This is a genomic window from Bacillus sp. XF8, assembly GCF_017498755.1.
Lineage (GTDB): Bacteria > Bacillota > Bacilli > Bacillales > Bacillaceae_G > Bacillus_A > Bacillus_A bingmayongensis.
The window spans coordinates 57,672-161,872 of the sequence record NZ_JAGDQK010000023.1; the positions used below are offsets into that span (position 1 = coordinate 57,672).

Genomic DNA, 104,201 nt, shown 5'->3' on the forward strand with positions numbered 1-104,201 from the left:
GAAATTTATGATCTCGTTTAGGAGTTGCTACAATATACCCTTTAATAATTAAATCTTCAGTTATTTTTGAGGATTTTTCTTTTAACGCCAGCTCTCCGATTTTACCAGCAATTTTAGATCTTGCGACATCGCGGAAAAGTTCAGGGACTGGACTTACAAGTTCTTCTAATAATTGTTTTTGCTCATCATCCCATAAATGCCGTGTTTGCTCGATATAGTGTTGTTCCCAATCTAAAATAGACATGCCGTCTTCTTTCGGTAGACGTTTCAAGAATTTTCGGAACATAAAATACCCACCAATAGACATAAGACCTAGTAAAATAACAGTCCAAGTAACAATAAACCAACTAAACCATCCTTCGAGCAAGTGTATACCCCCTTTACGATAGCAGTTTTCCTTTTACTAGTATTATAAGCAGTGGGATTGATAGAAAGCAAGAACGCTTGGCCATTTTGACCAAGCGTCATGAATTAAACAAAGTATAGCTGTTCGACACGTAATATATCATTATCATCTTCTAAATATTCAATGATAAGTGTACCAACTTTACGATCTTTATCTTCAGTTGTGAAAATAGAGTAAGAAGTAAAACGTTTTGTTGATAGGCCGCTAATATGTGTAGGAAGAGAAATGTAGTCGTTATTGCGGAAGAACTCCATGAGCTCAACATCTTCAAATTGTTTTCGATCCACTGATTGATTTGTGTAGCGACGTTGTAGTTGTTTTAAAGATTCGTTCCAAGAAATTACTTTTGTATCGTATACCATTTGTTCTATCTCCTTACTATATGTAATCATTAAGAACATATGTTCTAAACTAGTATATCCTGTTTTTAATGAAAGGGAAAGCAAAAAATAATGTAAGCTTGGATTTCCAAGCTTACATAAAAGGCGTTCATAATCGTCTCTGTTTTTTATTATAAGCTAGATAGAAATAGGAAACAAGGTACGAAGTATTTTGTTGATAGTTTATAAAATTCCGTTTATTGTAAAAAGATACTTGTTTTTTATAAAAAGAGGTGGAGAAATGTCGTATATTATTTCGCTTCAAGGACCAATGGCGAGCGGGAAAACAACGTTAGCAAGAAGACTAGAAGAGTGTGGATTGCCCATATTATATGAAAAAACTTATGAAATTGTAGAAAAAAGAAAAAAATTAAATTTGGATATTTACACAAAAGAGGGATTTATTACAAATCAAAAAATGTTTATTGAGGCAAAAATAAAAGAATTTCAGAATGCACGAGGGAGCACTTTAATATTTGATCGTGGTCCGGAAGATATTGAGTTTTATTCACTACATTTTCCAAAATTGATAGGGATGGATTGGGATATTGAAAACGAACTAAAAGATGAATTGTATCAATTAAGAAAATGTCGTTCGAATGCAATTTTTTATTTGGATGTTTCTAAAAAGAAATTGCAAGAGAGAAAGGAGAATGATACGTCAAGAAGACGCAGTACATTTGAAGGGCAGTTAGAGTTAATAAATACTGAAAAACAGTGGTATAAACAGTTTCCAGTTACATATGTGAATACTGATGAAGCGACAGTAGGGGAAACAGAGGTGTATTTCATGAAATGGTTAAATGAGAAGAAATATGAGGGAAATGTTCTTAAATAAGTTTTTTAATATAAAGAAAAAGATCATATTAGATCGACTATTCTATCAATGTGAAGAGATGGGGGATCATTATAATGAAGGTAATAGAAACCGTACATGAAGCTTCGAAATTACTACTATTTTAGTATTTTGATTGCTTATATGTAACTTTCACGCGATTTATAAATCCATGTTACGAAACCGCGTATATCTTTATAATAATGACGAGGTATCAAGACTGTTAAGTTATGATACTAAAAAAGTCGATCTCCTATTGGAAATCGACTTTAAAGCTTTTGTTCAAGAAAAACACCTGTTTAGCTTAATAACTAAAACTTTATTGCGTCTATAATTAACGATGGAAAAACAAGTTTATCCCCTTGATTTCGTGGATCATATTTTTTGGAACGAAAAATAACCCCATCAGCTCCATCCCATTCATTGTAATGAAAATTTCCCTCTTCATCACAATATTCAAGTAATTCTACTTCGAATCCAACAGTTTCAAACATTTTCCTTAAAGTTTCATAATTATGAACTATTTTATGACTAGCTGCAGGATGGTCTTTAGGTCCAGGACCGCCAACTTGTACACCTTCTTGGTATTCTTCATCTGGGAAAAATGCATCAGGAACGGCACATCGAATATAACCACCATGCTTTAAAAACTCATAACATACTTTCGCCGCTTCTATGCCTTCTTCATATGATAAATGTTCCCATACATGCTCCGCTAAAATTACCGTTAAAGAGTTAGGATCAAACCTTTTTATCCAATCTTCCCTTTTTAATAAATTCAATTCTTCCTCATTCGTATGTATCCATCCTGGATTATTATTATATTCCCCTGCACCAATTACCAGCTTAATTTCCTTTTGTTTTATAGCCAACGGTTTCACCTCTTATAGTTGTGTTTATTTTTATATTTATAATGTGTAATTTTCTTTTTAGGGTATCGCCATATCAACATCAACCTAAGATAAATTTAAAGAATTTATTATAAAGTAGATTCAAACTTATTTTGTACACCTATAAATAGCAAGGGTTTTTGGATCACGCCATACTCCGCCATGAAGCGATAATTCATTTTCTATTTCAATGGTCAGCCATTCTTTCATTTCTGAATGAAGATGAATGTCATCAGGTATGTTTAAAGATGGAAACATACTAGAGATATAGTTAACGATAGGTGTAGAATGATGAAATAGGAGTGCATTATGAATAACTGTTTCCTCCACAGTTTGAAAAACAGATTGTAATAATTGTTCTCCATTTTCTAAACAAAATGGAGAAGCTGATGGTGATTTTTCGGGTAAATCGAATGCGACTAACATTTTGTTACATATCTCATCCATACGAGGTAATGAAATTTTGGAGTTTGTTGTGGCTAGGAATCTGCCTCCAGGAAAAATTACTTTATGAAATCCTTGAATTGTTTTTTCAACATCCGTCAGGTGATACAGCATATGTCTTGCGATGATCCAATCATAAGAATCAGTTGGGAAAGGAAGTTTGGTAGCGTCTCCAAGTTTCCATTGAATATTTACATGTTGTTGCGCCCCATTCATAGCAGCTTCTCGCAGCATAGTTGTAGATTGATCCAGACCAGTAAGATGCCCTTTATGACCATTTTTTTGTAGCAGTGCAAGGAATTTTCCGTTAGCGCATCCAACTTCTAATATCTTTTCCGTTCCTTGTAATTGTAGATGAGCTATTACAATTTCATCTAAGTTTACTCGTTTTTCCTCGTATTTTTTATGAGTATTGATCCGTGTTTGCAGATGGTTACTTACAGCGTATTGTCTTTTTACATCATTCAATTTTTCTGATTCCACCTTTACACAAAATTGCTGAATAGCATGTGTTAAAACATCTGTTTTATTTAGACCTTCATAATGAAGTGCTGCTTCAAATCTTTCTAGTAATCTTTCATCAATTCGAAAGTGAATATCTTTTCTCTTAACCAATTTTGGATCCCCCTTACAGCTGTTAGTGAGACTATAGCATGCTTAAAAATTTTCTGTAAATAGATTGTGTACACAACGGTAATGGATTATTTAAAAAATTCATTCAAATAACAATTTAAACTATTGACGATTTAACCGTTTTCATATATTCTTAAATTAAGTAATATTCAAATAATTCACAAGAAATGAGAGAGTCACATGCTTCTTCAAGGAACACATCGAATTGGTCGTATGGCCATGTTGTTGGCGCTTGCGGACGAGAATGAAAGTCCTGTATTATCCATTCCAAAAGGATGGAAATATTGTACTGGAAAAGTTGGTTCTATGAATTCACAAAAAGTTGTCGCAGCAATGGAAACAGCGGCTAAGAGCAACCAAGTTATTGAAACAGACGTTTACAGAGAAACGCATGCACTTTATCATGCAATCATGGAAGCATTGTACGGGGTAACGAGAGGTCAAATTCAGTTAGCAGACGTTCTTCGTACAGTAGGTCTTCGGTTTGCAATCGTGCGCGGTACACCCTACGACGGGAAAAAAGAAGGCGAATGGGTTGCTGTTGCACTTTATGGAACGATAGGTGCGCCTGTAAAAGGATCTGAGCATGAGGCGATTGGTTTAGGAATTAATCACATATGATTTGCCCATAGTCTATTAGTTAGAAGGGGGCCTTGCTTTTCAGGACAGAAGTCTGTCTTGAAAAGGTAAGGTCCCCTTTTGCTCTTTTTAAGGAGGAAAAAGGATGATTACATTAACAGGACATTCATTGACAGTAGAAGAAATGAAACGTTTGTTGTTTGAAGGGGAAGGCGTAACAGCTTGTCCAACCAGTATGCAAAAAGTAGCCGAGTGCCGTGAAGTTGTTGAGAAAATTGTAGAAGATGGAAAAGTTGTTTACGGTATTACAACCGGATTTGGAAAATTTAGTGATGTACTTATTCAGAAAGATGACGTAAAGGCACTTCAACATAATTTAATTCAATCACACGCATGCGGAATCGGTGATCCATTTCCAGAAGAAGTATCACGCGGAATGTTGATTTTACGTGCTAATACGATGTTAAAAGGAGTATCTGGTGTGCGCCCTCTTGTTGCAAATAGGCTGCTAGAGTTTGTAAACAGGAAAATCCATCCGGTTATTCCGCAGCAAGGATCACTCGGAGCGAGCGGTGATTTAGCTCCATTATCTCATCTTGCTCTTGTTTTATTAGGAGAAGGTGAAGTGTTTTATAAAGGGAAACGCGTTCATGCAATGGTAGCCCTGACAGAAGAAGGGCTAGAGCCAATTGAATTAGAAGCGAAAGAAGGGCTTGCATTAATCAATGGTACACAAGCGATGACAGCGCAAGGAATCCTTTCTTATATTGAAGCGGAAGCGATTGCTTATCAATCAGAATTAATTGCATCCATGACAATTGAAGGATTGCGCGGCATTATCGATGCATTTGATGAAAATGTGCATAAAGCACGTGGCTATAAAGAACAAGTGGAAGTTGCAAAGCGTATTCGCGATGTACTTCATGACAGTAAGCTTATAACAAAGCAAGGAGAACTGCGTGTACAAGATGCATACTCACTTCGTTGCATTCCGCAGGTGCATGGTGCTTCTTGGCAAGTTTTAAATTATGTAAAAGAAAAATTAGAAATTGAAATGAATGCAGCAACAGATAACCCACTTATTTTTGATGGAGGAGAAAAAGTAATTTCTGGCGGGAACTTCCACGGTCAACCAATTGCATTTGCTATGGACTTTTTGAAGGTTGGAATGGCGGAACTTGCGAATATTTCTGAGCGTCGTATTGAGCGTCTTGTGAACCCGCAGTTAAATGATTTACCACCATTTTTAAGTCCAGAGCCAGGACTACAATCTGGTGCAATGATTATGCAATACGCAGCAGCTTCACTTGTTTCAGAAAATAAAACGCTAGCTCATCCAGCAAGTGTTGACTCAATTCCATCATCCGCTAACCAAGAAGATCATGTAAGTATGGGAACAATTGCTTCACGCCATGCACATCAAATTATTCAAAATGTAAGACGTGTTCTTGCAATTGAAATGATTTGTGCAATGCAAGCCGCAGAATATCGTGGTATTGAAGAAATGAGTACAGTAACGAAAGTATTTTATCATCAAGGTCGTCAGCACGTACCTTCAATTACAAATGATCGTATTTTCTCAACAGATATTGAAAATATTGCACATTGGTTAAAAACAAGTCGCTTTACATTAGAACGATTGGATGTCAATGCAGCACTATAAAGTGAAACTTTAATCAGTGGGGGACTTTACTCCCCGCACAGATTATTAGCCTTCACCAATCGTGCTTTTACTGGTAGTTCATGCGGGATAAAAAAGGAAAAGGGAGAGATTAAAATGGAAAACGTAAAACAAACAATTCGTGCGTCAAGAGGAACAGAATTACAAACAAAGGGCTGGATTCAAGAAGCAGCACTTCGCATGTTAATGAATAATTTAGATCCAGAAGTAGCTGAAAAACCAGAAGAATTAGTTGTTTATGGCGGTATTGGTCGTGCAGCTCGTAACTGGGATAGCTATCATGCAATTGTGGACTCGTTAAAAACATTAGAAAGTGATGAAACATTACTTGTTCAATCTGGTAAACCAGTTGCTATTTTTAAATCACATGAAGATGCACCACGTGTCCTTTTAGCAAACTCAAACCTAGTACCAAAGTGGGCAAATTGGGATCACTTCCGTGAACTTGAGAAAAAGGGTCTTATGATGTATGGACAAATGACAGCTGGTAGCTGGATTTATATTGGTACACAAGGGATTTTACAAGGAACATATGAAACGTTTGGAGAAGCGGCACGCCAACATTTTGGTGGTTCATTACAAGGAACCTTAACACTTACAGCTGGTTTAGGCGGTATGGGTGGTGCGCAACCTCTTGCTGTTACGATGAACGGTGGGGTAGTCATTGCTATTGATGTAGATAAACGCAGCATCGATCGTCGTATTGAAAAAAGGTATTGTGATATGTACACAGAATCTTTAGAAGAGGCGCTAGCTGTTGCGAAAGAATATAAAGAAAAGAAAGAGCCGATTTCAATTGGACTATTAGGAAATGCTGCAGAAATTTTACCAGAGCTTGTGAAACGTGACATTACACCAGACTTAGTGACAGATCAAACGTCTGCACATGATCCATTAAACGGCTATGTTCCAGTAGGCTATTCATTAGAAGAAGCGGCAAAACTTCGTGAAGAAAATCCAGAACGCTACGTGCAATTATCAAAAGAAAGTATGAAAAAACATGTAGAAGCAATGCTTGCAATGCAGGCAAAAGGTGCAATTACGTTTGATTATGGTAATAATATTCGCCAGGTTGCTTTCGATGAAGGATTGAAAAATGCATTTGATTTCCCAGGATTCGTTCCAGCGTTTATTCGTCCATTATTCTGTGAAGGAAAAGGACCATTCCGCTGGGTAGCACTGTCTGGCGATCCAGAAGATATTTATAAAACAGACGAAGTAATTTTACGCGAGTTTGCGGATAACGAGCATTTATGTAACTGGATTCGTATGGCACGTCAGCAAGTTGAATTCCAAGGCCTTCCATCACGTATTTGTTGGCTTGGTTATGGGGAACGTGCAAAATTCGGGCGTATCATCAATGAAATGGTTGCTAGCGGTGAATTGTCAGCACCAATTGTTATCGGCCGTGATCATTTAGATTGTGGATCTGTAGCTTCACCAAACCGTGAAACAGAAGCGATGAAAGATGGCAGTGATGCGGTAGCAGATTGGCCGATTTTAAATGCATTAATCAATAGTGTTAACGGTGCAAGCTGGGTATCTGTTCACCACGGTGGTGGCGTTGGTATGGGGTATTCACTTCACGCTGGAATGGTTATTGTTGCAGACGGAACAGAAGCGGCAGGAAAACGTATTGAACGCGTATTAACTTCTGATCCTGGTATGGGAGTTGTTCGTCACGTTGACGCAGGATATGACTTAGCTGTTGAAACAGCGAAAGAAAAAGGCGTTAACATTCCAATGATGAAATAAGGAGGAAGAAAACATGCTGGACATTTTACTAACGAATATCGGTCAATTGCTAACAATGGATCAAGAAGATGGCTTGTTAAGACGGGAAGCGATGAACACGCTTCCTGTTATCGAAAATGGTGCAGTCGGTATTAAAGATGGTGTTATTACTTTCGTTGGAACAGCGGAAGAGGCGAAAGGGTTACAAGCAAAAGAAATCATCGATTGTGAAGGGAAAATGATTTCGCCAGGTCTAGTTGACCCGCATACACACCTTGTATTTGGCGGATCTCGTGAAAATGAAATTGCTCTTAAATTGCAGGGAGTACCGTACTTGGAAATTTTAGAGCAAGGCGGCGGTATTCTTTCGACTGTGAATGCAACGAAGCGAGCATCGAAAGAAGAGCTTGTGCAGAAGGCGAAATTCCATTTAGATCGCATGTTATCATTCGGTGTCACAACAGTGGAAGCAAAAAGTGGCTATGGATTAGATGATGAAACGGAATGGAAGCAATTAGAGGTTACGGCAGAGTTGCAAAAAGAGCATCCAATCGATTTAGTTTCAACATTTTTAGGAGCACATGCTGTTCCAAAAGAGTACAAAGGGAAATCAAAAGAGTTTTTACAATGGATGTTAGATTTATTACCAGAGATGAAAGAAAAACAATTAGCGGAGTTCGTTGATATTTTCTGTGAAACAGGGGTATTCTCTGTAGAAGAATCAAAAGACTTTTTATTAAAAGCAAAAGAACTTGGATTTGATGTAAAAATTCATGCAGATGAAATTGATCCACTTGGTGGTGCAGAGGCAGCGGCAGAAATTGGTGCGGCATCAGCAGACCATTTAGTTGGAGCATCAGATAAAGGTATTGAAATGCTAGCGAATTCCAATACAGTTGCAACACTACTCCCAGGAACGACTTTCTACTTAAATAAAGAAAGCTTTGCACGTGGGCGTAAAATGATTGACGAAGGTGTAGCGGTTGCTTTAGCGACAGATTTTAACCCAGGTAGCTGCCCGACTGAAAATATTCAACTTATTATGAGCATTGCAATGCTGAAACTGAAAATGACGCCAGAAGAAGTTTGGAATGCTGTAACAGTTAACTCAGCGTATGCGATTAATCGCGGCGATGTTGCTGGGAAAATTCGCGTTGGGCGTAGGGCAGACCTAGTTTTATGGGATGCATATAATTATGCGTATGTACCGTATCATTACGGTGTGAGTCATGTAAATACAGTATGGAAGAATGGTAATCTTGCATATACAAGAGGTGACAAAGCGTGGAGCAAGGCCACTATTTAAAGAAAAATGCAAAGTTTATAGATCGTGAAGTAACGAAATGGAGCGATATGGTTAAACTATGGGATGAAGGGGAAGAAATCTTTGGTGCAGCATTAATTGGCGCACCGCTTTCTAAACCATCTATTAGTCATTCTGGTGCATGTTTTGCGCCAAAAACCATTCGAGCAATGCTAGATGCATATAGCACATACGCGATTACAGAAGAGCATGATATGAAAGAAAGTGTGTTGTACGATTGTGGTGATATTACCATGCATGTGACAGACATAAAAGAAAGTCATGCTCGTATTGCTAAGACACTCAGCAGTTTGACAAAATTGAATCCGCAAATGGTACCGATCGTTCTTGGCGGAGATCATTCCATTAGTTTTCCTAGTATAAGTGGTTTTGCAAGTAGTAAAGGGAAAGTTGGTATCATCCAATTTGATGCGCATCATGATTTACGTAACCTAGAAGATGGCGGACCGTCTAATGGGACACCATTTCGTAGTTTGCTAGAGAATGATGTCATTACAGGAAAACAACTTGTTCAAATTGGTATTCGTAACTTCTCAAATGCTCGTACATACCATGAATATGCTAAAGAACATGGTGTGACGGTATATACAATGAAACATGTTCGCGAGATAGCGATTAAAGATATCATTACAGAAAGCATTGAGGTTTTACGTAGACAAGGAGTTACAGCTATCTATGTTTCTGTCGATATGGACGTATTAGATCAGGCATTTGCACCAGGATGTCCAGCAATCGGTCCAGGTGGTATGGATAGTACGACATTACTTGATGCAATTACAGCACTTGGACAAGAACCGCTTGTCCAAGGTATGGACATTGTAGAAATTGATCCAACGCTTGATTTTCGTGATATGACGAGCCGTGTGGCTGCGCAGGTTATTACGAGTTTTCTGTTAGCAAGAGAAACAATTAGTAAGCAAGTTAGTATATAAAAAGAAGTCTCTCCTTATTTGGAGAGGCTTCTTTTTATTGTTCCATATACGAATGTTGTGTGATAAGAGCTTATAAATTGACGTACTAGTTTGTTAGAAATTATGATTCATATATGAAATATTTTTAAAGTTATTGTGAAAAATAGAGGGTTTCATTACAAAAGGTATAGGGGGAATCAAAATGACAAATTCAAAGAGTAAAACAGCAGCAAGTATTTATGAAGGTACGAATATAAACGATTGGGGATCATTTCAAAATGTGGAAGAAACAAAGCTGTTTGATCCAATTCAAATTGGTGCTTGGTCTCTTCGTAATCGCGTAGCAATGGCACCGATGACGCGTTGTTTTGCCAATGATGAAACCGGAGTGGTTGGGGCTGATGTAGCCGAGTATTACCGGAAACGTGCGGCAGATGGCGTGGGTCTCATTATTACAGAAGGAATTGTAATTAGCCCAAGAGCGAAGGGGAATCCAGGTGTCCCAGGTATTTATACAGGGGAGCAAATTGAGTCTTGGAAGCTGGTAACAGATGCAGTACATAAAGAAGGAGGAACAATTATCGCCCAAATATGGCATGTAGGGCGTATGAGTCATCATGAATTAACAGGAGGGCTCTTACCGCAAGCACCATCAGCGATTGCTGCACAAGGAAATGTACCGCGTTTTCGAAAGCCTTTTGATACTCCTGAAGAAATGACAATTGAAGACATTCAAGAAGTTATTGAGCAATATGCACAAGCTGCTAGAAATGCGATAGAAGCTGGATTCGATGGCGTGGAAATTCACGGAGCACATGGCTACTTAATCGATCAATTTGCTTATGAATTTGCTAATCATCGAAAGGATCAGTACGGAGGAGAATTAAAACAAAGGTTAACGTTTATGAAAGAAGTGTTACAAGCTGTAATAAGCGCAGTTGGTGCAGATAAAACGCTCATTCGCTTTTCTGCATTCAAAGGGGATAACCCAAGTTATATGTGGGAAAACCCTGAAGAAGCAATTAAGACTTTCGTAGAGATGTTTCAAGAGGTAGGATTAATAATGATTCACCCTTCAACAATGGATTATAAACAAGTGATAGCTGATGGGAAAAACTTGCATCAATTAGTTCGTAAATATTGGAATGGTGTGATGATTGTAGGAGTAGGGAATTTAAACCCAGGAGAGGCAGAAGTGGCGCTACAAGAAGGTACAATTGATATAGCGGCATTTGGTAGACCATTAATTTCTAATCCGGACTTTGTTCATCGCGTGAAAAGTGGAGAAAGGTTAGAGGAATACGATGCGAAACAGCATCTTACTACATTAATATGAATAAGGATAAAAGGAGAGCACTGAAGTGTTCTCCTTTTATTATTTCAGTAAGCAAAAACTACAGGGGAATGGCATGATAAGGGAGGAAGCGAAAATGAATGAAACGCTACTCGTTATTATTGGTATCTTGCTATTGTTAATGATGCTTTTCATTATTCTGTTTATGGTTACCTTTTTTATTAAGAAACGCACGCATCACTCTATATTAAAACTCCATCCTTATTTAGGGAGAATGCGCTTTTTACTTGAAAAAATAGGGCCAGAATTTCGGCAGTATTGGTTTGATAATGATACAGATGGGAAACCCTTTTCACGCTATGATTTTCAAAGTGTAATGTTTTTGGCAAAATATCGTTCTGAGGTACTCGGATTTGGTTCAAAACGAAATTTTGATGTATCTGGGTATTATATTGCGAACACTCTTTTTCCGATTCTTACAGAAGAATTACATGTAAATCTTTCTGAAGAGCGTATGGCAAAAAAATATGTAATTCATAAAGAAGGTTTGTTTTCTAGAAGGGAAAAGTTAATCGATGATACAACAAATCTTTGGTTGTATGAGGAAGAAGATACGATTGTAGTCGGAGAGAATCGCAAGTATCCATGGAAAGTATATGGAATGTTTGGAGCATCTGCTACTTCTTATGGAGCTATTGGGGAAAATTATATTTTATCCACAGGATACGGAGCAAAAATGGCCGAAGGTTCTTGGATTAATACAGGCGAGGGTGGTGTAATTCCGGAGCATTTACAAACAGGTGCAAATATTATCGCTCAAATCGGTCCTGGTTTGTTTGGGTATCGTGATGAAGAGGGGAACTTCTCAATGGAAGAATTTAAAGCTAAGGCAAAAGAAAAAAATATTAAAGCCTTTGAACTGAAATTTGGGCAAGGGGCTAAAATACGTGGTGGTCATCTAGAAGGACAAAAAGTGAACCAGAAAATAGCTGCTGTTCGAAAAGTAAAAGCAGGGGAAACGATTAACTCTCCAAATCGCTTTGCTTTTTTGCATCATGCTAAAGACGCATTACGCTTTATTCATGATTTACAAGAAACGGGTGGTAAACCAGTTGGAATGAAAATAGTGATTGGACAACAAGGTGCGCTAGAAGATTTACTACAAACGATGAAAGAATTAAATATATATCCGGATTTTATTACAATTGATGGCTCGGAAGGTGGTTCTGGCGCAACTTATAAATCTATGGCGGATAGTATGGGAATGCCACTTATACCAGCGTTAATTACGTTTGTTGACACAGCTTGTCGTTTTGGAATCCGAGATAAATTAAAGGTTTTTGCATCAGGTAAGTTAGTAACGCCCGATAAAGTAGCAATAGCTTTAGCAATCGGTGCCGATGCAGTTAACTCTGCGCGCGGATTTATGATGGCAAGTGGCTGTATTATGGCACTTCAGTGTAACTCAGGACAATGTCCTTCAGGCGTTGCGACAACGAATCCACATTATCAAAAAGCATTGGACCCATATGAAAAGAAATGGAGGGTGATGAATTATATTATTAGCATGAGATATAGCTTATTTGCTTTATCAGCGGCAGCGGGAGTAAGTAGTCCTCGTCATCTAACGAGGGATCACATTATGTTCAAAGATGAAAAAGACAGAGTGATTCCTTTATCGGAATTATTTCCAAACATAGCTGAAAAATGAGAGGAAAATAGTGCGAAACATTCCTTACATGTAAGTGTGAGGAATGAGTCAAAAAAGTGGTATTTTATTTCATCCATATATTACTGGATTCCTATTATCAGCTATTTTAGCTTCCGTTATGAGTAGTATTTCATCACAATTACTTGTTATATCTAGTGCAGTGACAGAGGACTTCTATAAAACATTCTTCCGTCGTGATGCATCGGATAAAGAACTTGTAGTAATTGGAAGACTTTCCGTTTTAGTAGTAGCTATGATTGCAGTTGTTCTAGCGTATCATCCAAGTGATACGATTTTAACCTTGGTAGGATATGCTTGGGCAGGATTTGGTTCTGCGTTTGGTCCAGCACTCTTACTTAGTCTATATTGGAAGAGAACGACTAAATGGGGTGTGCTCACTGGTATGATTGTTGGTGCCGTAACAGTAATTACATGGGTGCAGATTCCAGTTTTAAAAGAAACTATGTATGAAATGGTACCAGGGTTTTCGTTAAGTTTATTAGTCGTTATAATAGTAAGCTTGCTAACAAAAGAGCCTGGAAAAGCTATTCATCGTAAGTTTAAAGAAATGGAAACAGTACTTGAACAAGCAACAGAATGAGATGTGAATAGATTACGATAAAAAGAGTAAATGGTTTTTCCATTTACTCTTTTTCTATTTCGTTATTATGTTGAGGTGGGGAAATAGGTAAGCAAATATCTACAGTTGTTCCCTTATTTAATTCACTTGAAATTTGTAGCTTACCGTGATGTTCTTCGATAATTTTATAGCACATCATTAAACCTAGTCCAGTTCCTTTTTCTTTTAAACTATAGAAAGGTTCACCTAAACGAGAAATACGATCTTCGGGAATGCCACAGCCCTCATCTATAATACGGATTAAAATGAATTTTTCATCCAATTGCTTTGTTTGAATGAAAATATTCCCCCCGCGAGGCATAGCTTCAATCGCATTTTTTAGTACATTAATAAAGACCTGCTTTAGTTGGTTACCATCACAATGAATTTCCGGCATAATAGAAAAGTGATCCATAATAATATGTGTACTATGCATGATGGCGGTAGGCAAAATAAAGGTTACAACTTCTTCAATTAATGATTGGATTTGGCAAGAGTGGATAGAGAGTACCTGTGGTTTTGACATCGCCATAAATTGGCTTGTGATTGATTCCATTTGTGAAATTTCACTTAACATCACATCTATATACCATTTGTTTTGTTCATTAATCTCGGGCTTTAATAATGTTAAGAATCCTTTTAACGCTGTTAATGGATTTCTTATTTCATGAGCGATTCCTGCCGTTAATTGTCCAACTACCGCTAATTTTTCAGATTTTCGTAGTAATTTTTCGGTTTCCTTCAATTCAGTAACATCCCTACCCATAACAATGAGTCCTTTTCGTGAACCGTCAGGGTGAAAGAGTGGGACTTTGGAGATATCTAAAATAATGTTGGATGTACTCTTGTGAATAACAAATTCTTCTCCATGAATAATTTGTTTTTTTTGCCAGGCGATTTCATCGATTTCTTCACAATGTAAAAACGCTTCACGATATGCTTCGTTATATTGAATGAGTTCACTATCTTTTTTTCCGTTATACGAGACATCATGGAAATCAAAGCAAGAAAGTGCATAATCGTTTGCTTCAAGCCAGCGTCCTTCATGATCTTTAAAGATGACAAAGGCGGGCATTGAGTCCATTAATGTGCGCAATCGTTTTTCGCTTTCTTTTAACATTTTTTCGATTCTTTCAGATTTCTCGAGAGGTTTCATAATTGCATATACACCCGAGAGATGATTTTGAATAAAAATAGGGACTAATTTTGTAACTACATCTATCTGATATCCATCTTTATGGCGGGTAGAAATTATGTATTCTTCTTGATTATCAGCTGTAGTATTTTTTATATATTGCAGTACTTGATCAGAAATATGTGCTTCTATAATAGAAGTAATTGTTTTTCCTTCTAATTCTTCTGAAGTATATCCTAATATTTTTTCTGCAGAGGGATTAATATGTAATATAATTCCTTGTAAGTTCAATGAAATAATACTATCAGGATTATGTTCAAAAAGAGATGCGTACATTTCTGTTAAAGTACAATTTTGAATATGATTTCGCAAACGGCGAGGTATAGCCGAATGGCGATTTCTTTGAATAGATGAGAACTTTTTCCGACTCATAACTTTTCCTCCGTGCATCTAGCATCTAAAACAGATTCAATAACCTATTATAAATATAATATATGAAAAATGTTATATATTTCTATAAAAAACAAAGTTACAGAATAGAATATGTTTTCTTTCTTTTCGGTAAACTTTTATTAAAACACCTTCTTCATTATAAAACAAACCATATGTATATGGCTGTTAAGTAAATCTTATGGAGTTTTATAAAACTTATATAAGTTATTTTTAAAGCTGCATACTATAAAATAAAAATATAAAGGGGGAGAGGGATATGACAAGTTACATTCAAGGGATTGACCATGTACAAGTAGCAGCACCTGCAGGGTGTGAAGAAGAGGCGAGAGACTTTTATGGACATAAAATAGGTTTAGAAGAAATTCCGAAACCTGAAGAATTAAGAAAACGTGGCGGTTGTTGGTTTCGTTGTGGAAATCAAGAAATTCATATAGGAGTTGAACAAACTTTTTCTCCGGCTAAAAAAGCGCATCCAGCTTTTTATGTTCATAGAATTGATGAATTTAAGCAAAAATTAATCGAGCAAGGGATTCAAGTCATAGATGATCATGCTCGTTCAGATGTTATTAGATTTTATGTTTCAGATCCATTTGGAAATCGATTAGAATTTATGGAGAATAAATAAAAAACTAGGTGGAGTTCCACCTAGTTTTAACCTTTTCTAAACAACCCTAACACTTCAACAGTCTCCGTAATATTAACGAATGCTTGAGGATCGATTTCAGAAATAGTTAGTTTCATACTTGCAAGTTCTTCACGTGAAACAACAGTCATAAGTACACGCTTTTTTTCACTTGAATAAGCACCTTCACCGTCAAGAAGTGTAATTCCGCGTACAACAGTTGAAAGAAGTTTCTTTTTCATTTCTTCAGCTTGATTTGTTACAATCATAAGTGTAACTTTACGATGTTTCGTATGAACGGCATCAATTACTTTACCTGTTACATAGATTGAAAGTAAACTCGTTAATGCTACATCCCAGTCAAAGAAAAATCCAGCGATGACAACAACGACTGTATTTAAAATAATGAGGAAACCACCGAGTTTAATATCTCTTTTGCGAGATAGTAGCATGCCGATAATATCAAATCCGCCCGTGGAACCATGACAATTAAAGACAAGGCCAATTCCTGCTCCCGCAATTACGCCTCCAAATACGGAAGAAAGAAGTGGATCTTTTGCGACGATTTGTACTGGAATCCAGTATAATGCCGCAGATAATACTACAACAGAGACAACTGTATTAAAAATTACTTTTTTTCCAAGACCTATGTATCCTAAAATAAGAATAGGTAAATTTAATGCAAAGTTAATAATTCCCGTGTTTACAGGGGTTACAATTCCTAAGATAATAGCAATTCCGCCAATTCCACTACTTAAAATCTTGTGGGGGATAAGGAAAAGATTAAAGGCAACTGCAATAATGATAGAACCAATGATAACTCCAAGAAATCTGACCATCTTGTTCCCGTCCTTCACTAAAAAATCATATTATTTCAAGATTATATATGAAATTGAAAGTTTTGGGGAAAAACAGTTTATTTCGGAAAATTAGACTAATTTAAAAAATCAAATTACTTTTTCAGGTTTTATTAAGGAGGTGTGAAGATATGGAAATTAAAACGTATCAAAAGAAAAGTCCGTTAAAACAGGAGTGTGAAGATTCATTCTTTTGTAATGAAGGATTGAGAGTTTATGGTGTATGTGATGGGGCAACGCCACTTGTCTCGTTTCAAGATGAAGAGGGGCATAATGGAGCATATCTAGCTTCAAACTTATTTGTAAGTCATTTTACATCTTTAAAAGAAAAATCCAATTTACAAAATGAAATCGCAATTGCAAACAAAGCGTTAGAAGAAAAAATGATAGAGTATAAGGTTGATACGAGAAAAAAAGATCATGTATGGTGTACATGTATTGCTGTAGTTTGTATAAAGGATAGAAGCATTCAATATGCGCAACTAGGTGACTGTATGATTGTTGCTACATTGCATGATGGAACAATGAAGGTGCTAACAAAGGATACAGTAAAAGGGATTAGTGTACGAGCGAAAAGAAAACGTGAAGAAGATAGAAAAAAGGGACTTCCTGTACCGGAAGAACATATATTTAATGACATACAAGAACAATTAAAATATAATCGTTATCTTGCCAATATGCCAAATGGATATTCAGTAGCAAATGGGATGCCAGAAGCAATTACTTGGATCCAACAAGGAGAATTACCACTTGCTGAAGTGAAAGGAATATTTATTTGTTCGGATGGATTATTTCACTCAGACTGGTCCCTTGAACAAACAGTACAATATGTAAGTATACATGGTATAAAAGAATATGTTTCTAAAATAGAAGAATTGGAAGAACAAAAGCGGATTCGACCGGATGATAAAACGGTAATCATGATTGAGTTGTAAAAGGGGGATTCAGAATGGAAATTAAACAAGCAAAGCTGAAGTTTCAAGATGAATTGCAGCCTTTACAAGGCGTAACAAAACTTATTATCCATCACACAGCTGAAGATGGATGGGATGTGCATAAAACACATGAATTCCATCAAAAGGTAAGAGGTTGGAGCGGCATTGGATATAATTATTTTATTGAAGAAGATGGGACTGTGTTTGAAGGTAGAGGATTATACATTGGAGCTCACGCAAAAGGATATAATAGTGAAACGATAGGAATTTGCATAACAGGTAATTTTGATAAATATGATCCAACTTTAGCACAAATGGAGTCTCTACATTCGTTATGTAGAGACTTTATGGAGCGATTCTCTATATGTGAAGCACACATACTTGGTCATCGTGAATTAGAAGGTGTTACAAAAACTTGTCCAGGAACACGTTTTTCTATGGTAGAGTTAAGGGAAATATTATCTCAAAAATAGAGGAGAAGATGGTTCATGATGAATGTAAAAATACCAAATGAAAAGAAAGATGAGCTTGTAGAACAAATCCAGCAGTTTTTTGAAGAGGAAGACTTAGATACAATCGGGCGTTTTCAAGCAGAACGTTTAATAGAAGAAATGATAAAATTACTTGGACCATATGCATATAACCAAGCAATTGGAGATGCAAGAAAATTAATTACAGATAAGTTGTCGAACATAGAAGAGGATTTATACGTATTAGAAAAACAGGAAGGTAAGTAAAAAGAGGCTTAACTATTAAAGGCACGTAACGATTAAGAGTAAAGATAGTAAGGATTGAATATCCATACTATCTTTTTTTATTTCTTATCACTTTCATGAGTCCAAATCCTTTTATTGTTTGTAAGGCTATTAATCTAGCGAACAACATGTTGATTTCTGCTTGTTTGATTATTTTTGCTGAATGAAGTGTAATAGTAGAATTCAATGTTTTACCTCCAAAAAAGAATGTAATATATGTATTTACAATGTATGAATACGACTCTAATGCTATTGTTCCTTTTAAAGTTTAGGAGAATTAGGAATTTTTTTATGGAAGGAAAATGGAAGATTACTGTCGAAGGGAGTAGAAACAGAACAAAGGTGGTGCTCTCATGCGAAAGAAAGAGGTACATACATGCTCTTATTGTGGCTCTAATAATATTGGGGAAGGTGAATTTGTTGGATATGCACAAATAAGAAAAAAAGAGACGATGTTTACGTCTTCTCCAGTGGATGCTTATATTTGTACGGATTGTGGAAGTATACTTCTGTTGAAAGTGCGAGACTATCAAAAGTTTAAGAAGAAACCACTATGATAGAAGAAAAGCATCCATATCCAACAATTTATACGAATTGATTGATATTACGTCTAATACATATACAAGATGTTCCTAATATATTTGAGTATGCTTCGGATGTTGAAATGACAAAGTATACTGTATGGGAACCTCATAAAACGATAACTGACACTTACATATTTGTTCAATCAGTTTTACTGCAATATGAAAAGGGTGACGTAGCAGCTTTTGGTATAGAGGTGAAAAAAGAAAAGAATTGATTGGAACAAGTGGTTTTATTGAATATGATGCTCGAGAGAATAAAGCAGAACTGGCATATGCTCTATCATGTAAGTATTGGGGAAGATGTATGGCGACAGAGACTGCTGCTACCTTTCTTAAGTATGGATTTGAACGACTAAAGTTAAACAAAATTGAAGCAGAATGCCATACGTCAAATGAACAATCTGAAAGAGTAATGAAACGCTTAGGAATGGAGTATGATAGAACAATTAAAAATGATTTGTTTGTAAGGGATACGTATCGTGATACGAAAAGATATTTCATTACACGTGATATATATGATGAAATAAATAGAGGGGAGTAACCTAATGAGGTCATTTCCGTCTATTTATTTCAAACTAAAATAGATTGAATTTTCTGTAAAATAAATTGACAAGAAGTCAACTTATTTTTTATACTGTTATAAATTTATACAAAATAGATAGAAGTGAGGGAGTATATGAAGAAGAGAGAGGGAGAGTTTCAAAGCATTATAGAAAGAGAGAAAGGGTTGCAAAGAGGACTGTCTACCAGGCAGTTATCGATGATTGCAATTGGCGGGGCAATCGGAACAGGTTTATTTTTAGGAAGTGGGATGGCAATTGGATTAGCAGGTCCAAGTGTTTTACTTAGCTACGGGATAGGTGCAATTATCGCTTTTTTATTAATGGGTTGTTTAGCTGAAATGACAGTAGCACATCCAACATCGGGATCCTTTGGTGCCTATGCAGAGCATTATATTGGGCAATGGGCTGGCTTTACAGTTCGTTATGCCTATTGGGCAAGTATTGTAGCAGCTGTAGGAACAGAGGTAACAGCAGTTTCGGTCTATATGAAATACTGGTTTCCGACTGTACCAGGTTGGATTTGGGTCATTCTCTTCTCAGGCATACTTATTTTTGTAAATGCTACTAGTGTCAATTTATTTGGAACAATTGAATATTGGTTTTCGATGATTAAAATTATCGCCATTTTAGGTTTTATTTTGCTAGGAGCTTATGTCGTATTTGGTACAAATGCTAATCCAGAAATGGGTGTGCAAAATTATATAAATGATGGGGGGTTCTTCCCAAATGGTTGGTGGGGCATGTGGGTCGCTGTTTGTGTGGCTATATTTAGTTATCTTAGTATAGAAATGATTGCTGTTACAGCTGGAGAGGCGAAAGATCCAGAAAAAGCAGTTCCAAATGCTCTTCGTTCAACAATTTATCGATTGATTATATTTTATTTATGTACGTTAGCTCTCATGTTGATGATTGTTCCTTGGAAAGCTGCTGGTGTGGATAAAAGTCCATTTGTTAAAGTAATGGAGTTACTTCATATTATAGGTGCGTCTGGTATTATGAATTTTGTAGTGTTAATTGCAGCATTATCGGCGATGAATAGTCAATTATATATTACAACGCGCATGATGTTTTCATTATCGCGAGCGGGATATGCACCAAAACGTTTTGGAGCACTGAGTAAGAGAGGAGTTCCAGTTTCAGCTTTGTTTTTGTCTACAATTGGAATTGCGTTAGCAACCATAGTTACGATTGTTTCTCCTAATCAAGCGTTCATGTTAATGATGGGCATCTCCATGTTTGGAGCTATGTTCACATGGATGATGATTTTTATTACTCATTTATATTTCAGAAAAAAGTGGGATAAGAATGGTGGAAGGAAGCTACCGGTACGTATGTGGGGATTTCCGTATTTAACCATATTAGGAGTGATATTAATGTTAGCAATTATTATCACAACATGGTTTACTGATATGTTTAAAACTACATTATTGACTGGAGTCCCATTTTTACTAATGATAAGTATAGGGTATATGATATGGAAAAAAGTCAATGAAAGTAATATAGTCATAGAAAAAGATACGATATTAAGCGATATGGAATAAAAAGATTAATATAAGTCAATTGGAATATTATTTCTATGGAAATAATTCAGAAAATACTGAAATATTTCCACTTTTATTTATGGGAGTTTGATATAATAAATTTAAAAATGAAAACGCTTTAATAGGAGGCTGGGCGAATATGATGATGAATGTACCATTGACTATTAGTTCCATGATAGAAAGGGCAGAAAAGTTGTTTCCCAAAAAAGGAATTGTTTCGCGTACACATGACACAATTACAACTTTAACGTACAAACAATTAGGAGAAAGAACAAGGAGACTTTCAAGTGCATTAAAGAAATTAGGGATAAAAGAGGGAGAACGAGTTGGAACTTTAGCGTGGAATCATCATCGTCATGTAGAAGCATATTTTGCTATTCCGAGTATTGGATCTGTCTTGCATACGATTAATATTCGTTTATCTGCACAGCATATTTCCTATATTATTGGACATGCAGAAGATCGTATTTTACTCGTTGATGAAGATCTCGTACCCCTCGTTGAAAAAATTCAAAGTGAATTATCAACTGTACAAGCATACATCATTATGACTGACAAAAAAGAGCTTCCAAAAACTTCATTAGAGCCGGTCTATCACTACGAACACCTTCTTACAGAAGGAGATCCTGATTTCCAATTCTTAAAAGATATTGATGAAAACACACCGGCGGGTATGTGTTATACATCAGCGACAACAGGTAATCCGAAAGGTGTTGTATATACGCATCGTAGTACGGTACTTCATTGTATGGCTTTAGGATTAGCAGATACAGCAGCATTATCTGAAAGTGATGCAGCAATGGCAATTGTTCCAATGTTTCATGTGAATGCTTGGGGATTACCTTTTGCAGCTACGTGGTTTGGCTCAAAACAAGTTTTACCTGGCCCGATGTTTACACCGAAAATTTTACTAGAAATGATACAGAATGAAAAAGTAACATTGGCTGCCGGTGTACCAACGATTTGGCTTGGTGTTTTGCAGGAATTAGAAAATAATAGTTATGATTTATCAAGTATGAAACGAATTTTGTGTGGAGGCGCTGCAGCACCTAAAAGTGTGATAGCTGCATTTGAACAAAAGTATAACGTTCCGTTTGTACATGCATATGGAATGACTGAAACAAGTCCGCTTGTAACGCTTGCACGGTTAAAAAGCTATGAGACAGATTTATCCTACGAAGACCAGCTTGAAATTCGATCAAAGCAAGGGTATCTTGTACCAGGCGTTGAGATGAAAGTAGTTGGAGCGGGTGGAGAAGTGAAATGGGATGGAACTGAGATGGGGGAACTCTGTTTACGAGCACCGTGGATAGCTGCAAGTTACTATAACGATGAACGAACTGTAGAAGGATTCCGTGATGGTTGGTTATATACAGGTGATGTTGTTACAGTTGATGAGGAGGGCTGCGTTAAAATTGTTGACCGTACAAAAGATGTTATTAAAAGTGGGGGTGAGTGGATTTCCTCCGTTGATTTAGAAAATGCTTTAATGGCGCATGAGGCTGTATTTGAAGCTGCCGTTGTCGCGGTACCTCATCCAGTGTGGCAGGAGCGACCTGTTGCATGTGTTGTGCAAAAACAAAATAGTTCTGTAACGAAAGAAGAATTATATGAATTTTTACGACCACAGTTTGCAAAGTGGTGGTTACCTGATGATATTGTGTTTATGGAAGAAATTCCAAAAACATCCGTCGGGAAATTTTTGAAGCAAGCATTACGAAAAGAACTAGAGGATTTGCATAAAGGTAGCGAAAAATAATTTATCCCGCTATTTGCGGGCAGTAATACTCCCGCCTCAAAATTCGGCGGAAGCAAAGAAGTTAGGTGGAAGATAAACTGTCCGTAAAAGCCCGATTGGTGCGGGCTGATAATCAGTGGGGGAAGAAGAAAAACCCACTGATTAAAGTTGCACTTTATAAAAAGAGGCGACTTCTGCCGATGGGAGTCGATTTTTTTATATTGAATCATGTTAATTTATAGTGTTTTTATTGTTAACTAAAATCGAAAAAAAGTTGACAATAATACGAGAGTAAAGGTAAGATAACATCAATGATATGTTATCTTGTAAATTTTTGTAGTTTACAAATAGGAGAAATAAAAACATGAATACAAAAAATTTAGTTTTTGTTGCTTTATTTAGTGCAATTATGGGTGTGTTAGGACTGATACCACCAATTGCGCTTTCTGTTACACCTGTTCCGATTACATTGCAATCTCTTGGGGTTATGCTTGCGGGAGGATTGCTTGGATCGCGTCTTGGGGCATTAAGTCAAATGGTTTTCTTGTTTGTTGTTGGAGTAGGGGCACCATTATTAGCTGGTGGCCGTGGTGGTCCAGGTGTCTTTGTTAGTCCGAGTGCAGGTTATTTAATTGGATACGTTGTTGGAGCATTCGTGATAGGTTATATTGCAGAGCGTTTACGTCATGTATCTATTATAAAAATATTTTTGATTAATATAATTGGCGGAATTCTAGTTGTTTATATATTTGGCGTGACTGTCCAAGCATTTATCATGGATACCTCTATATGGCAAGCGATTAAAGTAAGTGTTGTATTTTTACCAGGGGACCTTATTAAAGCAGTTATAGCAGCAGTTCTTGTACCTAGATTACATCGTTCATTGAGGCACGTCATTACGCCTACGGTAAAGAGTGATAAAATCTCAAATGCAAATGCTAGCTAAAGAGTGTAAGAGACTTTATAAAATGTAGGAAACACGTATTAGCGTGTTTCTTTTTGTTATCTGAAAGGAAAGGGTGAATAGCAGTGGGGATTACATCATCTTATAGGAAACATGCTTGTTTACATCCTAATAAAATAGCGTTACAAGAAAAAGATAGACTATTAACATATAAAGAATGGCACGAATCTGTTTGCCAAGTTGCAAATTGGCTTAATAAAGAAAAAACAACGAATAAAACGATTGCAATTTTGTTAGAGAATCGTATTGAATTTTTACAAATCTTTGCAGGTGCTGCAATGGCAGGGTGGGTTTGTGTTCCGCTTGATTTAAAGTGGAAACAGGATGAAATTAAAGAGCGGTTAAAGCTTGCAAATCCATCGATTGTAATTTCCGAACACTATAAGTTGAGTGAAATACCACGAATAGATGGAAAGATACTTTCTATTCATGAATGGAATCAAATGATAGATAACCAGTTAAATGTGTATCATGCTTCAAAAAGTGTAAAGCATCTCCCATTTTATATGGGGTTTACATCAGGGTCAACCGGGAAAGCGAAGGCGTTTCTTAGAGCCCAGGAGTCTTGGGTCCATAGCTTTGATTGCAATTTACATGATTTCCATATGAAGAATAATGATACGGTTTTGCTTGCTGGTACATTGGTTCATTCTCTTTTTTTATATGGGGCAATAAGTGCGCTATATTTAGGACAAACAGTGTGTCTTGTTGGAAAATTCATTCCAAATCATATTTTATCTATATTGAAACAAGAGAAGATTTCAGTGATGTATACCGTCCCGACTATGCTAGAGGCATTATATAAAGAGGGAAGTGTTATAGAACAAGAAATGAAAATTATTTCTTCAGGAGCAAAATGGGAAGCCGAAGCAAAGCAGAAAGTAAAAAATGTATTTCCACATGCAAAAAGATATGAATTTTATGGTGCTTCTGAATTAAGTTTTGTCACAGCACTAACAGATTTAGAAAGTGAAAGAAAAGCATCTTCAGTTGGAAAACCATGTCATAACGTGCAAATTCGGATATGTAACGAAAAAGGTAAGGAATTAAAGCAGGGTGAAATTGGAACTGTTTATGTGAAAAGTGATCAGTTTTTTATGGGATATGTACTGAATGGAGATCTTTCTTGTCAAGTTACAGAAGATGGTTGGATGACTGTGTATGATATAGGATATCAAGATGAGGAAGGTTTTTTATATATAGTCGGCAGAGAAAAAAACATGATTTTATTTGGGGGTATCAACATTTTTCCTGAGGAGATAGAGAGTGTATTATCTACTCATCCATATGTTGAAGAAATTGTGGTTATTGGTATAAAAGATAGGTATTGGGGCGAAAAACCTGTCGCTATGGTAAAAGGAAGAGCTACAAGACAAGAATTAAAAAGTTTTTGTTTACAACGACTATCATCATTTAAAATTCCAAAAGAGTGGTATTTTGTTGATGAAATTCCACATACAAATAGCGGGAAAATAGCCCGTGAAATAGCAAAAAACATAGTTGAAAGTCAGGAGACAGTTTATGAATAGAGCAGTCATTGTAGAGGCGAAGCGAACACCGATTGGTAAGGAAAATGGAATGTTTAAGGAGTATGAGGTTCAGCGGTTGGCAGCACCTTTACTGTTTTATTTAAGTAAAGGGATAGAGCATGTAATAGACGATGTAATATTAGGAAACGTTGTTGGACCGGGTGGAAATGTTGCACGGTTATCGGCACTTGAAGCAGGACTTCCGTTTGCATTGCCGGGTGTAACAATTGATCGACAGTGCGGCGCTGGGTTAGAAGCAATTCGGATGGCTTGTCACCTTATTCAAGGCGGGGCAGGTAGTTGTTATATTGCTGGTGGTGTTGAAAGTACAAGTACATCACCTTTTGAGAAGAGGGCTCGCTTTTCGCCTGAGTGTATCGGAGATCCGGATATGGGAATAGCAGCTGAAAATGTAGCCGAGCAATACAAAATTACAAGAGATATGCAGGATGAATATGCTTGTTTCAGTTATAAAAGAACATTGGCAGCACTTGAAAAAGGATATTTACAAGAGGAAACTATTCCGATTTCTTCAAATGTAACGGAGGATGAAACGATAAAGTACGGAATGAATTATGAACGAATTATAAAAAGAACCAGGCCGGCTTTTTTACAAGGAGGAACAGTGACAGCAGGAAATTCTTGTGGTGTGAATGATGGAGCCTGTGCTGTACTTGTAATGGAGGAAAGGAAGGCTCATGTTCTTGGATATAAGCCGATTCTTCGGTTTGTTCATAGTGCTGTTATTGGTGTACATCCCCATTTACCAGGGAGCGGGCCTATATTTGCTGTGCAAAAGTTATTGCGAGATCAGAACCTCTCAATAGACGATGTTGATTATATTGAAATGAATGAAGCCTTTGCTGCTAAGATTGTAGCTTGTGCACAAGAACTACAAATTCCTTATGAAAAGTTAAATGTGAACGGTGGAGCGATTGCTCTTGGTCATCCTTATGGTGCATCAGGAGCTATGCTTGTGAATCGGTTGTTCCATCAAGTACAAAGGATGCAGGCGCAATACGTAATAGCAACATTAGGTATTGGCGGGGGAATTGGGCTTGCTCTATTATTTGAAAAAGTAGAGGGCTAGAAAAAATCTAAAGGATAGCATCAGGCTACCCTTTAGATTTTATTTTAAACTGTTTCTTGTGATACATGAATAAGTTGAGCTAAAAATTCTTCTCCTGTAATAACTGCGCTCCCGCCGCCGCGAGCGCTTTTTTGATTTCCGCCGCCTTTTCCTTCGATAGTAGGGAGAGCATTTTTCAAAATTGTATTCATGTTTGCTGTTATCGCTTTCCCACATGCAAGAACACATTGTAGTTTTTCTTCATTTTCGGTAACAAAGTATGTAATTGAGTGTTCATTTTGTTCGGTAATGATAGCTGATAATTTGGCGATCTCTTGCATGGAACGATTGGTAAAGACTTTTGCAATGAGTGTACCAGCTTCTATTTTTTTAGATTGCTGCAATAATTCATTTACTTCTACAAATAATAGTTTTTCATTCATAGCTTGCAATGTTTTTTCATTTTCTTTATGAGATGCGAGAAGATGAGTAACTTTATTTGGTATATCGTCCGCACTACTGTTTAATTGTTTAGAAACGTCTTTTATGATTTGTTGATGATGGCCCATTAATTTTAAGGCGCGCCATCCTGCAACAAAGCTTAAGCGAATTCCACCTTTATTTCGTTCCCACCCTATTATATGAATTGGTCCCACTTCACTTGTATATTTTGGATGTGTGCCACCACAACCGTTGTAATCGTAGTTTTCAATGATTACAACGCGAATATTTTCTGTAATCGTTGGTTCTTTTCGGAGGGGGAATTGCTTTGCTTCTTCTAAATTCATCCATTTAATATGGATAGGATGGTTTTCAAAGACGACCTGATTTGCAATTTGGAGTGCCTTATTAGCTGTTTCTAACGAAAGTTCTGGTGTCTCTAAATCAATTGTTATTGTCTCTTTTCCGAGATGAAAACTAATTGTAGGGATGTTAAAATGATCCCAAAAAGCAGCAGATAGAATGTGCTGAGCGGTATGCTGCTGCATATGATCAAAACGACGCTGCCAATTAATTTTACCTGTTACTTCTTTTGTATGTAATTCACCTGATATGAAATGACGGATTTCATCATCAACTTCCTCAACATTAATGACGGAAGCTTCATTTAGTGTTCCTGTGTCATGTGGTTGACCGCCGCCAGTTGGGTAAAATGCTGTTTCTGTCAAAGTAACATATAGTTTACCTTTGTTATCATAGTCTTGTTTTATAATTTGTGCTGTAAATGATTGCTGATAGGCATCGATGTAATATAATTTTTGGTTCACTTTCAAACTCCTCTCTATCTCACTAGTTTCATTGTAAAGCAATCTAAATAAGTTTCCTAATATTTCAGAAGAAAAAATCTCTTTTTTAGAATTTTCTTGCTATAATAAGGAAAAGGGAATATACGGGGGTGGATGAAATGCTGTATGAAAATGGCGTAGACAAATTGATTCGTCTCAATACAAATATTTCTGAACTATATCGAGAATTACACGAAATGACTCGGACTTTAACGGAGTGTAATCGAGAAAGTATAATATTCGATCGCATATATGTGAAAGAGTTATTATGGAAAAAAGAAGATGTGTCCGCTATGTATGATCAGCTTCTCGTTCAGCTTTGTATTAATGAATGCTTTGATTTAAAAAGTGTCATCACTGGTGAATACAAATTTACGTATGAGGAAGTGGAAAATGCGGTTCTTGAATTTAATGAAAAGTATGATGTGAATATCCTAATTAAGAACGTTTGCAAAGAGTTACAGTTTACATATGGTATTGATATGGAATTATCTAGGACAGCCAAGGTATAATCATAATTATTATAGAAGCAGGGAGAAGAAAGCTGTTAGTTTGCTTTCTTTTTCTATGTATGAAATAGAGAGAGTAGGGTTTTAGGATGAGAGGAAAGTTACAACATATTCACCCGCTCGGGATGAGTATCATTATAGGGACGCTATTTGCAAGGTTTGCAACTTCAATGAGCATTCCTTTTTTGGCAATATATTTAACAACTGTAAAAAATATATCAGCTGGGATGACAGGGGCAATTATTGGAACGAGTGCATTGGTTGGAGTATTTGCTAGTTTTATTGGTGGGAATTTATCTGATCGCTTTGGTCGTAAAACAATTATGATATGGTCTATTATTCTTTGGACTTTTGTGTTTATAGGATTTTCAGTAGCAGATCATGTTCTAAGTTTCTTTTTGTTAAATGCATTAAACGGTTTCTGTCGTTCCTTTTTTGAACCGGCATCACGAGCGCTATTATCTGATTTAACAAAACCGGAGTATCGTTTACTTGCGTATAACTTACGATATGGTGCCATAAATGTTGGTGTTGCTATTGGGCCGCTTGTTGGATTGCAAATTGGGAGTGCAAAATCAACAACGCCGTTTTTAATAGCTGCTGGAGTATACGTTTTGTATACGATTGTATTAGCATTACAATTTAAAAAATACCCGCTCGGTGAAAAGACAATTAATCTAGAAAAGCCTGTGACTATGGCGAGTGCAATTCGTATTTTACGAAAAGACACTGTTTTTTTAGTCGCCTTAGTTGGAATTATTTTGAGCAACAGTGGGTTTTCACAATTTACAACAACAGTATCTCAATATTTCGCGAACTCTTATGTATTTCAAAATGGCGTGACACTATTCTCATATATGCTAACATTAAATGCAATTATAGTAGTGGTTATACAATACCCTGTTATTCAGATTTGTAAGAAGTATACACCGCTTGTATCGATTATGGTTGGTACGTTATTTGTTAGTGGAGGGCTCCTTGGTTTTGGAACAGGAGAATCAATTAGCAGCATGGTTCTTTGCACAATTATTTTTACAGTAGGTGAAGTATTGATGTTTTCGATGACGGATGTGTTTATTGATGACATTTCGGTCTCACACTTAAAAGGAACGTATTTTGGAGCAATGGGGTTTTCAGGGATTGGTGCTGTTATTGGACCTTGGTTTGGGGGATTGCTGTTGGATTATTACGGATATCAAAATGGTTTTGCTGTATTTTCAATATTAGCTATCTTTTCAGTGGTTGCTTTTCCAATTCTTTTATTGACAAGAAGCTTGTTATCTAAAAGAGATCGTACCGTAAATTGTAAGACAGAAGCTGGAGTGAAATAACAGTTGACTGTAACGTTCATTGTTTTTTTGATCAATTTTTCTATTAGAAGCTTAATTGTATATAAAAATAGGGCAGGAAAATTCGTAAGGAACTTTTTCTACCCTGTTTTTATATAACGTTTTAATTTGAAAAAAGAACTTCTTTCTCATGTTTATCTGCAACTTCAGTTTTGGAAATGTGTATGGCAAGAAAGCCATTTTCTAAACAGGCTAGCATTTTTTTATATATGATGTTAGTAGGTAAGGAAATTGTTCGTTGTAAGGATGAATTTTTATGAAATATATGAATTGTTAGGCCTGTCTCCATCTTGTTTATAAGTACATTTTGTTCTGATACATTAGGAATATCAGTTTCTAAAATGTACTCTTGTTCCGTTTCACAAAGGTCAATGTGGATGTGATTAGGGAAACTGAAGTTGTCATATGAATCAGAGCAAAACTGATCCATCCATTCTTCAAAACCATCAACACGAAAAAGACAATTTTTCTTTTTCTTGCCCATGTAAGACACCCTCCGTAAAATCTCAATTCATATCATAATATGCATTAAGAAATTAGAGGTGAAAAACAAACTAGAAAATATGTCGAGCTGTTTGTTGTAAAAGAAGGACAATGCGTGTGCATTGTCCTTCTTTTACATATCATGATGTGCGTGATTTTTTTGTCGTGAATGATTTCGGTTTTTTACTTTATGAGACCCGCTTAACGGCTCAGGTTGCCCAGAAGGTTGCCCTTTTTTTGTATTTTGACGAATGGACTTGCTATTGTTTTTTTCCATGCTGTGCTGCACCTCCTTCTTGTATTTAGAATGAGAGAACTTTGTAAATTTATACGAGAATGTTTTTATGAAAAAAGGTAAAGATAAGTGAGACTAACTATAACAGAAAGGGGAAAGTGTATGCCGTATCATAAAGATAAACAGCAAGCTTTTCAAGCCGCACAACAAGGAGTCGTACAAGCAGAAAATTTATATAACAATATTGTGAAAAATGACCCGAATTATGGTCAGGATTTAAAGCATTTACGACAAGAAGTTCAAGAGGCATATGAGCAAATTCAAAATGCACTTGAAGTAGCATCTGAAACACAACGTCCACAACTTGAGCAGTTTGAAAGTAATTTACAAAATATTATGCGAGATGTGGATCAGTTAGGTGATTGAACAGGTTGTTGTATGATTTCAACAACCTGTTCAATTCTGAAGTCAATATGTTGAAAAGAAAGATTTCTGTAATAATCATTTGTTTGATTTGTGTAGTACATATATTTCGAGTGGACAAAGTAGATGCGAAAATGTTAATGAGAAAAGAATTGGAACCTACTGGTTATGTAACGTGGGAAGTACCGAATAACGAAAAACTTATTGCAATTACATTTGATGATGGTCCGGATCCTACATATACTCCTCAAGTGCTTAATTTATTGCGACAGTATAAAGCTGAAGCAACTTTTTTTATGATTGGTTTTCGAATTCAACGGAACCCATATTTAGTTAACAGGGTACTTAAGGAAGGGCATGAAATTGGGAATCACACGATGAATCATTTATATGCAAGAGATGCATCTAATGAAAAATTAAAAAACGATATTTTAGAGGAGAAACGATATTTACAAAAATGGGTAAAGGAACCTCTGCTTTTTCGTCCACCAGGAGGATATATTAACGATGCAGTATTTGCAACAGCAAAAAAAGCAGGTTATCAAATTGTGTTGTGGTCTTGGAATCAAGATCCGAAAGATTGGGCAGACCCAGGTACTGAATCCATTGTGAAGAATGTTGTAACAAATGCAAAAAGTGGTGATATTGTGCTACTTCATGATGGTGGAAGCGATCGAAGTCAAACGGTAGCTGCATTGGCTAAAATTTTACCAGCTCTCCAAAAGCAAGGGTATCGATTTGTAAAAGTTTCTGAATTGCTACGATATAGACATTAAAAGTCCCAAAAGATTATACTTTTGGGACTTTTCATTACTGATTCTTCTTCCGTTTTTTATTATTTTGACGCTGCTCTGGTGTTAGCGGCTCGTTTGAAAATTCTTCGTTATAACCAGTTCCTTGACCTTGAGCTGAAGCAGCGTTCATTCCTTGGATGATATGATTTGCTTTACGTTTACCCATTTGTTTTCACCTCTATAACGTTTTCTTTATAAAACAAATAATGAATTGTTCATTACATGTATGAACAGAAAAGAAAAGCCTCAAAAGAAAGCTTTACTTTATGGTAATAGTATTCATAAGGAGAACGAAGGCTATTCAAAATTCCAGAGATAAAGAAAACTTATGATAAACTATAAGTTTCTTATTATTTACTTATTTAGAAAGTTGTAATAAGATATTATCGTAAGGTATTGAAAAGTTTGTCTACATTTTATATTCAGACAACTCAGTCACGTTTAACAGGGGGGAAACATAATGGTCAAACATAATCCATTTCAATCTCGTGAAACATTTGAAGTAGATGGAAAAACGTATCATTATTATCAATTGAAAGCGCTTGAAAATGCAGGGGTTGGCAACGTATCACAATTACCGTATTCAATTAAAGTTTTGCTTGAATCTGTACTTCGTCAAGTTGACGGACGTGTCATTACAGAAGAGCATGTTACAAATTTAGCGAAGTGGGGAACGAAAGATGTTAAAGATATCGATGTTCCATTTAAACCATCTCGCGTAATTTTACAAGACTTCACAGGTGTTCCTGCTGTCGTTGATTTGGCTTCACTTCGAAAAGCAATGGCGGACATGGGTGGGGATCCTGATAAAATTAATCCAGAAATTACTGTAGACCTTGTAATCGATCACTCTGTACAGGTTGATAGAGCGGGTACAGCAGACGCGCTTGAATTCAACATGGACTTAGAGTTTAAACGTAATGAAGAACGTTATAAATTTTTAAGCTGGGCACAAAAATCATTTGATAACTATCGTGCAGTTCCGCCAGCAACAGGTATTGTACACCAAGTAAACCTTGAGTATTTAGCGCCAGTCGTTCATGCGGTGAAAAATGCTGACGGCGAATTAATTGCATACCCAGATTCATTAGTTGGAACGGACTCTCATACTACAATGATCAATGGTATTGGCGTCCTTGGATGGGGCGTTGGTGGTATTGAGGCAGAGGCAGGAATGCTTGGACAACCTTCTTACTTCCCAGTACCAGAAGTTATCGGTGTTAAATTAACTGGTACACTTCCAAGTGGTACAACAGCAACAGACGTTGCATTAAAAGTAACACAAGTATTACGTCAAAAAGGTGTAGTTGGTAAATTTGTTGAGTTCTTTGGTAACGGACTAAAGAGTATGCCTTTAGCTGACCGTGCAACAATTTCAAACATGGCACCAGAATACGGCGCAACTTGTGGATTCTTCCCAATTGACGAGATTTCATTAGATTACTTACGTTTAACAGGAAGAGACGAAGAACAAATTCGCGTTGTTGAAGAATACTGTAAAGCAAACGGTTTATTCTATACAGCAGACAGTAAAGATCCAATTTATACAGATCTTGTTGAAATTGATTTAAATACAATTGAATCCAACCTTTCAGGACCAAAACGTCCACAAGATTTAATCCCTCTTTCAAATATGAAAGATGAGTTCCATAAAGCAGTTGTGGCACCAGTTGGAACGCAAGGACTTGGGTTCAATGAACAAGAATTTGATAAAGAAGTGAAAGTTGCATTAAAAGATCAAGAAGTAACGATGAAAACAGGTGCAATTGCAATCGCTGCGATTACAAGCTGTACAAATACATCTAACCCATACGTATTAATTGGTGCAGGCTTAGTTGCGAAAAAAGCAATTGAAAAAGGCCTTAAAGTACCTAGTTATGTAAAAACATCATTAGCACCAGGATCTAAAGTAGTAACGGAATACCTAGATAAATCAGGTTTAACAACTTATTTAGATCAATTAGGATTCCAAACAGTTGGTTACGGCTGTACAACTTGCATTGGTAACTCTGGTCCATTAGCGCCAGAATTAGAAGAAGCAATTGCAGCAAATGACTTATTAGTAACATCTGTTTTATCTGGTAACCGTAACTTTGAAGGTCGTATTCATCCGCTTGTAAAAGCGAACTACTTAGCATCACCACCACTTGTTGTGGCATATGCACTTGCTGGTACAGTTGATATCGACTTGAAAAACGATGCAATCGGTAAAGATACAAACGGTAATCCGATTTACTTCAACGACATTTGGCCATCAGCGAAAGAAATTGAAGAAGTGGTTCAAAGCGTCGTAACATCTGAACTGTTCAAAAAAGAATATGCACAAGTATTTAATAGCAATGAACGTTGGAATGAAATCCAAACTTCAAATGAAGCGTTATATACTTGGGATAATGACTCAACATACATTCAAAACCCACCGTTCTTTGAAGGCTTATCAAAAGAACCAGGTGAAGTAGAAACACTTTCAGGTTTACGTGTAGTTGGTAAATTTGGAGACTCTGTAACAACAGACCATATTTCACCAGCAGGTTCAATCGGTAAACATACACCAGCAGGCCGCTATTTATTAGAAAATGGTGTACAGCCAGTTGACTTTAACTCTTATGGTTCTCGCCGTGGTAACCATGAAGTTATGATGCGTGGTACATTCGCAAATATTCGTATTAAAAACCAAATCGCACCAGGAACAGAAGGTGGATATACAACTTACTGGCCAACTGGCGAAGTAACATCTATCTATGATGCTGCAATGAAATATAAAGAAGACGGTACTGGACTTCTTGTAGTTGCTGGTAAAGATTACGGTATGGGAAGCTCTCGTGACTGGGCTGCGAAAGGTACAAACCTTTTAGGCATTAAAGCAGTTATCGCAGAAAGCTTCGAGCGTATTCACCGTAGTAACCTTGTACTAATGGGTGTATTACCATTACAATTTAAAGACGGAGAAAGTGCAGAAACATTAGGTCTTGTTGGTAACGAATCATTTGAAATTCAAATCGACAAAACAGTTAAACCACGTGACCTTGTAAAAGTAGTTGCAATTGACCCAGAAGGAAACGAAAAACAATTTGAAGTAGTAGCACGCTTCGATAGTGAAGTAGAAATTGACTACTACCGTCATGGTGGTATTCTGCAAATGGTTCTTCGTGAGAAAATTGAAGAATCTAAGGTGTCAAACTAAGTAAAATATTGTAAGTGAACGAGAAAAGTAAATATTTTCAATCAAAATTAGGAAGCTGACTGACGTTAGCTTCCTAATTTTATGTGAAAGAAAAGGGATGAAACCATATGGTTTCATCCCTTTCCTTTTTTTATTTAAAAGTAGGAAGAAGAATAATGTAGGAATATAAAAGGATTGTAACGACACATGATATAAAAAATGCGCTGATAGATCGGATTGTCGTAATGAAGAAAGGTGTTATTATTGAATGTGGGACGCCTCAAGAATTATTAAGCCATAATTCATTATTTAAAGAAATGCTATAGTTTTCATCAAAACAAGGGCTAAATCAATGCCCCTGTTCGTTCATATTTACTCTGGTTTATTGAGCTGATATTCGTATGTAGAGGAGTTTTCGGTATTAAATTCTTTTACTAATGTAATTTTATTTGTGTCTGAATCATATTTGAAAATTTTAATGGTATGTCTATCGCCACTTTCAGGATCATTTTCTTGTAAAGCAAATGTATTTTCTGCAATTTGTGTCATATTACTGGTTGGTAAATTACCACTTGAAGAGTCGTGATTTGTGGAAACTTCAATCACTCTCTCTTTGTTGAAAAATATAAGGACTACGAGTAAGATTACAAAACATATACGCATATAGCGCAGTTCTTTACTAATTGGGTGTTCTCCCATAGTATTCATCCTTTCTGTGATTATTATGAACTAGAAATTGTTGTAATGGCATAGAAGCTAATAATGCCAAGAGTGGTGAATACAATAAATGATACTAAAGTTGTATAAATGCAAACACGGCCGGTTTTTCTACTTTCAGGATCTTTACTAAATAGGGGTATAATCCATGCGATAATACTAATAGGGTAGAATATGAAACTAAAAGTATAATAAAAGTAACGGGATAGGTGAGTAATTGCAGAATGAGTATCACCTCATATGTTTATATTTTTGCGCAAACGTATTTGACGAGAGATCGTAGTTACAACTAGCCCTGTCATATAAAGAAAAGTTAGAATGAAGACAGTACTAATGATAGGAGATTTTTGAAGTGCGTATAATAATTTATCAATATAATAAATTTGATTTAAATCTGTAATTGATTTTGGAGAGAAGATTAAATATTTCTTCCAATTTTCTTCTATAGCAATCGTCGTACCTGTAGAGTGTGTGATAAGTAATGTGTAAAAAAAAGAGGAAGCATAATCATGAGTTGTAAACCAATCAATCCAGTTTTATATTTTCTCCAGTACAACCAACGAGCTATTATAATTCCTACTAAATAGACAATAGATAATATAAAAACTGTAGTGAAAACTGGATTGTATTTAAAGGCATACAATAGTTTATCAATTTCATACACCTGATTGGAGCTTTCTGTTGTTTTAGGAGTGAAGACGATATGTTGTTTCCAGTCTTCTGAAATACTTAAGTAGCTGGCAGTCCAGCTTGTAATAAACAATGAGAAAAATAAAGTGGGGAGAATGATAACGTATTGTAACCAATGCAAAATAGTTTTGTTCATAAATAATGACACCCCTTCCAAATTATAACTATTCTCATTATACGATAAAGAGAAAAAGTTTTCATTTTTATTAAGAATATTCTATTTATTTATCAGGAGAATATTTCCAAGCTTGTCCGTATAAGCTAAAATAAAGTATAAATACTATTGTTATTTTTAAGTGATATATAAAGTGAAACTTTAATCAGTTAGGGGGGAGAAGCCCTCGCTAATTATAAGCCTTCATCAATCGGGCTTTTACTGCTAGTTAATGCGGGATAAAATGAGATAAACGATAAGGGTGATGTATATGTGGCGAAAGCTTACCATTGTTGTAGTGTTGCTGTGCTTAGTGGGTTATGCAGTTTATGAACACCAGTTCGGAAAGAATGAAAAACAAGTAAGTGAAGAGCAAGTAAAAAGCGAAGCGACGATGAAAGAAGTCATTGCAAAGAACGGAATTGAAGTAGGAAAGAATGCACCTGATTTTGAGTTATCAAAATTAGATGGTACAAAAGTGAAATTATCAGATTTGAAAGGAAAGAAAGTCATCTTAAATTTCTGGGCAACGTGGTGTGGACCTTGTCAGCAAGAAATGCCGGATATGGAAGCTTTCTATAAGAAGCATAAAGATGATGTGGAGATTCTTGCTGTAAATTATACGATTTCTGAAGGTGCTAACGGAGAAGAAAAAGTGAAAAAGTTTGTAGAAGAGAAGGGGGTAACATTCCCTATTTTACTTGATAAAGATATAAATGTTACAACAACGTATAAAGTAATCACCATTCCCACTTCTTATTTTGTGGATACAAAAGGTGTAATTCAAGATAAATTTATCGGGCCGATGACACAAAAAGAAATGGAGAAGAGAATTGCGAAAATAAAATAATGTTAAGGAGACAGAGAAGGTAAGAGGCCATTTCTGTCTTTTCTTTTTCATCAAACAGCTTGTTCATGATATGATAAAAGAAATTTGAACGATAATAGTAATGTAAGGAGAGTATATTGTGGGACATTTATCTTTGCCAGGAGACTATGTTGTGATTGACTTTGAAACGACAGGATTTAATCCTTATAATGATCGGATTATTCAAGTAGCAGCGGTAAGGTATCGCAATCATGAACTAGCAGATCAATTTGTTTCTTTCGTAAATCCAGAGCGTCCTATCCCTGGCCGAATTACGAGTTTAACAGGGATTACAAATTATCGCGTTTCGGATGCTCCAACGATTCAGGAAGTTTTGCCGTTATTTTTAGCGTTTTTAGGTGAAGACACCATTGTTGCTCATAATGCTTCGTTTGATATGCGTTTTTTAAAGAGTAATGCAAATATGCTTAGATTGCCAGAACCTAAAAATATAGTAGTGGATACCGTGTTTTTAGCGAAAAAATATATGAAGCATGCCCCAAACCATAAGCTAGAAACTTTAAAAAGGATGCTCGGGATTCGCTTAAGTTCTCATAATGCACTTGACGATTGTATTACATGTGCAGCTGTGTATCAAAAATGTGCAATCGTGCAAGGAGAAGGGCGAAAGAAAACGAAAAAAGAAACAATTGAAGAAGATGCAGTGTATACATTAATAAAAGAAATGCTTGTGAAGAATAATCGTGATGTCGAATGGATTCGTTATGTAAGTGTCGGGAATTATTTAGATATTAAAGCTTTTTATCCGATTGTAAGAGTGAAGGTCAAAGGGCGTAAAAAATATGTTTTAACTGAAAAGACAGAACAAGAAATATTAGAGATATATCCTACTTTAAAATGTGAGCCGGCTTTAAAAAATGAAATAGGTATAACGAGAATTATGGTTGAAAGTCTAGAAGATTTTGCGACGTTAGAAAATTATATTTTAGAGGTTTATGACACAGTGATGCAAGCACTGAGTGAGTATAAAGAAAGTAAAATTAATGCAGATGAAGAAATTGAAAAATATTTAAGTATAATGAAATAATAAAAATGCTCAAAAATCCATCAGTTGTTAAAGGTCTACTGATGGATTTTTAATTGGTAATAGACTTTTCTTTACTAAAACATAAAATTTTCTCACAAATCTGATTAAAGAGTTTTTCATTTGCTCATACTAATTAGTAAGAAAGCGAAGGAGAAAGGATGAGCAGCATGAGAAGAAATCGTCGACAAACGTTTGAAGAACTTGTGAGGGAAAACAAGCGGCAACTATTAAGCGATCGTGATGCAATTGAACGGATTGAAGAACGAATTGAAAAGCGTTATGAAATGCAACTTTTTAAGCAGGCTGAATAATTCTTATCGCTAGTACGATACTAGTGATAAGGAGGCGATAAGAGTGGGAAATCCAAAAAAGAATTCCAAAGATTTTGCACCAGATCACATTGGAACACAGTCAAAAAAAGCTGGTGGAAATAAAGGGAAGCAAATGCAAGACCAGACAGGGAAACAACCGATTGTTGATAACGGTTAAAGAAAAGGAGAATGTTTTCATTCTCCTTTTCTTTATGTGTATACATAATCTAGTTCATTTTTGGAATGCTAACATGGTATGTATATTTCAACTAGGAGGGAAACGGCATGGCAGAGCAATATAAATCGAATCCAGATGACCGAAGTGATAATGTAGAAAAACTGCAAGAAATGGTACAAAATACGATTGATAATTTTAATGAAGCAAAAGAAACGGCAGAGGTTTCGAATGAAAAAGATCGCGCTGCAATTGAAGCGAAAAATCAACGCCGTTTAGAGAGTATTGAATCGTTGAAAAGCGAAATAAAAGATGAATCTGAGTATGATGCGTAAAAAAGGCTGACAGTTGTCAGCCTTTTTTTGTGATCGAGAAATTTTCCACAAGTAAACGCCAATTTTGCGGGAAAGGAAGACCGATTTTCCAATAGCTAATCCCCCGAATGCCTTGTTCTTTTATTAAATTAAATTTACTCTGAACAGACCTGGCATCTTCAAACCATACTTCATGCTGTACACCATTTTCATCAAAGTAATTAAAGTGGGGTGCTTGTGCTGTGAAATCATATCGAATTGGAACATTATATTTACGAGCAAGTGCAACGGCCGCAACAGAACTGATTGCTTTGGCTGGTGGATTGTCTTCTTTAAAGGGAAGCTTCCAGTCGAAACCATATAAATTTTGTCCCATCATGATTTTTTGCGGTGGCATTTGAGATTTTGCATATTGAATTACCTGTTTCACAGGACCAATAGGAGATATAGCCATCGGTGGCCCGCCTTGCCATCCCCAGTCATATGTCATGATAACGACAAAGTCAACGATTTCTCCTTGTGCTTTGTAATCATGTGCTTCAAAAAATGGTCCTTTTTGCTTCGAACTTGTTTTTGGAACAAGCGTTGTACTTAACGTATAACCTTCTGGTAATCTTGATTTTACATTTCGTAAAAATCGATTGTAGGCTTCACGATCTTCTGGAGCAACATTTTCAAAATCGAAATGAATATCACGCATTCCATACTTCTCGGCTGCTTGCAAAATGTTGGTAATAAATTTATTTTGAATAGTAGCGCTTCGTAAAAAAATGGAGGCTAATTCCGCACTAAAATTACCGTTTTCAATATTCGTAATAACGAGCATGGGAATTGTTTGACCTTGTGTTGCAATTTGGGCAATTTTTGCAGTTTCTGTTGGTTCTTTTAATGTTCCATCACGCAATGCTTCAAAGCTAAAGTAGGCTAAATATGTGAGATAAGGATTGATGGCCCGCGTGGCACTCACTAAACTTTCTTTAATTGGAATAGTAGAAGGTTGTAAATAGGCGATAGATTCTATTGCTCGCTTTGAGCCTTTTGGTACATATAATTGTTGACCGACGTGAAGGATGGATTTTAATGATAAGTTATTTACTTTTGCTAAGCTAGCGAGAGGGACGTTATATGTTTGAGAAATCCGATAAAGACTGTCTCCAGGTTGTACGTAATAATTATTTCCTCTTGTATTTACAATTAGTGCCTGACCAACAACAAGTGTTTCAGCTGGATTAAGTCCGTTGTCTTTTACAATTTCTTCGGGTGTAGTGCCGTATTTTGACGCTAAGCTATATACGCTATCACCGCTACGAACGGTTACAATTTGAATCATATACTCGCTCCTTTCAGTAAAAAGATCCACTGTTTCTATTTTATTTTTGATTTCACTGTATTATGATTAAATGTATGTGAGGAAACAGAAGTGAGAAGGAGATTGTGATATGTTTGTAGCAGAACACGAAATTGAGATCCGCTATGCGGAAACAGATCAAATGGGTGTGGTTTATCATTCAAATTACCTAGTATGGCTGGAATTAGGGCGTACTAAATTTATTCAAGAATTAGGGTTTTCATATATTGAGATGGAGAAAGATGGGATTGTTTCTCCTGTTTTGGATTTGCAAATTTCTTATCGTAAAGCAATGCGCTATGGAGAAAAAGCAATTGTGAAAACATGGGTGGAATCTGTTAGTCCATTGCGCGTTATATATGGATACGAAATTTATAATGGTGATGGAGAGCTTTGTATTACAGCCTCAACAACAAATATTTGTGCGAAAAGAGAAGGGTTTCGCCCCGTATCACTAAAAAAATTATATCCAGAGTGGTATGCGAAATATGAGGAAATTAAGAAGAAATGAAAAAAGTGTGGTAAGGAACCACACTTTTTTTATTTCTCATAATTAAATTGCGGGAAGTCTTCACCATCGTTAAGTGTAACGGATAAGTCATGCCCATCAAAGAACCACTCATCATCACCTTCAACGAAGAAAGTAATACCTTCTTCTTGAATTTGAACAGCAGGATGCGCAGGATCGTCTTTACGGATTCCTAAAGAAAGTCCTTTTTGAACAGTACTGCAACCACCATATTGTACGAAAAATCGAAGTGTATCGCCAGATTGTAAGTTTAATTCATCTTTATACCAATTTACTGCTTCTTTTGTTACGGAAAGATTCATGTATAGTTCCTCCAAGTTATATTGCTTTTTCTTTAGTATAAAAAATAACGCAAAAAGACGCTATTAATATGCTTTGCGTTTTCTTTTTGCGTTATGTGGGTCACAACCTTACTTTTGTTTCTTTGTAAAATTCGCTTTCGGTTCAGTTTTATTTATAATTCGTCCAATATTAGTACGGTGTCTATAAATAACCATACCAGCTAATAAACACATCGCAACAATGAAGATTTTATCCCCAGTAACAATTGATGCGATAACAGCAACAACAGCTGTTACCATAGAAGAAAGTGATACGTATCTCGTTGTAAATAGAAGGGTGAAAAAGACAACGGCTAATATTGCAAAAATAATTGGCGCGTAGCATAAGAGTACTCCAGCAGAAGTTGCAACTGCTTTTCCGCCGCGGAATTTTGCAAAAATCGGATATACATGTCCAAGAACTGCAGCTAATCCAAACCAAAGGGGATGGATATCTAAGGCAAAAATTAACGGTAGAGCTGTCGCTAACGTTCCCTTTAAAATGTCAGCAATTGTAACGATAAAACCTGCTTTTTTCCCTAGCGTCCGAAATGTATTCGTTCCTCCTAAATTACCGCTACCATGCTCGCGAATGTCGATTCCGTAACCAATTTTTCCGACAACAAGTGCAAATGGAATCGAGCCAAGTAAATAGGCAACGATAAATAAAAGATATGTAATAAGCATAAGTTCAGTCTCCTTTATTCAAATGTGTTGATAAAGGGTAAAAAGAGTTTTTCCCGTATATTGTACCATACATTTGTAAAGAGCACATTTCTTTTTTGTAAATGAAAAATTCAAAGTTTCTTAAAAAAACTTTCACAAGAATGTTACATTTCTCACAGACCTACCAGGACTATATGTTGTATCATTTTGTTTGTGAATTAACAATATATAGTTGGAGGTTTGGGGAATGATAAAACAAAGTGCACGTGGAGAAGAATTAATGAAGATTTTTGAAACAATTGTCTACGGGAATGAGCAAGATTTAATGCAAGAAAATGCAAATGTTGATGGACGGTCTCCGATGGGAATGATGGGAACATTTGCATCTGAGAGTGCAAAATATTATGCAATGGAACAATTGCTTTCTGAACAAGTAAAAAAAGCAATTGACCAAAATATATTATACCCACATGATTTAGATTTTTATGCGACAGGTACGACAACATGTTCGCAAATTCCTTTAGCACAAATGCTTGAAAAAGGATTTCATACCGGGCATGGACATATGAGGCAACCACAAGATATTAAAAGTGCGTTGGCACTTTCTTCGATTATTTTTCAAGCAAATCAAAACATGCAACACGGCGGTCAATCATTTGCGTTATTTGACATTGATTTAGCACCGTATGTGAGAAAAACATTTGAGAGAAATAAGAACAGATTAGGAACGTATCCGCTAACAAAAGAGCAAGTAGAAGAGTTTGCATGGAAAGAAACAGAAAACGATACGTATCAAGCTTGTGAAGCTTTTATTCATAATTCCAATAGTATGCATAGCCGAGGAGGTGGGCAAGTTCCGTTTATTTCTATTAATTACGGAACGGACACATCGAAAGAAGGAAGATTGTTAATTAAACAATTATTACGAGCGACGCAGGCGGGATTAGGAAAAGGTGAAACACCTATCTTCCCTATTCAAATCTTTAAACTGAAAAAAGGTGTCAATTTTGAAGAGAGTGATCCGAACTATGATTTATTTGAATTGGCATTAGAAACGACAGCAGAAAGATTATTCCCGAATTTTTCATTTTTAGATGCACCATTTAATGCAGTGCATTATGATGGTCGTCCAGAAAGCGAAGTATGTTATATGGGCTGTCGTACTCGTGTTATGTCTAATATTCATGGGGAAGAGACCGCCATTGGAAGAGGGAATTTATCGTTTACTTCCATTAACCTAGTGAAATTAGGATTGATTAGCGGATCGAAAGAAATATTTTTTGAAGCTTTAAATTATTATGTGGATCTTGGTATTCGTCAACTACTAGAAAGATTTGCTTACCAATGTACGAAAAAGGCAAGAGATTTTCACTTTTTATATTCACAAGGAGTATGGCGGGGCGGAGAAAAATTGCATCCTGAAGATTCTGTTGCTGAAATTTTAAAACAAGGAACGTTAAGTATTGGGTTTATCGGTCTTGCAGAATGTTTAGTTGCATTAACAGGAAAACATCATGGGGAAGATAAAGAATCATGGGATCTTGGGAATGAAATCGTAACCTTTATGAGGCAGAAGATGGATCAAGCGACGGAAGAACATCAGCTGAATTTCTCTTTAATTGCCACTCCTGCGGAAGGGTTATCAGGAAAGTTTGTTAAAAAAGATCGAGATGAATTTGGAATCATTAGCGGTGTAACAAATCATAATTATTATACAAATTCATTCCATATTCCAGTTTATTACCGGATTCAAGCAATTGATAAAATACGTTTAGAAGGACCGTTTCATGCACTTTGTAATGGTGGACATATAACGTATATTGAATTAGATGGAGCGGCAGTTCATAACCAAAAAGCATTGAAGCAAATTGTCCAGGCAATGGCGCAGTATGGGGTAGGATATGGATCGATTAATCACCCTGTGGATCGTTGTAAATGCTGTGGCTATCACGGTGTAATTGATAATGAATGTCCAAGTTGCGGTAATGAAGAAGAGCATCAAATAGAAAGAATTCGTCGTATTACCGGATATCTTGTAGGTGATATGTCCAAATGGAATAGTGCAAAGCGCAGTGAAGAAGCGGATCGGGTGAAACATAAATGAGAGTAATGAATATTATTCATGATAGTGTAGTAGATGGGGAAGGATTGCGGACAGTCGTGTTTTTTGCGGGCTGTCCGCATCGTTGTTTAGGATGTCATAATCCGAAGTCATGGAATATTTGTAATGGAACTGAAATGACTGTAGAAGAAATTGTGAAAGAGATTGCCAAAAATCCGCTTACTGATGTAACATTTTCAGGTGGAGATCCATTTTTTCAAGCTGCAGAAGTAAAAGAAGTAGCAAAAGCAGTGAAGGCTATGAAAAAAAACTTATGGATTTACACAGGTTATACGCTAGAAGAGATACAGAGTTCTCAAAATAATGATATGATAGAGTTGTTACATTATGGGGATGTTCTGGTCGATGGAAGGTTTGAACTTGAAAAAAGAGATTTAACACTTCCATTTCGCGGAAGCTCCAATCAACGTATTATTCGATTGAAAGAGTAAAAAGGCGGGATAGGTCAGATGAATAAAACAGTATTACTTGTTGAAGACGAAAGAAGATTACGCGAAATTGTTAGTGATTATTTTCGCAATGAAGGTTTTGAAGTGATAGAAGCTGAAGATGGAAAACAAGCGTTAGAATTATTTGCTGAACATACAATTGATTTAATTATGTTAGATATCATGTTGCCAGAGATAGATGGTTGGTCTGTGTGTCGTCGTATTCGCAAAGAGTCAGCGGTACCAATTATTATGCTTACAGCACGTTCTGACGAAGATGACACATTGTTAGGTTTTGAACTTGGGGCTGATGAATATGTAACAAAGCCTTTTAGTCCAAAAGTACTAGTAGCTAGGGCGAAAACTTTATTAAAGCGTGCTGATGGGGCAGTAGGAGTTGTAGAAGAGAATGCACTTTCTATGGCTGGAATCGATGTAAATCGTCTTTCGCGTACTGTATTGGTAGACGGAGAAGAAATTATATTAACGCATAAAGAATTTGAACTTCTTGTTTATTTAATGGAGAATAAAGGGATCGTATTATCGCGTCAGCATCTATTAGACCAACTTTGGGGATATGATTATTATGGTGATGATCGTACTGTCGATACACATATAAAAAAATTGCGAAATAAGTTAGGCGATAAAGCAAAACATATCGGAACGGTTATTCGAGTTGGGTATAAGTTCGAGGAATAATTTTTAAATACTATGCAATTCAACTTGAGAATATAGTACATTTACACTCTCTTTTGTAGATAAAAATGTACAAATTATAGATTTTTTGTCTACAATAATGAATAAGAGTATTTTTTTAATTGGATTTCACGATGAGTTCACAAGAAGGACACAAAATGTGACTATACTGAAAATACGAATTCAGCAGAGAGGGGATATCAATTATGGGATATTATGACGGACCAAATATGAATGAAGAGCATAGTGAAACGAGAGAAATTAAAAAATCAGGTAGTAAAAAAGGATATTTTTTCACTGGTTTAGTTGGAGCAGTTGTCGGAGCTGTTTCCATCAGTTTTGCAGCACCGTATATGCCATGGGCAAATGGAAACGGGACGGCTGTTTCATCGCCACAATCTTCTAATTCAAAAGTAGAGGGAACTGTGGTTCCTGTTGTAAATAAAGCAAAAGGTGAAACGGATTTACCTGGTATGATTGAAGGAGCCAAAGAAGTAGTTGTAGGTGTCATAAACATGCAAAAGAGCATAGATCCATTTGCAATGGAGCAAGTAGGTGAAGAACAACAAGCTGGAACAGGATCGGGCGTAATTTATAAAAAAGCTGGAAATAAAGCTCTTATCGTTACGAATAATCATGTAGTAGATGGAGCGAATAAACTTGCAGTGAAACTAAGTGACGGTAAAACAGTAGACGCAAAATTAGTTGGGAAAGACCCTTGGTTAGATTTAGCTGTTGTAGAGATTGATGGATCTAATATAAATAAAGTAGCCACACTTGGTGATTCCAGTAAAATTCGCGCTGGCGAATCAGCTATTGCAATTGGGAATCCATTAGGCTTTGATGGCAGTGTAACAGAGGGAATCATTAGTAGTAAAGAACGCGAAATTCCAGTGGATATTAATGGTGACAAACAGGCGGATTGGCAAGCACAAGTTATTCAAACAGATGCAGCAATTAACCCTGGGAACAGTGGTGGTGCCTTATTTAACCAAAACGGTGAAGTTATCGGGATTAACTCTAGTAAAATTGCACAGCAAGAAGTAGAAGGAATTGGTTTTGCGATTCCAATTAATGTGGCAAAACCAGTTATGGAATCTCTTGAAAAAGATGGAACGGTAAAACGTCCAGCGATGGGAGTTGGGGTGGCATCTCTTGAAGAGGTACAACCGTATGCATTAGGACAATTAAAGTTACCAAAAGATGTTACAAGTGGCGTTATTTTAAGTAAGATTTATTCTGTTTCACCAGCTGAAAAGGCAGGACTTCAGCAGTATGATGTTGTTGTAGCATTAGATGGACAAAAAATTGAAAATGCGCTTCAATTCCGTAAATATTTATATGAAAAGAAAAAAGTAGGCGACAAAATTGAGCTTACATTCTATCGAAATGGTGAAAAAATGACGAAAACAGCTACATTAGCTGATAACTCTGCTGCGACGAATTAATAGAGAAAGTCTCTTTCGTATTGAAAGAGACTTTCTTTATCGGCTATACTAAAAGAATAGGAGGGATTTAATATGACAATTGAAAACCCAACTCGGACGGAAATTGGTGAAGTATTGAAAAATAGTAAAACAATTGCGGTTGTTGGATTATCTAACAAACCAGAACGTACATCATATATGGTTTCAAAAGCGATGCAAGATGCAGGATATCGTATTATCCCAGTAAACCCGGCCATAGATGAAGTGCTAGGGGAAAAAGCTGTCCCGTCATTAAAAGACATTAAGGAGCATGTCGATATAGTAAATGTATTTCGTCGTTCTGAATTTTTAATGGACGTTGCAAAGGAACTTGTGGAGATTGATGCGGATGTTTTTTGGGCACAATTAGGAGTACAAGATGAAGATACATATAAATTTTTAAAGGAAAAGGACTATACTGTTATTATGGATCGTTGTATAAAGGTAGAGCATGCGATGACGAGGTAGTATAGACATTGTAAACGGAAAGGTCGATTCAGCTTTAGTTAACACTTAGGAACTAAGCAGATGAACGAGGTGTTCATCATGAGATTTTTTAAAGGCTGTTTGTGGGGATTGCTACTTGTTATCCCATTTTGGATAATTGTCATTTGGGTAATTGTAAAATGGTGGAGTGTATAATTGGAATACATATCCATTTCTCGTTGACAAACGATTATTTTTCTGAAATAGTAGCCTAGAGGAATCCTTGTACAAAAACAAGGATTTTTCTTTTGAAAATGGTATATAAAAGACATAACACAACTTGCCAAAAGTAGGGTTAAGGCGTTATTCTATAATAGAAACATATGTTCTGATTTTGATTAGGAAAGGGGCAAGGAGTTTGGCAAAGCATCAATTTCAATATAACGAAGATGCAATTCAAGTGCTTGAAGGTCTTGAAGCTGTGCGAAAACGCCCGGGTATGTATATCGGGAGCACGGACAGCCGTGGATTGCATCATTTAGTATACGAAATAGTAGATAACTCCGTTGATGAAGCATTAGCGGGATTTGGCGACGAAATTTCTGTCGTAATACATAAAGATAATAGTATTAGTGTTATTGATAAAGGGCGCGGGATGCCTACGGGAATGCATAAGCTTGGAAAACCTACACCTGAAGTGATTTTAACTGTACTTCATGCAGGAGGTAAGTTTGGACAAGGCGGATATAAAACAAGTGGCGGTTTACACGGCGTTGGTGCATCGGTTGTAAATGCTTTATCAGAATGGCTTGTTGTAACAATTAAACGCGATGGAAATATATACGAGCAACGTTTTGAAAATGGTGGTGTTCCTGTAACGACACTAGAGAAAATCGGGAAAACAAAACAATCTGGAACAACGATGCATTTTAAACCAGATCCATCAATTTTCAGTACAACAAATTATAACTATGAAACGTTATGTGAGAGATTACGTGAATCTGCATTTCTGTTAAAAGGTATGAAAATTACTATAAAAGATGAACGAAATGATCTAGAAGATGTTTTTCATTATGAAACAGGAATTGAAGCATTTGTTTCTTACTTAAACGAAGAAAAGGACTCTATACATCCAGTTGTTTACTTTGCTGGTGAACAAAATGAAATTGAAGCAGAACTAGCATTTCAATTTAACGATGGTTATTCAGAAAACATTCTTTCATTCGTAAATAATGTGCGTACAAAAGATGGAGGAACACACGAAGCTGGATTTAAAACAGCGATGACGCGTGTTTTCAACGAATACGCTCGTAAAGTTTCTCTATTAAAGGAGAAAGATAAAAACTTAGAAGGTACAGATATTCGCGAAGGGTTAGCGGCAATTGTTTCTGTACGTGTACCGGAGGATTTATTGCAATTTGAAGGTCAAACGAAAGGTAAGCTTGGTACAAGTGAAGGACGTTCATCTGTCGATGCGGTTGTTTCAGAGCATTTAGCATACTTTTTAGAAGAAAATCCAGATGTAGCAACACTTCTTGTGAAAAAAGCGATTAAAGCGGCACAAGCTCGTGAAGCAGCACGTAAAGCTAGAGAAGAAGCGAGAACTGGTAAAAAGAAAAAACGTTCAGAAGGAACATTGAGCGGAAAGTTAACACCTGCGCAATCACGTAATCCACAAAAGAACGAATTATATTTAGTAGAAGGTGACTCTGCTGGTGGTTCTGCAAAACAAGGACGCGATCGTCGTTTCCAAGCTGTCTTGCCACTGCGAGGTAAAGTCATTAACACGGAAAAAGCAAAGCTTGCTGATATTTTTAAGAACGAAGAAATTAATACGATTATTTATGCAATCGGCGGTGGTGTTGGAAACGAATTTGCTGTCGAGGATATTAACTATGATAAAGTCGTAATCATGACCGATGCTGATACGGATGGCGCTCATATTCAAGTGCTACTACTTACGTTCTTCTATCGTTATATGAAGCCGTTAATTGAAGCGGGTAAAGTATTTATTGCTCTTCCACCTTTATATAAAGTAAGTAAAGGAAAAGGGAAAAGCGAAGTGATTGAATATGCATGGTCAGATGAAGAGTTAGATGGTGTAACGAAAAAAGTCGGTAAAGGATATATGTTGCAGCGTTATAAAGGTCTTGGTGAAATGAATGCTGATCAATTATGGGAAACAACAATGAATCCAGAAACACGTACATTAATTCGCGTAAAAATTGATGATGCAGCAAGAGCAGAACGCCGCGTGACGACATTAATGGGCGATAAAGTAGAACCACGTCGAAAATGGATTGAGCGTAATGTACAGTTTGGTATGCAAGAAGAAGGTAATATTTTAGAGAATGAAATGATTATGGAGACGGAGGTAGAATAACATGCAGGCAGAGAAGTTTCATGACCTCCCGCTTGAAGACGTGTTAGGTGACCGCTTTGCACGTTATAGTAAATATATTATTCAAGATCGTGCGCTACCAGATGCGCGTGATGGTTTAAAGCCAGTACAACGTCGAATTTTATATTCAATGTATGTAGAAGGAAACGTACATGATAAGCCGTTTCGTAAATCAGCTAAAACAGTTGGTAACGTTATTGGTAACTATCATCCACACGGTGATTCTTCTGTATATGAAGCGATGGTACGATTAAGTCAAGAGTGGAAAGTGCGTAACGTATTAGTTGAAATGCACGGAAATAACGGTAGTGTTGACGGTGATCCAGCAGCAGCAATGCGTTATACAGAAGCTCGTTTATCGCCAATTGCATCTGAGTTACTCCGCGATATTGATAAAGAGACAGTAGAATTTGTATCAAACTTTGATGATACAAGTGAAGAACCAGTTGTTCTGCCAGCAATGTTCCCGAATTTATTAGTAAACGGTTCAACAGGAATCTCAGCTGGATATGCAACAGAGATTCCACCGCATCACCTTGGAGAAGTGATTGATGCAACAATGATGCGTATTGATAAACCTAATAGTACGGTAGATGACTTATTAACGGTTATTAAAGGGCCTGATTTTCCAACAGGTGGCATTATTCAAGGACTTGATGGAATTAAAAAAGCGTATGAAACAGGAAAAGGAAAAATCATCATTCGCGGAAAAGCGGAAGTTGAAACGATTCGCGGTGGTAAACAGCAAATTGTCATTACAGAAATTCCATATGAAGTAAACAAAGCAAATTTAGTAAAGAAAATGGACGAATTACGTCTAGATAAAAAACTAGATGGAATCGCTGAAGTCCGTGATGAGACAGATCGTACAGGTCTTCGTATAGTTGTGGAACTGAAAAAAGAAGCGAACGCAGAAGGTATTTTAAATTACTTATATAAAAATACCGATTTACAAGTTCCATATAACTTCAATATGGTGGCTATAAATAAACGTCGTCCGACACTTATGACGTTGCCAAAGATTTTAGATGCATACATTGGACATCAAAAAGAAGTTGTTACACGTCGTTCAGAATATGAACTTAGAAAAGCAGAAAACCGCCAGCATATTGTGGCAGGTTTAATGAAAGCATTATCGATTTTAGATCAGGTAATTGAAATAATTCGAGCATCTAAAGATAAACGTAATGCAAAAGATAATTTAAGTGCAAAATTCGGATTTACAGAAGCGCAGGCAGAAGCAATTGTATCCTTGCAACTGTATCGTTTAACAAATACAGATATTACAGCACTAGAAAAAGAGGCGGAAGAACTAGAAAAGAAAATTACAGAATTACAAGCGATTTTACAAAGTGAGAAAAGGCTTCTTCAAGTCATTAAAGCAGACTTAAAGAGAGTAAAGAAAACGTATAGCGATAATCGCCGGGCTGTTATTGAAGAGGAAATTGAAGAAATTAAAATCGATGTGGAAGTTATGATTCCGCAAGAAGATGTCATCGTTACTGTAACGAAAGAAGGTTATGTAAAGCGCACCGGTTGGCGCTCGCATAATGCATCGAACGGGAAAGACTTCGGTATGAAAGAGGGCGACATCTTACTCGAACGTTTCGATACAAATACAACAGAAACAGTTCTTTTATTCACGAATAAAGGAAATTATATTTATCTTCCGGTATACGAAATGCCAGATATTCGTTGGAAAGATTTAGGTCAGCACGTTGCGAATATCGTTTCACTTGATAGGGATGAGACATTAATTTGGGCGACTGTTGTACCGAATTTCGAGGAAGAAAAGCGATTTATCGTATTTGTGACACGAAATGGTATGATTAAGAAAACGGAACTAAATCAGTATAAAGTTCAGCGCTATTCAAGGGCGTTTGTTGCCGTAAACTTGAAAAAAGATGATGAAGTTGTGGATATATTCGCAACAGATGGAACAAGTGATATTGTTCTTGCAACACACGGTGCATATGCACTTATCTTCAATGAAGAAGAAGTAAGTCCAGTTGGTGTAAGAGCAGCTGGTGTAAAAGCGATTAATTTAAAAGAGGATGATTACGTCGCTTCGGGTAAACCGTTAAATGGTGAAAAGGATCAATTGATTCTCGTAACGCAGCGAGGCGCAGTTAAGCGATTAAAAGCTTCCGAAATTGAGAAGTCAACAAGGGCGAAGCGAGGCCTTGTTATCTTTAAAGAGTTAAAACGTAATCCATACCGTATTGTCGGTATTGAAATTGTTCGGGATGATGAACTTGTTTACATGAAAACAGAAAAACAGATTGTAGAAGAAATAGATCCGAAAGCGTTCCGTAATAAAGACCGCTATAGTAACGGGAGTCTAGTGTTAGATGTTAGTGATACCGGTGAAGTGATTGAGACGTGGACGAAGAAACGGACAGAGTGAATAAACGATAGTAAGAATTCTAATTAAATAAACACATCTTATTAGTGAAAACCATGTTCTATATTATATAGAGCATGGTTTTTTATATTGGAAGCTTTAAGTTTATTACTATTCTAATAAATTTTAGGATATATTCCGCATTAACGGACAGTAAGACTCTCACGTCAAAATTCAGTGAAAAGCAAGGGTGTGAGGTGAGGATGAACTGTCCATAAAGGGCCGATTGGTGAGGGCTTTCCATCCGTAGGGGATGAAGAAAATCCCACTGATAAAAGTTTCACTTTATAAAATTCGTGTTGTACAAAATAAGTATCTTTACATAAATTTTCTCAATATAGAATTACGTAAATTTTTGAATTAAATATTTAAAAATTTAGACTATTGATTTACAATAATTTAAGAACTATGGAACAGTAACAAATGTATGAACTATATTCTGTAATAAAGGGGTTCATAAATGAAAAAAATATCTTTCTTTTTAGCAGCTGTATCTTTAAGTATATTTATATCTGCTTGTTCTAATCAAACGAATTCTGAAAAAGAGGTGGAATCTGATACTAAAACAGCTCCCATAGCTGAAACAAATGTACAAACTAAGCCTTATACAGAACCATTAACACAAATAGGGCAAGAAGCGAAGCATCCACTTGGAACAGTGATTCTAAAGCAATTAAGTGAGCCCAATACAATGATAGAAGCAGGGCCTCTTCATATTCAAGTAGAAAGAATTAAGGTAATTCAGAGTACAGAAGTAAGTGAAATTGGGAAATACAACTTAAAAGAACGAGGACTAAGTACAGAGCAAATGAATGCAATACAATTTACAACCACTTTAGAAAATACTTCAGATCAAGTACTTGATTTAGAACAAGGGCCTTTTAAAACACTTGTTTTAAGTAATGGGGAACAAGTAGACGTATATAAAATGAATGCGGATCCAAAAAGTCGAAGCTTAAAAGCAAAAGAGAAAATGAAGTTTACACTTATCTGTTTCTTATCTCAAGCTCCAAATGATGTTACATCCGTAAAAGTAATTACTGATGTGATACGAGAGGAACAAACAAAAAGTGAGGTGAGCCCGTTAACCACTACGGAGATTACTATGTAAAAAAAGAAAACAGCCTGATGAGGCTGTTTTCTTATGTTTTTCAATTAAAAAGCGCAGTATCCAACAACTGGTTTAGAAGAACCAGTTTTAATGAAATAGTCAGGAGCAAAGCCTTGATCTAACTCACCACCATAGCCATTATCATCTACAAAATCCCAAACCTTACTTCCCATATAAGATTCGCCATTCACATAGCAATATAACCAAAGTTTAGTGCCATCTGGAATGTTTGATTCAGTCCGTAGGCCATTTATTGTCGGAGTCGTGCGAAGATCTAGCCCAGAACCTGTTTTTTGTACCGGATAAAAAGCAGCTTCCGTTACCGATTGACTTGCGAATAAAACTGAACCTGCTACTGCTACTGAAGCGATTGATAATGCAACTTTTTTAAACATACATGTTACCTCCTAATAAATTATATTTTATTGCAAATGGGGAATCCCCCTCATACTTAACAAGTAAAAAATTAAACTGTATTCAAGATTGGTAAGCATGAGGGAGAGCCCCCTTTACTCCTCTATAAATTAATAGAATGTATAGTTAAAAACAAAAAATAAAGCTAATATTTGTTTCTTTATCAATACTCTAGTTATAAGTTTGAAAAATAGTGTTTTTGGTAAAATATAAATTCTTATTTGTTGTTTTCAAACCATGTTTGAAACGTTTGTAAAGACTGTTCACCTAATATACGACTCATTTCTTTCCCATCTTTGTAAGAAATAATGGTAGGTGTTCCTTTTATTTGAAACATATCCCAACCTTGTTTATACTCTTCTAGATTCAAAACTTGCATATCGATATTCATATTTTTTGCCATAGGAACTACAATTGGTGAAACCTTTAGGCAATGTGGACAGGTCGTTTTGTAGAAATAAACTATTTTTGTTTTGTGGTTTGATAGATCTTGTTGCAATTGCTCAGGGGTAATTTGATTTTTATAATAATTTACCTTCTCAGCACTTATGGTTTTTTCACTTTTTGTTTCTTTATTGGTTAGAATAATAATAAGTGTAAATATTGATAAAATAGTAATGATAAAAAAAAGCATTTTTTTCATATACTGTTTCTCTCCTTGTTTATTTTAATAAGAATAAAGCCACAAATAATAATAAGAAGAAAGGCTATTAGAGCGAGAAATGGAATTGTAATAAATCCGAACCAATCTAAATAATCCCCTGTGCAAGGTATTCTTCCGCATGATGTTCCGTTTTCAGATAAAAATGTAATTTTTTGAAGGGAATAGTGATAGGCAGCTATACATGCGCCAATGAGAGCGAGAACCAAACTGTAAATCCCAATTCTATAATCTTTGCGTATAATAGCTGTTCCAAGTAAAAGAACTAGTGGATACATGAGAATACGTTGATACCAGCATAATGTACAAGGCTCATATTTCATTATTTCAGACAGATACAAACTCCCGAGGGTTGCGATAAGAGAAACACACCATGCGCTGAATAATATGTATTCTAGTTTTTTTGTATTGTCCATGACTTCAACCTTTCTTTTTTAAGAGATGGAAATAATGTAATAAATCCTCTAAGAAAATAGAATATAAAAAAAGAAATTTTAAAAATGATTAGCTCACAAGAGTTATTATAAATTATGTTTTTATTTTGTATATTGAGAAAATTTAGATTTTATAAAATCTTATAGAAGAATAAAGTAAATAAGATGAGATAAATTGAAAGTAAGAATATTCTTTAGGGGGCAATGACCCATGCCCATCAAACTAATATTTTAAAGTGCTCTCAAAACGAAAATTATTTCTGTACAGTCATTTATAAGTATTCAGCTTGTTTTGTCATTTAGGTGGGGGGGCGACCTCTAAAAATTCAAAAAAAGATGTGGAAATCCACATCTTTTACAATTATTAGGTAAGGATTTATTAGCTAAATTATATTTCTTTCGTGAAGCAGATACATATGCTAAGTGAGGTGTTTTTGTATGAAGATAAAATATCCAAGAACGTTTCATTTACCCTGGTCTGAGACAAAAACAGATGATGACAAGATGTTAAAAAACCTTGCCCATTTTATAGGTAAAGAAGTTATTGTTACTGAAAAGTTAGATGGAGAAAATTGTTCTATTTATCGGAACGCTATCCATGCACGGTCAATAGATAGCAATGACCATCAATCAAGACATTGGGTTAAAATGTTACAAGCTACAATTGGTTATCAAATCCCTGAAAATTGGCGAGTTTGTGAGGAAAATTTATTTGCAAAGCACTCTATTTTTTATCGGGAACTAGAAAGTTATTTTTATTTATTTTCAATTTGGGATGATAACAATATGTGTTTATCCTGGGATCAAACAATCGAATGGTCTGAAAAGTTAAGTTTAATAACAGCGCCGGTACTATACAAAGGTATGTTTGATGAAGAGAAGATAAAATCTTGTTATACCAAAAATTCGTTTTTGGGTGGAGAGCAAGAAGGATATGTTGTTCGATTAGTTGATGGATTTCATTATAATAATTTTAAAAATTCGGTTGCAAAGTTTGTAAGAGAAAATCATGTTCAAACGGATGAACATTGGTTAAATAAGAAAATCACACCAAATGAATTTAAATTAGAATAGGAGCGATCAAAAGGTTATGCCGCAAAATAAACAAAAAACCTTCGGGTAATTTTTGTTGAAAGGAAATGAGTACAATGTAATACTTTAATAGAAATATAGGGAATTTGCAAAAATATTATTTATACAGAGCTATGCGAGGTTAGTTTAACGGGAGAACGCTCAATATTAATTGAGAAGTAAAGGGTTCGAGCCCCTACCTTGAAACCAAAAACTATTATTAAAATCAGAACTTCAGTTAATTGGAGTTTTTTTGTTATAGTAATCAATTACGTGTTTAACAAATTGTAAGAAAGGACGAATTTAATTTGCTATTTCATATAAAATGTTTCAAAAACAGATTCTAAAAGTGAAGATAGAAATTTGGTTTATATGTGGAATACATCTTTTTCTTTATGATCTAAGTATGAGCAAATGGTTATGTAAATAAAATAAAAACTGATATAATAACTATGAAATCGTTCTCATAGATGGAGGCAGTATATGAAAAAAATAGGCGTAGGGATTGTAGGATTTGGATTTTCTAGTACAACATTTCACATTCCTTTATTACAAACGATTGATGAATATGATATTCGTGCTATTGTATCTTCGAAAGAAGAAGTCGTAAAGCAAACATTACCAACTGTGCAGGTTGTTAGTACGATTGGTGAATTAGTAAAACGAGACGACATTGATCTTGTTATTATTACATCACCAAATACAACGCATTTTCCATTTGTAAAAGAGGCTATTTTACATGGGAAGCATGTTGTTGTTGAAAAGCCATTTGTTGTTTCAGTTGAAGAGGGTGAAGAACTTATTACATTGGCGAAAGAACATAATGTCTTTGTTAGTGTGTATCATAATCGCCGTTTTGATAATGATTTCTTAACAATAAAGAAAGCAATTGAAGAAAAACAGATTGGAAATGTGTATACATATGAAGCGCATTTTGATCGCTTCCGTCCTCATGTACGTGACCGTTGGCGTGAAAAAAATTTACCAGGGTCAGGGATTTTATATGATCTAGGATCACATTTAATTGACCAAGCATTACATTTATTTGGAAAACCAGATGCTATTAGTGCGGATGTAGTAAAGCAACGACCTGGAGCAGAAACGGATGATTATTTCCATATTGTACTTCACTATGGATTTAAGCGTGTCATTTTACATAGTAGCAGCTATGTGAAACATGCAGGACCTCATTTTAATGTTCATGGAGATAAAGGTTCGATTGTAAAATATGGTATGGATTCACAAGAAGAGCAATTAAAAGCGGGTATGAAGCCAGGTGATACAGGATATGGTGAAGATAGTGAAGCTAATTTTGCTGTCTTAGAAACAGAAGAAGAATTAAATCATATTCCGACAGAAGTTGGATGTTATGATATGTATTATAAAGGAATTCGTGATAGTATTGTAAATGGAGCGCCAGTTCCTGTAACAGCCGAAGAAGGTTTACAAGTTATCCGTGTTATTCAAGCAGCTATTGAAAGTAATGAAACAGGTAGAGTCATTTCATTATAGATCATAAAAAAGACACGATCTCGTGTCTTTTTTATGATTTTCGGGATTGAAACATGCGTTGAATTTGATTAGATATACAATAAAATTCTTTTAGTATTTATCAAAAAAATTTTTAATTGCTTCTAGCTGTATATTATGACTACATTGCTCACAATTGTATTTTCCCTTTCTATTTTCTTTAAAGCGTTTGTATATTTGAGTTCCTTCGTATACCTTAAATATTTGTCTACAACTCATACAAATTACCTCATAAAAAAGCTTATTATGTGGCATGTAATATTCCCCTTTAACCTTAATAAGTCAATTCAAATTGTCATTTTAATTTTTGTGATTCATATTTTCAGGGTTAGAAAGTCCATAGAAAAACATCGTAACAATATCTTGTATATGCTTTTCACGATCTCCTTCCAAAAATTGAAGCCCGTAGTCATCACCAAGTTTGCTAAACATTTGGATGTATAGTAACATCATTTCTTTTGAAAGATTGGGGTTAATTTCATTTTTATGCTGCGCATTTTCTAATATCTTTAAAAACCAAGGTAGGACGGTTTCATTTTGATAACTATATATAAATGCACGAAGCTCTGAATCTTTTTGTATGATTTGCAATAGCATGTCAGGGTGAAATATACCGCCTCTTTCCATCTTCCTAACAATCATTTTATGCATCATTTCATGAAAAGGCATGTTTTCAGATGCTAGCTCTTTATAGTATTGGAATTCAGTTGTCGCAAATTCTTGAATAAGCTCCCTAAAAAGTGCATCTTTACTACCAAAATGATTATAAATGGTAACTTGAGATACTTTTGCTTTTTTTGCAATATCCTCTATTTTTACATCATTAAATCCACGTTCTGAAAATAATAACAATGCCGCGTCTTTAATAGCACGTTTTTTCTTTTCTTTTACTTTTTCAAAACCGTTCAATACAATCACCTCATTTAAAATATACAAGAAAACAGAGATGGAAACAATAATTTTGAAATATAGACATAAAGATATTTCAAAAATTTGTTGCTAATTTAAGGGGGGAGGAGTACAATAATTTTGAAATATAAACAATGAAATATTTCAAAAAATGAGGTGGAATAATGATTTCAGTCCAAAATGTCACAAAACAATTTTCAAGTGGGAAAGGGTTATTTGATATTACATTTCAAGTAAAAGAAGGTGAAGTTTTCGGATACCTTGGACCAAATGGTGCGGGGAAATCAACAACGATTCGTCATTTAATGGGCTTTATAAAGCCGACAGCTGGTCATACAGAAATTTTTGGATTAGACTGCTGGAATGAAGCTGCGAAAATTCAAAGAGAAGTTGGTTATTTGCCAGGAGAAATTTCTTTTATAGAAGGAATGAACGGATTAGAATTCTTAAAACTTATGCAAGGTATGCGGGGATTGAAAGATATAAAGAGACGTGATGAGCTCATTGAAAGATTACAATTTGATGTAAAAACGCCAATCCGAAAAATGTCTAAAGGGATGAAACAAAAAGTAGGAATTGTTGCTGCATTTATGCACGATCCAGAAGTGCTGATTTTAGATGAACCAACATCAGGATTAGATCCGCTTATGCAACAAACTTTTATAGATTTAATATTAGAGGAAAAACAAAAAGGAAAGACAATTCTCATGTCATCACATATTTTTACAGAGATTGAGCGGACATGTGACCGAGTAGCTATTATTAAAGATGGTCGCCTTGTAACGGTAGAAAATATTCATGATTTACAGGGCATGAGAAGACAGGTAATGGATATAACGCTTTCGGCTCAAGAAGAAATACGTTCTTTACAAAAGGAAAATTTACAATTTGAAGAGGTTAGGGGGAATACAGCATCCATTATTGTACAGGGGAATTATCAGAAAGTATTACAAATACTTGCACAATATAATGTGAAAGCACTTCAAACGAGGGCGATGGATCTAGAACATTTATTTATGCATTATTATGATGCGAAAGAGGGTGTGAAACATGAATAAACAGCTGTTTTTAGCTAGTTTTAAGGAAAATCAAAAAAGTATATGGAGTTATTCGATTGGTGCGGCTCTTTATTTATGGTTATTAATTTGGATATTTCCATCACTCGTATCTGCAAAAGGGTTAAATGAAATGATAGGTGCCATGCCAGATAGTGTGAAAAAAATTGTTGGTATGGAAACTCCAATTCAAAATGTAAGTGATTTTTTAGCTGGTGAATACTATGGTATGTTATTCATTATCATATTGACAATTTTTAGTGTAACGGTTGCTACACATGTAATGGCTCGTTATGTAGATAAAGGAGCGATGGCTTATTTGTTAGCAACACCTGTATCTAGAGTGAAAATCGCAATAACACAAGGCGTAGTTCTTATTCTAGGATTACTGATTATTATACTTGCGACGTATGGGGCTGGTGTATTAGGAGCAGAGTGGTTCTTGAAAGATAACAATTTAAATCAAGAAGTATTTTTCAAAATGAATTTAGTTGGGGGTCTGTTATTTTTCGTAGTTAGTGCTTATTCATTTTTATTCTCTTGTATATGTAATGATGAAAGAAAAGCTCTTAGTCTTTCTGCCAGTGTTACAATTTTGTTTTATTTACTAGATATGGTAGGGAAATTAAGTGATAAGCTAGAATGGATGAGAAATATATCATTATTTACGTTATTTCGACCAAAAGAAATTGTGGCAGGGACATATAACATATGGCCGGTAAGTATTGGATTAACTTGCGGTGCGATTTGTATTTTTACAGTAGCAATTGTGTTGTTCAAGAAGAGAGACTTACCACTATAGACAAATAGGGTTGAAAAGATAGTTAGTTCATAAAGGAATTAACTATCTTTTTTAATTTCTAGAAAATTTTAAAAAAAACGAACCTTTTTCCTCACAAATCCGTCTAATAAGTATAAAGTTTTATTGAGAGAAATAAAACAGGAGGATAAACAGTGAAAGTAATACCGTTATATAAAACTATAATGAAAGAAGAGACAGATGTTTCTTTAGCTAAAAAAGGTGATCATGAAGCATTTACTTCATTAATACATACGCATAAAGTAAAACTTTATCGAATTGCGAAAGCGATGTTACATGATGAAGCTGATATAGAAGATTCGATACAAACAACAATTTTGAAAGCATATGAAAATATAAAAAAGCTTAAACATGAACAATTCTTTCAAACATGGTTAATACGAATTTTAATTAATCAGTGCAATGAAATGATACGGTCTCATAAAAAAGTAGTGGCAATGGAAGAAAATAATTATCAGATGGTAGTATTTGATCATTATGAAGATTTAGATCTTCATAATGCAATTCATTCTTTAAGTGAAGAATTAAGAGCTGTAACAGTTCTCTATTATTACGAAGATATGAATCAGGAAAATATTGCAACACTATTAGAAATTCCAAAAGGTACAGTTAAATCCAGGCTGTCGAGAGCGAGAGAACAACTGCAAAAGTTATTAAAAATGGAATAGGAGGTGTATACGATGGATAAGAACCAATTGTTTGATGAAAAACTGAAAAAGCGAATAGAACGAGAGAAGGCAATACTACCAGAGCATTTAAATCAGAAAATTAATGATACATTACATAATCTGCCGGTTAAAAAGAAGTCTTATAGAGTTCAAGTTATGGCTGTTAGTGCGGCAATAATGGTATTTTCAATCATTTCTATGTTTGAATTTTCCGTGCAAAGCTTTGCACAAAAAGGTGGAGTATTTGAATATGTAACGAAAAAAGCATTTTCAGATTATGAAAATGAGGAAGAGACAAAATCTAACGTGAATTATCCTGAAAAAGAAAAAATTCACCAAAAAATGCTTGATTCAATTGATCATTTTAAAAATGTTACGGGGCAATTTGAAGAGTACTCTAGTTCATCACGCTTAATTACTACTTATAAGTATGCAATTGATACAAGAAATCAGAAAGGGATTTCTTCTAAAGAGGGTCGTCAGTCAAAAAAAATGACAGTTTTATATAACAAAGGAAAAAAGCGAGAATTTAATGATAAAGATTATACCTATAAAGAAGTGAGTTGGGAGCCAGAACCTAAAAATAAAGGCTTACTAAAATTAACGCCTACCGAAAGGACCTTTAATAAAGTGGGAGAGAAAAAGCGGTATGATGATGAATATGTCGGACTAGCTAAATATAGTATTCAATCGGAGTTTGCAGATTTGTTAATTAGATATAAAGATTGGAATTTTAAAGAAACAAAATATCTAGGATTAGATTGTTACAAAATAGAGGGCGTTATAAATATAGAGATGCCTTTAAGCACATCTGAAGACTTAAGAGGAAAATTCGAAATGATTGTAGAGAAAAATACGGGGATTATGTTGAACTTTTTGAGCTTTCATAATGGAATGATCCAGTATTCGATTACTACAGAAAAGATACAAATAAACAAAGGGATTGATGAAAACGTATTTCAAAAAGATGTTTCTTCATATGAAAAATTGAAAAGCGTATTGAATAAATAATGATTTTGTTATTTTGCTAGTTTTTAATTTGTATAGAATAATACATATCGGGGGAACTAATATGGAGAAGAATTTACTTTCACGCGAAAAAAAGAATAAGAAAAAATATAAAACAAGAAAAGTGATAGGGATATTTTTAGGGGTGTTTTTGGCTGCTGGAATAGGATATGGTGCGTACCTGTACAATAAAGCTTCAAATGCAGTACAAAAAGCTTCTCTCAGTCTAGCACGTGGTGAAAAATCTGATTTACGTGAGGAAGCTGTAAAGCCAATAACAAATAATGTTTCCCTTTTAATTATGGGGATTGATGAAAATCAAGAGCGCCAAAAAGAATATAATGGTGCATTTCATACAGATGCATTATTACTAGCGACTTTTAATAAGGATGATAAGACAGTTAAATTAATAAGTATACCACGTGATACGTATACATATATTCCTATTGAAAAGAAAAAAGATAAAATAACACATGCATATGGCAGAGGTTTTGTAAAGAGAGGAAAGGATGGAGGACCACAAGCTTCTGTTGAAGCAGTAGAAAATTTATTACATGTACCGGTGGATTATTTTGTGAAATTTAATTTCAATTCCTTTATAAAAATTGTTGATGATTTAGGTGGTATTGAAGTAGATGTTCCGATTGAGTTTTCTGAACAAAATAGTAAAGATGAACCTGATGCTATTCATTTGAAAAAAGGGATGCAAAAATTAACAGGAGAAGAAGCGCTGGCTCTTGCGCGAACACGTCATATTGATAGTGATGCTATGAGAGGACAGCGTCAACAGCTTGTTATTGAGGCAATCTTGCAAAAAATAAAAAGTGTAGGATCTGTTACGAAAGTAGGAAAGATGATTGATGCAGTTGATGATGATTTTAAGACAAACTTAGCTCTGGCGGATATGCTGTCGTTTTATAAATATGGATTAAATACTTCAATAGAGAAAATTCAATTAGCTGGAGATGATTTATATTTACCGAATGGGCCGAAAGGTGAACGAGTCTATTATTATAATCCGGATACAAAGAGTTTAAGAGAACTTAGCAATATACTTCAAACGCATCTTGGATTAAGTGAAGAGCAAACTAAAAAAGAAAGTGGAGAGAGTTAAGGGATATAAAAAACACAATATAAGTATTTTTTAGTAAAGCAGATCATTATAAATATCTGCTTTTTTGTTTGAATGATAAAGTGAAGGAAAATAAATTCGGTGGAATAAAGTGAAACTTTAATCAGTGGGGGGGGGTTCTTCATCCCCCACTGATTAAAAGCCCTTACCAATCGGGCTTTTACGGGCAGTTTATCTCCCACCTAACTTATTTGTTCTTGGTGAATTTTGAGATGGGAGTTTTACTGCTCGCAAATAGCGGGATGAAAAACAAATAGTATGTCATTATTTTTAAATGAGATATACTATTTTAAGAGTAGAATAATGGTATAACATAATAGTATAGTTTGAACTGAGTAACAAGGGGGCTTCTAAAAAAATACATTCTATAATCGGTTTATATAATTAAAAGGGGAACAAGCAAAACAGGGGAGTATAGACAGATGAGAATTGTAAAGAATATAACATTTCAAGCAGAGGATAGTATTTCATTAAAAGTAACAACTACTGCTTCAAGTAATACAACAGATACTGTAATACAAGCTGATATGTTCTGAGAATTCTATAACAAAGGAAGCAGAATATAGTTCAACTGATAAATGAAAGTTCGAAATTCTTTTGAAACAGTTGTATAGATGTTTCAAGAATACGGTATCCTTTTTATTTTGGAGCCAAGCAGCTAACAAAAACTAACTACTCGACTCCAAAAAACATGGGTTGAAGAAATGGGTAGCTACATTATTGACGGAATATCTATTGAATAATCATATTGAAAATTTATTATTAGTTTAAATGTTTAATAATTGTAAATTAAGACGTTTTTAAATTACGGTTGATTCCAAAAAAGTGAAACACTAACAAAATATAAAGTTATTAAAAGAGCAGCTCCTATAAGAACACATAAAAAAGCCTTTGTCCATAAATTTTTCATCAATAGATCTCCTTTATGAAGAATATTAACATCTATCCAGAATTTGAACAAAATAATCCTTTGAATAGAAAACTAACTTGGACGGAGGGGAAGCGTATCGGATGAGCCAACTGTCATTCTTTGAAGGCATCGATGAAAAAGAGATGCGTAGACTTGTGGTGAAAGAGCTGAAAAACTACAAAGCGCTAAGCGTCTGGATGAAAAATCAAGAAAAAAATTCGAGCAGGATGTGCGGTTCTTTTTCTGAGTTAGGGATTATTTGAAAATTAAATTCTAATTGAATGGGACTCTTTTTGCACCAGAATCTACGTTTCTAACAATTATTGTTTGTATCAGAACCAAATTCCACTTGTTGTATTTGTAAAACTTTCAAAGTAAGATCTAATACTACTTTTTCACGAATCTTATAAAATTCTTTATTTATAGGCGTAGGACATGGAGCGAAATCTAGTTCAAAGAAATCTGCACGTATTAATTCACAAAACGGTTGCTCATTATAGAAAACAGTATTTTCAAAGAAAAACTTATCCAAACGAGGGAAATCGCCATCTTTAGGATTAATGAATTGTGATCTATTTGCGGAACCAGCAGCGATAAGTGGAAGAGTGATGAAGTCATCTTCAGTTAAATCAGCAAAACCAGAAAATGGAACATTCGCGGTTCGATATTGAAGGATTCCATTACAATCATCAGTAGCATATTCGATATTTTTACGAATATAACCTTTCACAAATAATTTTGCTCGCGTTACTTCACGGTATCCTGTTTTATTAAAGTTTTGGAACGCAACTGGTACAAGTTTACATTGTGTTAAAAATACATCCTTTAACACTCGTTTAATTTCTACTGCTGCAGGGTGAAGATCAATATGTGCTTCTACGACAATTTGAATTGTTCTCTCTGCCAAAACAACGGGGAATTTCACCCGTGCACTTGGTCTAACAATAGCTGGTGCAGGTGAATTAGTAAGTGGAATTTGAGTTTGCCCTGGAACTGAACATGGTACAAAAATTGGACAGTGCGCGTTATTTGGACATTGTTTACTCATATTAATATCCCTCCTCTTTCTAATACATTTAGAATTTGAACATTTTGGTTACGTTATTAATATATTCTCTTTTTCCATGTATGATTGTGCTTGTATAATAGTTGTTTTTATTACAAGACTGGTGTAAATAGCCGGATAAAGAGTCAGCTTAGCTGACTCTTTTTATTTTATTAAGAAAGGATTTTCTAAAATTATACACTATTTATTAACAATAATTTACAAATATTTTCTTTAACATTGGAATAAATAGAAGAAAAACCCTATGTGTATAGTAATAAAAGAAAAAATCCATATCAATATAATGGAATGTTTATGAATATTACTGTAATAAAATAATTTTTCTAAAATTTTTAATAATAACACTTTACAAAAATCAAAAAATTAGTAGAATAATAATTAATAGTAATCTTCTGATAAATATATAAAGAAAAATAGAATTATCAGAAATTTCTTAATCTAGAAGCGTACAGGAAATAGGGAGGGTACAAAAAGTGAAAAAGAAAAAGATGAAAAAACTAACAGCAGTCGTAGCACCAGTTTTAGCAATGAGTATGGCATTAACAGCATGTTCTACATCAGGTGATGATAAGAAAGCAAGTACGAATTCAAGCGGAAGTGATAGCAAATCAGGTGAGAAATTAGCAGCAAAACAAGTGCTGAATCGTACAGAAACAAACGAAATTCCAACAATGGATACATCAAAAAATACAGACACTCTTGGATCACAAATTTTAGGGAATACAATGGAAGGGTTATATCGCCTTGATAAAGATAATAAGCCAATCCCAGCTGCAGCTGAATCAAGCACGAAAAGTGAGGATGGGAAAAAATATACATTTAAGCTTCGTAAAGATGCAAAATGGTCAAACGGTGATCCAGTAACAGCGAAAGACTTCGTGTTTGCATGGCAACGGTTAGTGGATCCAAAGACAGCTGCAGAATATGCATTTATTGCGTACCCTATTAAAAATGCAGAAGCAATCAGTCAAGGAAAAGCAGAAGTTTCAACATTAGGTGTAAAGGCAGTTGACGATTATACACTTGAAGTTGAACTAGATAGTCCAGTGCCATACTTCTTAAATTTAACAGCATTCCCATCGTATTATCCATTAAATGAAAAGTTTGTAAAGGAAAAAGGAGATAAATACGGTTTAGAATCTGATACAGTCGTTTACAATGGGCCGTTTGTTTTAACAGATTGGAAGCATGAAGAGGGCTGGAAGTTGAAGAAAAATGATAGTTATTGGGATAAAAAGAATGTGAAGTTAGACGAAATTAATTATAGTGTTGTAAAAGATATGGCAACTCGTGTAAATCTATATGATAGCGGTCAAATTGACTTCACTTTATTAAGTGGGGAGTTTGTTGATAAATATAGAGCGAAAGAAGGAGAATTTGGCGTATATTCGGAACCAAGTACGTTCTTCTTACGTTTAAATCAAAAACGTGCTGGTCAAGATACGCCGCTAAAGAGCAAGAAATTACGTGAAGCAATTGCGCTGTCCATTAATAAAAAGGATTTAGCAAATGTAATTTTAAATGATGGTTCTAAACCAGCTGATTTCTTAGTACCAAAAGGATTAGCGACTGGACCGGATGGTAAAGATTTCCAAGAGGAGTTTAAAAATGGTCTAAAACACGATACGAAAAAAGCAGCTGCAGCTTGGGAAGAAGCGAAGAAAGAGCTTGGTAAAGATCAAGTGACACTTGAATTCTTAAACTATGATACAAGTAATGCGAAAAAAGTTGGTGAATATGTAAAAGATCAAATCGAGAAAAATTTAAAAGGTGTAACAGTAAATATTAAAATGCAGCCATTTAAACAAAAGCTAAAATTAGAAACTGAGCAAGATTATGATTTCTCATATGGTGGTTGGAGCCCAGATTATGCGGATCCAATGACATTCTTAGATATGTTTGAGTCTAATCATTCTCATAACCAAATGAGCTTCTCAGATTCTAAGTATGATGAAATCATTAATAAGGCATCAACGGAATTAATGACGGATGCGAAGAAACGTTGGGAAGAGTTAGGGAAGGCAGAAAAACTGTTGCTTGAAGAAGATGTAGCGCTTGTACCATTACATCAAAATGCTAGATCGTATGTAATGAAACCAAACGTAAAAGGTGTTGTAAAACATAATATCAGTCCAGAATACAGCTTCAAGTGGGCTTATGTAACAGAGGAAAAATAGTAAGTAATGAAGATAAAAGCATTTCTAAAGGTAGAGCATCTACTTTTGGAGGTGCTTTTTTCTATGTAATGAATTTTGTTTAGAGAGACTTCCGTTACTAGAAGGCGATATTTGATGACACCATCGTACATAAAAGATTTTAATGATAATTAGAAATTTAAAGAACTGGAGAAGAACAAGAAGTATATTGCTTTCATATAGTGAATGGGGAGAATTTGTATAGTAGTGTAACCAAAATATATTGTTATTACAGCAGAAAATATTTTTTATAATCTTAAAAAATAACTTTACAAAGCATAAAAAAAAAGTAGAATATTAATTAATAAGAATTTTCTGATAATACGAATATATCAGAAAACCACTAAGGGTAGCATCGTACATATAATTAGGGAGGGTACACAAATGAGGAAGAAAAAGATGAAAAAGCTCACAGCGGTTGTAGCACCAGTTTTGGCAATGAGCATGGCATTATCCGCATGCTCGGGATCAGGCGGGGATAAGAAGACAAGTACAACGTCTAATAGTGGGGAAGAGAAAAAATCTGATATTAAATATGCAGCAAAACAAGTATTAAATCGTACAGAGAATCAGGAAATTCCAACAATGGATACTTCGAAATCAACAGATACACTTGGGGCACAAATTTTAGGGAATACAATGGAAGGGTTATATCGCCTTGATAAAGATAATAAACCAATCCCAGCTGTGGCAGAATCTAGTACGAAAAGTGAGGATGGTAAAAAATATACGTTTAAGCTTCGTAAAGATGCAAAATGGTCAAATGGTGATCCAGTAACGGCACATGATTTCGCATTTGCATGGAAGCGCTTACTAGCTAAAGAGACAGCTGCTGAATATGCATTTATTGCTTACTATATTAAAAACGCAGAAGCAATTAATAAAGGAGAAGCAGATGCATCGACATTAGGTGCAAAAGCAGTAGATGACTATACACTTGAGGTAGAATTAGAAAAACCTGTTCCATATTTCTTAAATTTAATGGCTTTCCCATCGTATTACCCATTAAATGAAAAATTTGTAAAAGAAAAAGGAGATAAATTTGGTTTAGAGGCGGATACAGTTTTATATAACGGACCGTTCGTTATGTCAGAGTGGAAGCATGAGCAAGGTTGGAAATTGAAGAAAAACGATAATTATTGGGATAAAAAGAGTGTGAAACTAGAAGAAATTAATTATAGTGTTGTAAAAGAAGTAGCTACAAAAGTGAACTTATATGATACTGATGCAATTGACTTTACATTATTATCAGGAGAGTTTGTTGATAAATATAAATCGAAGAAAGATGAATATGGTGAGTATGCAGAATCAAGTACTTTCTTCTTACGTTTAAATGAAAAACGTGGTGGTCAAGATACGCCGCTGAAAAATAAAAAGTTACGTGAAGCAATTGCGTTATCAATTGATAAAAAAGGTTTAGCAAATGTTATCTTAAACAACGGATCCAAACCAACGGATCAATTAGTACCAAAAGGACTAGCAAAAGGTCCGGATGGTAAAGATTTCACAGAGACATTTAAAAATGGTTTAAAGCAAGATACGAAAAAAGCAGTCGCAGCATGGGAAGAAGCGAAAAAAGAGCTTGGTAAAGACCAAGTGGCAATTGAATTGTTAAGTTATGATGATGGAACAGCGAAAAAAGTTGCTGATTATGTAAAAGACCAAATTGAGAAAAATTTAAAAGGTGTAACAATTAATACGAAAATCCAGCCATTTAAACAAAAGTTAAAACTAGAGACAGAGCAAGACTATGAAATCTCTTACGCAGGTTGGAGCCCAGACTATGCGGATCCAATGACATTTATCGATATGTTTGAAACGAAGAGTTCATATAATCAAATGAGTTATTCCAATCCAAAATACGATGAAATGGTTAAACAAGCAGGAAATGAATTATTGTCTGATGTGAAAAAACGTTGGGAAGTGTTAGGAAAAGCAGAGAAATTATTGCTTGAAGAAGATGTAGCGATGATTCCTTTATATCAAAGAGGAAATGCGTATGTAATGAAACCAAATGTAAAGGGAATTGTAAAACATAATATTAGCCCAGAGTACAGCTTCAAGTGGGCATATGTAGAGGAGAAAGGCGGAAAATAATAAGAGTTAGAAAGCATTTCCAGAGGTAAATACACTACTTTTGGAGGTGCTTTTTCATGGGAAGAATCTGGTTAATCAATTTGAATTGATTAAGAGCGGAAGAGAGAATTAAAGGAATGTCTTACATTCAAATGATTTATAACGAGAAAGAATCATATATAATAGCATTCAAAAAATAGAAAAGAATAAGAAGGTTTTGATGCTCATATAGTAGATGGGGAGAATCTTGTAATAGTGCTATTAAAAAGTGAATTATTATTATAGAAAAATTATTTTCAGAATTTTTTAAAAATAAACTTTACAAACTTGAAAAAAACAGTAGAATATTAATTAATAAGAATCTTCTGATAACTTAATAGATATCAGGATATCTCTCGAGATTAGCATCGTACATATAAATTAGGGAGGGGACACAAATGAAAAAGGTGAAGAAACTAACAGCGGTTGTAGCACCAGTTTTAGCGGTAAGTATGGCATTATCGGCATGCTCAGGATCAGGTGAGGATAAGAAGACAAGTACAACGTCTAATAGTGGGGAAGAGAAGAAATCTGATATTAAATATGCAGCAAAACAAATACTAAATCGTACAGAAACAAATGAAATTCCAACGATGGACACTTCTAAAAACACGGATACTCTGGGATCTCAAATTTTAGGGAATACAATGGAAGGGCTATATCGTCTTGATAAAGATAATAAGCCAATCCCAGCGGTCGCAGAATCTAGCACGAAGAGTGAGGATGGTAAAAAATATACATTCAAGCTTCGTAAAGACGCAAAATGGTCAAACGGTGACCCAGTAACAGCGAAAGATTTCGTGTATGCATGGCAGCGGTTAGTAGATCCAAATACAGCTGCAGAGTACGCATTTATTGCATACTATATTAAAAATGCAGAAGCGATCAATCAAGGGAAAGCGGAAGTGTCTACATTAGGTGCAAAAGCAGTGGATGATCACACACTTGAAGTAGAACTGGAAGGACCAACCCCATATTTCTTAAATTTAACGGCATTTGTATCGTATTATCCACTAAATGAAAAGTTCGTAAAAGAAAAGGGAGATAAATACGGTTTAGAATCTGATACTACAGTTTATAATGGACCATTCATTTTAACAGATTGGAAACATGAAGAAGGCTGGAAGCTGAAGAAAAATGATAGTTACTGGGATAAAAAGAATGTGAAACTAGAGGAAATTAACTACAGTGTTGTAAAAGATATGGCAACTCGTGTGAATCTATATGACAGTGGCCAAATTGACTTTACTTTACTAAGTGGTGAATTTGTTGATAAATATAGAAACAAAAAAGGTGAGTTTGGAACATATTCAGAACCAAGTACATTCTACTTACGTTTAAACCAAAAACGTGGTGGTCAAGATACACCATTAAAGAGTAAAAAATTACGTGAAGCAATTGCGTTATCCATTAATAAAAAGGATTTAGCAAATGTCATTTTAAATGATGGTTCGAAACCAGCTGATTACTTAGTACCAAAAGGATTAGCGAACGGACCGAACGGAAAAGACTTCCAAGAAACGTATAAAAATGGTCTAAAACAGGACGCTAAAAAAGCAGCGGCAGCTTGGGAAGAAGCGAAGAAAGAGCTTGGAAAAGATCAAGTAACGCTTGAATTTTTGAACTATGATACAAGTAACGCCAAAAAAGTTGGTGAATATGTAAAAGATCAAATTGAGAAAAATTTAAAAGGTGTAACAGTAAACATTAAAATGCAGCCGTTCAAACAAAAACTGAAATTAGAATCTGATCAAGATTACGATTTCTCATATGGTGGCTGGAGCCCAGACTATGCGGATCCAATGACATATTTAGATATGTTTGAATCAACAAACTCTCAAAACCAAATGAGTTATTCAAATCCGAAATATGATGAAATCATCAAACAAAGTAAGACTGAATTAATGGCGGATGCGAAGAAACGTTGGGAAGAGTTAGGCAAGGCTGAAAAACTGTTACTAGAAGAAGATGTAGCACTTGTACCATTACATCAAAATGCTAGATCGTATGTAATGAAACCAAACGTAAAAGGAATCGTAAAACATAACATCAGTCCAGAATACAGCTTCAAGTGGGCTTATGTAACAGAGGAAAAGTAAGTAACGAAGATAAAAGCATTTCTAAGGAGAAATAACTCTACCTTAGAAATGCTTTTTTATTTTGCACCGTTTTTTATTTGCATGAATATAGCTAATGTAGAAAAAATGAAGGAGAGTCCTATGAAAAGGAACGTATACATTGATTTTTTGGCTTATTACGGAATTGGGAGTGCACATCCTGGCGGTTTTACGTTAACGAAACAGTTATTGGAACAGTTGCCATTACATCGTGAAGCAAATGTGCTTGAAATAGGATGCGGAACAGGGCGGACGGCAGCTTATATGAAAAAACGATTTGGTTACAATGTAACGGCAATTGAAAATAATGAAATCATGATCCAAAAGGCAAAAGATAGATGGTTACAAGAGCAATTACCCATCGAACTGATTAAAGGAAACGCGGAACAGTTGCCGTTTTTGAATGAGCAATTTGACCTTATATTAGGAGAATCTGTACTTGCTTTTACAAACAAAGAGCAGGTGATTCCTGAATGTTATCGTGTCTTGCAAAAGAACGGGAAACTTGTGGTCATTGAAATGATCATTGAGAAGCATTTAACAAAAGAAGAAGAGGATAAAATAATAAAATTTTATGGAATAAAGGAGTTACAAACAGAAAAGGAATGGATTGATGTATTTCAAATGACAAACTTCAAAAGAATAACGATTGTAGGTGGAGGAACGATTGCCGAGACGGTTGCAGGACATATGGAGCAGCCAGAATGGAACTTGTCACATTTTATTCCGGCCCAATTGTATGATGCATGGGTACAGCACGAGCAAGTATTGCAAATGTACCAACATATTTTAGGGCATCGTGTATTTATTTGTGAAAAATAAAAAGCAGACTAAAAAATCTGCTTTATTTATTCGTGTATGATAGGGCAATTCTATTTCATTATTTTTGAAAAAGGAGTTGACTAAAAAATACAGTCAGCTCCTTTATATATTAGATGAAAAATAATGCTGCTAAAGCAATACCAAAAATAAAACCGAAAGCTAATTCAACAGCACCACCTCCGCAAAATCCTCTACCACAACCTCTATCAAAACCAAATCCACAACGGTTACATTGACGTAATCCACCACAAAAGTCACAGCCGCCATTTGCATATGCATCATAGTATCCAAAACCTGTATCAAAAGATGGACGATGAATCGGCTCAATCCAAACAGAATCATCTGTTACGTCAACTATTTTACCTAGATGAATATAACCATCGCGATCTTCAATTCGTACAACTTTACCAAAATAACGTCGGCAAGTATTATAACATTTTTGACGATGCACGTTCTTTCCTCCTTCCGTGTTACAGTAATACGATATGTTAATAGGACAAGTACGGCTTGTACGATTGACCTAAGTTTCATAATTGTTACGAGAAAGGGAAAAGATATAGGGAGAGTGTATGTGAAAAAGGAGTGGGACAATATGGAACCTAAAGATCAATTTCAAACATATGAAGTTCCTTGGAATGAATTTACGAATGCTCTTCGTATTGAAATGGAAAAGCAAGTGGGAGCAGATATTATTGATAGGATTGTTTGTGATTTAGCAGATGGATTTGAAGTGTATACATATATACAAGGGGATTTGGATTTTGAATATGAAGAAGCACTTGAACGGAAATTTGGAAGTGATGGGGAAATCCCCAACTTGTTAACAGTTATGTTATTAGCAAGTATTTATCATACAAGCGAAGAGAATATCCGTCTACACGCGGATCGTAAAGACAATCCTATTGTTGAAGTATATGTGAAGCAATAAAACACGCTGTTATAGGCGTGTTTTTTATTTGGATGATAAGATGATAGGAAATTCCAACTTTTAGGAGGGAGGAAATGGTTTTGCAGTTATGTTTGATGATGATGGATTTATATTAACTTTGATGAAAGGGAAAGAGGTACAGTATCCTAAAACATTTCATGTGGGATTTCCACATGAAAATGAAGAACAGGTGAATAAGATTAATCAACGTTTGAAGTACTTTGCTAATTAAACAGTATAAACCTTTATCATAATAACCAAAGGCGAAATTGCTGAATACTTAAATAGAAAAGAATCAAACTTTTTTGTAAGAATTTTCTGCATGGAATGTATTAAGAGCCTGTTTTGATCATTTTCTTTTCAAAACAGGCTTTTTTATATTATAAAAAAACAAACGCTATAAGGCGTACAATCAATCAAAATTTACAAGAGGGTGGTCACCAGAATGGCTTTTTTATTTTAGTAATATTGTTTACATAACAAAATTATAGAAACTCGTTTATCCGAAAATACAAGTCATATATCTTGTTTCTTTTCATAAATTTAAACATAGGAATTTGTCTACAAAGGTGGCGAAGCCTCATCATGAAGATTCGAATCTGTGCCACATTCATCTTTTTTCTATTATTGTGTTTGAATCCTTTTTCAACTTTTGCAAAAGGAGAGGAGGCAAAAGAAAGGGTCGTTTCACTTGTATATGATGATTCTGGCAGCATGAGAAATAACGATCGCTGGAAGTATGCCAATTACGCTTTGCAGAGTTTAGTTGCATTATTAGATGAAAAAGATAGCTTTTCATATGTTCCAATGAGTCGTCCTACTGAAGCAATTAGCGTCGGCTTAACGAATGAAAAAAGGCAAACAGAAATTGATCAAATTGGAGCGTGGAAGAATTATTTAAATACGCCGTTTAGCGCAGTAGAGACCGCGATGCAATCTATTAAAAAGGAAGCAGACATAAATGGAAAACGTGAATTTTGGCTTATTGTATTAACTGACGGGGCATTTAATGAATTAGAAAAAGAAAAGACTGGCGGTAAAGAACAAATCACGCAGAAACTGGAACAATTTAAAAAAGAAATGGAAGCGAAAAAAATATCATTGCATCCAGTTTTAATAACAATGGAAGAAAACTTAGGACAGCAAGAACAACAACAAATGAATACGTTCAAAGAAATTTGGAAGCAAAAAATAAATGGTATCATCATGCCGACAAGTGGGGAAGATGGAGTCATTCAAAGTGTAAATCAAGCGGCTGCCTTGGTTGCGAATCGAGATCCATTTTCTTCTGTTGAATCTGTTGTGAAAACGACTATATCCGGTAACAAATTAGAGATTACTACGCCATTCCCATTAAAGCGAATGACCTTCGTACAACAATCTTCTAACGCATCACAATATCGGATAGAACAACTTTCTAAACCATTAGCAGTACAATCGTCCTTTTCGATTCACGCACCAGGAGAAGCAAAATTATATGGTGGTATTACTCATATTGGTGCTACGAACCATAAAGTAATTAACCCAGGGACATACAAATTAGAAATTGATAGAGATATTGTGAAAGAAGGATTGAAAGTACTTGTTGAACCAGCACTTGACTATACCGTTTCTACTTATGATAAAGAGGATAAAGCGAAAAAAAACGTTGAGAAAATGTATGAGGGAACGAAAGCAGTTATTGAAGCGAAACCGACAGATTTACCAATTCAATCTTCTTATTTCCAAGCAGAAATAGAACTAGATGGAAAGCTGTATCCAATGAAATGGGATAATAAAAGAAGCCTATTCTACTATGAGACACAAGTTGGAAAACAGCCAGTACGTGGGAAAGTTCATATGAATATAAAAGGGTTTTACAGACAAACGAGAGAGTTCCGAATTGAGCCGATGCCAAAGGAAAAATTATCTTTACAGGTCATAACGAAAGATTATGAAGAAAAGGTGACGAATTTAGAAAAGAGTAAACCATTTGTGTTGCAGCCATTACTGAATGGTGAACCACTGACAGAAGTGGAGGTAAAAAAGCTACTGCAATCTACTGGTGTTACATCTCATCAATCGATCAACTACGAACTGCGGCAACATGACAATCAAATTTATGTGTATCCTCGTCCTTACTACTCCGATACATTCAATTTTACAGATACCGGCACCATAGAAGCTACCATCACTATAAATGATTCAAGGTTACAAGAAGTGAAAAAAATGATTTCGTTTCATATTCAAAATGCACCATTCTGGGAACGTTATGCGCTAATTTTTCAATTTGTAATCCCGATTGCATTCCTACTTTTGCTGGTTGCGATTCTTATTTTAGGGTGGATTGTCCGGCCAAGGTTTCATCGGAAAGCAATGTTGTACTACGAATGGGATCAAGAAGTAGCGAAAGATTGGCTTTATCAATCTGAACCAGAATTACTAAGAAACAAATGGTGGAAACATTATTTTGGTATTCCATTTCGAGCAGAACGAAAGACGATACAATCCGTAACCTTTATAGCGAAAAAAGGTTCAAAGTCTATATTTGTAGCAAAGGAATCACAAGTGATCGGTATGATCATTGACGGTATGTTTATAACAGAGGAAGACGCTGGAAATGAGCATAAAACATTATATCCGAATGAAATTTTACTGATTGATCGTGGATATGGAAAAGAAATCTATCGATACGAATGCGAATAATAGAGGAAGTTCAAAAAGTCCGGTAAAGATAGCTGTCGTATTTCTTCGTGACGTTGCCAGTCCGGTACTCATGTAGTTTTCAGCTACACTCCGTATTCTGCTGGCGTCTGCGCCTTGAACTACTTGGCTCTCTTTATCTTCCTTTTGGAACACGCACTTATAGGAAGGTGGTTCACATGACATTACAAGTTCCCACAATTTTAATTGGTTTAGGTGGAATCGGTAGTACTGTTACACATCAAATATATGAAAAATTGCCAGAGGAACGACGTAAAAAGGTAGCAATGCATGTCTTTGATACAGATGTGAATACATTAAGTAAATTTGAGCATATTCGTAAGTTCAAGACACAAACTAGCTCTAGTAAAACACCGCGAGAATATATTGCGGGGGATCCGACGATTCCAGAATGGTTTCCGATGGACCCTACAATTCTGGATAAGCCATTAACAGAAGGAGCTGGCCAACTCCGTGTGATTTCACGCTTAGCCCTTCGGGCAGCGATGAAAGAAGATAAATTGACTGCTTTTTGGCAAGAAATCGAAAAGATTTTTCCTGTCACAAGTGATCAAACAGAGTATGGTGTTCGCGTTATTATCGTTACATCATTAGCTGGTGGTACCGGTTCAGGTATGTTCTTACAAATTGCATTGTATTTACGCGAAATGCTTCGAAAAAAATTACAACATCATAACATTTTAATACGGGGTGCATTTTTAATGCCAGATGCACTTGTTAAGACGCGCACCGTTAGTGCGAAAGAATTTGAAACTGTGCAGGCAAACGGTTACGCGTCATTAAAAGAGTTGCATGCAATTACACTTGGTTCAACAGGTGAATTATCAAAGCGGGGCGGTGTAACAATTGAACTAGAGTATCGTCCGGATCAAGTGGATGAAGACGGGAGAACGAATCATACAATTAAAGAACATCATTTACCATATAATTATTGTTTCTTATATGATTATGAAAATTTACATGGTCATCATTTACACAATTTATCAGATTACATGGAACAAATGACAAACACGATTTATTTACAGTTATTTAGTCCGATGTCCACAAGTCATTTTGCACAAGAAGATAATCAAATTCAGCAGTTGGCAGAATCGAATGGAAAAGCACGTTATTGCGGTGCTGGAACGGCAAAGCTCATTTATCCATATGAGCATGTTTTAAAATATTGTGCCTTGAAATGGGCTGTGCAAGGATTAGATGAATCATGGCTCCATTTAGATCAATTGTTTCAAGAGAAAAAACAGCGGTATGAGCAAGATGTTCGCCGTGGTATGCAGCGTGAAAAGCCAGAGCGGGGGAAAAGTTATTTAGAAGATTTAGAGCATCTTGCCACTCGTCCGGAGCAAGCGCATATTTTCTATAGACAAATGTATAATGAAACACGCGAAGGTGCAGAGGGAGGTAAGGTTGGCGTTGCGAAATCCAAGTTGTTTTTAGAAGCAGTTGAAAGTTATGTACAGCGTACTGTACAAAAAGACGAAGAGTTAAATAGGTTACAGCATGAATGTAAAATATATGCTGCGAAGCTCAAAATGATGGAGCAAATGAAGGGGGAAGTGGCGAGAGTTGATCATGCAGTTCGGTTATATGCATACGCGATTCCAAGTCGTGTACATGAACATGTGACGACGCTTTTGTATGACATGATAGAATCGGATCGATATGCACCTAGTGGTTCAGAAGGACAGTCATATCAACTAAATACGTGGTTTTTAAAGAAAACAGAAGCTGTTCATCCAGTGGCTGCTCGTTTTATGCTATATGAAATTCGGAAGCAATTAGTAGAGAAGATGAATCGCTTACATGAGAATAATGAACAGAAGCGTAATTTAATTCAAAACTACGATAAGAAATTTAATGTAAGTAATATTGATGGTACAGTAACAGCAGTGCGCCGCGTTGAACTGGCGCAGCAGCAAGGTTGGTTTGGAAAGATGTTCTACAATCAGCAGCGTACATTCCGGAAAGAATTTGAAGATATAGTCACGCAATATGTGCATAAGTTGAATGAATATCGTAAAGAAATGTTACTTGAACTCGTTTATCAATCCTTATATCAAGCAGTAAATAAAATGATCCAACATTGGGAAAGGTTCTTTGATAATTTACAAGAGACACGTGAAAATTTGCTGTTTGAAATTCAAAAACGAAGCAAAGAATTTGAAGGGAAAACAAATCCAACAAATGTATATGTATTAGCAGATGAAAAGCTACAAGAAAGAATATGGGAAGATATGCAGCAACATTTAAATTTAGGTGTGCTTCCCAAGGATATATCAGCGGAGATTTATATGAGCTTGTATGCGGAATATTGTCGTGATACACAAGCGGAAGAAAGTCAATCTAAGAAGGTAGAGGATTTTTATCGGGAGCACATTTTAACGTATTGCTATGCCGAACTTCAAGTGCGATATCGTGACAAACTAGAGCTTAATATTATTGAAGCATTGCGAAAAGAAGCGGATTTTAAAAAACGTGATCGTAATGAGTATGTGAGAGAAAAAATTGAAGACCTTTTCCATTTAGCAAGTCCATTTATTCCGAAAGTAGCCCATCATCGTGAGTTACAATATTGGGGAGTACATCCTTCACTAAAACAGGAACTACAAGAAGAACTATTGCAAGAAATGTTTCAAGAAAAAGATACAGTGAATGAAGCATTTTCACCATTTGAAGTAATTTGTTACCGAGCACATTATGGATTGTCGTTACAAGATTTTCCTAAGCTTTCATCTGGACATCTTGCAAATGGTTTTATGAATGATAAAGGTGACTATTTTCAGTCTTATTATCGCCGCGTGAATAAATTAAATATCAAAAAATCGAATTTAACACCACATTTAGATAAATATTGGCACTTACCAGCCTTTATGCCGGACTTAAATGCAACGCAGACCAAGTTAGATTATGATAAATGTAATCGTGCTCTTCTTTATGCATATATGTATCGGTGGATTAGTCTTGTTGCTGTCGATGGTCAATTTGTATATCAATACAATGGTGTAGGTCGCAGCTTTTTAATTCAGTCAATGGGAAAAAATATTTCAAGCGAAAGCTATAAATTGCATCGCGCATTGCTTCATAATCCGTTTATTTATGAAAATATTTTGTCACGTTTTGAAGAAGAGCAGGAAAAAGCAATGCTCCAAGGTGGGCATTTGTATACACAAGCCTTTGTGTTAGGTGCTCAAGATGTAAGATGGCTTCGCAAAGAGCATGTGCATAATATTTTAGATATCATTTTAATGTATGACCGTGAGGCAAAGTATGATCCAACGCTAGAAGAAACATCAGATGAATTATTGCGTTTACTTCTGGATGAGATAAGGCTGTATTTTCAAAGTTATTATGGTACAGGAGCTGAAATGGTGGCAAAGAAAGAAGCAGAGATGTTTGTAAGACAACTTTGGGACCGTTCATATGCGAAAGGTTATGTGGATCCCAATAGTGCACCTTATAAAAAATGGCAACATGTATTACATGTTCAAGATGAGGAACAAGACACAAAAACGAATGTATAGCATGAAGATAGGGAACCCTTAATTATGTCAATACTATTTTTGAAAAGAGGGGTTCAGATGCCGTTTTTAGGAAGCGTGTATCAAATATTTGGATTATATCCAGAGATTTATCATGCGATGATTTCGATGGAAATGCAGGAAGAAGAATTACGTAATGAGCATGTGGAAAAGAGCGATGTGGAAATAGAAATGGAAGATTAAAAAAGCCATGCAGATTTCATCTGCATGGCTTTTTAATGATTTGTTTTCGGGGAACTAGTAATGTATTTCATCCGGAATATATAAATGAAATAACCGATACATCCCCCAATAATTGCAGGACAAATCCAGCCTAAACCTGCATCGTATAAAGGGAGAATTTTAGAAAAAGTAACATTGATTACTTGAATAGGTATATTTGCTGCATTTAGTCCATCAAACAAACTAACGACAAAAGTTAGGAATAAGCTCCATTGATATACCTCTGTTCGTCCTTTAAAGATAGGGTGTAAAAATGTTAATACAATGAGCATAATTGCCAGTGGATATATTGCTGTAAGTACTGGTACAGAAATCGCAATTAATTCCGTTAATCCAAGGTTTGCAATAAATGTGCTAAAAACAGAAAGCATAACAGCAAATGTTTTATAAGATATTTTCGGGAATACTTTATGGAAGTATGAAGAGCATGATGTTACAAGCCCAACACTTGTTGTTAAGCAGGCGACAGTAATCATTAAGCCTAATAATAAGTTCCCCAAAGAACTAAAATAATAATTAGCTACTTTTGCTAATACTTCACCGCCATTTGTTAAATGTCCTAGTTTAGATACGCTAGCGGCTCCCATATAAGAGAGAGAAGTATAGACAATCGTTAATACAATTGCCGCAATACCAGCAGCCTTTGCGCAAACGCTCACTATTTCTTTTTTATCATAAGTACCCTTCTCTTTTATAGCATTGATAATAATAATGCCAAATACAAAAGATGCAAGTGTATCCATTGTTAAGTAGCCTTCTTGGAAACCCTTAAAAAAAGAATTGTTCACAAATTCTTTTACAGGTGCCTGAATAGGACCGATTGGTTGAACAAACGCTGCAACTACTAAAATCCCGATGAATGTAAGTTTGATAGGGGTTAAAAGTTTTCCAACAACATCTACAATTTTCGTTGGATTAAAGGAGAACCAACATGTAATACTAAAGAAAATGATTGTGAAAATAAGTAATGCAATCGTTTCTGTGCCGTTAGATAAAAATGGTTTTACACCTATTTCAAAAGAAACACTTCCAGCTCTAGGGAGTGCAAATAACGGGCCGATTGCTAAATAAAGAATAAAGGTGTACACAGCACTGAACCAAGGGTGAACACGATTCGCTAATGTTTGTAAATCATCGCTACCAGAAATGCCAAATGCTAGAACTCCTAATAAAGGAAGACCTACTCCTGTAATTAGAAATCCAGCAGTAGCCATCCACACATTATGCCCAGCTGCTTGTCCTAACATAGCTGGGAAAATTAAATTTCCAGCACCAAAAAACAGTGCAAATAACATAAGACCGATTACAAGGACACGAGAAAAGGGTGCTTTATTTGCCAACTTAAAACCTCCATTGAAATAATTCTTAAAAATACCATAATGTTACATAGAAAATTCTGAATTTTAAAATTGTTATATTCACAACGTTTTTTATTATACTAATATGAATTTTATATAGCAACAAAAAATTTATTTTTTTAAATTAATAATAAAAAATAAATTTATGATTTGAAACTTAAATCATGCAAATAATAGAGTTAAGATACAATCAAGTGACTATTGTTTTTATTTCACAAAAATAATTTTATTTATGAGATAGTTGAATGTATATGTATCTTGTAGGGGATAGTAAATGAAGTTTTAATATTAGAAAAATAAATCAAGAGATATACCTGGTGATGATTGGAATTTAAAGATTTTAGTTTGTGAAATAATACTCTTTGTTACATAATTATCCATTAGAAAAATGAGTGGTCTTATTATTGACAATTGAATTAATTATATGATAAATTCAATCCTGTTTCGTAGTGATGCATCATTTGAAAGAATATCATATAGATAATTTTTAATGTATATTTTAAATTTTCTGTATTTTTAAAAACATCAAGTCTAGAAATAAGTGAAATTTATAGTTATTGAAAAATAATAATTATAAAAACTCGAAAACGGAATAGAAGAGGTTGTACTTAGTAAGGGATTATATTGAAAACGAGGTTTTTACTAATGAGTCTACTAATTAAAAAGGAAATGAATGAAGAAAAGAAAAGAGTATTGAACCAAACGTTAGGAGCATTTGACTTAACTCTTTTAGGAATCGGGGCAATTATTGGAACTGGTATTTTTGTATTAACAGGTATTGTGGCAGCGAAACATGCTGGCCCAGCAATTGTTCTATCTTTCGTATTGGCTGCAATCGTTTGTGCCTGTGTGGCATTTTGTTATGCTGAATTTGCTTCTACTGTTCCAGTATCCGGTAGTGTATATTCTTACACATATATTACGTTAGGAGAAATTTTTGCTTTTATAGTTGGTTGGTGTGTCATGTTAGAGTATTTATTAGCAACCTCTGCGGTAGCAGCTGGATGGTCCGCTTATTTTCAATCATTACTTTTAGGATTTCATATTAAGATTCCTGCTCTTTTTGCTTCGGCACCGGGCATGGGAAAAGGTGGAATCATTGATTTACCTGCAGTTTTTATTATTTTAGTTGTTACATTTTTATTAAGTCGTGGTGCGAAAGAAAGTGCCCGTATTAACAATATAATGGTTATTATTAAAATTGCTGTTATTTTAGGGTTTATTATTGTAGGTGGACAATATGTAAAACCAGAGAACTGGCAACCATTTCTTCCGTTTGGATTTCACGGTGTTATTGGCGGGGCGGCTACTGTATTTTTTGCCTTTTTAGGTTTTGATGCAGTAGCTACAGCAGCTGAAGAAGTAAAACGCCCGCAACGCAATGTCCCAATCGGTCTTCTTGTATCGTTATGTATTTGTACAATTCTTTATATTGGTGTTTCGTTTATTTTAACAGGAATGATACCATTTACTGAATTGAATGTAGCTGATCCAGTTGCATATGCATTACGTGCTGTAGGAGAGGATAAAATTGCAGGTTTGTTATCAGTAGGAGCCATTGCTGGTTTAACTACAGTTCTTTTAGTAGCGATGTTTGCTTTTATACGGGTATCTTATTCAATGAGTCGCGATGGATTACTTCCAAAGAAGCTTTCAAGTGTGCATAAACGTTTTCAAACACCATTCCTTAATACATGGATTACAGGAATTCTCGCAGCACTTTTAGCTGGACTTGTAGATTTGAATTTATTGGCGAATTTAGTGAATATGGGAACGATAACAGCTTTTATATTTGTATCTATTGCTGTAATTGTACTGCGTAAAACAAAACCAAATATTGAAAGACCATTTCGTGCACCATTGGTTCCTTTTTTACCAATAATGTCAATAATAAGTTGTATGTATTTAGCTTTAAACCTTTCTCAAGTAACTTTAATCAGTTTTATGGTTTGGATTATGATAGGTATTTTCGTTTATTTTGTGTATGCTAAAAAACATAGCAATGTAAGAAAAGGAAATAGCGCATAAAGTGTAACAATCATCCCCTAAGACTGGTTGTTAGCTTTCATCAATTTCAGTTTTTACTGTACGCGAATAATGGGATAAGTAATTGAAATAACAGCTGTAGGCTGAAAAGATAACTTGTTTACAAGTTATCTTTTCAGCCTACAGCGATTTTTTATTTGTATAAAAATAAAATTGCTATTATTGTAGAAAGGATTAAATGAAAAAAGAAAGCGATGTGAGAATTAATAATGTTCGTAAAATGTATGTATATAATATGTATTAGTGTTATTGCTTTTTCGATGATGGGGCTTGATAAACGTAAAGCAGTGAAAAAACAATGGCGTACCCCTGAGAGTACATTGTTTTTAGTGTCTGCAGCAGGAGGAGCAATCGGAACGTGGATTGGAATGTATGTTTTTCACCATAAAACTCATAAAAATAAATTTAAAAGGGGTATACCACTTCTTGTTGCTATAACTTCATATGCTATATGGGTGATTTAGGTTTAGTTGATTAATTAAAGTGGGTGCTACAAATTAGGTTTCTATGAGGATTCTACAAGGAATTTAGCTGTTTTTACTAGGTTCCGAAGTATGTAATATAAAATAATTGAGTTTTTTGGAAAGGGAATTATATTGTCGAAAAAGATAGGAAGAGAATATTTGTAAAGATTTAAAGATACACCTTATAATGAAGAGAAAAAGAGAAGAGGAGAACAAGGAAGATGGAGAGTCAAACAGCACTGCAAAGAAAAGGGGTATTATATGCGGCTGGTGCTTATATGATGTGGGGAGTTCTTCCTGTTTACTGGAAATGGGTGGGGGAAGTTCCTGCAGAAGAAATATTAGCACATCGTATTGTTTGGGCGTTTGTTTTTATGTTACTGATTTTGGGGATATCAAAGCGATTGGGGAAATTTTTTAGTGAACTTGTGAGCCTTTTTAAACGACCTAAATTATTAATTTCGTTAACAATTGCTTCCATTTTAATTAGTGGGAATTGGTTTGTGTACATATGGGCTGTAAATCAGAATCATATCATTGAAGCGAGTCTTGGTTATTATATTAATCCACTTGTAAGTATTTTACTTGGTACAGTTTTTTTGAAAGAAAAACTTAACTTTTGGCAATATGTTGCAGTTGGTTTAGCAGGAATAGGCGTTATTATTTTAACGTTTCGATATGGTTCGATTCCGTGGATTGCTCTTTCACTGGCGTTTACATTTGGATTATATGGGTTAACAAAAAAATTACTGAATTATGATGCAATGATAGGTCTTACGATGGAAACAATGATTGTGACGCCACTTGCGGTTATTTACTTGATTATGACTGGTGAGCATGGTTTTGGTTCATTTGGTTCTATTTCAAGTGCTTCAACGTTACTGTTAATGGGAGCAGGGATTGTGACGGCATTGCCGCTTTTTTATTTTGCAAAAGGAGCACAACTTATTCCGCTCTATATGATCGGTTTTTTACAATATATTGCACCGACCATCAATCTAATTTTAGGTGTCTTTATTTTCCATGAGCATTTTACATCGGCTCATACGACAGCATTTTTCTTTATTTGGATTGCATTATTAGTATTTTCAATGGCAAAAACAAAGTTTTTACTACGGAAGCAACCTAAATTTCTTAAAAATAAATCAGCAAAAGTATCATAAAGCGTAGTATTTTCTACGCTTTTTTCTTTATACTTATAGTATAGAATTTCCATTACAGTCAGTAGGGAGCTGAAAATATGGAAACAATTTTACATAATGATCCACTTATGGCGGCTGTACTTGCCTGGTTTTTGGCACAGTTAACGAAAGTCATTTTTAAATTAGTAAAGATGAGAGAATTTGATTTTGCACAGTTTTTTGCTTCTGGTGGAATGCCAAGCTCTCATTCTTCAACGGTTACAGCGTTAGCAACAGGTGTTGGAATGGTGGAAGGGATAACGAGTGCAGTATTTGCTGTCGCGGCTATTTTTGCCATTATTGTCATGTATGATGCTTCAGGGGTAAGGCTTGCAGTAAGTAAGCAGGCAAAGATTTTAAATGATTTTTTTCACGGTAGACAAACGGAATATAAAAAATTAAATGAACTTGTCGGACATACACCTTATCAAGTTGTTGTTGGAGCTATTTTAGGAATTGTGGTTGGAGTTGGATATTGTTTATGAGCAGAACGTGTATCTTTACATGTTCTGCTTTTATTTGTTTTACACATAATTGTTTATCAAACGGAATATCGTATACGGATTTAGAAAGGGGGGTGAAGAGAGTGTTATTATATGAAAAAGTGTGTGAGGAAGTTAATCGGAAAATTACTGCACTGCAAACCATGCAACAGCAAGACGGAACATGGCGATTTTGTTTTGAGGGATCACCATTAACAGATTGCCATATGATTTTTTTACTCAGATTATTAGGTCAAGATAAAGAAATAGAGCCATTTGTGGCAAGACTTGCATCTCTTCAAACAAATGAAGGAACTTGGAAGTTATACGAAGATGAGCCTGTTGGTAACTTGTCCACTACAATTCAGGCATATGCGGCTTTACTTGCCTCTAGAAAGTATACGAAAGAAGATATAAATATGAAACGAGCTGAAGCGTTTATTCGTGAACGGGGTGGGATCGCACGTGCTCACTTTATGACAAAGTTTTTATTAGCGCTTCACGGGGGATATGAATATCCCTCATTATTTCACTTTCCAACCCCAATCTTATTTTTACCCGAAGATTCCCCGCTCAGTATATTTGAGCTAAGTAGTTCTGCACGTATTCATCTAATTCCGATGATGATTTGTATGAATAAACGATTTGCCGTGTCAAAAATCATACTTCCTAATTTAGATCATATTTCAGGAGGGAGTAAGACGCAGTGGTTCCGTGAAGAACGTTCCCCATTTTTTCAAACGTTACTTAGAGATGTGAAAAAATTTTTATCGTATCCTTTATCTCTACATCATAAAGGATATAAGGAAGCAGAGCGTTTTATGATCGAACGAATTGATACAAATGGAACCTTATACAGTTATGCGAGTGCTACATTTTATATGATTTATGCATTGCTTGCGCTTGGATATTCGATTCAGTCTCCGCTTATTTCAAATGCAGTATTAGGACTGAAATCTTATATATGGAATATGAACAAGGGGGTACATCTTCAAAATTCCCCATCTACAGTGTGGGACACAGCTTTATTAAGCTATTCGTTGCAAGAAGGGGGGGTACCATATGATAATCAAATGATTCAAAAAACGACAGATTATTTACTACAAAAACAGCATAAAGAGAAAAAAGATTGGAGTGTGCATGCCCCATCACTTGACCCTGGAGGTTGGGGATTTTCAAATATTAATACGACAATTCCTGACATTGATGATACGACAGCTGCCCTGAGAGCGTTAGCACGAAGTCGAGAGGGAAATCAAAGGGTAGAAGAATCGTGGGAAAAGGGAATCGAATGGGTAAAGGGATTACAAAATAACGATGGAGGTTGGGGAGCTTTTGAAAGAGGTGTCACAAGTAGTTTTCTGACCCATTTCCCCCTTGATAACGCAGGTGATATGATTACAGATCCATCTACGCCAGATATTACAGGCAGAGTATTGGAGTTTTTTGGAACATATACTCCGCATGAATTAAAAGATGATCAAAAAAATCGAGCAATCAGATGGTTAATAAATGCACAGGAGAAGAATGGATCGTGGTATGGAAAATGGGGTGTAAGTTATATATATGGTACTTGGGCAGCCCTCACAGGTTTACGCGCTGTAGGAGTTCCATTTAATCATCCCGCTTTACAAAAAGCAGCTACATGGTTAGAGAGTATTCAACATAGCGATGGAGGTTGGGGTGAATCTTGCAGGAGTAGTATAGAAAAGCACTTTATTTCGTTACCTTTTAGTACACCATCACAAACAGCATGGGCACTCGATGCACTTATTGCTTTTTACGATAAGGAAACGCCTGTTATTCAAAAAGGGATTTCTTATTTACTTTCACATCCAACTCGGAATCAAGATTATCCTACAGGTATAGGATTACCAGATGGATTTTATATTCGCTACCATAGTTACCCTCATATATTTCCATTCCTTACTTTTGCACATTATGTCAAAAAATATATGAAATAAACCGAGAAATCATCTCGGTTTATTTCATTTTTTATGGGTAGTAGTAGGTCCCAATTGAAAAAGGATAAGGGCGAGATAGCACCTTATTTTTGTTCAGACTGGCGTTTTTGACGTGCATCGGCGGCGTCAGCACGTGCGTTTGCTTCTAAGTCATCGTGATCAGCGAGTTCACGAGAGAATTCTACATCGATGCCATCAGAAGTTTTATTTCGTCCTAGGTTCTTTTTGTTCATTCGACACAATCTCCTTGTGTTTATGCTATGTTGCAAGTTTAGTTTGACACAAATAGACTTTTTTATACAAAAAGGATTTAGAAAGCGCAGAGCCGAAATATACAGTATAAGTAATAGAAATGGGGGAGAGTAATGGAATTTTTAAATGGGAAAACAGCTGTCGTAACAGGAGCTGCACAAGGGATAGGGAAAGAAATTGCTTGTACTTTTGCAAAATTAGGTGCAAAGGTACTAATCAGTGATGTAAATGAGGAGAAATTAAAAGAAACAGCAAAAGAATTTTTGGATCAAGGATATGATGTAAGCTTATATGCATGTAATGTGAGTAATCAAAACGAAGCGAAATCATTAATTGAATATGCGGTTCAAACATTCGGTGGGATACATATTTTAGTTAATAATGCTGGAATTACAAGAGATGCGATGTTACATAAAATGGAGAAATCAGCTTGGGAGCAAGTAATGCAGGTGAATTTAACAGGTGTATTTTATTGTATGCAACCGGCACTTCTTTATATGAGGCAGCAGCAATTTGGACGTATCATCAATATCTCTTCTATTAGTAGGCAAGGAAATATTGGGCAAGCGAATTATGCTGCAACGAAAGCGGGTGTCATTGGATTAACAAAAACGGCAGCAAAAGAAGTGGGTGGATTTGGTATTACTTGTAATGCCATTTGTCCCGGTTTTATGGATACAGATATGACAAAAACAATACCAGATAAAGTGAAAGAGAAGATGGTTAGTGCAATTCCAGTTGGACGAATTGGAACGCCGCAAGATATCGCAAATGCAGCAGCCTTTTTAGCTTCAGAGTATGCTTCATATATTACAGGAGAGGTTCTAAATGTTAGTGGTGGGCTGCAAGTGTAAGGCAGGGGAATTGCTACTTTATTCTTCAAAATGTGGAAAGAGCCTGACTTCAAAAGCCAGGCTCTTTTAGTTAGTTCAGGTTCACCCAAACACTCTTCACTTCTGTATAGTTGTTTAATGCATAGGATCCCATTTCGCGACCAAGACCAGATTGTTTAAATCCACCAAATGGAGAAGCAGCATCAAATACGTTATAACAGTTTACCCAAACTGTACCAGCTCGTACTTTACTTGCAATATAGTGAGCATTTTTTACATTTTCTGTCCATACCCCAGCGGCTAAACCAAAAGATGATTTGTTTGCACGTTCAATTACTTCATCAATATCATTAAACGGCAACGCGGAGATAACAGGACCGAAAATTTCTTCTTTGGCAATTGTCATTTCATCATTTACATCTGCGAATACTGTTGGGGCAACGAAATACCCTTCTTCAAACGGTTTATTTCCACCACAAAGTACTTCCGCACCTTCTTCAATTCCTTTTTCGATGTATCCCATTACACGTTTTTGTTGTTCTTCAGAAACAAGAGGTCCAATTGTAGTTTGAGGATCTAGGCCTGCACCTTGTGTTAATTTCTTTGAGTAAAGAACAAGGTCAGCCATAACGTTATCATACATTTTCTTTGGAATAAATAAACGTGACCCAGCGCAGCATACTTGGCCTTGGTTAAACATAACGCCAGAAAGGGCTGCTGGAATTGCACGAGATAAATCAGCATCTGGTAGGATAATATTTGGTGATTTACCACCAAGTTCTAGCGTAACGCGTTTCAATGTTTCAGATGCTTGTCTCATAATTTGTTTACCAACAGGGGTCGAACCTGTAAATGCAATTTTATCAACGAGAGGATGATTGACAAGAGCTTGTCCAGCTGTTTCACCGAATCCTGGTACGATGTTAACAACACCTTTTGGGAATCCAGCTTCTTCAAATAATTCAGCTAAGTATAGAGCGGAAAGAGGTGTTTGTTCTGCTGGCTTCAACACGATTGTACAACCAGTTGCAAGAGCAGCCCCCATTTTCCACATTGCCATTAGAAGAGGGAAGTTCCATGGAATAATTTGACCAACAACACCAACAGCTTCATGGCGTGTATAGTTAAAATATTCACCGGAGACTGGGATTGTTTGACCGACAATTTTTGTAGCCCAGCCAGCGTAATAACGCATATGTTCAATTGCAAGTGGAATGTCTGCTGCTAACGTTTCACGGATTGGTTTTCCGTTGTCTAATGTTTCTAGTTGTGCTAGTTCTTCTTTATGCTCTTCCATTAAGTCTGCAAGTTTGTACATAAGACGGCTTCGTTCAGCGCCGCTAATACGTGACCAAGGACCTTCATCGAAGGCTTGTCTTGCAGCCATTACTGCTTTATGAATATCTTCGCGACCAGCTTCGGAAACGATAGCAAGTGTTTCACCAGTTGCTGGGTTAGGAGTTTTAAACGTCTTACCGGAAGCGCTTTCGATGAACGCTCCATTTACATATAATTTTTTTGTTCCTTGAAGAAACTTCTCTACTTTTTCATGAAGATTTACAGCTAGTTGACTCATTGTATAACCCCCTTGAAAATATAATGTAAACGCAGTACGAGACGGCGTTTATTCCTGTAACAGGGTTGTAAAGAAACTAGGTGAAAGACCTCTAATTTTAATCATAAATAATAAAGACTGAAAATTCAAATTTCATTTGCGTTACAATTGTAAAAATTATGTAATAAATAACTGCATTCTACATGATTATAAAAATTTCTGTGCGTTTTTGTTTTCTAGTAGGAAAAACTAGAAAAACAATGGTACAATTATACCTCGTGAGAGGAGGGGAAAAATGAAGAATCATCATGATGATCCACGTTTTCGAATTGCCCATAGAGAAGCGTTAATTGGTCTTGGACTCGCTTTTATTAATTTTATAATATGGTATGGATTTGCTTATGGGCTTGGTAGTAAGGATCCAAGTGAGTATACATATGTATTAGGTTTTCCAGCATGGTTTTTTTATAGCTGTATAGTTGGATTTGTTGTAATGGTTATCCTTCTTATTTTAGTTGTACGTTTTGTATTTCAAGATATTTCGCTCGATGAGGAAGAAAAAAGTGAGGAATGATAAATGAATTGGTACGTAATAATTCCAATGATAATTTCTTTTATCATTGTATTTTTAATTGGTGTATATGCATCAAGGCGTGTACAAGCGACGGCTCATAATAAATTTTTACAAGAATACTTTCTTGGAGGCCGTGAGCTTGGCGGTCTATTATTAGCTATGACAATGATTGCTACGTACGGTAGTGCGAGTAGTTTTATCGGTGGACCTGGTATTGCATATAATATGGGGCTTGGATGGGTATTATTGTCAGCGATCCAGGTTGTAACGGGTTACATCGTCTTGACAGTAATTGGTAAAAAATTTGCGATCATTGCAAGAAAGATGGAAGCAATTACGCTTATTGATTATTTAAAGGGAAGATATAATCATAAAGCAGTGGTCATTCTTTCAGCATTATGTATTATTATCTTTTTATTTTCAGCAACAGTTGCCCAGTGGGTTGGAGGCGGAAGGTTAATTGAATCGTTAACAGGTCTTTCGTATACAACGTCTTTATTTCTTTTTACATTTTCTGTACTTGTATATGTTTTAATTGGTGGATTTCGAGCAGTTGCTTTATCTGACACATTACTCGGCATTATTATGTTGGCGGGTACGACAATTATTTTAATTGCAACGGTGATTGCTGGTGGCGGAATTGAAAAGATCATGCAAGAACTCGTTCAAATTAATCCCAATTTAATTACACCGTTTGGAGCGGATGGTAGTTTAACGAAAACGTATGTGACGTCATTTTGGATATTAATTGGTGTTGGTGTTGTTGGATTGCCGCAAATTAGTGTGCGCGCGATGTCTTATAAAAATTCAAAAGCAATGCATCAAGCGTTAATTATCGGAACAATTGTTGTCGGTACAATTATGATTGGTATGCACTTAACGGGTGTGTTTGCTCGTGTAGTACTTCCAGGCATAAATGTACCTGACAAAGTGATGCCACTTCTTGCGATGGAAGTATTACCACCTTGGCTTGCGGGGATCTTTCTCGCTGCACCAATGGCGGCCATTATGTCTACTGTAAACTCACTATTATTACTTGTGAGTTCATCAATCATTAAAGATATATATGTGAACTATATCAATGAAAAGGCTACGGACACGATTATCAAAAAAGGAAGCTTGTGGATTACTGGAATCGTCGGTTTACTCGTGTATGCAGCAGCTATTAAACCACCGGATTTTTTAATTTGGTTAAATTTATTTTCTTTTGGCGGATTAGAAGCAGCATTTATTTGGCCTATTGTTTTAGGACTATATTGGAAGAAGGGAAATGCAACTGGTGCACTCGCTTCAATTCTCGTTGGTGTTGGTTCTTATATGATATTTCACCTTTGTTTCCCAAAACCGTTTGATCTGCATACAGTCGTGTTTCCAATTTGTTTTGCTTTCATTGCGTATATAATAGGTAGTATACTAACGTCAAATAAAGTAGCGTAAAGATATAGATTTGAATAAAATATACAAATTAGATATGTTCAATAGTTTTTAATCAATGATTGAAAAAGATGTTTGGATTAGAGTAGAAGAGTTTATGCTCTAACCAAATAAAGTGAAACTTTAATCAGTGGGGGTTTTCTTCATTCTCCACTGATTATTAGCCCTCACGAATCGGGCTTTTACGGGCAGTTGATCTCCCACCTAACTTCTTTGCTTTCGCTGAACTTTGAGGTAGGGGTCTTACTGCCCGTTAATGCGGGATAAATTTGTTATATAAAAAGTAGAGCTCTAATAGATTTCAATAAGAGCTCTACTTTTTATAATAAAAAATCTATTTATGATGCACATTTACGTGTAGGATAGGTTGGACAGTTAGTTTTGTTTTTATGGAAAAGCTTTTGAAAAACAAATCCGTCTAAACCGACGCGTCCGGCATTATGGCCTGCTACTAAAATAAGTATAGATAATAGCATCATATTTGGATTCGTACTCACTGTTCCACTTAATAGAAAAGCAGTGTTCATGATAACCCCGAAAAATGCAGCAGTTTTAGTAAGCCCTCCAAAAAGAAGCCCAAGCCCGACTAAAATTTCACCCCATTGTACGAGAAAGCTAAATAAATCAGCATGTGGAAGAGCAAAATGTTGTAGAAAATCAGCCCACCAACCTTGTACAGCTGGATGATCTCCACTCGCTTTCGCAATGGCACCTTTTAAAAATCCACTTGCGTTAAATGGCTGGCCGAAAAGCTTCCCTAATCCAGCAGATAACCAGGCATACCCTAAATATAAGCGAAGAGGTAATAGAATAAATAATGCTTTTTTGTCATTACGTAAAAAATCAATAAACATAATAAATTCCTCCGATACATAATAAAATGTATTTACAAGTTTATTATGTATTTTTGTGAATCGAATCACAATGAACGAAGTTTGAACAAATGGTTCCATCGAATGATTTTTTTGAATAATTCATTATTTGTTCAAAAAGCAGTGTGCAAATAATGCGTAATTATTATTTGGGGTGTTTATGCTCTAAAAAATAGCTAACATGTATTTTCGTTTATACCATAATAAGAGGTGAAGGGATGGAGGGAGTGCCATGAAAAAGGTGCTTTTTTTGGGGGATCCTGGTATTGATGATTCTTTAGCCATTATGTACGGGCTGTTACATCCTGAGATTGAAATTGTTGGGATTGTAACTGGATATGGAAATGTAACACAAGAGCAAGCAACGAGCAATGCAGCGTATTTAATGCAACTAGCAGGTAGAGAAGATATACCGATTATTAATGGAGCGAAAATGCCGTTGTCGGGTGAATTTACAACATATTATCCTGAAATTCATGGAGCGGAAGGTTTAGGACCAATTCGTCCTCCAAAAACCATTCAACCAAATATTAAATCGTTTTGCACAATTTTTGACATTATTAAGCGTCACAAAAAAGAAATTATTATTGTTGATGCAGGGAGATCGACAAGTTTAGCAATGGCATTCATATTAGGAAGAGATATAATGAAAGATGTAAAAGAGTATTATTGTATGGGTGGTGCTTTCCTTATTCCAGGGAATGTTACGCCTATAGCAGAGGCGAATTTTCATGGTGATGCACTTGCTGCAAATTTAGTCATGCAGTATGCAAAAAACGTAACATTAATCCCTCTAAATGTTACAAGTGAATCAATCGTTACACCTGAAACTGTAAAATATATAAAAAAACATTCACAAACTGCATTTAACAAATTAATTGAACCTATATTTCAATATTATTATAAGGCATATAAGAAAATAAATCCGAAAATTACCGGAAGCCCCATTCATGATGTTGTTACGATGATGGCAGTTGTGAATCCTTCTATGATTGAATATGTATACCGGAAAGTAGATGTGGACTTAGAAGGTAGTGCAAAGGGCGAAAGTATTGCTGATTTCCGGCCGCAACCTGATGCAACAGCTCTTAAAAATTGGATGAGAATTGGATGGAAATTAAATTATAAGAAGTTTGTTGAAAACTTTGTTCGAATTATGACATAGACATAATAGGAGAGTGCAAGTTACAATGATAGAGACGATTATTTAGATAATCGTCTCTATTGTTTTGTTTATAACTGTATATAATAGATAAAAGATATAAATTAGGAGAGGGAATTCACTTGAGAAAAGTTATAATATGTGCGGGAATCATTGGTGTATTCATAGTGCTTATATCCGGTAACTTTTTAGTGAAAAAAGTTTGGAGTTCTAATAATGATGATGCTGAATATATTGCTTCATTTGTTGAAGAACATAAAGAAGAAAAAAATAGTGCCTTACTTATAAAAAGAAATGATAAAGTTGTTTATTCTGTAAATACAAATGTTGTGTTACCAGTTGCCAGCACGATGAAATTAATTGTCGCATTTGAATTTACGAAACAAGTTGTAGACGGAAGAATTGATCCAAATAGTTATGTGTCAATTGATGATGTAAATCGTTATTATGTTCCAAATACAGATGGTGGTGCGCAGAATCGTTGGCAAAAGTATTTAATAAGAACTGGAAAAATGGATGAAAATGCAGTTTCTTTAGAAGAAGTTGCGAAAGGGATGGTGAAGTTTAGTTCAAATGCAAATACAGAATATTTAATGGATCGACTTGGACTAGATTATATTAATCAAAATTTACAAAACCTATTACTTCCTTCACATCAACCGTTATTTCCTATCGTTTCTGCTCTATACATTCCGGGATATTTGCATAAGGAATTGCATATTCCCAAATATAAATTAGAGAAAAAGCTAAAAGAAATGTCTTCAGAAGAATATCGTCGCTATGCCATGTTAATACATGAGCGGTTAAAAGAGAAAGGGCCATTATTACAAAAAGAAATTCCACTCTATTTAGAAGAAAAATATGAAAAAATATGGTCAAATAAGTTGCCAGCTGCATCTGCGAATGATTATATGGTGCTTCTAGAAAAAGCGAATCATAAAAAAGGATTTACAAAAGCTGAAGAAAAAGAGTGGGCAAATCTCGTTGAAACGGACATGAAAGCAAAGAAGTATCGTAAGACATTCAGACATGCAGGGCAAAAAAATGGTTATACACCATGGACGTTAACAAAAGCTGTTTATGCTACTGATAAACTTGGGAATTGTACAGAAATCGTGTTTTTAGCAAACCAATTGGATGAAGATGATAGTGCAGAGCTTCGTAAGCACTTGCGGAATTTACATTTCCAGGTGCTACAAAGTGAAAAATATGATGCAACTGTTATTAAATAAACCCGATGCGTGAAGCATCGGGTTTTATTTTTATCCCGCTATTTGCGGGCAGTAATACTCCCACTTCAAAATTCGGTGGAAGCAAAGAAGTGAGGTTGGAGATAAACTGCCCGTAAAAGCCCGATTGGTGAGGGCTGATAATCAGTAGGAATGAAGAAAACCCCACTGATTAAAGTTTCACTTTATACAAGCACCTTTTCAGAAGCTCAGGGTATGATGATTAGTAAACAACTGGGCGAAAGGGGAAAAGGTGATGAAACAAAATAAGGAAGAATTTATAAAGGGTGAAGGCGCTGATTTTCCTGGGGAAACCTATGTAAATTGTGTGTTACAGCATGTGTTCCAATTTCAGCGAGATTACTTATTGCAAGAGATGTTTATGATTCATCGTGCTCATATTATCATGCTTAGTGAACAAAAATTAATGAAACAAGAAGATGCAAAAGTTATTTTAACAGCGTTAGAGAAAGTAGCACAAATTCCAAAAAGTCAATTATTGTATGAGAAGGAACATGAAGATCTCTTTTTTTTAATTGAACATTTAATTGTAAAAGAAGCGAATGATGATCTGGTAAGCAATATGCATATTGGCAGAAGCCGAAATGATATGGGAGTTGCAATGTATCGAATGAGTTTGCGCCGCTATTTATTACGTTATATAGAGCATTTTCTTCTTTTACAAGAAAGTATGTTAGAAGTTGCAAACGAACATATGGAAACAATCATGCCTGCTTATACGCACACACAACCTGCCCAACCAACGACATTTGGTCATTATATGTTAGCAATATATGATACAATGCATCGGGACTTAGAACGGATTTGGAAGGTGTATCATCTTGTCAACCAATCTCCTCTAGGTGCAGCTGCTCTATCTACTACAAGCTTTCCTATAAATAGACAGCAGGTTGCAAAGTTACTTGGTTTTTCAAGTGTTATTGAGAATTCATATGACGCTATTGCAAGCGCAGATTATTTATTAGAGACGAGCGCGACACTTATGGTAGCGATGACGAATAGCAGTAGATGGATCCATGATTTCTTACTACTAGCAACAAAAGAATACAATGGGATTACTGTTGCAAATCCTTATGTACAAATCAGCAGTATAATGCCACAAAAACGGAATCCTGTTTCAATTGAACACGCTCGTGCTCTCGCTAGCAGTGCACTTGGAGAAGCTTTTACTGTATTTCAAATGATTCATAATACACCGTTTGGAGACATTGTTGATACAGAAGATGATTTACAGCCGTATTTATATGGGGGAATCGAAAAAGCAATTCGTGTTTTTTGTATGATGAATGCAGTGATTCGAACAATGAAGGTGGAAGATGAAATTTTAAGAAATCGCTCATTTAAACATGCGATTACAATAACAGATTTTGCAGACGTATTAACAAAAAATTATAATATTCCTTTCCGGCGTGCTCATTGTGCTGCAAGTGATATCGCAACGATGTCTATACAGCAGAAAAAAGAGTTGCATGAACTAAAGTTCACAGAAGTAAATATGTACTTACAAGAAAACTTTCATATAATACTTTCAGAAAAAGAATGGAAAGACATTATATCACCAGAAGCATTTGTTGAAAAACGGACTGTATATGGTGGGCCAAGTAAAAAAGAAATGATACGTATGATTGAAAAGAGGAAAGAGTTTTTTAAGAAAGAAGAAATTAAGTTTGAAAGGGAAAAACAACGGATCTCACAAGTTGAAAAAGAATTAATAATGCGTGTTTTAAATATTGTTGAATCGTAAAAGAAGGATTTTATGAATTAGTCGCCAATATTCTATTTAAATATAAATAGAAGGAAGAGATTGTCGATGATTCAATTCCAGGTATATGAAGATGTTTCTCATTTTAAGAAAGAAGTCAGTCCTATTTTAGAAATGAATGAACAAGAAAATAATTTATTATTAGGGGTGTTACAGTCTACAGAGAATCCGTTGTTTATGGCAGTAGCAAAGCAAAATGAAAAAATTGCTCTTATATTTTTACAAACTGAGGAGAAGCAAATGATTGTTGCTAAGGCTGAGGTTTCACAAGAAATTATAGTGGAAATAGCAAAACAATTAACAAAGGTATATCCTAATATTCCTGGATTGATTGGTGAAAAGCAAGTGGTGAAACAAGTAGCTGAAGAGATTGCACAACTAGAACAAAAGAAGCTTTCTATCCATATGAAACAAGGTGTATATGAACTAAAAAAAGTAAAGAAGAAATGGGATGAACATGGCGTTTTCCGTCAAGTAAATAGTGGTGAACTAGCATTAATTGAAAAGTGGGTGTACCAATTTTGTGAAGATGTTCATTTGCCTACTACTGAAGAAAAAGCAAAGCAAATTGCAAACACATTAGTAACTACAAATCGCTTGTTTGGATGGGAAGTAGATGGGAGATTAGTTTCGGTAGCTGCCATAACAAGACCGACTAAGAGTAATGTTACAGTCAATTTTGTATATACGCCGAAAGAAGAACGGAAAAAAGGGTACGCTTCTAATTGTGTAGCTGCTCTCAGTCAGCGCATGTTAGATAGAGGTTATAAAACAACTACTTTATATACGGACTTAGCGAATCCAACGTCGAATAAAATATACCAAGAGATAGGGTATGAACCAATAATGGAATCTGTATTAATATTTTTAGAACAGAGAAAATAAAAGGCTCGCATATATGCGAGCCTTTTATTATAAAACTATTTTTCATCAATACGAATTACGCCGCCCTGTTCAAAATCCTCAGTTTCTATAAGATGAACAACCGCTTTAGCGACATATTCAGGAGAGAGTAGTTTTCCTTCTTCTTTTAAAGCGATAAATCGATCTAAGTTAGTAAAATCTTCTTTTTTTGTTTGACGGATTTGCTGTTGCATATTTGTATCAACAACACCTGGGGCAAAGGCAATTGTTTTTACTGGATATTCTTTCTCAGTTTCTTCTGTAGCGACACATTGTGTAAACATGTTCACGCCAGCTTTCGTCGTACAATATGCTCCCCATCCAAAGTATGGTTTTTGACCAGCTCCTGAAGAAATGTTAATAATACGTTTGTCTACTTTCCAATCTTTCGTATGTTTCATAAACGAAGAAGTAAGAATCATCGGTGCAATTAAATTAATTTGTACATTTGCAATTAAAAACTCACTTTCTGATTTTTCAATGGGTTTCATTGGTGCGAGGGTACCGGCATTATTAATCAAATGGATAGACGATACGTTTTCTTCTTCAATGGATGAAAAGATCGTTTCGAAATGAGTTTCTAGATTATGTACATCTTGGAGGTCGATTGAGTGAAATGTTAAAGGAATATCTTTTTGTTTTGCTTTTTCAATGAGTTGTTCATTTTGTCTTCTAGAAATACAAATGAGTCGTGTATCTTCCTCTAGTAATTGTGTAGCGATTGCTTCTCCTAATCCTTGTGAAGTACCTGTTACAATGACGTAGCGCATTTCTTTAAAACTCCTCTCATATTAAATATAATAAATGGTGTCGATACGGTGTTTTATCTACATGTTATCGTATAGAGCATTTCATATAAAGAAATAAATCTCCTTAATGGAGAATTCATGAATGTTTTGTATATGCTTGGAGAAGTTTTTCGACTTGATTGGAAAGTAGTGATGATAATCCTTCTTTGGAAAACGATATTGAATAAGTCTTGCTGGATTTTCTATAACAAATGAAAAAAGAGTGTAGATTCTCATGTTAAAATAAACCAAGGTGGTGAGGAAATGAAACATAAAATGAGCTTATATAATGAACCGTTTCAATCTATTCAATCTGGAAAAAAGGTATTTGAAGTGCGCTTATATGATAAGAAGCGTCAGAGTATACAAAAAGAAGATGAAATCGAATTTACAAATCTAACAACAAAAGAAACAATTTGTGTAAAGATAACGGAGTTGAAATGTTATAAAACATTTCAAGAAATGTATAAGGATATTGATAAAGAGTTGCTGGACTGTGCAAACTGGAGTTTAGAAGAAATGCTAGCAAGTACATATGAAATATATACGAAAGAACAAGAACAAAAGTGGGGAACAATTGCTATTGGGATTGAAGTAATAGCATGAGTCAAAATCGTGGTGCAGCTATTATTATACAGGAGGATAAAATTGCTCTTATAAAGCGTATTCGAGAAAATGAAGTGTATTTTGTATTTCCAGGTGGAGGAATTGAAGAGGGCGAAACTCCTGAAGAGGCAACGATACGTGAAGTTTATGAAGAACTAGGAGTACATGTTGAAATTCAAAAGCTTTTTATAAAGTATGAATATAATGGCTCGCAGTTCTTCTACAAAGCTCGTATTATAGATGGGGTTTTGGGTAGCGGTAAGGCAGAAGAATTTAAGAAGGTTGACAGAGGACAATACGTTCCAGTATGGGTTCCTATGAAAGAGTTATTAAATGTAAATATAAAACCTTATAAAGTGGCAGAATATATCGTTCATTGTTACGAAAATATGAAGCCTGACAACATACAATAAAAACCATTGACATAGCCTTTTGATTTGAGTATTGTATTCAGGTATGTGTTCAAAATCAGGAGGTTTTTATGAGTAATCAAACTACACATCATGTAAAAATGACAACAGCGGATCCATCTGGAATTGGTTTATTTGGATTAGCAATGGTAACACTTGTAGCATCATCACAAAAATTAGGATTAACTGATGGCGTTTCATTTGTATTGCCATGGGCGATCTTTTTAGGAGGATTTGCACAACTTTTTGCTTGCGTTCACGATGCAAAGCATAATAATACGTTCGGTACAACTGCATTTGGTGCATATGGTCTATTTTGGCTAGGCGTTGGAACATCATGGTTGATTCAACTAGGTGTATTCGGTGAAAAATTAGCACAAGCTGTAGATCCGAAACAACTTGGGGTAGCCTTCATTGGATATTTAATCTTTACGATTTTTATGACAATTGGAGCAATGGAAACACATAAAGTATTATTTATGATTTTTGTACTTATTGATTTCTTATTTATTGGTCTTTCATTTAGTACTTTAGGTGTTATGCCGCATGCTATGCATAACTTAGCAGCGTATTCTGAACTATGTATTTCATTACTATCTTTCTATGGTTCAGCAGCTGCTGTATTAAATACACATTTTGGAAAAGTTGTATTACCAGTAGGAAAGCCATTTGGCATTTTTAAAAAATAAGAACAGAAAGCACGAATGACGAGAATAGTCATTCGTGCTTTTTTTATAAATAAATAGCTGAGTTTTTGATTGTACAAAGCCCGATTGGTGATGGAAGTTACACTTTATTACATGTAGTAAGGAGAAAAATCAAAAATATAATTGAAATTGATTCTCATTATTAATATAATGAGAATGAGAATCAATTATAAAGGGGAATGTCGACATGGCGAAAATTTTAATAACATTTGCAAGTATGTCAGGAAATACAGAAAGTATTGCTGATTTAATTAAAGTGAGTTTGGATGCATTTAATCATGAAGTGGAATTAAAGGAAATGGAAGGAATGGACGCAAAAGAACTATTAGAATATGATGGTATCATTTTGGGATCTTATACGTGGGGAGATGGAGAGCTGCCATTTGAAGCAGAAGATTTCCATGATGATTTAGAAGGTATAGATTTAACTGGGAAAAAAGTTGCTGTATTTGGATCTGGTGATACGGCTTATGAGCAATTTTGTGAAGCAGTAACAATTTTTGAAGAACGTCTTGTAGAATGTGGTGCAGAACTTGTACAAGAAGGCTTAAAAATTGAGTTAGCTCCAGAAGAGGAAGAAGATATCGAGAAATGCAGTAACTTTGCAATCGCATTTGCCGAAAAGTTTTAAGAATGGGAGTGTCATCGTGGAAACAATGTTAAGTGCAACTGCTGTAACGAAATTAGAAAATGGGAAGCTTATATTGGCAACTACATATGATGGTCTATTTATGGCACAAAATGGCGAATGGAAACAAGTATTAACAGGGTTTCAAAAACGAATACGAGATTTATGTAGTAATGGAAAAATGATTTACGGCGTGGGTGACGAAGGGATTTTTGTTCGTAGTCTGGATGGTGGGGAGAACTGGAGTGTCCAAAGATTTCCAACAAAAGCAACGAGTTGGAATGTATGCAGTAATGAACATGGAAAAGTTATTGCACATGGTGATAAAACGGTATATGTTTCAAATAACTTCGGTACTACATGGGAAACCATTCGTCCATTTCATTGTTACGGCATTGACGCACCATCGATTCGTTCGTTATTTTTATTCAAACATTTCTTATTTATTGGCACAAAGATTCATTCTAAATATGGTGGTGTTTGGCTTTTTGACTTGCGAAGACGTAAGCTGAAAAGAATTAAAGTGACAACAAATCAGATGATTTCCGCTTTGGCATTACATAACTCCTATTTAGTAGCGGCAAGCGGTTCGTGCAGAGGTACAAGTGGCAACATTTCTTTTTGTGTGATAGACGAGGTTATTAAACATAAAAAGCTAAATTGGAAAATTTGTCAAAGTAAACAAAAAGAAAGCAGCTATTTAGACTTAAGTGTTGATCAACAAGTATTGTACACAACTTCAACTAAAAATAAAGCTGGAATAGGAACGATTTGCCGAGTATTTTTAGAAGAAGGTATAATAACGGCGTGTGGATCAATCAAAGGACATGGATGGCGCATTGTCAATGAAAGGGAAGATTATGTTGTAGCAGGGTCTGGGGAATCGAAAGTGATGCACTGGGAGAAAAGCGTTGTGTAAGATGTACAAAAAAAAATAGGGAATTCAGCTTTACTTTTATTATATTGATATGATATAGTGATTATAAACCATTTTACTTTTAATAATATAGAGATTTAAATGAGCTGTAACTTCAGAGGAGGATAGCAATGTTAAATCTCCTCTGCGGTTGCAGTTTTTTAATGTCTTTATTATTGTTGTAAAGTGGTCGAAAATGAATATGTACATATAGGTACATTGTAGGAGGATTTTTTCATGCAAAACGGTAAAGTAAAATGGTTTAACTCAGAAAAAGGTTTCGGATTCATCGAAGTTGAAGGCGGAGAAGACGTATTCGTTCATTTCTCAGCTATCCAAGGCGAAGGATTCAAAACTTTAGAAGAAGGTCAAGAAGTTACTTTCGAAGTAGAACAAGGTAACCGTGGACCACAAGCTACTAACGTAGTTAAGAAGTAATTGAATTAAAAGGAGAAGGGCTTGCCCTTCTCCTTTTTTTTGTTTTTTTATCCCGCTATTGGCGGGCAGTAAGACCCTCACCTCAAAATTCAGCGAAAGCAAAGAGGTTAGGTGGGGGATCAAGAAAAACCCCACTAATTAAAGTTTTGTTTTATGTACAAAAAATTTTTTATGTTTTTTATCTTAATATTCAAAAAACAAAACGAGATACTCAAAATCTTTTTATAAATTTTGTTTTGTGTGCTTGTACAGTGGGGACTCTATAATTAAGAATATAATTAGATAAGGAAGAGGTATGTGACTTGAATGAACCTAAATATTATATTGTATTTGATGTTGAACGGAATTTTCGGCCATATAAATCGCAAGATCCATTGGAAGTGGTTGATATTGGAGCAATCAAGGTAGAAGCCAGTACAATGCAGATTATAGGACGATTTTCTTCACTTGTTAAACCTACCGCACCCCTAACCCGTCATACAACAAAATTAACAGGAATTACAAAGAAAGATCTAAAAGAGGTAGAAAAGTTTCCGATGGTAATGAAGCGATTCCTTCAATTTGCTGGAGATGATTATATATTTATAACATGGGGAAAGGAGGACTATAAATTTCTCGCGCAAGATTGCCAACTACATAATATAAAATGCCCTAATATAGAGAGTGAGAGAAAATTCGATTTACAAAAATTTGTATTTCAAGCATATGAGCAATTATTTATACATACACCAAGTTTGAAATTTGCGGTGGAACAATTTGCTTTAGAGTGGGAAGGGAAACAGCACCGTGCTTTTGCAGACGCTAAAAACACCGTAAATATCTTTCTTAAAGTATCCAAGGAAAAGGATATTTATAAGCGATATAAAAGAAATGAAGAGCTCGTACTTGCAAAGAATGGTGTATTAACTGAAAAAGCAAAAAAGAAAATGAAGAGATGGGTATTTAAAGAATTAAAGAAAAAAGAACACATTCAATTTACTTGGAATGATTTTCAAAATAGCAAGACATGGGAAAATATAACGGAACGATATTATATTGACAATAATACAATATTCCTTTTACAAAATTACTTTACTATTGCTGTAAAGAAAGGTGAGCAGCAATTGCGAGTGTTAGAGGAAATGAATAACAAAATGAATGATGCGTAGTCAGAGTGAAAAGTTAAAAATGGTCGTGTAAATGAATATATATACGTATTTTTTTGGGGTGAATAGATGAAAAAATTGTACTTAGTAATAAGTGTGCTTCTAAATTTTATTTTTGGTTTTCTTTTTGAGTATGTTCTTTTAGGGGTGTTAATAACTGTTTATTCAATTAATTGTCTATTTAATGGTTGCTCAGATATGGTAGGAGAAGAATGGGTGGGTATCATTATGGGATTAGTTATTACTTTGATAATAGGTGGTATTCTTTTTCCAATGATCATATTTACGAACAGAAAGTTTTTGCATGTTGTGAAGATGAGAAAAAAACATTCCTTTCTTGTTAATTCCTCTTTTTTTATTCTTGGTACTTTTTTTAGTTTTTACTTAAGATCGAACAATATCGGTCCATTTTAAATAATAAAGTAAAACTTTAATCAGTGTGACATTTTCCATTGGTAATTATCCCTCATTAATCGGGCCTTTATGAGTAATTAGCCCTGATCTCTCTTATTTAAAATTCTACTATTAAATATCAAATGCTTTTAGATAATCGTAATATTATAAAACTGTAGACATGAATACTTTTTCGTCTTGAAGATATATCATGATACATGAATTTTTATGTTTAGTTAGCAATCGTAACACCGTTATTTTCAAAATGATACCAACTGCTATTAATGAACATTGCCCCTGTATCCATGGATCCATTAGACGTTTTGTTATATTAAAGTAAACCATATCCAATCGCTTACTTTTTTCTTAAGAAGTATATATTTTAATAATTTACTAGGTGGTTTATGGTAAATTGTTTATTGAATTAAGAAAATAAGGTGGGAATTGTAGAATGGAGGTATAATATATGGAAAACTTTATTGATAAAACATTAGATTCCCTTTTTGGAGGAAATAACTCTACATTATTGGCTGCAAATTTTATTTTTAGTAGTATTTTAATCATTATTGGTCTGGTATTAATTAAAAGCCGTAAGAACAGTCAAAAAAAAGGTGCAATAGGCTCTATCCTAGTTATCATTGGACTTGCCGTGGCCATATTTAATCTAATAAGGATTGTATTCTAAAAGTAATATTCTTATAAATTTGTGTTTTAGATAATGTAATATCGATATAACACGAAGCTGGTCATTTACTTATGAGTTATATAACTGTTATATGTATTGATGTTATTTATTATAAAAATATCTTTAAATTTATTGATATAATTGAGGTGAAATAACAAAAGCCCTTCTCATGTGAGAAGGACTTTTGTTATTTATGGTTTATATTCGGTTATATTCAGTTCATTTCAAGAGCGCCTGTTATTAACACTTGATAAAAATAGTTATATGGAAGCATTTATTCAATATTAGAACCGTGATTTTTAGTGATTTGTGGACGCATGTTTGTTATTTAAATGTGTTAACAATCGCATGGATTTGTTTAATATTGATGCGGGGTGGAAGCTTTCTTCTCAATCCGCTCAATCACATCCTGCAGCTCATCCGGCTTCAAAAATTCAATCGGAGAGAATCCC

100 protein-coding genes and 5 pseudogenes (1 of these 105 only partly in view) are annotated in these 104,201 nt (G+C 35.3%); 77 read left to right on the top strand and 28 right to left on the bottom strand.

Features of this window, described 5'->3' with window-relative positions; all coding sequences use genetic code 11:
- A protein-coding gene (locus J4P91_RS15400; protein ID WP_017151420.1) for a DUF2621 domain-containing protein crosses the window boundary here: on the bottom strand, positions 1-367 show its 5' portion. The gene continues 65 nt to the left of window position 1, outside the view; 367 of the gene's 432 nt are visible here — the first part of the coding sequence; it begins with the start codon at positions 365-367; its stop codon lies off the left edge, out of view.
- Between the two features lie 104 nt (positions 368-471).
- A complete protein-coding gene (locus J4P91_RS15405) occupies positions 472-768 on the bottom strand; it encodes a hypothetical protein (protein WP_017151421.1) in 297 nt (98 codons plus the stop codon).
- A 259-nt stretch (positions 769-1,027) separates the two neighbouring features.
- On the opposite strand from J4P91_RS15405, the gene J4P91_RS15410 reads away from it, so the two are divergent.
- The gene (locus tag J4P91_RS15410; RefSeq protein WP_207994831.1) at positions 1,028-1,624 is read left to right on the top strand and encodes an AAA family ATPase; all 597 of its coding nucleotides are present in this window, start codon (positions 1,028-1,030) and stop codon (positions 1,622-1,624) included.
- A 308-nt stretch (positions 1,625-1,932) separates the two neighbouring features.
- Here J4P91_RS15410 and J4P91_RS15415 read toward each other — a convergent pair whose 3' ends face one another.
- Together J4P91_RS15415 and J4P91_RS15420 are read right to left on the bottom strand one after the other, a co-directional pair.
- A complete protein-coding gene (locus J4P91_RS15415; protein ID WP_207994832.1) occupies positions 1,933-2,493 on the bottom strand; it encodes a class I SAM-dependent methyltransferase in 561 nt (186 codons plus the stop codon).
- 126 nt (positions 2,494-2,619) lie between these two features.
- Complete coding sequence (locus J4P91_RS15420; RefSeq protein WP_207994833.1) at positions 2,620-3,570, bottom strand: class I SAM-dependent methyltransferase; 951 nt, start codon at positions 3,568-3,570, stop codon at positions 2,620-2,622.
- Positions 3,571-3,768: 198 nt separating this feature from the next.
- Here J4P91_RS15420 and hutP point away from each other — a divergent pair, with 198 nt between their 5' ends.
- The 8 genes and pseudogenes from hutP to J4P91_RS15460 all read left to right on the top strand — a co-directional run.
- Positions 3,769-4,209 carry a histidine utilization transcription antiterminator HutP gene (hutP, locus tag J4P91_RS15425; RefSeq protein WP_000926516.1) on the top strand — a complete coding sequence of 147 codons (441 nt, stop codon included), beginning with the start codon at positions 3,769-3,771 and terminating at the stop codon, positions 4,207-4,209.
- A gap of 103 nt (positions 4,210-4,312) precedes the next feature.
- On the top strand, positions 4,313-5,830 hold the full coding sequence (gene hutH, locus J4P91_RS15430) for a histidine ammonia-lyase (protein ID WP_017151427.1): 1,518 nt from the start codon (positions 4,313-4,315) through the stop codon (positions 5,828-5,830).
- Positions 5,831-5,944: 114 nt separating this feature from the next.
- Positions 5,945-7,603, top strand: coding sequence for a urocanate hydratase (gene hutU, locus J4P91_RS15435; protein WP_017151428.1), 1,659 nt, complete (start codon positions 5,945-5,947; stop codon positions 7,601-7,603).
- Between the two features lie 13 nt (positions 7,604-7,616).
- Positions 7,617-8,888, top strand: a complete 1,272-nt coding sequence (gene hutI, locus J4P91_RS15440) for an imidazolonepropionase (RefSeq protein ID WP_207994834.1) — start codon at positions 7,617-7,619, stop codon at positions 8,886-8,888.
- Positions 8,867-9,838, top strand: a complete 972-nt coding sequence (gene hutG, locus J4P91_RS15445) for a formimidoylglutamase (RefSeq protein ID WP_207994835.1) — start codon at positions 8,867-8,869, stop codon at positions 9,836-9,838. Before hutI ends, hutG begins: the two co-directional genes overlap by 22 nt.
- Before the next feature lie 181 nt (positions 9,839-10,019).
- Positions 10,020-11,153, top strand: a complete 1,134-nt coding sequence (locus J4P91_RS15450; protein WP_207994836.1) for an alkene reductase — start codon at positions 10,020-10,022, stop codon at positions 11,151-11,153.
- A gap of 94 nt (positions 11,154-11,247) precedes the next feature.
- The gene (locus J4P91_RS15455) at positions 11,248-12,822 is read left to right on the top strand and encodes an FMN-binding glutamate synthase family protein (RefSeq protein ID WP_207994837.1); all 1,575 of its coding nucleotides are present in this window, start codon (positions 11,248-11,250) and stop codon (positions 12,820-12,822) included.
- Between the two features lie 55 nt (positions 12,823-12,877).
- A pseudogene (locus J4P91_RS15460) lies at positions 12,878-13,423 on the top strand (sodium:solute symporter family transporter); the annotation flags it as partial.
- Between the two features lie 43 nt (positions 13,424-13,466).
- On the opposite strand, the gene J4P91_RS15465 reads toward J4P91_RS15460, so the two are convergent.
- The gene (locus J4P91_RS15465; protein WP_017151434.1) at positions 13,467-15,008 is read right to left on the bottom strand and encodes a BA3702 family sensor histidine kinase; all 1,542 of its coding nucleotides are present in this window, start codon (positions 15,006-15,008) and stop codon (positions 13,467-13,469) included.
- 277 nt (positions 15,009-15,285) lie between these two features.
- Here J4P91_RS15465 and J4P91_RS15470 point away from each other — a divergent pair, with 277 nt between their 5' ends.
- Positions 15,286-15,654 carry a VOC family protein gene (locus tag J4P91_RS15470; protein ID WP_207994838.1) on the top strand — a complete coding sequence of 123 codons (369 nt, stop codon included), beginning with the start codon at positions 15,286-15,288 and terminating at the stop codon, positions 15,652-15,654.
- Between the two features lie 26 nt (positions 15,655-15,680).
- Here J4P91_RS15470 and J4P91_RS15475 read toward each other — a convergent pair whose 3' ends face one another.
- A complete protein-coding gene (locus J4P91_RS15475; RefSeq protein ID WP_017151436.1) occupies positions 15,681-16,490 on the bottom strand; it encodes a YitT family protein in 810 nt (269 codons plus the stop codon).
- A 149-nt stretch (positions 16,491-16,639) separates the two neighbouring features.
- On the opposite strand from J4P91_RS15475, the gene J4P91_RS15480 reads away from it, so the two are divergent.
- From J4P91_RS15480 to J4P91_RS15525, 10 genes and pseudogenes are all read left to right on the top strand, one after another.
- Positions 16,640-17,443: a protein phosphatase 2C domain-containing protein gene (locus tag J4P91_RS15480; protein ID WP_207994839.1), complete on the top strand. Its 804-nt coding sequence runs from the start codon at positions 16,640-16,642 to the stop codon at positions 17,441-17,443.
- A gap of 14 nt (positions 17,444-17,457) precedes the next feature.
- Positions 17,458-17,916 (top strand): peptidoglycan recognition protein family protein, encoded by a 459-nt coding sequence (locus J4P91_RS15485; protein WP_207994840.1) that lies wholly within the window; start codon positions 17,458-17,460, stop codon positions 17,914-17,916.
- Between the two features lie 15 nt (positions 17,917-17,931).
- Positions 17,932-18,180 (top strand): DUF2164 domain-containing protein, encoded by a 249-nt coding sequence (locus J4P91_RS15490; protein ID WP_017151439.1) that lies wholly within the window; start codon positions 17,932-17,934, stop codon positions 18,178-18,180.
- A gap of 371 nt (positions 18,181-18,551) precedes the next feature.
- Entirely contained in the window at positions 18,552-18,755 is a 204-nt protein-coding gene (locus J4P91_RS15495) for a hypothetical protein (RefSeq protein ID WP_017151441.1), read from the top strand.
- Positions 18,756-18,796: 41 nt separating this feature from the next.
- Positions 18,797-19,323: pseudogene (locus J4P91_RS28925) on the top strand (GNAT family N-acetyltransferase).
- Between the two features lie 135 nt (positions 19,324-19,458).
- Positions 19,459-20,886, top strand: a complete 1,428-nt coding sequence (locus J4P91_RS15505; RefSeq protein WP_207994842.1) for an amino acid permease — start codon at positions 19,459-19,461, stop codon at positions 20,884-20,886.
- A gap of 139 nt (positions 20,887-21,025) precedes the next feature.
- Positions 21,026-22,645: a long-chain fatty acid--CoA ligase gene (locus J4P91_RS15510; protein ID WP_207994843.1), complete on the top strand. Its 1,620-nt coding sequence runs from the start codon at positions 21,026-21,028 to the stop codon at positions 22,643-22,645.
- Between the two features lie 343 nt (positions 22,646-22,988).
- Positions 22,989-23,570 (top strand): biotin transporter BioY, encoded by a 582-nt coding sequence (locus tag J4P91_RS15515; RefSeq protein ID WP_207994844.1) that lies wholly within the window; start codon positions 22,989-22,991, stop codon positions 23,568-23,570.
- 83 nt (positions 23,571-23,653) lie between these two features.
- Positions 23,654-25,117, top strand: coding sequence for an acyl-CoA synthetase (locus J4P91_RS15520; protein WP_207994845.1), 1,464 nt, complete (start codon positions 23,654-23,656; stop codon positions 25,115-25,117).
- On the top strand, positions 25,110-26,207 hold the full coding sequence (locus tag J4P91_RS15525) for an acetyl-CoA C-acyltransferase (protein WP_207994846.1): 1,098 nt from the start codon (positions 25,110-25,112) through the stop codon (positions 26,205-26,207). The genes J4P91_RS15520 and J4P91_RS15525 overlap by 8 nt, the downstream gene beginning before the upstream one ends.
- A gap of 44 nt (positions 26,208-26,251) precedes the next feature.
- On the opposite strand, the gene J4P91_RS15530 is transcribed toward J4P91_RS15525, so the two are convergent.
- Positions 26,252-27,454, bottom strand: a complete 1,203-nt coding sequence (locus tag J4P91_RS15530; protein WP_207994847.1) for an alanyl-tRNA editing protein — start codon at positions 27,452-27,454, stop codon at positions 26,252-26,254.
- Positions 27,455-27,591: 137 nt separating this feature from the next.
- On the opposite strand from J4P91_RS15530, the gene J4P91_RS15535 reads away from it, so the two are divergent.
- Together J4P91_RS15535 and J4P91_RS15540 are read left to right on the top strand one after the other, a co-directional pair.
- Positions 27,592-27,984 carry a hypothetical protein gene (locus tag J4P91_RS15535; RefSeq protein ID WP_207994848.1) on the top strand — a complete coding sequence of 131 codons (393 nt, stop codon included), beginning with the start codon at positions 27,592-27,594 and terminating at the stop codon, positions 27,982-27,984.
- Positions 27,985-28,070: 86 nt separating this feature from the next.
- On the top strand, positions 28,071-29,312 hold the full coding sequence (locus J4P91_RS15540; protein WP_207994849.1) for an MDR family MFS transporter: 1,242 nt from the start codon (positions 28,071-28,073) through the stop codon (positions 29,310-29,312).
- A gap of 121 nt (positions 29,313-29,433) precedes the next feature.
- Here the strand turns inward: J4P91_RS15540 and J4P91_RS15545 are convergent, their stop codons facing one another.
- Together J4P91_RS15545 and J4P91_RS15550 are read right to left on the bottom strand one after the other, a co-directional pair.
- A complete protein-coding gene (locus tag J4P91_RS15545; protein WP_017151451.1) occupies positions 29,434-29,814 on the bottom strand; it encodes an Hsp20 family protein in 381 nt (126 codons plus the stop codon).
- 132 nt (positions 29,815-29,946) lie between these two features.
- Positions 29,947-30,090 carry a small acid-soluble spore protein P gene (locus J4P91_RS15550; RefSeq protein ID WP_000414451.1) on the bottom strand — a complete coding sequence of 48 codons (144 nt, stop codon included), beginning with the start codon at positions 30,088-30,090 and terminating at the stop codon, positions 29,947-29,949.
- 120 nt (positions 30,091-30,210) lie between these two features.
- On the opposite strand from J4P91_RS15550, the gene J4P91_RS15555 reads away from it, so the two are divergent.
- Both J4P91_RS15555 and J4P91_RS15560 read left to right on the top strand, forming a co-directional pair.
- The gene (locus J4P91_RS15555) at positions 30,211-30,474 is read left to right on the top strand and encodes a hypothetical protein (protein ID WP_017151452.1); all 264 of its coding nucleotides are present in this window, start codon (positions 30,211-30,213) and stop codon (positions 30,472-30,474) included.
- 47 nt (positions 30,475-30,521) lie between these two features.
- Positions 30,522-31,247: a polysaccharide deacetylase family protein gene (locus J4P91_RS15560; protein WP_207994850.1), complete on the top strand. Its 726-nt coding sequence runs from the start codon at positions 30,522-30,524 to the stop codon at positions 31,245-31,247.
- Between the two features lie 34 nt (positions 31,248-31,281).
- On the opposite strand, the gene sspO is transcribed toward J4P91_RS15560, so the two are convergent.
- On the bottom strand, positions 31,282-31,431 hold the full coding sequence (sspO, locus tag J4P91_RS15565) for a small acid-soluble spore protein O (RefSeq protein ID WP_017151454.1): 150 nt from the start codon (positions 31,429-31,431) through the stop codon (positions 31,282-31,284).
- Between the two features lie 294 nt (positions 31,432-31,725).
- Between sspO and acnA the strand changes: the two genes are divergently transcribed.
- Together acnA and J4P91_RS28930 are read left to right on the top strand one after the other, a co-directional pair.
- Positions 31,726-34,449 carry an aconitate hydratase AcnA gene (gene acnA / locus J4P91_RS15570; protein ID WP_207994851.1) on the top strand — a complete coding sequence of 908 codons (2,724 nt, stop codon included), beginning with the start codon at positions 31,726-31,728 and terminating at the stop codon, positions 34,447-34,449.
- Between the two features lie 170 nt (positions 34,450-34,619).
- Positions 34,620-34,754: pseudogene (locus J4P91_RS28930) on the top strand (ABC transporter ATP-binding protein); the annotation flags it as partial.
- Positions 34,755-34,800: 46 nt separating this feature from the next.
- On the opposite strand, the gene J4P91_RS15575 reads toward J4P91_RS28930, so the two are convergent.
- Both J4P91_RS15575 and J4P91_RS15580 read right to left on the bottom strand, forming a co-directional pair.
- Positions 34,801-35,127, bottom strand: coding sequence for a YmzC family protein (locus tag J4P91_RS15575; protein ID WP_207994852.1), 327 nt, complete (start codon positions 35,125-35,127; stop codon positions 34,801-34,803).
- 254 nt (positions 35,128-35,381) lie between these two features.
- Positions 35,382-35,971: pseudogene (locus J4P91_RS15580) on the bottom strand (DUF4306 domain-containing protein).
- Between the two features lie 289 nt (positions 35,972-36,260).
- On the opposite strand from J4P91_RS15580, the gene J4P91_RS15585 reads away from it, so the two are divergent.
- The 5 genes from J4P91_RS15585 to tlp all read left to right on the top strand — a co-directional run bounded on the left by J4P91_RS15585 (position 36,261) and on the right by tlp (position 38,726).
- Complete coding sequence (locus tag J4P91_RS15585; RefSeq protein WP_207994853.1) at positions 36,261-36,839, top strand: redoxin domain-containing protein; 579 nt, start codon at positions 36,261-36,263, stop codon at positions 36,837-36,839.
- Positions 36,840-36,957: 118 nt separating this feature from the next.
- The gene (locus J4P91_RS15590; protein ID WP_207994854.1) at positions 36,958-37,905 is read left to right on the top strand and encodes a 3'-5' exonuclease; all 948 of its coding nucleotides are present in this window, start codon (positions 36,958-36,960) and stop codon (positions 37,903-37,905) included.
- A 167-nt stretch (positions 37,906-38,072) separates the two neighbouring features.
- The gene (locus J4P91_RS15595; protein ID WP_017151460.1) at positions 38,073-38,216 is read left to right on the top strand and encodes an FbpB family small basic protein; all 144 of its coding nucleotides are present in this window, start codon (positions 38,073-38,075) and stop codon (positions 38,214-38,216) included.
- A gap of 43 nt (positions 38,217-38,259) precedes the next feature.
- A complete protein-coding gene (sspN, locus tag J4P91_RS15600; RefSeq protein WP_000527986.1) occupies positions 38,260-38,394 on the top strand; it encodes an acid-soluble spore protein SspN in 135 nt (44 codons plus the stop codon).
- Between the two features lie 107 nt (positions 38,395-38,501).
- Positions 38,502-38,726 carry a small acid-soluble spore protein Tlp gene (gene tlp / locus J4P91_RS15605; RefSeq protein ID WP_017151461.1) on the top strand — a complete coding sequence of 75 codons (225 nt, stop codon included), beginning with the start codon at positions 38,502-38,504 and terminating at the stop codon, positions 38,724-38,726.
- A gap of 16 nt (positions 38,727-38,742) precedes the next feature.
- Here the strand turns inward: tlp and J4P91_RS15610 are convergent, their stop codons facing one another.
- Positions 38,743-40,035, bottom strand: a complete 1,293-nt coding sequence (locus tag J4P91_RS15610; protein WP_207994855.1) for a glycoside hydrolase family 18 protein — start codon at positions 40,033-40,035, stop codon at positions 38,743-38,745.
- A 109-nt stretch (positions 40,036-40,144) separates the two neighbouring features.
- On the opposite strand from J4P91_RS15610, the gene J4P91_RS15615 reads away from it, so the two are divergent.
- Positions 40,145-40,564: an acyl-CoA thioesterase gene (locus J4P91_RS15615; RefSeq protein WP_017151463.1), complete on the top strand. Its 420-nt coding sequence runs from the start codon at positions 40,145-40,147 to the stop codon at positions 40,562-40,564.
- 29 nt (positions 40,565-40,593) lie between these two features.
- Here the strand turns inward: J4P91_RS15615 and J4P91_RS15620 are convergent, their stop codons facing one another.
- Together J4P91_RS15620 and plsY are read right to left on the bottom strand one after the other, a co-directional pair.
- The gene (locus tag J4P91_RS15620) at positions 40,594-40,884 is read right to left on the bottom strand and encodes a HesB/YadR/YfhF family protein (RefSeq protein WP_207994856.1); all 291 of its coding nucleotides are present in this window, start codon (positions 40,882-40,884) and stop codon (positions 40,594-40,596) included.
- 108 nt (positions 40,885-40,992) lie between these two features.
- Positions 40,993-41,589 (bottom strand): glycerol-3-phosphate 1-O-acyltransferase PlsY, encoded by a 597-nt coding sequence (gene plsY, locus J4P91_RS15625; protein ID WP_207994857.1) that lies wholly within the window; start codon positions 41,587-41,589, stop codon positions 40,993-40,995.
- A gap of 226 nt (positions 41,590-41,815) precedes the next feature.
- On the opposite strand from plsY, the gene J4P91_RS15630 reads away from it, so the two are divergent.
- The 8 genes from J4P91_RS15630 to J4P91_RS15665 all read left to right on the top strand — a co-directional run bounded on the left by J4P91_RS15630 (position 41,816) and on the right by J4P91_RS15665 (position 52,622).
- Positions 41,816-43,672 carry an anaerobic ribonucleoside triphosphate reductase gene (locus J4P91_RS15630; protein WP_207994858.1) on the top strand — a complete coding sequence of 619 codons (1,857 nt, stop codon included), beginning with the start codon at positions 41,816-41,818 and terminating at the stop codon, positions 43,670-43,672.
- Entirely contained in the window at positions 43,669-44,121 is a 453-nt protein-coding gene (nrdG, locus tag J4P91_RS15635; protein ID WP_207994859.1) for an anaerobic ribonucleoside-triphosphate reductase activating protein, read from the top strand. Before J4P91_RS15630 ends, nrdG begins: the two co-directional genes overlap by 4 nt.
- A gap of 18 nt (positions 44,122-44,139) precedes the next feature.
- Positions 44,140-44,817: a response regulator transcription factor gene (locus tag J4P91_RS15640; protein WP_207994860.1), complete on the top strand. Its 678-nt coding sequence runs from the start codon at positions 44,140-44,142 to the stop codon at positions 44,815-44,817.
- Between the two features lie 203 nt (positions 44,818-45,020).
- A complete protein-coding gene (locus J4P91_RS15645) occupies positions 45,021-46,262 on the top strand; it encodes a S1C family serine protease (protein WP_207994861.1) in 1,242 nt (413 codons plus the stop codon).
- 72 nt (positions 46,263-46,334) lie between these two features.
- On the top strand, positions 46,335-46,748 hold the full coding sequence (locus J4P91_RS15650) for a CoA-binding protein (protein WP_207994862.1): 414 nt from the start codon (positions 46,335-46,337) through the stop codon (positions 46,746-46,748).
- A gap of 376 nt (positions 46,749-47,124) precedes the next feature.
- Positions 47,125-49,089: a DNA topoisomerase IV subunit B gene (gene parE / locus J4P91_RS15655; RefSeq protein WP_207994863.1), complete on the top strand. Its 1,965-nt coding sequence runs from the start codon at positions 47,125-47,127 to the stop codon at positions 49,087-49,089.
- A gap of 1 nt (position 49,090) precedes the next feature.
- Positions 49,091-51,514 carry a DNA topoisomerase IV subunit A gene (gene parC, locus J4P91_RS15660; protein WP_207994864.1) on the top strand — a complete coding sequence of 808 codons (2,424 nt, stop codon included), beginning with the start codon at positions 49,091-49,093 and terminating at the stop codon, positions 51,512-51,514.
- 457 nt (positions 51,515-51,971) lie between these two features.
- Entirely contained in the window at positions 51,972-52,622 is a 651-nt protein-coding gene (locus J4P91_RS15665; RefSeq protein ID WP_207994865.1) for a hypothetical protein, read from the top strand.
- 44 nt (positions 52,623-52,666) lie between these two features.
- Here J4P91_RS15665 and J4P91_RS15670 read toward each other — a convergent pair whose 3' ends face one another.
- From J4P91_RS15670 to J4P91_RS15680, 3 genes are all read right to left on the bottom strand, one after another.
- Positions 52,667-53,017: a hypothetical protein gene (locus J4P91_RS15670; protein WP_000475221.1), complete on the bottom strand. Its 351-nt coding sequence runs from the start codon at positions 53,015-53,017 to the stop codon at positions 52,667-52,669.
- A gap of 236 nt (positions 53,018-53,253) precedes the next feature.
- A complete protein-coding gene (locus tag J4P91_RS15675; protein ID WP_207994866.1) occupies positions 53,254-53,679 on the bottom strand; it encodes a thioredoxin family protein in 426 nt (141 codons plus the stop codon).
- On the bottom strand, positions 53,676-54,113 hold the full coding sequence (locus J4P91_RS15680; RefSeq protein WP_207994867.1) for a disulfide oxidoreductase: 438 nt from the start codon (positions 54,111-54,113) through the stop codon (positions 53,676-53,678). Before J4P91_RS15680 ends, J4P91_RS15675 begins: the two co-directional genes overlap by 4 nt.
- 456 nt (positions 54,114-54,569) lie before the next feature.
- Here J4P91_RS15680 and J4P91_RS15685 point away from each other — a divergent pair, with 456 nt between their 5' ends.
- Together J4P91_RS15685 and J4P91_RS15690 are read left to right on the top strand one after the other, a co-directional pair.
- Positions 54,570-55,205: an RNA ligase family protein gene (locus J4P91_RS15685; RefSeq protein WP_207994868.1), complete on the top strand. Its 636-nt coding sequence runs from the start codon at positions 54,570-54,572 to the stop codon at positions 55,203-55,205.
- Positions 55,206-55,685: 480 nt separating this feature from the next.
- The gene (locus J4P91_RS15690) at positions 55,686-56,714 is read left to right on the top strand and encodes an oxidoreductase (RefSeq protein WP_207994869.1); all 1,029 of its coding nucleotides are present in this window, start codon (positions 55,686-55,688) and stop codon (positions 56,712-56,714) included.
- A gap of 90 nt (positions 56,715-56,804) precedes the next feature.
- Here the strand turns inward: J4P91_RS15690 and J4P91_RS15695 are convergent, their stop codons facing one another.
- Together J4P91_RS15695 and J4P91_RS15700 are read right to left on the bottom strand one after the other, a co-directional pair.
- A complete protein-coding gene (locus tag J4P91_RS15695) occupies positions 56,805-56,987 on the bottom strand; it encodes a hypothetical protein (protein ID WP_207994870.1) in 183 nt (60 codons plus the stop codon).
- 45 nt (positions 56,988-57,032) lie between these two features.
- Positions 57,033-57,668: a TetR/AcrR family transcriptional regulator gene (locus tag J4P91_RS15700; protein ID WP_207994871.1), complete on the bottom strand. Its 636-nt coding sequence runs from the start codon at positions 57,666-57,668 to the stop codon at positions 57,033-57,035.
- Positions 57,669-57,805: 137 nt separating this feature from the next.
- On the opposite strand from J4P91_RS15700, the gene J4P91_RS15705 reads away from it, so the two are divergent.
- From J4P91_RS15705 to J4P91_RS15730, 6 genes are all read left to right on the top strand, one after another.
- Positions 57,806-58,699, top strand: coding sequence for an ABC transporter ATP-binding protein (locus J4P91_RS15705; RefSeq protein WP_207994872.1), 894 nt, complete (start codon positions 57,806-57,808; stop codon positions 58,697-58,699).
- Entirely contained in the window at positions 58,692-59,498 is an 807-nt protein-coding gene (locus J4P91_RS15710) for an ABC transporter permease subunit (RefSeq protein WP_017151480.1), read from the top strand. Before J4P91_RS15705 ends, J4P91_RS15710 begins: the two co-directional genes overlap by 8 nt.
- 152 nt (positions 59,499-59,650) lie before the next feature.
- Positions 59,651-60,184, top strand: coding sequence for a sigma-70 family RNA polymerase sigma factor (locus tag J4P91_RS15715; protein ID WP_017151481.1), 534 nt, complete (start codon positions 59,651-59,653; stop codon positions 60,182-60,184).
- A gap of 12 nt (positions 60,185-60,196) precedes the next feature.
- On the top strand, positions 60,197-61,195 hold the full coding sequence (locus tag J4P91_RS15720) for an anti-sigma factor (protein ID WP_207994873.1): 999 nt from the start codon (positions 60,197-60,199) through the stop codon (positions 61,193-61,195).
- Between the two features lie 61 nt (positions 61,196-61,256).
- The gene (locus J4P91_RS15725; RefSeq protein ID WP_207994874.1) at positions 61,257-62,306 is read left to right on the top strand and encodes an LCP family protein; all 1,050 of its coding nucleotides are present in this window, start codon (positions 61,257-61,259) and stop codon (positions 62,304-62,306) included.
- Positions 62,307-63,335: 1,029 nt separating this feature from the next.
- Complete coding sequence (locus tag J4P91_RS15730) at positions 63,336-63,497, top strand: hypothetical protein (protein ID WP_207994875.1); 162 nt, start codon at positions 63,336-63,338, stop codon at positions 63,495-63,497.
- A 50-nt stretch (positions 63,498-63,547) separates the two neighbouring features.
- On the opposite strand, the gene J4P91_RS15735 is transcribed toward J4P91_RS15730, so the two are convergent.
- Positions 63,548-64,282, bottom strand: a complete 735-nt coding sequence (locus tag J4P91_RS15735) for a DUF3794 domain-containing protein (protein ID WP_207994876.1) — start codon at positions 64,280-64,282, stop codon at positions 63,548-63,550.
- A gap of 491 nt (positions 64,283-64,773) precedes the next feature.
- Here J4P91_RS15735 and J4P91_RS15740 point away from each other — a divergent pair, with 491 nt between their 5' ends.
- The 4 genes from J4P91_RS15740 (at position 64,774) to J4P91_RS15755 (ending at position 71,549) form a co-directional block, all read left to right on the top strand.
- Positions 64,774-66,477 (top strand): peptide ABC transporter substrate-binding protein, encoded by a 1,704-nt coding sequence (locus tag J4P91_RS15740; RefSeq protein ID WP_207994877.1) that lies wholly within the window; start codon positions 64,774-64,776, stop codon positions 66,475-66,477.
- 402 nt (positions 66,478-66,879) lie between these two features.
- Complete coding sequence (locus tag J4P91_RS15745; protein ID WP_207994878.1) at positions 66,880-68,592, top strand: peptide ABC transporter substrate-binding protein; 1,713 nt, start codon at positions 66,880-66,882, stop codon at positions 68,590-68,592.
- 416 nt (positions 68,593-69,008) lie between these two features.
- Positions 69,009-70,709 carry a peptide ABC transporter substrate-binding protein gene (locus J4P91_RS15750; RefSeq protein WP_207994879.1) on the top strand — a complete coding sequence of 567 codons (1,701 nt, stop codon included), beginning with the start codon at positions 69,009-69,011 and terminating at the stop codon, positions 70,707-70,709.
- Between the two features lie 48 nt (positions 70,710-70,757).
- On the top strand, positions 70,758-71,549 hold the full coding sequence (locus tag J4P91_RS15755; protein ID WP_207994880.1) for a class I SAM-dependent methyltransferase: 792 nt from the start codon (positions 70,758-70,760) through the stop codon (positions 71,547-71,549).
- Between the two features lie 109 nt (positions 71,550-71,658).
- Here the strand turns inward: J4P91_RS15755 and J4P91_RS15760 are convergent, their stop codons facing one another.
- Positions 71,659-72,000 carry a hypothetical protein gene (locus J4P91_RS15760; RefSeq protein WP_207994881.1) on the bottom strand — a complete coding sequence of 114 codons (342 nt, stop codon included), beginning with the start codon at positions 71,998-72,000 and terminating at the stop codon, positions 71,659-71,661.
- 141 nt (positions 72,001-72,141) lie between these two features.
- On the opposite strand from J4P91_RS15760, the gene J4P91_RS15765 reads away from it, so the two are divergent.
- The 5 genes and pseudogenes from J4P91_RS15765 to J4P91_RS15785 all read left to right on the top strand — a co-directional run bounded on the left by J4P91_RS15765 (position 72,142) and on the right by J4P91_RS15785 (position 78,902).
- Complete coding sequence (locus tag J4P91_RS15765) at positions 72,142-72,477, top strand: hypothetical protein (protein ID WP_207994908.1); 336 nt, start codon at positions 72,142-72,144, stop codon at positions 72,475-72,477.
- 70 nt (positions 72,478-72,547) lie between these two features.
- Positions 72,548-72,694: pseudogene (locus J4P91_RS15770) on the top strand (VOC family protein); the annotation flags it as partial.
- A gap of 368 nt (positions 72,695-73,062) precedes the next feature.
- Positions 73,063-75,162 carry a vWA domain-containing protein gene (locus J4P91_RS15775; protein WP_207994882.1) on the top strand — a complete coding sequence of 700 codons (2,100 nt, stop codon included), beginning with the start codon at positions 73,063-73,065 and terminating at the stop codon, positions 75,160-75,162.
- A 176-nt stretch (positions 75,163-75,338) separates the two neighbouring features.
- Positions 75,339-78,701, top strand: coding sequence for a tubulin-like doman-containing protein (locus J4P91_RS15780; RefSeq protein WP_207994883.1), 3,363 nt, complete (start codon positions 75,339-75,341; stop codon positions 78,699-78,701).
- A gap of 57 nt (positions 78,702-78,758) precedes the next feature.
- A complete protein-coding gene (locus J4P91_RS15785) occupies positions 78,759-78,902 on the top strand; it encodes a hypothetical protein (RefSeq protein WP_017151495.1) in 144 nt (47 codons plus the stop codon).
- A 32-nt stretch (positions 78,903-78,934) separates the two neighbouring features.
- On the opposite strand, the gene brnQ is transcribed toward J4P91_RS15785, so the two are convergent.
- Complete coding sequence (gene brnQ, locus J4P91_RS15790; RefSeq protein WP_207994884.1) at positions 78,935-80,281, bottom strand: branched-chain amino acid transport system II carrier protein; 1,347 nt, start codon at positions 80,279-80,281, stop codon at positions 78,935-78,937.
- A gap of 663 nt (positions 80,282-80,944) precedes the next feature.
- On the opposite strand from brnQ, the gene J4P91_RS15795 reads away from it, so the two are divergent.
- The 5 genes from J4P91_RS15795 (at position 80,945) to J4P91_RS15815 (ending at position 86,436) form a co-directional block, all read left to right on the top strand.
- Entirely contained in the window at positions 80,945-82,327 is a 1,383-nt protein-coding gene (locus J4P91_RS15795; protein ID WP_207994885.1) for an amino acid permease, read from the top strand.
- Positions 82,328-82,554: 227 nt separating this feature from the next.
- On the top strand, positions 82,555-82,809 hold the full coding sequence (locus tag J4P91_RS15800) for a DUF1294 domain-containing protein (RefSeq protein WP_207994886.1): 255 nt from the start codon (positions 82,555-82,557) through the stop codon (positions 82,807-82,809).
- A gap of 221 nt (positions 82,810-83,030) precedes the next feature.
- Complete coding sequence (rarD, locus tag J4P91_RS15805) at positions 83,031-83,972, top strand: EamA family transporter RarD (RefSeq protein WP_207994887.1); 942 nt, start codon at positions 83,031-83,033, stop codon at positions 83,970-83,972.
- A gap of 77 nt (positions 83,973-84,049) precedes the next feature.
- The gene (locus J4P91_RS15810) at positions 84,050-84,475 is read left to right on the top strand and encodes a divergent PAP2 family protein (protein ID WP_207994888.1); all 426 of its coding nucleotides are present in this window, start codon (positions 84,050-84,052) and stop codon (positions 84,473-84,475) included.
- 101 nt (positions 84,476-84,576) lie between these two features.
- Positions 84,577-86,436, top strand: coding sequence for a terpene cyclase/mutase family protein (locus tag J4P91_RS15815; RefSeq protein ID WP_207994889.1), 1,860 nt, complete (start codon positions 84,577-84,579; stop codon positions 86,434-86,436).
- Between the two features lie 83 nt (positions 86,437-86,519).
- On the opposite strand, the gene J4P91_RS15820 is transcribed toward J4P91_RS15815, so the two are convergent.
- Entirely contained in the window at positions 86,520-86,669 is a 150-nt protein-coding gene (locus J4P91_RS15820) for a YfhD family protein (protein ID WP_017151502.1), read from the bottom strand.
- 132 nt (positions 86,670-86,801) lie between these two features.
- Here J4P91_RS15820 and fabG point away from each other — a divergent pair, with 132 nt between their 5' ends.
- Entirely contained in the window at positions 86,802-87,542 is a 741-nt protein-coding gene (gene fabG / locus J4P91_RS15825; protein ID WP_207994890.1) for a 3-oxoacyl-ACP reductase FabG, read from the top strand.
- A 70-nt stretch (positions 87,543-87,612) separates the two neighbouring features.
- On the opposite strand, the gene J4P91_RS15830 is transcribed toward fabG, so the two are convergent.
- Positions 87,613-89,097 (bottom strand): aldehyde dehydrogenase family protein, encoded by a 1,485-nt coding sequence (locus tag J4P91_RS15830; protein WP_017151504.1) that lies wholly within the window; start codon positions 89,095-89,097, stop codon positions 87,613-87,615.
- 274 nt (positions 89,098-89,371) lie between these two features.
- Between J4P91_RS15830 and J4P91_RS15835 the strand changes: the two genes are divergently transcribed.
- On the top strand, positions 89,372-89,650 hold the full coding sequence (locus J4P91_RS15835; protein ID WP_017151505.1) for a YhdT family protein: 279 nt from the start codon (positions 89,372-89,374) through the stop codon (positions 89,648-89,650).
- Positions 89,651-89,653: 3 nt separating this feature from the next.
- Complete coding sequence (panF, locus tag J4P91_RS15840) at positions 89,654-91,087, top strand: sodium/pantothenate symporter (RefSeq protein ID WP_207994891.1); 1,434 nt, start codon at positions 89,654-89,656, stop codon at positions 91,085-91,087.
- 335 nt (positions 91,088-91,422) lie between these two features.
- Here the strand turns inward: panF and J4P91_RS15845 are convergent, their stop codons facing one another.
- Positions 91,423-91,938: a DoxX family membrane protein gene (locus J4P91_RS15845; RefSeq protein ID WP_207994892.1), complete on the bottom strand. Its 516-nt coding sequence runs from the start codon at positions 91,936-91,938 to the stop codon at positions 91,423-91,425.
- 250 nt (positions 91,939-92,188) lie between these two features.
- Between J4P91_RS15845 and J4P91_RS15850 the strand changes: the two genes are divergently transcribed.
- The 4 genes from J4P91_RS15850 to J4P91_RS15865 all read left to right on the top strand — a co-directional run bounded on the left by J4P91_RS15850 (position 92,189) and on the right by J4P91_RS15865 (position 97,015).
- Complete coding sequence (locus tag J4P91_RS15850; protein ID WP_207994893.1) at positions 92,189-93,121, top strand: nucleoside hydrolase; 933 nt, start codon at positions 92,189-92,191, stop codon at positions 93,119-93,121.
- A 119-nt stretch (positions 93,122-93,240) separates the two neighbouring features.
- Positions 93,241-94,350: a serine hydrolase gene (locus J4P91_RS15855; protein ID WP_207994894.1), complete on the top strand. Its 1,110-nt coding sequence runs from the start codon at positions 93,241-93,243 to the stop codon at positions 94,348-94,350.
- Positions 94,351-94,603: 253 nt separating this feature from the next.
- On the top strand, positions 94,604-96,112 hold the full coding sequence (gene argH, locus J4P91_RS15860) for an argininosuccinate lyase (protein ID WP_207994895.1): 1,509 nt from the start codon (positions 94,604-94,606) through the stop codon (positions 96,110-96,112).
- A gap of 66 nt (positions 96,113-96,178) precedes the next feature.
- Positions 96,179-97,015, top strand: coding sequence for a GNAT family N-acetyltransferase (locus J4P91_RS15865; protein ID WP_207994896.1), 837 nt, complete (start codon positions 96,179-96,181; stop codon positions 97,013-97,015).
- Between the two features lie 35 nt (positions 97,016-97,050).
- Here J4P91_RS15865 and J4P91_RS15870 read toward each other — a convergent pair whose 3' ends face one another.
- Positions 97,051-97,803 carry a (S)-benzoin forming benzil reductase gene (locus J4P91_RS15870; RefSeq protein ID WP_207994897.1) on the bottom strand — a complete coding sequence of 251 codons (753 nt, stop codon included), beginning with the start codon at positions 97,801-97,803 and terminating at the stop codon, positions 97,051-97,053.
- A 282-nt stretch (positions 97,804-98,085) separates the two neighbouring features.
- Between J4P91_RS15870 and J4P91_RS15875 the strand changes: the two genes are divergently transcribed.
- The 8 genes from J4P91_RS15875 to J4P91_RS15910 all read left to right on the top strand — a co-directional run bounded on the left by J4P91_RS15875 (position 98,086) and on the right by J4P91_RS15910 (position 103,749).
- A complete protein-coding gene (locus J4P91_RS15875; protein ID WP_207994898.1) occupies positions 98,086-98,427 on the top strand; it encodes an ASCH domain-containing protein in 342 nt (113 codons plus the stop codon).
- Positions 98,424-98,840: an NUDIX hydrolase gene (locus J4P91_RS15880; protein ID WP_207994899.1), complete on the top strand. Its 417-nt coding sequence runs from the start codon at positions 98,424-98,426 to the stop codon at positions 98,838-98,840. Before J4P91_RS15875 ends, J4P91_RS15880 begins: the two co-directional genes overlap by 4 nt.
- A 68-nt stretch (positions 98,841-98,908) precedes the next feature.
- Entirely contained in the window at positions 98,909-99,526 is a 618-nt protein-coding gene (locus J4P91_RS15885; protein ID WP_016115669.1) for an acetate uptake transporter, read from the top strand.
- A 205-nt stretch (positions 99,527-99,731) separates the two neighbouring features.
- Positions 99,732-100,175 carry a flavodoxin gene (locus J4P91_RS15890; protein WP_207994900.1) on the top strand — a complete coding sequence of 148 codons (444 nt, stop codon included), beginning with the start codon at positions 99,732-99,734 and terminating at the stop codon, positions 100,173-100,175.
- A 16-nt stretch (positions 100,176-100,191) separates the two neighbouring features.
- Positions 100,192-101,091: a hypothetical protein gene (locus J4P91_RS15895; RefSeq protein WP_207994901.1), complete on the top strand. Its 900-nt coding sequence runs from the start codon at positions 100,192-100,194 to the stop codon at positions 101,089-101,091.
- Between the two features lie 234 nt (positions 101,092-101,325).
- Positions 101,326-101,526, top strand: a complete 201-nt coding sequence (cspB, locus tag J4P91_RS15900; RefSeq protein WP_003198964.1) for a cold shock-like protein CspB — start codon at positions 101,326-101,328, stop codon at positions 101,524-101,526.
- Between the two features lie 302 nt (positions 101,527-101,828).
- On the top strand, positions 101,829-102,674 hold the full coding sequence (locus J4P91_RS15905) for an exonuclease (protein ID WP_207994902.1): 846 nt from the start codon (positions 101,829-101,831) through the stop codon (positions 102,672-102,674).
- A gap of 856 nt (positions 102,675-103,530) precedes the next feature.
- Positions 103,531-103,749 carry a hypothetical protein gene (locus J4P91_RS15910; RefSeq protein WP_207994903.1) on the top strand — a complete coding sequence of 73 codons (219 nt, stop codon included), beginning with the start codon at positions 103,531-103,533 and terminating at the stop codon, positions 103,747-103,749.
- Positions 103,750-104,107: 358 nt separating this feature from the next.
- On the opposite strand, the gene J4P91_RS15915 is transcribed toward J4P91_RS15910, so the two are convergent.
- Positions 104,108-104,201, bottom strand: a 94-nt coding sequence (locus J4P91_RS15915; protein ID WP_207994909.1) for a DUF3898 domain-containing protein, incomplete at its 5' end; no start/stop codon positions are given.

What these genes read in the sequence shown, in the direction of transcription:
- J4P91_RS15665 (WP_207994865.1), top strand. Translation starts at nt 51,972, where the DNA reads ATGAAAAAAATATCTTTCTTTTTAGCAGCTGTATCTTTAAGTATATTT.
- J4P91_RS15885 (WP_016115669.1), top strand. Translation starts at nt 98,909, where the DNA reads ATGAGTAATCAAACTACACATCATGTAAAAATGACAACAGCGGATCCA.
- hutP (WP_000926516.1), top strand. Translation starts at nt 3,769, where the DNA reads ATGCTTCTTCAAGGAACACATCGAATTGGTCGTATGGCCATGTTGTTG.
- cspB (WP_003198964.1), top strand. Translation starts at nt 101,326, where the DNA reads ATGCAAAACGGTAAAGTAAAATGGTTTAACTCAGAAAAAGGTTTCGGA.
- J4P91_RS15670 (WP_000475221.1), bottom strand. Translation starts at nt 53,017, where the DNA reads ATGTTTAAAAAAGTTGCATTATCAATCGCTTCAGTAGCAGTAGCAGGT.
- J4P91_RS15535 (WP_207994848.1), top strand. Translation starts at nt 27,592, where the DNA reads ATGCTGTATGAAAATGGCGTAGACAAATTGATTCGTCTCAATACAAAT.
- plsY (WP_207994857.1), bottom strand. Translation starts at nt 41,589, where the DNA reads ATGCTTATTACATATCTTTTATTTATCGTTGCCTATTTACTTGGCTCG.
- J4P91_RS15865 (WP_207994896.1), top strand. Translation starts at nt 96,179, where the DNA reads ATGATTCAATTCCAGGTATATGAAGATGTTTCTCATTTTAAGAAAGAA.
- J4P91_RS15875 (WP_207994898.1), top strand. Translation starts at nt 98,086, where the DNA reads ATGAAACATAAAATGAGCTTATATAATGAACCGTTTCAATCTATTCAA.
- J4P91_RS15850 (WP_207994893.1), top strand. Translation starts at nt 92,189, where the DNA reads ATGAAAAAGGTGCTTTTTTTGGGGGATCCTGGTATTGATGATTCTTTA.
- J4P91_RS15835 (WP_017151505.1), top strand. Translation starts at nt 89,372, where the DNA reads ATGAAGAATCATCATGATGATCCACGTTTTCGAATTGCCCATAGAGAA.
- rarD (WP_207994887.1), top strand. Translation starts at nt 83,031, where the DNA reads ATGGAGAGTCAAACAGCACTGCAAAGAAAAGGGGTATTATATGCGGCT.
- J4P91_RS15745 (WP_207994878.1), top strand. Translation starts at nt 66,880, where the DNA reads ATGAGGAAGAAAAAGATGAAAAAGCTCACAGCGGTTGTAGCACCAGTT.
- J4P91_RS15525 (WP_207994846.1), top strand. Translation starts at nt 25,110, where the DNA reads ATGAATAGAGCAGTCATTGTAGAGGCGAAGCGAACACCGATTGGTAAG.
- parC (WP_207994864.1), top strand. Translation starts at nt 49,091, where the DNA reads ATGCAGGCAGAGAAGTTTCATGACCTCCCGCTTGAAGACGTGTTAGGT.
- J4P91_RS15765 (WP_207994908.1), top strand. Translation starts at nt 72,142, where the DNA reads ATGGAACCTAAAGATCAATTTCAAACATATGAAGTTCCTTGGAATGAA.
- J4P91_RS15575 (WP_207994852.1), bottom strand. Translation starts at nt 35,127, where the DNA reads ATGGGAGAACACCCAATTAGTAAAGAACTGCGCTATATGCGTATATGT.
- hutU (WP_017151428.1), top strand. Translation starts at nt 5,945, where the DNA reads ATGGAAAACGTAAAACAAACAATTCGTGCGTCAAGAGGAACAGAATTA.
- J4P91_RS15515 (WP_207994844.1), top strand. Translation starts at nt 22,989, where the DNA reads ATGAATACAAAAAATTTAGTTTTTGTTGCTTTATTTAGTGCAATTATG.
- sspO (WP_017151454.1), bottom strand. Translation starts at nt 31,431, where the DNA reads ATGGGTAAACGTAAAGCAAATCATATCATCCAAGGAATGAACGCTGCT.
- J4P91_RS15675 (WP_207994866.1), bottom strand. Translation starts at nt 53,679, where the DNA reads ATGAAAAAAATGCTTTTTTTTATCATTACTATTTTATCAATATTTACA.
- J4P91_RS15795 (WP_207994885.1), top strand. Translation starts at nt 80,945, where the DNA reads ATGAGTCTACTAATTAAAAAGGAAATGAATGAAGAAAAGAAAAGAGTA.
- hutH (WP_017151427.1), top strand. Translation starts at nt 4,313, where the DNA reads ATGATTACATTAACAGGACATTCATTGACAGTAGAAGAAATGAAACGT.
- J4P91_RS15800 (WP_207994886.1), top strand. Translation starts at nt 82,555, where the DNA reads ATGTTCGTAAAATGTATGTATATAATATGTATTAGTGTTATTGCTTTT.
- acnA (WP_207994851.1), top strand. Translation starts at nt 31,726, where the DNA reads ATGGTCAAACATAATCCATTTCAATCTCGTGAAACATTTGAAGTAGAT.
- J4P91_RS15620 (WP_207994856.1), bottom strand. Translation starts at nt 40,884, where the DNA reads ATGAATCTTTCCGTAACAAAAGAAGCAGTAAATTGGTATAAAGATGAA.
- J4P91_RS15545 (WP_017151451.1), bottom strand. Translation starts at nt 29,814, where the DNA reads ATGGGCAAGAAAAAGAAAAATTGTCTTTTTCGTGTTGATGGTTTTGAA.
- J4P91_RS15725 (WP_207994874.1), top strand. Translation starts at nt 61,257, where the DNA reads ATGGAGAAGAATTTACTTTCACGCGAAAAAAAGAATAAGAAAAAATAT.
- J4P91_RS15490 (WP_017151439.1), top strand. Translation starts at nt 17,932, where the DNA reads ATGATGAATGTAAAAATACCAAATGAAAAGAAAGATGAGCTTGTAGAA.
- panF (WP_207994891.1), top strand. Translation starts at nt 89,654, where the DNA reads ATGAATTGGTACGTAATAATTCCAATGATAATTTCTTTTATCATTGTA.
- J4P91_RS15595 (WP_017151460.1), top strand. Translation starts at nt 38,073, where the DNA reads ATGAGAAGAAATCGTCGACAAACGTTTGAAGAACTTGTGAGGGAAAAC.
- J4P91_RS15755 (WP_207994880.1), top strand. Translation starts at nt 70,758, where the DNA reads ATGCTTTTTTATTTTGCACCGTTTTTTATTTGCATGAATATAGCTAAT.
- J4P91_RS15685 (WP_207994868.1), top strand. Translation starts at nt 54,570, where the DNA reads ATGAAGATAAAATATCCAAGAACGTTTCATTTACCCTGGTCTGAGACA.
- J4P91_RS15470 (WP_207994838.1), top strand. Translation starts at nt 15,286, where the DNA reads ATGACAAGTTACATTCAAGGGATTGACCATGTACAAGTAGCAGCACCT.
- J4P91_RS15630 (WP_207994858.1), top strand. Translation starts at nt 41,816, where the DNA reads ATGATAAAACAAAGTGCACGTGGAGAAGAATTAATGAAGATTTTTGAA.
- J4P91_RS15550 (WP_000414451.1), bottom strand. Translation starts at nt 30,090, where the DNA reads ATGGAAAAAAACAATAGCAAGTCCATTCGTCAAAATACAAAAAAAGGG.
- J4P91_RS15610 (WP_207994855.1), bottom strand. Translation starts at nt 40,035, where the DNA reads ATGATTCAAATTGTAACCGTTCGTAGCGGTGATAGCGTATATAGCTTA.
- J4P91_RS15775 (WP_207994882.1), top strand. Translation starts at nt 73,063, where the DNA reads ATGAAGATTCGAATCTGTGCCACATTCATCTTTTTTCTATTATTGTGT.
- J4P91_RS15650 (WP_207994862.1), top strand. Translation starts at nt 46,335, where the DNA reads ATGACAATTGAAAACCCAACTCGGACGGAAATTGGTGAAGTATTGAAA.
- J4P91_RS15585 (WP_207994853.1), top strand. Translation starts at nt 36,261, where the DNA reads ATGTGGCGAAAGCTTACCATTGTTGTAGTGTTGCTGTGCTTAGTGGGT.
- J4P91_RS15730 (WP_207994875.1), top strand. Translation starts at nt 63,336, where the DNA reads ATGAGCCAACTGTCATTCTTTGAAGGCATCGATGAAAAAGAGATGCGT.
- J4P91_RS15405 (WP_017151421.1), bottom strand. Translation starts at nt 768, where the DNA reads ATGGTATACGATACAAAAGTAATTTCTTGGAACGAATCTTTAAAACAA.
- J4P91_RS15560 (WP_207994850.1), top strand. Translation starts at nt 30,522, where the DNA reads ATGTTGAAAAGAAAGATTTCTGTAATAATCATTTGTTTGATTTGTGTA.
- J4P91_RS15890 (WP_207994900.1), top strand. Translation starts at nt 99,732, where the DNA reads ATGGCGAAAATTTTAATAACATTTGCAAGTATGTCAGGAAATACAGAA.
- J4P91_RS15640 (WP_207994860.1), top strand. Translation starts at nt 44,140, where the DNA reads ATGAATAAAACAGTATTACTTGTTGAAGACGAAAGAAGATTACGCGAA.
- J4P91_RS15820 (WP_017151502.1), bottom strand. Translation starts at nt 86,669, where the DNA reads ATGAACAAAAAGAACCTAGGACGAAATAAAACTTCTGATGGCATCGAT.
- J4P91_RS15830 (WP_017151504.1), bottom strand. Translation starts at nt 89,097, where the DNA reads ATGAGTCAACTAGCTGTAAATCTTCATGAAAAAGTAGAGAAGTTTCTT.
- argH (WP_207994895.1), top strand. Translation starts at nt 94,604, where the DNA reads ATGAAACAAAATAAGGAAGAATTTATAAAGGGTGAAGGCGCTGATTTT.
- J4P91_RS15410 (WP_207994831.1), top strand. Translation starts at nt 1,028, where the DNA reads ATGTCGTATATTATTTCGCTTCAAGGACCAATGGCGAGCGGGAAAACA.
- J4P91_RS15710 (WP_017151480.1), top strand. Translation starts at nt 58,692, where the DNA reads ATGAATAAACAGCTGTTTTTAGCTAGTTTTAAGGAAAATCAAAAAAGT.
- J4P91_RS15780 (WP_207994883.1), top strand. Translation starts at nt 75,339, where the DNA reads ATGACATTACAAGTTCCCACAATTTTAATTGGTTTAGGTGGAATCGGT.
- J4P91_RS15735 (WP_207994876.1), bottom strand. Translation starts at nt 64,282, where the DNA reads ATGAGTAAACAATGTCCAAATAACGCGCACTGTCCAATTTTTGTACCA.
- J4P91_RS15455 (WP_207994837.1), top strand. Translation starts at nt 11,248, where the DNA reads ATGAATGAAACGCTACTCGTTATTATTGGTATCTTGCTATTGTTAATG.
- J4P91_RS15645 (WP_207994861.1), top strand. Translation starts at nt 45,021, where the DNA reads ATGGGATATTATGACGGACCAAATATGAATGAAGAGCATAGTGAAACG.
- J4P91_RS15555 (WP_017151452.1), top strand. Translation starts at nt 30,211, where the DNA reads ATGCCGTATCATAAAGATAAACAGCAAGCTTTTCAAGCCGCACAACAA.
- J4P91_RS15845 (WP_207994892.1), bottom strand. Translation starts at nt 91,938, where the DNA reads ATGTTTATTGATTTTTTACGTAATGACAAAAAAGCATTATTTATTCTA.
- J4P91_RS15475 (WP_017151436.1), bottom strand. Translation starts at nt 16,490, where the DNA reads ATGGTCAGATTTCTTGGAGTTATCATTGGTTCTATCATTATTGCAGTT.
- hutI (WP_207994834.1), top strand. Translation starts at nt 7,617, where the DNA reads ATGCTGGACATTTTACTAACGAATATCGGTCAATTGCTAACAATGGAT.
- J4P91_RS15695 (WP_207994870.1), bottom strand. Translation starts at nt 56,987, where the DNA reads ATGCCACATAATAAGCTTTTTTATGAGGTAATTTGTATGAGTTGTAGA.
- J4P91_RS15870 (WP_207994897.1), bottom strand. Translation starts at nt 97,803, where the DNA reads ATGCGCTACGTCATTGTAACAGGTACTTCACAAGGATTAGGAGAAGCA.
- J4P91_RS15810 (WP_207994888.1), top strand. Translation starts at nt 84,050, where the DNA reads ATGGAAACAATTTTACATAATGATCCACTTATGGCGGCTGTACTTGCC.
- J4P91_RS15750 (WP_207994879.1), top strand. Translation starts at nt 69,009, where the DNA reads ATGAAAAAGGTGAAGAAACTAACAGCGGTTGTAGCACCAGTTTTAGCG.
- J4P91_RS15615 (WP_017151463.1), top strand. Translation starts at nt 40,145, where the DNA reads ATGTTTGTAGCAGAACACGAAATTGAGATCCGCTATGCGGAAACAGAT.
- J4P91_RS15510 (WP_207994843.1), top strand. Translation starts at nt 21,026, where the DNA reads ATGATGATGAATGTACCATTGACTATTAGTTCCATGATAGAAAGGGCA.
- J4P91_RS15785 (WP_017151495.1), top strand. Translation starts at nt 78,759, where the DNA reads ATGCCGTTTTTAGGAAGCGTGTATCAAATATTTGGATTATATCCAGAG.
- J4P91_RS15480 (WP_207994839.1), top strand. Translation starts at nt 16,640, where the DNA reads ATGGAAATTAAAACGTATCAAAAGAAAAGTCCGTTAAAACAGGAGTGT.
- J4P91_RS15540 (WP_207994849.1), top strand. Translation starts at nt 28,071, where the DNA reads ATGAGAGGAAAGTTACAACATATTCACCCGCTCGGGATGAGTATCATT.
- J4P91_RS15485 (WP_207994840.1), top strand. Translation starts at nt 17,458, where the DNA reads ATGGAAATTAAACAAGCAAAGCTGAAGTTTCAAGATGAATTGCAGCCT.
- J4P91_RS15450 (WP_207994836.1), top strand. Translation starts at nt 10,020, where the DNA reads ATGACAAATTCAAAGAGTAAAACAGCAGCAAGTATTTATGAAGGTACG.
- J4P91_RS15910 (WP_207994903.1), top strand. Translation starts at nt 103,531, where the DNA reads ATGGAAAACTTTATTGATAAAACATTAGATTCCCTTTTTGGAGGAAAT.
- J4P91_RS15680 (WP_207994867.1), bottom strand. Translation starts at nt 54,113, where the DNA reads ATGGACAATACAAAAAAACTAGAATACATATTATTCAGCGCATGGTGT.
- J4P91_RS15880 (WP_207994899.1), top strand. Translation starts at nt 98,424, where the DNA reads ATGAGTCAAAATCGTGGTGCAGCTATTATTATACAGGAGGATAAAATT.
- fabG (WP_207994890.1), top strand. Translation starts at nt 86,802, where the DNA reads ATGGAATTTTTAAATGGGAAAACAGCTGTCGTAACAGGAGCTGCACAA.
- nrdG (WP_207994859.1), top strand. Translation starts at nt 43,669, where the DNA reads ATGAGAGTAATGAATATTATTCATGATAGTGTAGTAGATGGGGAAGGA.
- J4P91_RS15705 (WP_207994872.1), top strand. Translation starts at nt 57,806, where the DNA reads ATGATTTCAGTCCAAAATGTCACAAAACAATTTTCAAGTGGGAAAGGG.
- tlp (WP_017151461.1), top strand. Translation starts at nt 38,502, where the DNA reads ATGGCAGAGCAATATAAATCGAATCCAGATGACCGAAGTGATAATGTA.
- J4P91_RS15505 (WP_207994842.1), top strand. Translation starts at nt 19,459, where the DNA reads ATGAAGAAGAGAGAGGGAGAGTTTCAAAGCATTATAGAAAGAGAGAAA.
- J4P91_RS15720 (WP_207994873.1), top strand. Translation starts at nt 60,197, where the DNA reads ATGGATAAGAACCAATTGTTTGATGAAAAACTGAAAAAGCGAATAGAA.
- J4P91_RS15495 (WP_017151441.1), top strand. Translation starts at nt 18,552, where the DNA reads ATGCGAAAGAAAGAGGTACATACATGCTCTTATTGTGGCTCTAATAAT.
- J4P91_RS15690 (WP_207994869.1), top strand. Translation starts at nt 55,686, where the DNA reads ATGAAAAAAATAGGCGTAGGGATTGTAGGATTTGGATTTTCTAGTACA.
- J4P91_RS15465 (WP_017151434.1), bottom strand. Translation starts at nt 15,008, where the DNA reads ATGAGTCGGAAAAAGTTCTCATCTATTCAAAGAAATCGCCATTCGGCT.